The sequence below is a fragment of the Lactobacillus colini genome, assembly GCF_017874575.1.
Taxonomy (GTDB): domain Bacteria; phylum Bacillota; class Bacilli; order Lactobacillales; family Lactobacillaceae; genus Lactobacillus; species Lactobacillus colini.
The window spans coordinates 173,015-274,952 of record NZ_JAGGLU010000002.1 but is presented as its reverse complement, the minus strand read 5'-3'; the positions used below and the strand labels follow the sequence as shown (position 1 = coordinate 274,952).

The following is a 101,938-nucleotide window of genomic DNA, read 5'->3' as shown; positions in this document are numbered from 1 at the left end:
TAATTATGGGTGGTCAGGGGATCGAACCCTGGACCCACGGATTAAGAGTCCGTTGCTCTGCCAGCTGAGCTAACCACCCATTGGATAACCAACGAATATTATTATGCCAGCTATAGGCAAAAAATGCAAGAGGAAATTTGAAATTTTTTGAAAAAAGTTTTAAGCTTCAGAGAAAATAAAAAGCACCGCTAGCGCGATGCTTTATAATTATGGGTGGTCAGGGGATCGAACCCTGGACCCACGGATTAAGAGTCCGTTGCTCTGCCAGCTGAGCTAACCACCCATTGGATAACCAACGAGTATTATTATGCCAGCTATAGGCAAAAAATGCAAGAGTTTTTTACAATTTTTTTGCAATAATTTAAAACCTAGTCCAAAAACAGTATAATAAAGTTATTACGATGAGGAGGAATCCCTATGCCAAAAAAGATTTTAGTGGTAGACGATGAAAAACCTATCTCGGATATCATTAAGTTTAACCTAACTAAGGAAGGTTATGACGTTGAGACAGCTTATGACGGCGAAGAAGCTGTCGAAAAAGTAGATGAATATAATCCTGATCTAATGATTCTAGATTTAATGCTGCCTAAAAAAGACGGCTTAGAAGTTGCACGCGAGGTACGTAAAAGTCATGATATGCCAATTATCATGGTAACGGCTAAAGACACTGAAATTGATAAGGTCTTAGGGCTTGAGATGGGTGCTGATGATTATGTGACTAAGCCATTTTCTAATCGTGAGTTAGTAGCTCGAGTAAAAGCTAATTTACGTCGCCGTGATCTTACTCAAAAGGCTAATGATGATGAAGAAAATAAAAATATTGCCATTGGTAACTTAGTAATTATGCCAGAAGCCTATATTGTTGAAAAAAGTGGTGAAAAGATCGAACTCACACATCGTGAATTTGAATTATTGCATTATTTGGCGCAGCATATGGGTCAGGTAATGACACGGGAACATTTACTGCAAACTGTTTGGGGTTATGACTACTTCGGTGATGTAAGAACGGTCGATGTAACGGTAAGACGTTTACGTGAAAAGATTGAAGATAACCCATCTTCGCCAACTGTTTTAGTTACAAGACGTGGTGTTGGATACTACGTTAAAGATCCATCTGATGAATAAATGATAAAAGGCCACGTAATAGTGGTCTTATTTTGTGTGGGTAAGTAATGTGAAGAAAATAAAGAAAAGTTTTACATCAATTAATTTTAAAATTGCGTTGATTTTTATGTTGTTGTTACTAGCAACAATTGAGATTGTTGGTGCGTATTTTACACGACAATTAGAGCAGAGCTCGATTGAAAGTTTTGAAACTTCAATCCAAATTCCAAATATTATTACTAATCAAATCACTAATCAATTGAATCGTCCCAATACCCAAAATGCTAATAGCCAACTAAGCCAAATTGTATCTAATTATAATAACGATGCAATTAATCAAATTACAGTTGTTGATAATAAAGGGGTAATTAGAGCTGTTTCAAATATAAATGATCAACAGCGTGTTGGTCAGCGTGATACAAGTTCAGATATCAAAAAAGCCATCTCTAGTGGGCGGCAGGTTTCTAGGGTGGTAGATGCTAATGGAACCTACATGATTCAAATCACGCCACTTACTTCAGGTAATGGTACTAACACCACAATTGGTGTAATTGCAATTAGGGCAAGTATGCAGAGCGTATTTAATAATATTCGCAACGTGTCAATCATGTTTTTGACGGCCTCATTAATTGCGGCTTTCTTAGGAGCGATAGTCTCTTTGTTTATTTCTCGGGCAATAACGCGACCAATTGAAGAGATGACAAAGCAAGCACTTAGGGTATCTGATGGTGATTATTCAGGCCACGTTAACGTCTATGCTGATGATGAGTTAGGCAAGCTAGCTAAGGCGTTTAATACTTTATCAGTTAGGATTGAACGTACTCAAGAAATTTCAGAGAGTGAACGGCGCAGGTTAGATAATGTTTTGACCCATATGACAGATGGGGTTATTGCTACTGATCGCCATGGCAATATTACAATTATTAATGAAACAGCCTTAGACTTTTTGAATAAAAAAGAAGCTGATGTTATTGGCTTCTCGATTACTAACCTACTAGGTCTAAAGGATGTTACTATTCAAGATTTAATGAGTACACAACAAGAGCTAATCGTGACAGTAAATTCTGATACTCATGATGAAATGATATTACATGCTAACTTCTCATTAATCCAAAGGGTTACCGGATTTGTATCAGGGTTAGTTTGTGTCTTGCATGATATTACCGAACAACAAAAGAATGAACGTGAGCAGCAACAATTTGTTTCTAATGTATCGCATGAGTTAAGAACTCCGCTTACTAGTATGCGAGCTTATGTTGAGGCTTTAAATGATGGAGCTTGGAAAGATCCTAATATTGCTCCCCAATTTTTGGGTGTGGTGCAAGAAGAAACTGAGCGTATGATACGCATGATTAATGACTTATTAAGCTTATCGCGAATGGATCGTGGCGTAGCTAAGATGGATTTAGAGTGGGTCAATATTAATGATTTTGTCAATCATGTCTTAAACCGCTTTGATATGATGCTAAAAAAAGACGCCGAAAAAAGTGACAATAGTGTCAAAAAATACACTATTAAACGTGAAATTACTAAGCAGGCTCTTTGGGTAGAAATAGATACTGATAAGATGATGCAAGTAATTGATAATATTATGAATAATGCTATTAAGTACTCACCAGATGGTGGGGTTATTACTGTCCGTCTATTGCAGGCTCATAAACACATTATCTTAAGTATTTCTGACCAAGGCTTGGGTATCCCAAGGAAGGATTTAAATAAGATCTTTGATCGTTTCTATCGTGTTGACAAAGCTCGCTCTCGCAAGCAAGGCGGCACTGGCTTGGGGTTAGCAATTTCTAAGGAAATTGTCGAAGCCCATAATGGACGTATTTGGGCTGATAGTGCAGAAGGTGAAGGTTCGACTTTCTATATTTCATTGCCATTTGAGCCGATATCTGAGGAAGGAGCTAGCTGGGATGAGATTTAAACACAAGATAGGTAATATTTGCCTTACTGGTAGTTTGATTTTGATGGTGTTAGTTTCACTTAGCTTATCTGCTTACATTTGGGGATCAGATTCGCGTTTTTCACGGATTGAACAAGCTTCTAATCAATCTCCAGCTAAAAAAGAAGTAGGTCAAAAGTCTATTCGTGAAATATATATTCCAACACAGTTGTTTTATTATCATAATAATCAGCTCTACCAGGTTTATGGGGGTAAGGTAAACTTGCCTTTGCAATTTTCTAAAATAACCCAACCATTAGAAGAGACTGCCCCGGTTAAGATGACAAGTAGTAAATCAGCTTATGATAATTTGATCAAAAATCAAAATTACTTGCAGCTGACTTATCCGGATCAAATTACTATTTCATTATTTCTTACTAAATTAAAAAGAGCCAATAATGGAGAGTTCAATCGACTTTTTGTTCCAATAAATAGTAGTGAGAAGTATCTTTACTTGGGGAATGATCAAGATTATACAGTTTACCGCCTAGCAATTGGTAAGATTAACTTTGAAAAGTTCTATAATCAGATCAAAAATGCTAAAGTACAAATGCCAGTAGCCCTACATCGCTTAAGTGGGGCCTACTTACCATTCTATGAAGAAGAAACAGAATTACCTAACTATAGCTATTTGACTAACCAAGAAACAGATTCTTACTTTGTATATCGTTTGCTAGGAACAGGTTCAATCAACCAGCGTAATAGCTCTACATCAATAACTTATTCTAATGGTGTATATGAGCGTTTAATTGCTGCTAAGAATACTCACAACTATGAGTATGTAAACTTCAATGAAGGAAAAATCCCAGGTTCAGTTACTAAGCGCTTGAGTACAAGTCTATATTATGTCAGAAAGATTGGCTTAGTTGATCCAGATCTGCACTTCTTTGATGGGGATAATAATAACTTAATTTATCAGAGTTTCGTTGAAGAGTATCCGGTATTTTTACCGGGGGATTACAATACTAGAGCTCAGGTTAACTTTACTAAGAACAGACTGCGGATCAACTTTAATAGTTTGAATTTGCAAATACCGATTCCAAGTAATGGCTCTAAATCTACTTTACCCGCAACGAGAGTAGCACTTAATCAATTAATCGCTAATGGTTATTCTAAGAAGAGTATCAATCGCATAATTGTCGGTTATACGGTTAATGCCGATAGTAATAAAGATTCTCGATTGGTTGACTTAGTGCCAACATATTATGTCAAGATTAAAGGTAGATGGCGCTCATTGAAGGAATGGATCAATGATTCACCAATTAGTGATCCTAGTGCTAAGGCTAAATTACAAAATAAGGAGGCGTTAGAGAATGGACTTTAAACGAATCCAGTGGATATTTTTAATTGTTTTTATTGGGATTAATATTTTTCTGGGGATTGAAGTTATTCAGACACCGACCTTACTTTCTAGCAATGCAACCACTAATACTGGTGATAATTTGCAACAAGAAATGATTGCAGATAATATTAAGATCCCACATCTTAGTGATAAACAATCAGATGGGTACTATCTAGCGTCTAAAATTAATAAAAAATGGGTCAATAAAGCTCAAAGCCAAGTCAGTGGCGAAGTTAGTATAAATAGTCCTTCAGATGGTGAAGATAGTATCAGTGTTAGCTTAACTACCCCAGTTGCAGTCAGTTCAAATAAAAAACAAGCCATTGAAGACATAATTAGTTTTAAGGATAATCCTAAGAATGTGTATGAAGGTGATCAATATGTTTATTCACCAGAGTATTCTAGTGATAATGATTATGTTTTCTTGCAAAAAACTAGTTATGGCGTAATTTATTCCCGCAGGTCTAGATTACATATTATGGTAAGAAATAATAAAATTGTGTCTTATTATCAACGTTATACCGATACGGTCACTACTGTTAGGGAAAGACAGACTACAATCAGTGCTAAAGAAGCCATCAATTCACTATATACTTATAGTGAATTACCAAATAACTCTAAGGTAATCTGGATGAAATTAGGCTATGCTAAATTAACGCAAGTACGTGGAAATGTAATATTTTTGCCGGCATGGATAGTTGCCATTGAAAATGACACTTCAAAAACAGTAACTATTAAAAGAGTCAATGCCTTTACTAGCACAATTTTGCAGTCCCAGACTAATTCTAGTGATAAAAGCGACGAAGAAAAAAGTTAGGAGTTTTTTTAGTGAAAGTATCAGTATTGGCAAGCGGTTCGAGCGGAAATATAACCTTAATTCAAACACAGGAACATAAGGTATTAATGGATGCGGGAGTATCCGGTAAAAAAGCTAAAGATCTTTTAGCAAGTGTGGGGGTTGATATTAAAGAAATTGACATGGTCTTTTTGAGTCATGATCATACTGATCATTCAGGTGGATTAGGAGTCTTGATGAGACGCTATCCCCAAATTAATGCTTTTGCTAATTCGGGGACTTGGCAATACCTCATTGATACTAATAAGATTGGTAAGTTACCTGTCGATCAAATCAATACCTTTGAGCCAGGGAAGATTAAGAGTTTTGGTGATTTAGAGGTAACTAGTTTTGCCACTAGTCATGATGCTGCCCAACCTCAGTATTATGTATTCGCTAGTGGTGGCAAGCGCTTTGCTTGTTTAACAGATACAGGCTATGTTTCAAATAATGTCAAAAGTCAGATAGAAGCGGCTGATGGATACCTGATGGAATTTAATTATGATGACCTGATGCTGCGTCATGGACCATATTCATGGTCGTTGAAGCAGCGAATCATGTCTGATGTAGGGCATTTATCTAATGAACAAGCTGGAGAGACTTTATTAGATGTAGTAAAGTCTAATACCAAAAATATCTTCTTGGCTCACCGTTCTGAGCATAATAACACCAAGTACAAGGCTCATGAAGCAGCCAAGGATATCTTAATCAATGGGGATGCGGAATTGCCTGCAGATGTCAAAATTTATGATACAGCTCCAGATAGGCCGACAGATTTGGTAGAAATTTAGCAATTAAAAAATAAATATTCATAAATTCTTCAAACTTGCTTTTTATGATATTTAATGTGAAAAATTAAATAATATTTTTGAACATATCAAGCTAAGAGAGGGAAGAAACATGGCTGAAAAGAAGAATAATACTTTATTAAAAACAGGTATCGTAGGTGTTGTTGCTGGCCTTTTAGGTGGTGGAGTTGCCTATGCTGGTATGAGTCAAATTAGCCAAAATAGTGCTCAAACTGCTGCTCCAACAGTAACAACGGTTAAAAATACTAGTAAAAGTTCAGGTCAAATGACGGCTGCTTTTAATGTTGTTAAAAATTCGGTTGTTTCAGTTGTTAACCTAAAGAAACAAAATAGTACTAGCTCATCAAATGACCCATTTAGTATTTTTGGTGATTATAGTGAGGGGTCCTCAAGCAATTCTAGTTCAAAATCTAAGTTAGAAACTTATAGTGAAGGTTCTGGCGTTATTTACATGAAGGCTAATGGCAAGGGGTATATTGTAACTAATAATCACGTTGTTTCTGGTAGTGATGAGTTGCAAGTTATCTTAAGTAACGGAAAAACTGTCACAGCTAAAAAGGTCGGTACTGATTCTGAAACTGACTTAGCTGTTTTGACTATTGATGGCAAGTATGTAACTCAAACCGCGCAATTCGGCAATTCAAAAAATGTAGAACCAGGCCAACAAGTGATTGCTGTAGGTTCACCATTGGGTAGTCAATATGCGACGAGCGTTACTCAAGGAATTATTTCAGCTAAGAGCAGGACAATAGATATCACTAATTCATCTGGACAAGTGACTAATCAGGCGACAGTTATTCAAACAGATGCAGCTATTAACCCAGGTAATTCTGGTGGTCCATTAGTAAATGAATCCGGTCAGGTAATTGGTATTAATTCAATGAAACTATCTCAGTCTAGTGATGGTACAAGTGTTGAAGGGATGGGATTTGCAATTCCTAGTGATGAAGTTGTCTCAATCATCAATGAATTGGTAAAGAATGGTAAAATTACCCGTCCACAATTAGGTGTTCGTGTAGCATCTGTTAGTGAATTAACAGAGTACGCTAAAAAGCAACTGAATGTGCCGTCAAATGTTAAATCTGGAATTTATGTTGCATCAGTTACTAAGAATGGTAGTGCTGCTAAGGCAGGGATGAAGAGTGGCGATATCATTACAAAAGTTGATGGCAAGACAGTGAAGGATTTAGCTTCATTGCATACTGCACTGTATTCACACAAGATTGGCGACCATATAACCGTACAGGTTGTCCGCAATAGCAAAACTAAGAATCTAAGTGTTACATTGAGTAAATAATAAAAAGGGGTTCATTTTAAAGTGAATCCCTTTTTTATGTATGTTATCTTTGTGAAACTGATAAAAGTTCGTATTTTTTAGTAACCACAAGATATAGATGTGCTGTGGATAACTCTGTGGATTGTGTATAACTAAGAAAGAAAGCGCCTTACAAAAAGATGGAAAAATTTATTTTTTCTAAAAAATCAAGTTATTTAATTATTTAATTTTGGATTTATAGATGCTTTTAAACCAGGTTTATAATAAAATTTATTATAAAAATACAAATTATAATTTGATATTTTTTGAAAACTGAATAGTTTATTGTTAGATTTTGCATTTAACCACAATTTATAGTATGTCAGTGATAAAAATAACTAAATATTGTGTTAAACATTTTTCAAAAACTAGAAGTTTCACAAATAACGGGTTAAAATAAGATAGCAATAAAATTGAGCGAGGATAAAATGAACATCAAGATTGTATGTGTAGGTAAGTTGAAGGAGAAATATTTCAAAGATGGCATCGCAGAATATATGAAACGCATGGATCGCTATGCCAAAATGAAGATAATACAAGTTCCTGATGAAAAAGCCCCAGAAAAGTTAAGTCCAGCCGAAATGGAAAAAGTAAAAGAAATTGAAGGCGAGAGAATATTAAGCAAAATAAAAGACAAAGAGTATGTCTTTGTAACCGCAATTAAAGGAAAAGAGAGAACAAGTGAAGAATTTGCTAAAGAGATTCAAAACTTGGCAACTTATGGTCATTCAGACATTACCTTTGTCATTGGTGGCAGTTTAGGCACTAGCAGTGCTGTTAATAGGCGGGCTGATGATTTAATCAGCTTTGGCAAGTTTACAATGCCACATCAATTAATGAGATTAGTATTAAGTGAACAGATTTACCGAGCTTTTATGATTAATAATGGTAGTCCTTACCACAAGTAGTTAGGTTAAGAATAAGATTGGTTGAAATATTGTCAGTATTGCGACAAAGATTAACCAATCTTTTTTTGTCAGCGGGATTTTTTGGATAATGCTGCGGGGTTGATTTTCACGATAACCGTGCGAAGTCATTCCTTGTGTTAGATCATCAGCCCAATTAATAGCGGCTAGGATTGCCTTAAAATATAGCCTAGGTGACCAAAATGATAGATATAGTCCACGCATTTCACCAGCTACCTGAATTCTAATAACTTCTTCTTTAATTTTGGGAAAGACGTTAAATGCAGCAAGAGTACCATAAACGAACTTACTAGGTAATTTGAAGTTCTTTTCTAAAGAGTATGCTAACTGGGTAATTGTTGTAGTTTGAGTTACACATGCTCCAGCAAAGACAAAAGCATAGATTCTTGTAAACAATACCCAAGCAAAAATAACTTTACTAGGTGAAGCTAAATAAATACTTGTAAACATGGCAATAGCAGCTAGTAAAGGTACTGCTATTAATAATAGTAAATTTTTGGGTGAGATTTTATGAGCTAGAAGATAGATAATGCAACTAATAATTATAATTAAGTTAGCCCATAAGTTAGCCTTAAAAGATATTTCCAAAGAAATAATTAATACCAGAAATAATTTTAGACTAGGATTCATCTAGTAGCCCTCCTGTAATGTATTGAAGATGGCGGTCTTTCAAGGTGAGATGATAATCGCACAATAAATCTAAATCATCGCTCTGGTGACTAATAATGATTAGGGTCTTTTCTTGATCTAGAAAAGACTCTCTTAATAAGTTACTAATGATATGGATACTTTGCTTATCTAAGCCAGTAAATGGTTCATCAAGTAATAAAATATTAGGATTAGCAATCATCATTAAAAGTAGCTGCAGTTTTTTCTTTTGACCGCCTGATAAGGAATAAACAACATGGTCTAATAGCTGATCTAGTTGTAATAATTTTAGAAAATTTGTAATTTCAGCTGTAGAGAAGCGATTAGATAGGCTTTGACTGAGTTTTATCTCTTCTTTAACAGTCACCATTAAGAACTGATCGCTAGCATTTTGAAAGACTTGAGCGACTTGAGTTAAGTACTTGCGCCGTCTGATCTTACTAATATCTTGTTGCTGGTAGGTGATTTTTCCCTGGTAGGAAATTAGCTTAGTTAAGGCTTTGAATAGGGAGGTCTTGCCTGAGCCATTAGCACCACTTAATAAAGTTCCATGTCCAGGAAAAATTTGTAAGTTTTGATTTGCAATCAAAGTTTTATCGCCTTGTTTTAGGCTAAAATTTTCAAAGGTTAGGATAGGCTTACTATCTTTGGGCAATTGAAATGAAAGTTGAGGCGGGGCTGGTTGATGGAAAAATTCTTCCTTGGCTTTATTATTTAGAACATCTATTCGATGTTTATTTTTAAATAAGAAAACCTGATCACACATCTCCTGGTAGCCACTTAAATTGTGGTCAGTAATAATGATCGTTTTGCCCTCTTGCTTTAGCTTAAATAGTTTTTCTAATAAGAACTTGCGATTGTAAGGATCACAGCTAGCAAAGGGCTCATCTAGTAAGACTAAGTCACAATCCATTGCAATAATTATTGCTAGGGCAACGCGTTGCTTTTCACCGCCAGAGAGTGTGATAAAGTCACGCTCAAGCAAGTCTTGTGTATTCGTTTCTCGACTAGCAAGAGAGATTCTCTTTTTGGCTTGCTTTTCATCTAATTGTAAATTTTCTAGACTAAAAATAAACTCCTGGTAAGGTGTTTGCATAGTAAATTGTTTATCAGGATTTTGAAAGACCATGCCCCATTGCTTGAAAGAGTTTTGAATCTTGCCAGTAGTTATTTGCCCACCAAACTTAGGATATAAGCCAGCGATTAACTTTAATAGAGTAGACTTACCGCAACCTGTTGGCCCATATAATAGTGAGAAACTGTTAGGGAAAATTTGAAGAGAAATATTTTCTAAAATGTTGCTATCTTTTTGATAGTTAAAAGAGAGTTGATTAATCTTGAGCATTTTTAATGATGTGGGCTTTCTCTAATAAGTTAGTGATTAGTTTTACCAAAATACAGCAGAAGATAATCATTGAGATCCAGCGAACACCAAAGTAAATAAACATTTTGTAGACTGGATATTGATTGTAACCATTCTTAAAGAAGTCGTATAAGAATGTAATGATCGTGGTAGTTGTAGCTGATAAGAATAAGGTAAATGTATTGTAAACTTTATATCCAGTTAAGGTAAATCCTAATTCACTACCAAATCCTTGGATTAAGCCTGAAAGCAAGTTAGCAGCACCCCATTGAGCCATCATGAAGGTTTCCAAGGCTGCACCAAGAAATTCGCCCAAAAATCCACTTAATGGTAAACGTACCAAAAATCCAGCAACTGGACCAGCCATACACCAAATTCCCATAGTAATATCATTAGCTAAGGAGCCGTATCCAATAGGGCTAAGTAATACAGTCAAGAAGTTGTAAACATTATCGCTAGCTACATAGATTACTGCAAAAATAATTGCAATTAAAGCTATTAAAATAATATCGCGAACGTGAATTTTTTTCATAATATTCTCCTATTCTAAGGGGATGAAAAAAGCTACCCCTATCGGGGTAGCCATTAGTTCGATAATTAAATATTACATTTTCCCTTCGCAGATATTAATCAGATCAGGTTCAATGGGTATATTCTCAGCCAGTGGCACCCCAAAATATATTTATATCGTATATGATATAACATTTTATTAAAATAGCCAAGTTAAGCGCATACTTTTTTGAAGCATACACTATAATATTTTGCTTTAAAAATATTTTTTTATATATTTTAAGCTATTGTGTTATTTTTCTTAGCAGGTTCCAAGCCTTGAATACTTGATAATAATAAACTTTGATCCAGGTTCTGATAGTTGATTCATTCAATTCATAGATTTTAGCTAATCGAGTAATACTTTGTTTTCGATTTAAATATATCATTTTGAATTCTTGGACTTTTTACGTGATTGAGATTACATCTTTTTAAGTCGCGCTATTCTTTCCTCAGTAGGCGGATGAGTATCAAGTAGCCTACTGAAGCTTTTAGTCTTGAAAGGATCTTCAATGTATAGTCCAGCGCTAGAGCGGTCAGCTTGCTTCATGGGTGCACTATTAGAGATCTTTTCTAAGGCTGTGATTAAACCTTGAGGATTACGAGTTAACTTAACAGAACTTGCATCAGCTAAAAATTCCCGATTACGAGAAAGCGCCATTTGCGCTAAAATAGCCGCAATTGGTCCCAATAGTAAAACAAATATCACTGACACAATTTTAAAGATAGTAACTAAGATACTGTTATTATCGTCGTCATCATTATCTATTCCCCACCAGATAAGACGAGAGCCAATATCTGATAGAAAAGAGATAACCCCAACTAAAACAACCCCAACAGTCGATACAATAATATCGTAGTTCTTAATATGTGATATTTCATGACCGATTACGCCTTCAAGTTCGCTACGATCTAGCCTTTCACGTAAGCCACTCGTTACGGCGATTGAACTGTGCTTAGGATCTCGTCCAGTGGCAAAAGCGTTAGGGCTTTTATCATTGATAAGATAGATATTAGGCATAGGGACTTGGGCAACCATAGCCATATCTTCGACAACATGCCACAGCTCTGGGTCATCTTGTTCGTGGATAGGTTGGGCATGATTCAAGCTCATTACCAAGCTAGCTGGATCAAGCAAGACGATAAAAAGGTATATTATACTTCCAATTATTGCCCAACTAATGCCGAATGTTGGCTTTACGCCGACGAGGTAACTAATTCCCGCACCAACCAAAGCTAAGATAATGACAAAAACAACCATCAAGATTGCGGTTTTACGTTTATTTTGTGCAATTTGTTTGTAAAGCATTTTAGTTAAAATTTAACTTTAGGAACGGCTTTTTCTTCAGTTGGTGTTTGAAGGTAGTCGATCTTTTTAAAACCATGGATCTTGGCTACTAAGTTTGATGGGAAGGTTAATAGCTTTTCATCAAACATTGCAGCAGTGGAGTTGAATAACTGACGTGAGTAAGCAATCTTGTTCTCTGTGTTAGTTAATTCTTCTTGTAATGATAAGAAGTTCTGGTTAGCTTTTAAGTTGGGATAGTTTTCTGATAAGGCGAAGATAGTTTTAAGTGAATCAGTTAGTTGGTTTGAAACTTCCATTTTCTTAGCATGATCAGAATCAGGAATATTAACTAAACTATTCCTTAAATCAACAACCTTTTCTAGGGTTTCACTTTCGTGCTTGGCATAACCTTTAACAGTTTCAACTAAGTTAGGAATTAAGTCATTACGGCGCTTTAATTGAACATCAATTTGACTCCATGCTTCATCAGCATGTACTTGCGCCTTTTGTAAGCCGTTATATAGTGCGATATAAATAGCTACAAGTAAAACTAAAATGATAATAATAATCCATACTAAAGGCATCGGGATGCCTCCTTTCATAAGCTATTCTAGCCCAATTATAGCAAATTTCAGTTAACCCATGGTAGCAAAAAAAGACACTTTTACAAGTGTCTTAATTAAAGCACAAAATCTAATACTAACCAGCCTAGTCCCATTAGGATGATTAAACCGATATATTCTAAGACGGTGAATACCCAGAAGAATCTCGACTTAGAGACACTACCATGTTCTACAAAACTCTTGAACACCAGCATATTAGCCATTGATCCCACAATTGACCCAAAACCACCAATGTTAGAACCTAAGAAAAGTGCTTCGGCATACTTGGTAAATCGTCCGATTAAGATAGTTGAAGGGACATTAGATATGAATTGGCTAGAAATAATTGATGTCAAAAATACTGAATGTTCTGAGAACATCGCCTTAGAAATTAAACCAACAATTAGCGGTATTTGTTGAATGTCGCTGATAAAGATAAAAAAGCAGGTAAAGGTTAGTAGTAAGGCATAATCAACGTGCAACATAATTGACGGATTAATAATTAAGGCCAAGATGACTGCAACAATAGCAGGAACATAAGCCGGTACAACATTGAACACACCGAAAAAGAAGAAAAAGAATACAGCAGCTGTTAAGATAGTAGGTCGCATACTAATTCGGATATCTTGTTGTGGTACTGATGGGATATCTACTGGCTTAACAAAGGCTAAAAAGAGTAACAAGATAAAAATACTTACTACCAATAGTGGTAACGACCAACTAAAGAACTTCAATGGTGAAACGTTATATTGGTTAACCACAAAGATATTATGTGGGTTACCCCAAGGGGTGAATGCAGCACCAACATTGGCACCCATACCAATTAAAGTAACGGGTAAAATTTCCGGTAGTTTATGTTTTTTAGCAATGGTTAAATATAATGGTATTAGAGTTAAAACGGTGATATCATTAGTTAAAAACATTCCCGCAATAACGGATAAGAATGTAAAGGTAGCTGCTAGTCTTCGCGTATTTTTAGCATGGGTAGTTAACTTATAAGCAATAACATCTAAGACGTGTAAATAAGCAAAGATCTGAATAATTGTTAACATTGCTAAAACAGAGAATAGCGTATGGAAGTTAATATCTGCTATTCTCGGTCTAGCAAAAAAAAGACTAATAATTGTTATAATAACCGTAATTTGTAAAATGCGGTCTTTAATTATGTGTTTGAAGACGGTCATTAAGGATCCCCTCTTAAAATTAACTCATTATATCTATTTTGAACTCTTTTCGTCGAGTTCGCAATGTTTTTTTGCTTAAAGGCCAAGGCGAGGAACATTTTTAGATATATTTTTGTGAGCAAATAACTCGTGTTTTTAAAATTATCGTGCTATATTAAAGTAAGCAATAAGGGTTCTTAAACTAAGGAGGAAATACTATGTTAGATCCTAAAAACGTTGAATTAAAAATTAAAGATGATGCTAAAGCTATCATGGATAAGAAAATTGAACCGGGTCAAGTAGTTTTGTTAGCTTTGAACGACGGTTCAAATGGCTACTCTAAATTAGGTGGTACTTGTACTATCGGTGCCAACTTCCAATTCGTGGCTTTAGATGGCAAAGATCCAGAATTTGATATTCCAGTTAAAAACAATGCCGGATTTGATATGTATACTTCAGATAAGGAATTAACTTTCCTTGACGAAGGACTGGTATTGAATGCCCGTAATGCTACCTTAGCTCTTTCTGACAATGAAGGTGTTGTCGACGGTGCAGTAACTGTAACTAAGTTTGAAGGTAAAAAGCTCAGCAAGGAAGAAATGGAAAAACTTGGCGGTAAAATTTGCTAAGTTAAAGAAATCCTTGAATTAAGGTGCTTTTTCGTGATATGATAATAAAAGATTTTCGAAAATTTATATTTGAGAGGAAGATAAAGACATGTCACGAAACATTCACACTGGCATCAACCCACACCGTAGACCTAAGAACAAGTCTAATTCTAAGGCACGTGTTGATCGCGCTGCTGCAGTTGTTGCCTTCTTGAACAAAGCTAAACAAGATGAAAACAAATAGTTAATCGAAGTAGAGATGCATTGCATCTCTATTTTTGTTTGCTTAGATATTATTTGCATTGGGAACTTATTTTTGTTAGTATAGTAAAAATTTTAGTATTTTTAGTGATTAAGGAGGAGCTTTTTATGGGTTTAAATGCATATATCCAAGGTTTTAATAGTTTAGAGTCAATTGATCGTGCACCGGGTTATTTTAAATATCAGCACCACTCTGTGGCTGATCATTGCTTCAGGACTGCAGAATTAGCTCAAATGATGGGTGACATTGAAGAAGTAATCGGCAAGCAAAAGGTTAACTGGAAAGCTTTATATGAAAAGAGCCTAAACCATGATTACACTGAGCGCTTTATTGGTGATATTAAAACGCCAGTTAAATATGCAACTCCGCAATTACGCAAAATGATTGGTGACGTCGAAGAAACAATGACCGCTAAGTTCATTAAAGACGAAATCCCTAAAGAGTTTCAAAAGATTTATACTAAACGCTTATCTGAGGCAAAAGATGATACATTAGAAGGGAAGATTTTATCAATTTGTGATAAATTAGACCTACTTTATGAAGCATATGGTGAAATTGAATTGGGTAATCCTAATCCAGTTTATATGCAAATGTTTAAAGAGAGTCTAGAAACCATCAAGAAATTTGATGACCTAGTTTGTGTAAAGTATTTTATTAAGAAGATCTTGCCTGATTTATTCAAGGGTGATTTTGCTGGGAAAGACAAGATGCAGAGAATTGCTTTTAGTATTTTACTTATGGGGGATGATTAGGTGAAGTTGGAGTGTACTTCGTGCGGTCTGCGCTTGAATAGCCTGCATTTTAAACACGAGGGTTTAATGAATCCTAAGCTAACCAGTATTTGCGATATTTGTATCAGTAGGGGCCTTGATCCTCAAGATTATGACAACAAGGTTATCCAAGATGTAGCCCAGGTAATGCTTTACGGCTTTTTGGGTAAGAGAACTAGTAGTAATCAGTGGAAAGATAGAGAGTTCTTAGTAAAAAGTGATGTCCGCAAGAGATATGAAGGCTTTATTCAAGACTATGATGGCAATGAGGTAGCTTTACAGCAAGTAAAGCGATCTGACTTTAATGAAGCAATTATTGCCAGCGAAGATGGTGAAGTGAATTATGTCCCAGGCAATAATGTAGATTTTGCTATTAATATGGAAAAGTTGGGAGTGCCAGTCGATTTTTCACTAAATGAGGTAGACTATATAGATCGTGAGCGTGTCCGGCGAAAGTATAATTACCGCTGCCAGTATTGTGGTCGCAAGGGCAAGAGTGTTGACCATAAAAATCCGGTGTCCCTATCTCACGATAACAGTATGGATAATTTGATATTATCATGTAGTGAATGCAACCGAATCAAGTCAAATATGCCTTATGACCTATTTATCAAACTAAATAATCAGTTAACTAATGTAAATAAAAAACTAGTTAAATACGAGGATACACTCTCAAACTTGAAAGAACAGTTCCAACAAGCTAAACGAAACTTGGCAGCTCAAGTCCATTTAAAAGGAGTGGTTAGCGATCCTGAACTAAACGCTATGCGTAAGCAAAACAAAAAGCTTCAAGATGCGATAGACAGTCTAGAGAGTGACTATGATGCTCTACGTCAGTTAAGAAAGTCCTATTTCGATAATAGTTGGAAACTTTCTCAAGAAGATAATAGTGAAATAATTTAACATCAAAAAGTTATTATCTTTAATACCTAAAACAAGAATATACAAAAATAAGAGTAAGATTTCTAAAAATAGAATTCTTACTCTTATTTTTTTCAGTCTAAGAAGCTAGTTTTATAATTCACTATTTCTAAAATTACGAAGGAACTTTTGAGTTTTTTCTTCTTGGGGATTTTGGAAGATTTGTTGCGGAGTTCCTTGTTCAGTGATTACACCATCACTCATAAATATGACTTGATCTGAAACATCCCTTGCAAAGCCCATCTCATGAGTAACAATCACCATGGTTAAACCGGTCTTAGCCAGCTTGCTCATAGTAGCTAGGACTTCGCCGACCATCTCTGGATCAAGGGCACTAGTTGGTTCATCAAATAATAAGACTTCTGGATCCATTGAAATTGCCCGAGCGATGGCGACACGCTGCTGCTGACCACCAGATAGTTGTTGGGGCTTTGCCTTTATAAAGGGCTCCATGCCAACTTTCTTTAAGTTTTCGATGGCTATTTTTTCTGCTTCTTCTTTGGAGCGCCCCAAAACTAATTCTTGTCCTACCATACAATTTTGAAGGACATTTTTATTATTAAAGAGATTGAATTGTTGGAATACCATCCCTACTTTAGAACGATATTTATTTCGGTCGTATTTACTATCTAAGATATTATTGTTGTGAAATAGTATCTCGCCATCAGTAGGTTCTTCAAGCAAGTTGATACACCTTAATAAAGTAGACTTACCACCACCAGATGGACCAATGATGGTAATAGCTTCACCTTTATTAATATCAAAGGAAATATCGCGTAAAACTTTATGTCCGCCGTAAGTTTTTTGTAAATTTTTTACTTGTAAGATATGTTCATTATTATTGCTCATGTTCAAAACCACTTTCCTTAGGATCTTCTACTTGGATTTGGTTAGCCATTAAGTTGTAGTTCTTAGGACCTTCAAGCTTTCTTTCGATTAAATTAAAGATACGGGTAATTGAGAAGGTCAAGATCAAGTAAATCATCGAAATGATGAAGTAAGTTTGGAAGAATTGGAAGGTTTGGCTGGCAACAGTAGTACCAACAAAGAACAATTCTGAAACTGAAATAATGCTCAATACTGAAGTATCCTTAATATTTACAATGAATTCATTAGTAATAGATGGCAAACAATTCTTAATAGCTTGAGGCAAGATAATATGCCACATTTGTTGAGAGTGTTTCATACCAAGTGCTTGTGCAGCTTCAAATTGTCCTCTAGGAGTAGCATTGATACCACCACGGATAACTTCGGCTAAGTAAGCGCCAGTATTAATAGAAACAATAACTAAAGCAGCTAGGGTACGATTTAAGTTTAAGTGCCATAATTGCGCAATACCATAGTAGATAACTGCAGCCTGTACCATCATTGGTGTACCACGAAATACTTCAATATAAACAGCTAGAATCCAGTCAACAATCTTAAGACCCCATTTTTTACCAGCTGATTTAGGAGTAGGGATAGTACGAATAATACCTACTAATAAGCCAATGAAAAAGCCAACGATAGTACCAATTAAGGCAAGTAGCAAGGTCATGCCCACACCACGGGCAATCATGCCACCATAATTATGCATAATAGAAACAAACCAATTTTCCTTTTTACTGTTACCTGCTTGAGGTTGTTGTTTAACTGCAGTTAACATTAATTGGTCACGCTTTTTAGCGGAGATGCCAGCTAGGACTTGGTTAACTTGATTTAATAACTTAGTGTTGCCCTTCTTGACACCAATACTAGTAATTGAATCGTTCTTATCAACTTTAAATCCTTGCATCTTATTCAAGTTGACTGCAACAATATTATTGTTTACTCGTTTATATGATTGGTATTCAATGTCTTCAGCAATATAGCCATCAATTGTGCCTGATTGCAGACTCTCGCGCATTGCAGAGAAGCTACGCATTGCAGGTTCGCGCTTAGCTCCAGGTAATTGCTTAATTAAGTCATAATGCAAGGTACCTTGCTGGGCAGTTAACTTAGCTCCTTTGAAATCTTTTAAGTTCTTAGCAGTAGCATATTTATTATCGCGGTTGGTAATAACAACGAAAGTACTCTTCCTGTATGGATTAGAGAAGTTAATTGCCTTGCGACGTTCAGTTGTAGGTGACATACCGGCAATAATTAAATCAATCTTACCCGAAGTTAAAGCAGGTAATAAGCCATCCCATTCGGTCTTTTCAACAACGACATCGCGGTGTAATTTTTTGCCGATGATTTTGGCAATTTGAACGTCATAACCATTGGCATATTCCTTAGAGCCATCAATTGGAACGGCACCATTAGCGTTGGTAGTCTGAGTCCAGTTATATGGTGGGTAGTTAGCTTCCATTCCTATCTTTAAGACAGGTTCTTTTTTAGCAGCATAGCTTGTATGTAAACTGAAGCTAAAGCCAATTGTTAAACTAATAATAAATGCTAAAAAGGCAGTTAGCCATTTTACTTTTGACTTCACTTTGAAATTCCTCCAAAAAATTATTTCAAATAAAGCCAATACAATAAAAGCGTAAATTAAAACCCCGCTGTTACCAAAAACAACGAGGTGGAAAATCATTAGTATTTAAACCAAATCATATAGCGCTCCCTGGGGACGACCAGGACAGTCTACAAGATATTGTCTTGCAGCCCAATAAATTTATTCCACGAAAAATAAACTTATTTCGGCGAAAATTCTAAAGAACTTGGTCATTGTTATTCGTGTCCTCACAAGTCCCTCGTAATTTCCGCAACCTCTATTGCATTGGAGAATTATTTAACTGTTGAGAATAATAAAGGATTTTTTAATTTTTGTCAAATCCAAAATCTGGATCAATGTCTTTTTTCTTAATATCAGATACATAAGGGTTGCCACTCACAATAAAGCGGAGGGGCTTTTTAGCCCAAATAGGGTCAGATTGATTAATGCCAACCCTAGCTACAGCTGAGATATGTTTGATTTTTTTCTTTGATGAGAGATCAATATCAAATGGTGATTCACCTATAAAGTGACAATCCCACTTACGGCTAGTAATCCCAAATGCTTGCATTAATTTAGCAGGACCATTAGTAAGCAATACTCCACTCTTACCATGGCGATTCTTAATCATGGTATTAATTCCTGATAAGGGGTGGATGGCTCTAATTAAGACACCCTGACCAATATCTTTTTCTTGAGTAGCTACATCAAAGAAAAAGTACTGACGTTGTGCATAAATATATAACGTTCCACCAGGACCATAAAGACCCTCATTAGCAGGCGAGCGATGACCACCATAAGAATGAGCAGCACGGTCCTTAGATCCAACATATGCTTCAGCTTCTACGATTATACCAGATAGAATTTCTGAACCTGTATTGTATGATAATGTTCTGCCCAACAAGTCACGGGCAATTTCAGGAGTGGTACGATTAATAAAAAAGTTGCTATAATCCATATAGGACCTCGTTTCTGATAGAAAGTGCAATAAAAATGAGTGAAATAAAGTTAGTAAGAATTTATGATCATGAACAACCGGCTGGTTATCGTATCTTAGTTGATCGATTATGGCCACGAGGAATGAGTAAGGTTAGAGCCAAGCTTGATGAATGGGATAAAGAGATCGCTCCTTCAAATGATCTGCGTAAGTGGTTTAATCATGATGAGAAAAAGTTCTCTGAATTTAAGCTGCGCTACCAAAAAGAACTGGAATATAATCCAGCTCTTGGGCAATTTATTGTAACTGTTAAAAACCAATTACTGCACCAGGACGTCCTCTTTCTCTATGGTGCTAAAGACAAGAGTGATAACCAGGCTGTTGTCTTAAAAGAATTCATTGAAAAAATGCTCTAAGGTAGCTTCTTGCCATGCTTTGCCTGGCGGAGATAGTGAAATACAATGGTAATAATTACCGTCGCAAATACAATAATTGCGAAAATTGCGTCTGGTACCTTGAAGTTTAATGGTGGAAGGGCAGCTAGTAATTTTAAGGCGATAATTGTAATTAAGACATAAGCCATAGTCTTAAGTTCAGGTATAATTTCCATTAACTTAATAATTATTTCGGCAACCCCTCTCATGCAGAGGATACCAATCATCCCACCAAGCAAGACAACCACGGGGTTATCAGACATAGCTAAAGCTGCTAAAACTGAATCTATCGAGAAGACAATATCCATTGCTTCAATTGAGATAACTGTGCGCCAAAATAAAGAAAGATGGTGCTTTTTTTGACCGCTCTCAATGAGTTTTGCCTTTTCGCGGGCTTCTTTTTTCTTTTCTGCTTCGGCAACCTTTTGGGGATGTCGCTCATCGTAAAAGTACTTAAAGACTAGGTAGAGTAAGTATATTCCGCCAAGTAATTTAATCTCCCAGAAGTGGATTAGGTAAGTCCCTACCCCAATTACAATAAATCTAAATAAATATGCACCCCAAAGACCGTAAACAAGTGATTTTCTTTGTTCTTCCTTGTCTGGTAAAGTTTGAGTTTGTGCTGCTAGTACTACAGCATTGTCGACCGATAACAGACACTCCATTAAGATTAGAGTTAAGATCATCATCCAGTCTTTAGCACTAGTTAAGACCTGAGCCCAATTATTACCGTCAAAGAATGGCTGGTAAAGTCTAAGTATTTGCATGTAATAGTAATTCCTTTCATTTATTCTATTAAGCTACCTTAATTCATTTTAGGATAGTTAGCAATAAGCATTAGAATTCTAATTGTGAAAATACATCCAGTGCGTCGCCAATGATGGCGTTAATGCCAGCATCTTGAGCTAGAGGGGTTTTATTAATTGCCCAAACTCTGGCACTAGGATTGCGGTAAGTTAGTAGTTGGGCGAATGGATATACAACAAAGCTAGTGCCACAAATAATGATTAGATTGCTATTTTGAATAGCGTTCACGGACTGCATTAACTTAGTTTGGTCAATTGCCTCACCATATAAGACAATGCCAGGTCTAATTATGCCTTGATCTTGTTGATGGATGTAGCTTGACTTATATTCATCATAAGTAAATGATTTCTGGCATTTAGTACAAAAAATGTCATAGAGATTTCCATGGAATTCAATTACATGTTGGTTGCCAGCTTTTTTATCTAAACCATCTACGTTTTGAGTGATAAGTTGTCCGTTTTTGTTGCAGCTTTGAGCAATTTTATTATGGATTAAATTTGGCTTGGCATTTGGAAAATACATATTATTCATGACAAAATCATGAAATTGCTCAGGAGCGTTATAAAGTGTGTCATCACTTAATATTTGCTCAGGTGGCATCGCTACTCCATCGTAAATGCCACCTTTAGAGCGGTAATCAGGAATACCTGAATGAGTAGATACACCAGCTCCAGTTAAGTAGGTGATATGTTTAGCACTAGCGATTTCATTTTGCAGTTGTGTAAGTTTATCTTTTAACATAAATAATTACCTCCACTATAATTATAAAACTGATAGAAGAAATAATTGTTTGTTATAATGTTTATTAATAAAATTTCTGAGAAAGGATGACACTGCATGACATTATTTTATTTAGCTTGTGATATTTTAATAATTTTTTATTGTGTCTACAGCTGGTACTGGCAAGCAGTAATAGGCTATAGGGCACGTTTTAGAATGTCGTCAATTATCTGGGTACTAATTTTCTTTACTTTGGGATATAGTATGGATTATTTCACCGCGCCAACACCGGTTACCAACGTTTTTGTAGCGGGTGTGTTAACAATGAGTATTATTGATGGCGTATCTGGTTTAGCCAAGAAGCGGATTGTATTTAGCGGCTTTTTTAAACGGACTTTAAAATATAGTGACGTTGCACATATTACCTTGATCGCTGGTCCTAATCCAAGTAAGCCAATAGTGATGGCAGTTTTTAAAACTAAAAAACAGCAATCATATTATCTTAGATTCTCAAAGCAATTAGGAGAAGTCATCCAGATTCTGCGCCAATATGTGGGTACAGGTGTTGGTATTGAAATTAGAAAATTAATTTAACTAAAAGGAAGGTTAATAATAAACCTTCCTTTTTTAGAGAATTGGTGAAAGCAAACGCGAGAAGGCCTGCTTAAACCGCAGCCAGCGTGACCAATGTTGAGTAATGTCTGGGGTTAATTCTGTGCATAATTTCATATCTTGATTAAAGCTATTTTTTAATTGTTGGGTAATCTTTTTGTTGTAGAAGAAGGCATCAGCTTCAAAGTTCAAGATGTAGGAACGATAGTCTTGATTCATTGATCCAACAGCGCAGTACTTGTCGTCAATCATTACAGTCTTAGCATGCAGAAACCCATTATTATATATATAAATATGAACACCTTCATGCATTAGATAGTTGGCATACCATTGAGTTGCCCGATAAATAAAAGGATGATCTGGCATACAAGGAATCATGATTCTAACATCGACCCCAGAATGAGCTGCGGTAACCCAAGTAGCAATCATGGGGTCGTCAGGAACTAGGTAGGGAGTTTGGATCCAGAGTGATTTTTTAGCCATTAACATCATCCTAATCATCCCGTTACGCAAGTATGGTAGTGAGCGATCAGGTCCATCGCTGATAATCTGTGTCGCAACTCTACCTTCATTAAGATTATCTTCACGAATTTTAGGAAAGAGCTGCCTATTAAAGGTAATTGCTTCTTGCTCATTTTTGACTGATGCGTTCCAATCCAGTACGAATCTTTCCTGTAGTAGTAATGAAGCTGAGCCAACGATCCGCACATGAGTATCACGCCAAAAGCCAAACTTTTTTGAGTGGTTGATATATTGGTCGCCCACATTAAAGCCACCGGTCCAAGAAATTTTACCATCAATTACAACTACTTTGCGGTGTAGGTGGTAATTCATCCGGTATTTTCTAATCATATTTTGAGCAGTAATAAAGGCAACTACTTCACCGCCTAAATCTTTAAGAGGCTTAAACCAAGTTTCACTAGCCCCAGGAGAGCCCCAAGGATCATAGATTACTCTGACTTTGACACCCTGCTTTGCTTTTTTGATCAATAAATCAAGAAAAATATTTCCCAGGTCATCATTCATAAAAGAATAATATTCAACGTTAATTGTTTCTTTAGCATGTTCAATGTCTTCAAACAAGTGCTTGAATTTATCGTTACCTTCTGTATAAAGGCTAACGCGGTTATTTTTAGAAAGTGGGGCTTCTTTTTTGTAGTTGAAGTAGTCGATTAGGATTTGAGCTTGACTAGAAGTATCGTCTGCACCGGTAGATTTAGGTGTTTTAGAAATAATTTGGTTTAATCTTTGTAAACCGATATGTTTTTGCTTATTGATGGCGAAGATATTCTCTTGCGATAGCCCACGTCCTAAAAAGCCGTAGAGAATAAAACCAATAATTGGAAGAATTAATAAGACAATTAACCAGGCCCAAGATGTTGCTACAGAACGCTTGCGGTGGAATACAACGTAGAAGGCAAGGACTGTATTAATTGCCCATAATAACTGTGTAAAGTCATTTTGTAAAAACAAAACCAAACTCCTTAATTGTCTTTGCTTAGCTTGCTATAAAAGTTATTTAGATTAGCGTTAAAAGATAGGGGTAATATTTTCGCTTTCTTGTTCGATATTATGCTGCTTAATTCCTAGAAAGGTATCTACAATATTAATTACCATTAGATTATCATGCATCATACTGTGTTCAGCCATTGATCCGCGAATTTCTACTTCTTGGAAGGTATGACTAATTGGAGCAAGTATATATCGGATAGATTTAGCAGAAATAACCGAAATAAAACGGTCGGTGTTAGTTTCATCTAATACATTTCCGTAGATGTTGAGAATAGAAATATCAGGATTAAAGCGATAACGGTTAATTAACATACCAATGTATGAAGGCGACATCAGAAGTGGGCGGCCATTTTCATTTAGCTTATTAACATTAGGAATGTCACCCAGATACATTACGCCATTAAATGGACCAGCAATTAGTGCAGCCTTGCGCAAGCGTGGAAAGTGTCTTCGATAAAAGGTTTGCATCTCGGTCTTGATAACTGATGGCGCTCCAAGTGAATGAGCCACGGCATCATATTGTTTGAATTTAAACTTTTTTGATAAAAAATTTAAAGTAAAGCGTAAGTAATAACAGATAGCATAAACCCCAACAACCCTTTGCTTAAAGACTAGTTGAACGATTGGATGACGATCGTTTGTCCAGGTTCCTTCCATTTTAATATTGCCAAATAAGTCCGAGGTAACCTTTAAGTATTTTGAACTTCCCTTATCTATCCCAGCTTGTTGGACCATAATGTTAGTCGTATAGTCCCCACCTCTAAAGCCGTGGATATAGAAGATAGGAATTTGCTCTTTGATTTTGGGATTTCTTTTTTCATAAGTTACTTTGTCAATTATTTTTCGTTTATGGAGACGTAATAACCAGCGTGTGGGAGGGAAGGTAGCAAGCAGACCAATTGTTAACATATAAGTAAAGCTTTGGTCTTTTTGTTTATCATTTTTTTGGCGATTTTTTTCAGCTTCTTCACTGTATTCTTTTTGATTAAAAAACATACCCTACCTCCTTTCGTCATTTTTTGTGAAATAATATAATTATATTCTATCATTTTTGTAGTTTTAGAAAGTGGGTAAAGTACTATGCCATTTTATGCAGTTAGAAAAGGTAGAAAGCCTGGGATCTACACAAGTTGGCCTGAAGCACAGAAGCAAGTTAGTGGCTTTTCAGGACCACAATTTAAGAAATTTATGTCTAAAAGAGATGCAGAGAATTATATCAATGATAATAAATTATTAGAAAAACTAGGCAATGACTATAGTGACATCGAAATAGCTCAATTAGCTAAAAAATTCCCAATTACAGTCTTTACTGATGGTGGGGCAATCGGCAATAATAATGCCGATACTAGTCACCCGGCTGCTTGGTCATATTCTATTCAAGAAACAGCAACTGGAAAATTTATCAGCAATCCTGATGCTCCTGCAGGGCAGCAATTAGGCGCCAGTAATAATGTAATGGAAATTACTGCCTTGATTGAAGCGCTAAAAGAATTAATTAATACAGGTTTTAATAATAAGCCGATTTTATTTGGGATTGATTCTTCATATACGATTAATGGTGTAATCAATCTGGCAAGCTATAAGGCACGCGGATGGAAGAATTCTACCGGGAAAGTAAAAAACTTATCCCAGTGGCAACAAGTTGATGAATTATTGCAACAGATTCCCGAATACCGTTTTGTTAAGATTCATAGTCATGATGGTGATATGAGCAAGAACTTTTTTACACGTGGCAATGACTTAGTTGATCGAAGTTTAGGAAGATTAACTGGTCATATTGGTTAATAAAAAAGAGGCCTGAGCCTCTTTTTTATTAATGATAATTATATGCTAACAACCATGCCACCGAATAAGCTTCTGAACCAAGAAGTAATTGAGTCCATTAATTTTTGGAACCAGTTTCTAGTTTCTGGAGTATTCAATTTAGAGAAGATATTCTTAGCTCCAGCCTGAATTTGGTCAGTTAACTTATCTGCTTGTTGGGCAAAGTTCTTGTTCTTTAAAGCACCGGAATTTTTGATCTGAATTAACATATTGATAATCTGTTGCTTTTGGTTATTATTAATTGTGTTGCCCAGGTGGTTGATATTGATTTGATTATTTACAATATCACGAATTTGACTATTAGAGATATTTTGTCCTTGCTTGGCCATATCAGCTTTAGCCCCAGCGACGGCATTATTTAATTGAGCGTCAGAATAGCCGTTTTTGTCCTTGTTTTCTTTAGTAATAGAGCTTAAGGTACCCATTTCATTTTGAGCGGCATTAATTTGACTTTGATTAAGTTTATTACCGTCCTTGCTGTAAGCTGCATAGACACCGGCTAGGGCACCAGAGCCATCGATTGGAACGGCAGAGGTTACATAAATATCGGCATCTTGGATACCTGCAGTTAGAGCCGCATTTTTGTATTGATTAGAAGTAATGGTAGTGATGTTGTTTTTGCCATTATAAGATAAGATGTGGACATTAATACCACTACCAGAACTAGTTTTTTGAATCATTGCGCTTGACCAGACACCAGAATTTTCAGTGAAGTTATCACCAGAAGGGTTAAGATATTTTACTAAATCGCTACCATCAATATTGATAGTCTGATAATTGCTACCATTGAGTGGGGCTGTTAAGGTGTCCAGTGTACCTTGGCGCTGAGAACTAGTTAATGAAGCACCTAGTGTCACTACGGGAGTGTTGTCTGCAGCTTGTACATTGGTTTTTAAAGGTATAAAAAATGCTAAGAAAGTACTGAAAATAACCGCAGTAATTATGGTTGTTAATCTTTTCATTTTTGAATCCTCATAAGAAATAAATTAATAATATGGGTATATTATAAACCAAATTCAAGTTGAAATTAGTTAAATAAGTTTGAAGATGTTATAATCATGAGATAAAAGGAGGACGATTTTGTGTTACGCCAGCCGCTTTTAACCGTTATTATGCCGGTTTATAATATGGAAAAATATCTTGGTCGTGCTTTAGATGCTTTAGCCAAGCAAAAAGACAAGAACTTTAAACTTTTGATAGTTAATGATGGATCAAAAGATAATACTCAAAAAATTGCAGAATCCTATCGTTCACGCTTTGCTTTTTTTAAGATAATTAATAAAAAGAATGGTGGACTTTCTGATGCTCGTAATGTTGGCATGGATAATGTAGATACTCCATATTTTACTTTCCATGATGGGGATGATTGGGTTGACTCAGGATATACTGCTTTTTTTCTGCGTGCCTTTGAAAGTTACCCTCAAGTTGATATGGTTTCTTGTGGATTTTGGATTGACTCACCTAGACGTTCTGAAAGTCATCCTGTTGGTGAAAAGAAGGGCAATGGCTTACTTTCTAAGCGGGAAGCTTACTTGTTAATAACGAATGTTTTTGGTTCACCAGTTAAGGGTTATACTTGGAATAAGGGCTATAAGACAGACATTGTGAGAAAGCATAGAATGCGCTTTGTAGAGGACTTGGCCTTTATGGAAGATCAGATCTTTAATGTGAAATATGTTTCCTTATCTAATGGCTTTTACTTTAATTCGGATCCTTACTATCATTATTGGCAACGTTCCGATAGCATGGTTCATGATTTAAATCTAAAGAAGATTCCCGATAATTTTAGGGCTAATTATCGCGTGTGGCGACAAATTGTTAAGAGCTTAATATCAGAAAGAAACAAAAATAAATTAAAGAAAAAGGGTGCTCAAAAGGCATCCCTGAGTGATTTAAATGTTAAAGATTAAAAACTATTTTAAAAGTTAGTTTTTAATTTTTAGCTGATAAAGGATTTTTTATGAAGATAACTGTTAACGGTGTAGAACTTTATTATCAAAAAATAGGCCAAGGCCATCCGCTAATCCTACTTCATGGACACCATCAAGATGGTGCTGTTTTTGATAAATTGATTTCGCCTCTATCGCTTTATTACACAGTCTATGTGCCTGATATGCGCGGTCATGGTCTATCAGGAGGAGAGGCTAGTGAGCACTATCAAACGGATGTAGAAGATATGGTGTCTTTTATTAAGCAATTAGGACTAAAGCGGCCATATATTTTAGGTTATGGTGCTGGTGGCGTCGACGGCTTGTGGCTTGCAAGTAAGTATCCCGACTTAGTTAATAAGTTAATTATTGCAGGAACTTATGTTAACGGTAACGGTGTTAGTGCTGGACACATTATGTCCAATAGCTTTAAGCGCTTTTTTAGGGGTGATCGCGATAGCCGCGTTGCCATGAAAGAAACAAAAATTTTACCTCAAAGACTAGCTAAAATTACTACGCCTACCCTCTGCGTTGTAGGTGAAAAGGACTGGGTCAAGATTGAACATGTCAGGTGGTATAGTGCAATTATCCCTAATTGCCGCTTAATTGTCATGCCACGTCAAAGCCATACCAGCTATGTCGTTCATAGCTTAAAATTACTAGATTTGATCAAAGATTTTTGCAAATAATTGTATATTTTTGAAAAATAAAGGCAAGTAAGGCAACTTGCCTTTTTAATTATGCTGTTTTTTAGTTATAATTAGACTAGATGAATAGGTAAATTCAAAGAAGGATAGGAATAATGAACAAAGAAGAATTACATCAAATGTTGCACCCAATGAAATTAATCGGTCTTGGTGGTAACCAAGCCTTAGCTGAGAGAATTGCGAGTGAACTAGATACACCATTGCTTGAAACAGCTGTACAGCACTTTAGTGATGGCGAAATTCAAGTTAATATTACTGAAACAGTTAGAGGCTGTGATGTTTACGTAATTCAATCTATTCAAGACCCTGTAAATGAAAACTTTATGGAATTAATGATTGTCTTGGATGCGTTACATAGAGCGTCGGCACATTCTGTCAATGTAGTAATTCCTTACATGGCTTATTCACGTTCTGACACTAAGAACCGTTCACGTGAACCAATTACTGCTAAGTTACTTGCTAACTTACTGCAATTAACTGATATTGATGACTTGATTGCGGTTGACCTACACGCTTCACAAATTCAAGGCTTCTATAACATTCCAGTAGATCATTTACATGCAATGCCAATCTTGGCTCAATATTTCTTGGATAATGGAATTGCAAGTAAGGATGAAGATGATGTGGTTATTGTTTCTCCTGACCATTCAGGTGCTAAGCTCGCACGTACATTTGGTTCTTACTTTAATGCACCAATTGCCATTGTAGACCAACGTGGAGCCCGTTATGACACTGAAGTTCACGATATGATTGGTGATGTTAAGGATAAGACAGTAATTATCGTTGATGACTTAATTGATACTGGATCACGTGTTTCTTCATCAACTAAGTCAGTTCTAGCAGCTGGTGCAAAGAAAATCTATGTTGCAGCAACCCATGCGCTTCTTTCTCAAAATGCTACAGAAGTATTGAATGAATTACCAATTGAACAAATTGTAGTAACCGATACTATTAAGCATAAGAAATATCCTAACAGAATGGTCCGCTTGTCTGTAGCTCGCTTACTTGCTAAGGGAATTGACTACATTTACAATGACAAGTCAATTCACCAAATTTTTGATGAACAAAATAGAATTAATGGATAATAACTATTTTAGTGATTCAGATTAATAATTAGATCGTAGCTTGCTACGGTCTTTTTTTGTGGGGTGGTTTTGCTTAATTGTTGATGATTACGTATAATGTTAACCGCATTACTTATTGAAGGAAAGTGAAGTGAAGCAATGCCTAATAGAGAAAAAAATAAATTGCAACAATCTTTAAAGACTAGGCATGTAATGATGATTGCCATTGGTGGCGCTATTGGAACAGGACTATTTTTAGGGTCTGGGAGCGCAATTAAGAGTAGTGGACCGTCAATTATTTTGTCCTACTTAATTGTTGGGATTATAACGTTCTTTATGATGAGGGCTTTAGGAGAATTAATATTATCTGCACCAGATAATACCTCCTTCATCACTGCAGTTAAGAAGTATTTAGGTGATCGAGTTGAATTTGTCGTTGGTTGGACTTATTGGATGTGCTGGCTAAGTTTAGCAATGGCAGACTTAACAGCAACTGGAATTTATTTGAAGTATTGGTTGCCATCATTGCCGCAATGGGTAGGACCGCTAGTAATTATCTTAATCTTGTTAATTATTAATCGACTGAATGTTGGACTTTTTGGCGAATTAGAGAGCTGGTTCTCAATGATTAAGGTTGTTGCTATTATTGCCTTAATTATCGCAGGTGCGGTTATGATTGTCTTTCAAATGCATATTGGCTCTTATACTGCTTCTTTGACTAATATTGTGTCGCATGGGGGATTTTTCCCTAGGGGGATGCACGGCTTTTTGATGTCTTTTCAGATGGTAGTTTTTGCCTTTGTTGGAATTGAAATCGTGGGCTTAACTGCTGGGGAAACTGCCGACCCTGAAAAGGACCTCCCTAAGGCTATCAACAGCTTGCCAATTAGAATCGGACTCTTTTATATTGGGTCAATAATTGCGATTATGGCAGTACAACCTTGGAATGAAATAAAAGCGACGTCTAGTCCGTTTGTCCAAGTGTTTGGAGCAATTGGAATACCAGCAGCGGCTGGAGTCTTGAATTTTGTTGTCTTAACTGCGGCTATGTCAGCTACTAATAGTGCTATCTTTAGTACCAGCCGTTCACTTTATGCTTTATCTAAGAGTGGCAATGCCCCTGCTAAGCTGGGGAAGGTGAGCAGCAATGGTGTACCTAAGTATGCATTGACTTTTTCATCATTGATTTTATTTATTATCGTAATTTTAAATTATCTGATGCCAAGCAAGATCTTTGATATTATTTCAACAGTTTCAACCATTAATTTTATTATGGTTTGGTTAATAATTATCTGCTGTCACTTAAAGTACCGTCAAAATAACAAAAATAATCTTAATGTTTTCCAAATGCCGGGTGCACCTTGGACAGATTGGCTAACGATTATCTTTTATTTAGCAATTTTAGTAATTTTGTTTGTAATTCCTGGAACTCGCATACCAGTGCTTATCTCTTTACTTTTTATCTTATGTTTGTGGTTAGGTTATGGATTTTTATCAAAAAATAAGCGTAAAATAAGATAAAATAAATTGTATAGAATTATTATTAAAGTATCACAATTACAAGGCTTGTCTATGCTCAGATAGTATATAAGCTGTTATAATATGTTTGTAAGAAATAATTTTAAAAAGAATAGGGGACCAATTATGGCTAGACAAAAGAACATGCAACGCCGTAGAAATATTTTAAGAAATACCTTCACTTTGTTGCGCAAGAATGGGATAAATAATGTATCTTTACAAATGATTGCTGATAAATCAGAGATTTCTAAGTCATTATTGCAATCATACTATCCCCACAAGAATAAATTGATTATTGAGATTGTGACCAACTTTATGTCAACAATCTTACAAATCTTGAATTCAGACAAATTTCAAAACGTTAATACTTATGCCAAGATGAAGGCCTTTATTTATATCTTGCTAGAGATGGGGCTACGTGATGAGGGTATTTCTAACGTTTTAGAAAGTATTTTGAAAGATCCTGATTCTACTGAGAAGTGGGGACAAATCTTAGATAATTGGTTAATTGATGAAGGCGTAAAGGATGACTTGGGTAATGATATGCAACTTAAGCCAGGTCTTGCCTTTATTGTTAGTGGTGGTGCTAACTTATTTCTTAAGCGGCAACAGTTTGAAGTTAAAGCTGAGAAGATTTCTGATATAATGGTAAAAACCTTCATGACAACTTTCTTGGATTTTCCAGATGAACGTGTAAATGAAACACTAAAAGAAGGACATGAATTAATTGAAAAGTTTGAAATCGATGAAGTATTTCATGCGGTTGATATTATGTTTTCATAACACAAAATTTGAAAGGATTAGCATATGGTAGCAGGTTCGCGTAGTGAATTACGGCGAATTGATCAGGCCCAAAATGCTCATAATAAAAGATCTTTAATTTTTATTATCTTTACGACCATTACATTAGTGTTTAGCTTATTAACGTTTATGAACCCTAGTTTCATGAAAAAGCAACTAAGCAAAGAAAGCAATGCCGTTGTAGCTGAACAATTTATCAATGAAAGGTTTGATAATTTTGCCGAAACTATCGGTGCTGATCGTAATGGTGATACAAGTAATATACTAACTGAAAAGCAAACTAAACCGATCGCTAATGCGATGGTTGATTATACTTTGGGTGTGCATTGGTTTAGAGCAGAGAATGCTAACTTAGCTGAAGATATTCGACAAGTCATCTTGAAAAAAATAGACAGTAATTCTTCTCAGGAAGCTCAATCTGTTAAGAATCATTTAAAGAAATATACTGATCGAGGAATTTACTCAGTTATTACTGGCTTTGACTTGTCGTCAGTAACTTTAAGTGCCAATATTGAAACATTATTTGTCGTCGTAAATATAATTATAATTATTATGTGCTTGCTATCATCGGTATCTGTGATTAGGAGTATGAAGCACTTACTAGGTAAGAAGGAATTCATTCATACGATCATGGCTGCGATAATGTGGGTAGGAAGCTTGTTCATAGTTATTTATGGACTGCTGGCAGCAGTACCGTTAATCTTTAATGTTGAAGGATTAATATTAGGGATTGGGTATTTCTTGGAGATTGCTAGTGGGATCTTCTTAGAGCTAGTCATAATTGGCGTAATTTTATTTGTAATTAGTGCGATTTTATGGCAATTAACAACTGAAAATTAAAAAAATGCATGGCAGGTTAGTGTCATGCATTTTTAAGTACTATTTTAAAAGTAAGCAGTTAGTGATTATCTTTTCGTTCTAGCAAATAAAGTACCAAAACAGCGATTAGTGCTATAGCTGCCGCTATCGTTCCTCTGATAAAAATATTTGTTATATGTGAAGATAACAATATTGAATAAATGTATTCACTTAAAGCAACTATTAATCCTAAAATAATATATTTTAGTTTACTGTGTTTCATAACTTATTGCCACCCAAATCTATTTATAGATCCTAAGAAGTAATTGTAATCTACCCATATACCACTTTTGATGTTATCTCCTACTACTGAGGACAAATATCCACCAATGGCAGCTCCAGCTGCAGCACCTCCTATGTTTGCAAAGAAGCCTCCTAAAGCAGTTGAACCTCCGCTAATAGCGGCAGTAGCTAAAGCCTTAGCTTGCCCAGCATCTAAGTAAATACGAGCATAATTCCAATGAATTTCAATTGCATTTTTGCCATATGATCTATCTTGGTAGGGCGATATAGTTGCTTTTTTTGTTTTTACATCAATTATTGCATTATAATTCTTTACTATTTGATTAGCAGTATTAATATATTCTTGTATTTCTGAAATTTGATTTGAATTTAAGTTTTGGTATGCGGAAGGCAAAATAGTAAACTTATTATTCTCTACGGCTATATACCTGTCGACATTATTTAGATCTTGCTTATTTTGGGTATAATTTCTTTGTGCTGTTGTCACATTTGAAAATGTATTAGCTTTTACAACAGAATTTTGAGTTAATAAAAATGTTGCGAAGCATGAGATTAGCATAGAGCTTACGGTAATAATTTTTTTAAGTGACATAAGAATTCTCCTTTCTGAATAACTCTGAATATATAGCGTGAGAAAGTAATTTTAAAATTAGTAATTAAACCGCTTACTTCTAACTATATAATAGCAAATATCATTATAAACTTCAAATCATTTTTTGTAACTGGTACAATATGAGTTTATCTATAAATAAAAGACAACTATAAAATTGGTATAGTTATTTTAATTAAATGCATTAAGTATATATCTTTTATTAAATAGGCTTATAACAAAATTGGTGTAATTTATTCATAATGAATATGATTTTATGGCAATTAACAACTGAAAATTAAAAAATGCATGGCAGATTAGTGTCATGCATTTTCATTAGATTAAGTTGTCTGTCTGGCTTAAAGGCTGCCTAATCCATTGATGAGGCCCAAGGTAATACCAGACTGTATCGCCGATAGTAATTGTCTGTCCATAAGGATAACTCTTACCGGGAGTTAATTGTGTAATAGGCACCTTCCTTAATTCATCATAGGGACTAGAATATATATTGCGGTCAATAGTTGCCTGCGTAACATTAACTAACCCTGCATTTAATTGTGGATTAGAAGTAATGTAGAAGCCCCTGAACCATTGATTCGAACCTAGATTATAGTAAGTCTTGCCATCTTGGTACGAACGACCGAACAGGCTAGTATTAAGCAACCTACTAGTAGAGAGGCCATCACGTATCTTCTCGCCTTCTAATAATAAGTTAGGACGAATATCAACTACGTCCTCAATCTGATTATTGTTATTAGCGCTAGTATCGTTATTCTCTGTTTGAGTTGCGTTATCGAAGTTAATAGCTGTTTTATTAGAGCTAGTTAAATTCTCGCCACTAGTAGCAGAGTTATCAATATTTAAGCTTGAGGAAGCATTTGACTGCTTACTGTCTTCAACTTTAGGTACTGTAACGTTATAGTCAGTCGAATTAGTTGACTTATTGGATTCAGTATTATCTGTTGTAGCAGCGCTTGTTTCATCAGCAGTATTTAGATTATAGAGCTTAAATGTGTAGTTATATACTCCCTTGATCTTGACAGAATATGAGTGTCCAGCTACTAAATTTAAGTTACCAGGGAAGTAGGTCAAGACTGTAGCGAAGTTACCATAACCGCCACTAGAGTAGTTTTTAACTTTGGTTGCTTTGACCATTTGCCCTGTATCTAAGTCGGTAATTGTAATAGTAGGCTTTCCTAAGACTGTGCGGTCAGACAGGTAGAGCGACCAGGCGATGTTTTTTCCTTTTAGTAATTCAATTGGAAAGATACCTGAAGCTGGATAAGTAACTGTAGGAACAGCAGCAGCCTTGAAGCTATCGCTAGCATAGGCGACTTGTTGGACTGAATAGCGGTAGCCATTAGAGCCGTAAGCTGCGCCAATGCCCGTGGTTGTCAATCTGGAAGATAGTAGCCAAGCACGGTGGCCTGTATCAGAACCATCTAAGTTATAACTATCTGTCAATAAGTCAGTAATTACATCCCCAGCTGACTGATCAGAAACATTAAAGTTCAAGTTAGAGCTGGCAGACACATTCTTAGCAATAGACCAATTTATCTTACTGATGTATTTAGGGCGCTTTTCGTTAGGTAATCCGTGTTGATTCTTAAAAGGATTAGCATTGATTGCGGCCATGACACTAGCAGTAACTTGAGCATTATCATTATCAGTAGGATTAGTGGTAATTGCCGGCAAGTTAAAAAGACTACGATAAAAATTAATATATGCTAGTTGACTAGAAACGTATGAATCAGTTAATATTCCCGCTGAAAATGGTGAGCTTAAATGAGGTGCCTTTGAATAAATATTATTCTTAGCAAATACCATTTTAGGCAAATTTGCATATTGATTTTGAAGATTCTTTATTTTGCTACTTTCACTTTGAGTAAAAGATGTCGCATACGCTAGCCCTGTGTTAGCCGCATATGGACCAATTAGTGTAGTGCTAAGCAATGCGATAATAATTTTTTGCTTAAAACGCATCGTGAGCCTCCTTTCCTTGTAACTATATTATAGCTAATTGTCTTATCATTCTGTAAGAAATTGATGGATTTAATACTTTTTTTCTAAAAAAGCTCACGCACTAGGTCTACATTGTTTATAATAAGGATTCAGGGACTAAAAGGAGAAAAATAATGACTAAAAAATTAAAGGTTGGTCTGATCTTCGGTGGAAATTCTTCTGAATATGAAGTTTCTATCATGTCAGCCCACAATATTTATAATGCAATTGATACTAGTAAGTTTGATGTATATCCAATGTGGATCACTAATGATGGCTACTTAGCTAATGATGAAGATTCACGTAAGGTATTGCAAGATCCTAAGATGACTGTTGCTAACCCGCATAAGGTAGTTAATATTTCTAATATTATTGAATTACAAGATCGTCCGGAGATGGATGTTTTCTTCCCAATAGTTCATGGTAATTTAGGAGAAGATGGAGCACTGCAAGGTTTATTCAGAATTATGGATAAGCCATTTGTAGGCGATGATGTCTTGGCTGCTGCTGTAACGATGGATAAGGAAATGACCAAGATCCTAGCTCAAAGAGCTGGAGTTAAGGTATCTAAGTGGATTTCGATTAAGCGTCCTGAATACGATGACAAGGATAACAAGAAGTTAGATTATGATTATGTTGCCCAAGAATTAGGTCAGGACTTGTTCGTTAAGCCTTCTAACCAGGGGTCATCTGTTGGTGTTAACCATGTATTGAATGCCGAAGAATATAAGGCTGCCTTAGAAGACGCCTTTAAGTATGATGATAAGGTCTTAGTTGAAGAAACTGTCCATGGCAGTGAAGTTGAAACAGCAGTATTAGGTAATGATAAGCCAATTGTTTCTGGCGCAGGACAGATTACTAACGCTAAGGATTCTTTCTACACTTATGAGAACAAGTATAATTCAGATTCTACTTCAACTCTTCAGATTCCTGCCGACTTGCCTGAAGAGATTATTGAGAACGTTCGCCGCGATGCATTGAAGGTCTACCAAGCAACTGAATGTAGCGGTATGTCGAGAATCGACTTTATGCTTCGTCAAGAAGATAATGCAATTATCTTGACGGAAGTTAACGCACTTCCTGGCTTTACCAATATCTCAATGTATCCAAAATTATTCGAAGAAGTAGGAATTCCTTATAGTGAATTAATTACACGTTTGATTAATTTGGGTATAGAGCGTTACAATCATAAGAAGACCCTATTACATAAACACGAGTAAAAGAGTGAGAGATTAAATGGAACGCGACCACAATTTTGAAGAACTTGCTGCGCCTGCTAAAGCTGCCCAAGACTTAGATATTAGTGTAGCAACTTTAAGAAAATATTCTTTATTAGTTGAGAAGGTTACCGGCAATAAAAACTACTATGAGCGAACTAAGCAAAAGGCCCGCTTGTATAGCAAGAAGAATATCGCCGATTTAAGAACCTTACAACACTTAGCTAAGGATGATGATTTAACACTGCAAGAAGCAGCACAACAGATTTTTGCTATTAGTGATGCATCTGATAAGAGTAGCGCTAAAACTAAAGCTGTTGATACTATAGCCAATAATGCTCAAGGCAGTACGATGGTTGATGCTAAGCAGGTAATCAAGTTATTGACAATGCTGCAGAATACTATCACAAGCCAAAATAAAGCGATTCAAGATTTGCAAAAGCAAATTGCACGCGTCGAAGAGCAAAACCGCAAGTTGATTGATAGTTCACACCAATTAGCTCAGCCGTCCGACACAATTCAAGAAGATAATGCAATTAAGATGCAAGACGCTGAGGAAGCAAAAGTTGGTCCTGAGAAAAATTTTGACCAGCCTCAATTAAAGACCGATGCTGAAAAGAAAAAAGAGGCAATGGCTGCTCAAATTGAAGCTGATAAGAAGAAAAGCGCAGATGAAATGCATGAAGAAATCATGGAAAAGGCTCGCGAAAATCAAGAAAAACAAGCCGAAGCCATTCATCGCACTTTAGCACAAATGCAAGTTCAACCACGTAGGACTAAGAGACATTGGTGGCAGAGAATTTTTAAATAATGAAAGAAGATATAGCTTAAGTGGAAGCTGTATCTTTTTTTAGAATTGATTTTTTATGATACTTTTAAAAATTGCAACAATCGTTACTCAATTATGTCTCTAGTAGCATAATTATAATTATCGAAAAGGGGCGATTGTTTGTATCTAAATAAAAAAATACTAGTTAGTCTTGCGATCTTAATAACTGGGATCATACTAGCTAGTATCTGCTATTATTCAACCAGTTGGGCTACTAGACCAGTTGGGGTAATTACTAGTAATCACATTAAAGACGAATTAGTGAATAAAACTGAGGACAGCTATAAGAATAACGATGAAATTCGCCAGCAAACAATGAAGGTTAAGGTCCTCTCAGGTAAGAATAAGGGTAAGACCTATGTTGTTCATAATGTTTATTCGCCATCACAGGCAGTTACTTATAAGTACCGTCCTCATCAAAGGGTAATCGTTGCCTTTGTTAAGCATAAAGCCAAGGTTATGAGTCCTAAGCGTGACTGGGTCCTAGTTTTGGGCTTTTTCATAATGTTGAGTATTTTAGCCTTATTAGCAGGAAGACATACCATAATGTTAATGGCGTCTCTGGTCTTAAATGCGGTGATTTTTTTCTTTATTATTAAGTTTGATATTATTGAAAATGGTACTAAGACCTTTTTAATTTATGGACTAGCAGTGATTTTATTTACTTTTGTTTCACTTCTTTTGGCCCAAGGCCTAAATCGAAAAATGCTCGTAACCTTACTAGCGACACTGCTAGGGGTATTTGTTTCATTTGGCATTTGCTACTTAATTATGCGGCTGACACATGAGTCAGGTATTAAGTATGAAGCTGTGGATTATGCAACTCAAGATCCACGCTCGCTGTTTTTAGCCCAAGCCTTATTAGGAGTATTAGGAGCAGTAATGGATGAAGCAACGGACATTATATCTAGCTTACACGCCTTGGCTAAGCATAAGGCAAGCTTGACTATTAGAGAAATGATTTTGAGCGGCCGCACAATGGGACAGGAGATTATGGGACCGCTGATTAATGTCTTGGTACTAATTTTCATGGCGGAAGCTTTGCCGATGACGATTTTATTTTTGCGTGATAATAATACTTTGAACTATACTTTTCAATTTGCCTTATCGCTAGGCGTAATTCAGAGTTTAATATCGGCTGTGGGAATTGTTTTAACAATTGTTTTTTCAACTTTTTGTAGCATAATATTTTTGAAAAAGAAGGCCCGAAGATGAATACCCTGACTGCTTTATTAATTTTATTATTTGCCTTGATGTTAATTGTTGGTGGCACAACAGGTTTAAAAAGTTACCTGAGCGTAATACTTAATGCTTGCCTAGTAATCCTAGTAGCCTTACTTATCTCTTGGGGTGTAGATATAGTTTGGGTAGGGATAATTTTTATTCCGCTCAAGTTATTGACAATAATTTATTTGGGGACGCATGATTATGCCGTTGCCAAAAATTCATTCATAACGGCGTTATTAGTAAGCGTAACAATTATTTTGACAATAATTATTTTTGAGCACTTTGCCCAAGCAGCTGGCTTTGGTGATCAAGCTAGTGAAGAACTTGTAGGACTGTCTTTAAATGTAGGTATTAGCTTTCCTCAGATTTCAATTATTGTGACTATTTTTTCAACTCTAGGAGCAATTGCAGAAGCTAGTGTTGCAATGAGCGCGGGTCTTTTAGAACTGAAGCGCCATGATCCTAATATCAATCGAACCCAGTTACTTCATAACGGTAACCAAGTAGGGACGGATATTTTAGGAACGGCTTTAAATACCATTTTATTCGGGTTGTTCGGCAGCTTTTTACCACTTTTTATTTGGTATATGAGACTAAATTATTCACTTTTTGATATTTTAAATGATAAGCTTTTTATAAGTGAGAGCATGATTATTATTTATTCGTTTATCGGTGTCTTGTTAACAATACCGCTGACAACTTATTTATTAGCACATACATTAGATAAAGATAATCATTAGAAGAAGGTAGGATATGAAAGTTAGAGAGTTGGAGTTAACTAATTTTAATAATTGTAAATTTAAGGTCAACTATTATCAATTACAAGAAGACACACGCTTGAAGATAAGGAAAAGGCCATTGATGGTTATTTTTCCTGGCGGACATTTTACGCACATAAGTTTAAGAGAAGGAGAGCCTGTGGCCCTAGCTTATGCGATGTATGGTTTTGAATGTGCAATTATATCCTATAACTTGGTAACAGATCCTCAGCCGATATATCCTGATGCGGCTCTGAGCGGCTTGATGGCTATCAAGTATTTTAGGGACAATAGTGAAAAGCTAGGTATTGATCCTGATAAGATTGTTACAATTGGCTTTTCAGCAGGTGGTCATGTCGCAAGTGCAGTCAATGTAATGGCTGAAAGTCAAAAGTGGCAAAATAAATTTGGCTTCAAGCATGATGAAGTTGCACCGAATGCGACAATTCTTGGCTATCCCCTGATTGACATTAATAAGATAGGGATTGAGGTCCCTGCAGCGCAAATGGCCTATCTACCTAAAGAAGCAGAGTTATTAGATACTGCTAAGGGAGTGACTAAGCAGACACCACCAACATTTATCTTTCAAACGGTTGATGATGCAGTTGTATTGATTAATAATGCGATTGAATATTTAACAGCATTGAGAGAGCATAATGTGCCATTTGAAGCCCACTTGTTTGATAAGGGGATGCATGGTTATTCGCTAGGCTTAGCTAATTTAGAATATAAGGATAAGCCTTGGCTGGTAAACCCTCATGCAGCTAGGTGGTTCAAGATGAGTATTGAATGGCTACAACATTTGAAAATTGCGGCATAAAAAAAGAAGGCATTTGCCTTCTTTTTTTATCTAACTGTAATATCACCGTCTGAAGTTGAAATGTGTAAGACATTCTTAGAATGAATGTTCTTCTTATATGTTGCAGTATTAGTTCTATCACTAGCAACACTGATAATTCCATCATCTGCAGTTAATGATAATCCACTGGCGTTAGTCTTGTGGATCATAACATCCCCATCGTCAGTATTAATATTGAAGCCACTGGTTGTTTTCAGGTTTTTAAGATGAATATCACCATCAGAGAGGTTAATCTTACCATCTTTAGCAGTTAAATCGTCGAACTTAACATCACCGTCATCAGAAGATAAGTTAATAGTCTGAGCATGGATATTTTCACCAGAAATGTCACCATCATTAGTTGAAATATCAACTTTATCTAGTAATTTTTCAGGGATAGTAATTGTAAGCGTAGCGTCTGCATCAGAATCAATTGAAAATGATGACTTATCTTTAATAGTTAGACTGTCGCCATTTTGCTGAACGGTAGGTTTAGTTTTTTTATTACCAGTATATTTGACCTGATAATTAGACCCATTTTTAAAGATAATGTCAGCGTCTGAAACATCAATCTTTAGGTTAGAAAACTTCTGTTGAGAAAGATTCTCAGAAACTATCTTTTGACTATGTATTTCAACATTATGATGACTATGGCTATCAGTATGCTTTACGCTATAACAACCCGATAGTAATGTAACCATTGCTGTAGCAAGAACGCTAGTTGAAATTAATTTACGCATATTGTTTTCTCCATTTATTAATCTTTAGCCACGAAGAATAGTATTTCCTTGGCTGATGCAAGTCCGTCGGTTGATAGTAATACTCTTAATTTGATCGATTTAGCTATAACATCACGCATCCCGATGACCTTATTCTTAGCGTCATTTGGCCAGTTGTATTCTTTACTGTAGTCACTGTAATTTTCGCCATCTTTAGAGATTGCGACCTGCGCTCTAAGAATATGACCTTTGTGGTCGCGTGAGCGTGGAATGTATACCATCCTGCTTAATTTATAGGCATGATCGAAGCTAAAGGTTAGTTCTAAATGCTTTTCATCGGTTATCTTTTCTTGAGTTAGCCATTCGCTACCTAATCGTAAGTCAACTAAGTTAGATAGTGGCCATTCTGGATTGGACTTAAGCGTACTTTCAACTGCAATATTTTTAATCGCATAGTTCATTTGATCTGGCTTGGTCTTAGTGCCAAAGTATTCTGACCAATCTGAAACCTTAGTACCAAACTTGTTTCTAATTCTAAAACGGTAGCGAGTATTTGGTTGTAGTTCATGGAAGGTGAAAGTATCGCCATCAATATTAGTATGAACTAAGCCGTTAACTTCAATATCTGCAGTAACATTCTTTTGAGCGAAGGCTGGCGGGTTAGTCCAAGTTAGTGTGATACTACGTGAAGTTAGGCGTTCGGTTAAGATTGCTGCACTACGAGGTGAGCTCATCGCAGAATCAATAATAGCATGGCGTTCTACTTGGCTAGCGTAACTAAAGTTTTCGATTTTAATTTTATATTCGGTTTGCGAGATGTCTTTAGAATCAAGCTTAATTTGAACTGCTGGTTGAAGTTGCCCTGTAAATTGACCGAACTTCTTACATGGCATGAAGTCTTGCTTGAAGAAGTAACCAGATTCAGCTTGTTCAAAGCTCTTTTCATCACGGTATTCTCTTAATTCCATTGGTTCATCGTTAATCTTCAAGATTACTCGGCCAGGGTAGCGGTCAGCCATAATATTTAGTCGGGTAGTTTGGTGGAGGCTGAGGCCTTCATAATTACCTTCAGTTGGGTGAACTGTAACTTCTAAGTTAGCGCCATCAAGTGAACTTTCAACCTTAGTTGTGGCAAAGTGGCCTTTTTCATATTGGTTAGTAGCGCCGTCGTCATCATACAATACCTTGGAACTCTGTCCTTGCGGGAAGATATTTGCACTGCGAAGACCAGTCTGGATAATTGCCCCGCCACGGACAAAGACTGGCAAGTGCCAGAGAGGATAGTAGAACTTATCATAGAAGCGACCACCGAGTAATTTTTCACCAGTGAATAAGTCGATCCAAACAGTCCTATGGTCTGGTAAGTAGAGGTTATCCTTAATAGAGTTACCATCACTATCTTCACGACCATTGGTAATTGGTGCAATTAATAAGCTGTCACCTAACATAAACTCATGCTTGATCTGGTCGGTGTAATTAATCCTTTCATGTGGGAAAGAGATAAATAGGGGGCGAATTACAGGATTACCAGCTTGGGCTGTTCTTGTAAGGGTATAAAGGTATGGTAATAATTGCTTTCTTAAGTTTAGGTAGGCCTTATTAATTCTAGTTATCTTGGAATTAAAGGCAAATGGGGTCTTTTGCACAGAGCCAAAATTATCCATATTGAATAAAAGTGGGGTAAAGATCTTCCATTCTAAGTCACGGACACTAACTTGTGCGTTACCACCACTATATGCACCATCAATTGCCCCGCCGACATTTGGCTGACCTGAAAGCGACATTCCGATGAAGCTGTCAACTTGAGTAGCAATTTCATCCCATTCTCCACCAACGCCATCAATTGCGGTGGTAGCCAAGGTTTGAATTGCACTCCAACCATTTGAAGACATGACCCAAGGGCGATTGTTGGCGTTCTTTTTCACGAGTTCTTTACTAATTGTGGCAATGTTTTTTAGCAATTGACCATTGCTCGAGCTGGCGTGTGCTTTTTTAGTGAGTACTAAGTTGGCAGGTGCATTAGTAGGCAAGGCGTTGTAATACCCAACTTTAATGCCGTTTTTTTCAGCAAATTCAGTGAAGCTATCAACTGATTCAATTCCTAGAGGGGTATTGCTCTTAAAATTAGGAATAATCCATTTGAGATCAATATCGTTTTTTTGGTAACGTTCGACCATTGCTCGAGCTGAAAATTGATACTTATCTTCACCATTGAGGGATGAATGGGCAACAATTTTATCTTTATCAGTTGTTTGCATATAATTATTGCCGTCTTCGAATTTAATGGAACTTAAATCCTGTGCTTTAGCATCACTCCAAGCTGTTTCGATAAAGTTGCCGATATGTCCTAATTCTAAGGCATACTTAGGTAGGAACAGCGGCTTGCCAGTTAACCTATAATATTGGCTAATTAGGGCAGCTGGTGTGTCACCAATTAAATAAAAACTATCAAAAATCGGACTTTGATGGCTGATAGCAACTGCTTGACCATCTTCAAAGTTAAAGTTGTAAAGCCCATCTTGCCAAGTATTGCGTAATTCAGCAAAGCCAGCATTAGACCAAAAGAAGCTCTCAGGAACAGCTACACCATCACGACCAGTTAAATTGGTGTTTTTAATTTCAATGGTGTGTCCCTTGTGACTAAAGCGACCATTTTGCATACCACCGCCATAATAGAATTCATTTTTATTTTGAAAAAGAATCTCGCTAGTTGAGCTAGGTCCAATCTGAAGCGACCGCTCCTGCTTTAAACGATAGCGATGCAAATTATCATCAAAAATACTAAAGAGGGCGGGATTCTTTTGCAAGCGAAGTGAATATTGGGCACTCTTAATAGTAAAAGTTTCATCTGTGACGAGCAGTTGTGATTCTTCAAATGGACGCAGACTAAAGTCGCTAATTGGAATGGTTAATGCTGGATCTAGTGGTGCAAATTCTTGACTTGGATCTAAAACTAGCCTAAAAATTCCTTCAGCTACAATATATAAGCGGGCTCTTTCGCCGCCAGCAAATTGTAATTCATAAAAACGTGTCCCCTTGGCAACTTTGGTCAAAGGACTAATTGGATGTTCTTGTTGATTATTTAATTCAGACATATCAAAACTTCTCTACAATAAAATTTATTTTTAATCGTTATTTATCTTTTATTATAACGAAAAACTTACTATAATGCTTTTTTCAATTGACAATAAGTAAAGAAATCGCTATTATTTAATTATAAAATATGGTCTATACCAAATTAAGGAAGAAGATTAATATGACTTACTATATTCATGCGGGGAAGTTTTTCTTAGAAAATAGAACAGAAATTGGCGGCTATCTTGAAGTTCAAGATGATGGCAAATTTGGCTTTTATTATTCAGAAGCTCAAAGACCAAGTCATGGTAAAATTCTTGAATATGGTGATAAGTGGGTAGCGCCTGGTTATGTTGACACTCACATTCATGGCAGTTTAAAAGAGGATGTGATGAAGAGTGACTGGGAAGGCATTAATAAGATCTCTGAAGGCTTACTTAGGGCAGGTGTTACGAGCTGGCTACCAACTACTATTACAGCTAGTGACGATACCTTGACTAGAATATGTCAGATGTTTGCCGAGCACCAAGGTCAAGAAACTGGTGCTAAAATTCAGGGGATTCACTTTGAAGGGCCATTCTTTACTCCAGAACATGCTGGAGCAGAGAATCCTAAATATATGACAGATCCATCTATTGCTAAGCTTAAGAAGTGGCGTAAGGCTTCAAATAATATGTTAGTCAAGATTTCGATGGCACCAGAAAGAAGCGGTGCTAGAGAATTCGTAAGAGCTGCAGTTAAAGAAGGAGTTGTCGTTTCTTTAGGTCATTCAGCTTCTAACTTTAAAGATGCGATTGCCTGTGTTGAAGCTGGAGCAACGATGTTTTGTCATACTTATAATGGAATGGAGCCCCTATCACAACATTCCCCTAACTTGGTTGGTGCAGCTTATGCTTCTAGATTAACTACTGATGAGTTAATCTGTGATGGTCACCATGTTGAAGAACCGGCAGTGCGGGCCTTAGTCAATGCACGTGGTCCAGAACATATTGCCTTAATTACTGACTGTATGGAAGCGGGAATGATGCCAGATGGCGACTATATGCTAGGGGAATTACCGGTTTATGTAAGAGATGGAATGGCCCGACTGAAGGATGGCGATAATTTAGCTGGTAGTATCTTAGAGTTAAAGGATGCAGTTAAAAATGTCGTTGATTGGAATGTTGCAACTGCTGAAGATGCAGTTATGATGGCAAGCTATGTGCCAGCTAAGAGTAGTCATATTTTAGCTAATTGTGGTTCCATTAAGCCTGATAAGCCGGCTGACTTCATTGTTTTGAACCATGATATGACTGTTGTTGAAACCTACTTAGATGGTGTATCTAGATATAAAGCTTAAATAAAAAGGGACTCATTAAGAGTCCCTTTTGTATTAGTAAACAGCACCATCGTAGAAGTTAAAGCGGGGTTGGTTGAAGTTGAAATCTTTTAATTCGCTCATCTTGATAATGTTATCAGCAACGCCCCAACTCATTAAGTTGATAGCTTGGCCGTAGAATTCATCTGGAATAACTAATAATATATATTTGCCTTGTCCCATTGCATAGCCTAATTCCATACCCAGGCCAACATCTTCTTCTTTAGGAACATAAACACCCAGCATAATGTCACTAGTTCTAATACCGATTAAGTCGCCATTAAAGGTTGCTTGTGCCCACTCCTTATCATGTAAATATTCAGGGTGCTCATCAACACGGATGTTCTTATATTGATTTTGAAGTGGTACGTAGCTATTTTCTAAATCAATAGTTGGATTAGCTTCAAGAGCCTTTATTGCTTCTTTATAAGCTTTGTTTTGGACGTCAGAGAACCATCCGGCGCCAAAGTAAACAGTTTTTTGTTTAGTCATAAAATACTCCTTTAAAATTTGTCTAACTTTCATTACTACCTTACCAGAAAAAAACTTTAACTCTAGACTTGACTATTGTAATTTATCACTTCAATTTGTCTCAAGCTTTGGCTTATAATGGATTAGTAGATAAAAAATATTTAAATTATAAGGAGCAATAAAAAATGGCTTCAGAAGATCTTTTCAGAGAAGATGCTGTTTTTGTAACAGATAAGACTGATCGTAGTGAAATATTTAAAGACGTATATCAAAAATTATTAGAAATGAATTTGGTAAAGGGAGACTTTATTGATAATATCATCGAACGTGAAGAAAAGTATCCAACTGGAATTTTAACGAGACCACTTTCTAGAGAGTTGCCTAATGTGGCAATTCCCCATACTGAAGGAAAGTTTGTTAATACTCGTTTGATAGTGCCAGTTGCTTTGAAAAATTCGGTGATTTTTAATAATATGGTTAATCCAACTGAAGAGTTGCCAGTTAAGTTTTTGTTTATGATTTTGAACGATGATCCAGATAAGCATGCCAATATTTTGGCAAGAATTATGGACTTCTTAGCAGACAGTTCACCAGATGATTTGAATGAACTATTTAATTCAACTTCCCCGGCAATTATTTACCAAATGTTAGAAGAAAATTTTAAATAATGGAAAAAGAAATTCACTTATTGGCTGCTTGTGGAGCAGGTGAAAATGCGGCAACTGCTATTAAGCTAACAGTAGAAAAGAATCTTAGCAGTATTAGTCAATTGGTAGTTGTTGATACTTGCAAGATAAGCGAAGTTAATGAAAAGAAATTATTAAATTATGATGGCTATTTGACTGTCGGTAAAGTTCCCTTTAAAACCACTACCCCAGTAATAGAAGCTTCAGGAATATTATACCGAGTGCCATCTTTAGCTAAGCCGGTTTTAGAGCGGGTAGCTAATTTAATCGAGTCAATCAATTCTAAACATGCTTAAAAAGCTGCCTGTGGGCAGCTTTTTTCGTTAATTATTCGTTTGTTAGATAGATTCTTCTCAAGTCCATAATATCATTAATAGATAGGTGCATAACGTCTTTTAAATAGTTGTTGCTACTGCCATACTCTTTATTAATGACATGGATAGCATGGTCAAGATATTCGGGGTAGACTGATTGAATATCATTAATTGCTTGTAAGACCCTAGCACTTGATCCCTTGGCCTTAGCTTGTTTAAGCATATTTTCGACGAAGTCTTGTGTAGTAATATTAGTTAGTACGTAGTCATGCTTAATCGTTGCTAGTGGTACACCCAGAGCTGATAGGACCAAGAATGCCGCAAATCCAGTTCTGTCTTTACCAGCTGTGCAGTGGAATAATAATACGTCCTGGTCTTGAGTATTAGCTAATAATAATTCAAAAAAGCGGCGATAAGCTTTTTGGGCAGTTTGACCATTAATCATGTCCTCATATGCTTCAAACATATGTTTAAAGCCAAATTCAGGATCTTTTTCAGCAGACGTTTCTAAGGTAAATATTCCCTTAGATGCATTGGTTAAATCATCACCAAATACTGGCACAAATTCATATTGGGCACCTTCTGGAATTATATCAGGATGGTCGTTTTTTTCTTTTTCAGTTCGAAAGTCAACGTCATATTTAACACCGTAATCATGTAACAAGTTCAAGTCATGTTGGTTTAAATCTGCTAGGTTACCAGTTCTAAGTAACTTGTTATACTTGATTTTTTGACCGGTAATTGTTTCATAGCCGCCTAATTCACGGAAATTGCGACCAGAAGTTACCCCAATTAATTTAGTATCGTAGTTTTCGCTCATTAATAGACTTCCTTTCTTTAAAATTTATGTTATGTATTAATTAGTTTAGCGGTATAATTTTAGCATGGAATTAGTTAATTGTAATGAGAAATTTTAGTTGTTAATAATTTAACTCGTTATGGTTTAGCCGACATTATGTTAAAATTAAGTATAAACAATACGCTAATAGTACTTGGAGATGAAACAAATGGTAGAAGATTATAACAATATTTTAGTACCAGTTGATGGTTCTGAAACTGCAGAACGTGCATTCGATAAAGCTGTAAAGATCGCAATTGATAATCATGCTCATCTTGATTTATTAAATGTCATTGATACTCGCCAATTCATGGGTGAAATGCAAGATACATTAATTTCAGGTGACACTATTTACCAAATGACTCAAGATTCAGAGAATTATCTTACTAGCTTACAGAAGTGGGCTAAGGAAGAATTTAACTTCACTGATATTTCATACCACATTCGTTATGGTTCACCTAAAAGAATAATTGCTATTGACTTTATTAAGGACCACCATAATGATCTAACCATTATGGGTGCAACCGGTATGAATGCAGTTGAAAGAATGTTGATGGGTAGTGTAACTGAATATGTTAACCAACACTCATTGTCTGATGTATTAATTATCAAGACCGACATTGATAATAAAAAGGTTCCTAAGAAAAAGAAACGTAAGTTATTCTAAGCAGAAATAAAAGATCTATTTTATTCAAAAGTAGGTCTTTTTGTCTATAATTGGAACAGTCCAATTAAAAAAATACACTTTTTTTGAAAAAAGTGTATTCAAAGACGAATATTTTTGTTATTATACTTACGAATGAACGCAGAACTGGAAAAGAGGGGGATTGACAATGCTACAGCTAAGACAATATGCTAATGCAGGTGTATCAATTTTTGATTCGGTTGTAGCTGTTGTTGGTGCAACTGTCTTTTCTCGTTTCTGTGTTTCCCAATTTAATGATAATGAACAAGGCTTAACCGCTGGTGCTTTTTGCACTTGTGTTAAGCCTTTTTTCTATTGTTAATTCGGGAATTGGTAATTATTTTTTGAACCATTAGGAGGACAAGATGAAAAAGTTCAAAAAAGTACTACTTGGTCTTTTTGCTGTATTGCTAGCAGTAGTTGCAACAGCATGTTCTAGTAAGAAGTCAGATAGTTCTAAGGGATATACTCCCAAGTCTTTAACCATTCAATTTGTACCAAGTCAAGCTGCTAATAAGCTTGAAGCCCGCGCTAAGCCTTTAGAAAAGATGCTTTCTAAGCGTTTGGGTATTCCTGTTCATGTAAGTATGTCAACCGACTACAACACTGTTGTAGAAGCTATGAAATCTAAGAAAGTTGATGTCGGTTTCTTGCCACCTGATGGTTACGTTCTAGCTCATAAAGAAGGAGCAGCTGACATCTTACTTCAAGCTGAACGTTACGGTGTTAAGCAACCCGGTGGTAAGGCAACTAATAAGTTAGTTAAGTCATACCGTGCAGAAATCTTAGTTAAGAAGGGTTCTAAGATTAAGAGCTGGAAGGACTTGAAGGGTAAGAGCATCTCAGTTCAAAACCCTACTTCATCAGCTGGTTATATCTTCCCAATTGCTGAATTAGCTAAAAAAGGCTTAGATGTTCCAAAGGACTGTAAGTTAGTTACTGTTACTGGCCACGACCAAGCTGTTTTGAATGTTTTAAATGGCGATACTGATGCAGCATTTGTCTTTGAAGATGCTAGAAACACCGTTAAGGCTGATCAACCAAACATTATGAATAAGGTTGTTCCAATCTACTTCACTAAGCCAATTCCTAATGACACTATCTCTGTAAGACCAGATATGTCTAAGTCATTCCAAAAGAAGCTTGCTAAGGCATTTATTGCTATCGGCAAATCTAAGGATGGTAAAAAGTTAATCGAATCTATCTACAGTCATGAAGGTTATGACTATGCTAAAGATAGCGACTTCAACATTGTTCGTGAATACGACAAGATTGCCGAAAAAGGCACTAAGAAGTAGAATTTAACTTTTACAGTTTTAAGGGAAAAGATAATTGTCTGTATTGATGATTATCTTTTTTGCAATAATAAATCAATTACATTAAGGAGCCTCGATCTAATGTCAGAGCAGCCAATGATTCAATTAAAAAACGTTACTAAGATTTACGGTAATGGTACTGTCGGATTAAAAAATATTAACTTGAATATCAATAAGGGCGAATTCGTTGTAGTAGTAGGGTTGTCTGGTGCCGGTAAGTCAACTTTATTGCGGTCAATTAATCGCCTGCAGGATATTACCGAAGGCGATACAATTATTGATGGCAAGTCAATTACTAATGCTAAAGGCAAGAATTTACGCATGATCCGTCGTGATATTGGGATGATTTTCCAGAGTTTTAACTTAGTTAAGCGTTCTAGCGTTTTACGTAATGTTTTAACTGGGCGGGTATCATATTATCCAACTTGGAAGACTACCTTCAACTTATTTACAAAAGAAGATAAGCAAAAAGCTTATGAAGCCTTGCAAAGAGTAGGTTTAGCAGATAAGGTATATACTCGTGCCGATCAATTATCAGGTGGTCAGCAGCAACGTGTCGCCATTGCCAGAGTATTAACCCAAAATCCTAAGATCATTCTAGCTGATGAACCGACTGCTTCTCTTGACCCTCAGACTTCTAGACGTGTAATGCGTGACTTAAAGATGCTCAATGAAGAATACGGCATGACCGTGCTTGCTAACTTGCACAGTGTTGATTTAGCTAAGGAATTTGGTGATCGCGTGATTGGGGTTCGAGCAGGTGAAATTGTCTACGATGGCAAGATGAGTGAAACCTCAGATGCCGTCTTTAAAGATATTTATAATGGCGGCAATGGCAAGGAGGCAGATGATGAGTAAGAATACTGACCACAAGCTAACCGAATTGCCCAAAAAGAAGTTCAAATTAATGAACTTAGTCTGGTTAATTGTCTTAGTAGGTGGATTTTTCTTATCGGTTAATGCTACTAATGCTCATATCAGTGTCTTACTAGATCCAGCAAACTTTGGTCAGTTTACGGAAATATTTGTGCAGATGTGTCATCCTGATTGGAGTTATGCTGCAACTGCTATTCCATTGTTGATTGAGACTATTAAGATGGCTGTCTTGGGAACGGTTATTGGTTCAGCTGTTGCCTTTGTATATTCATTATTAATTGCTAGAAACATTATTAAAAATAAAGCTGTAACTGGAATACTCCGGTTCATTATGAACATTATCAGAACAATTCCAGATTTGCTTTTAGGTGCGATCTTTGTTGCTGTAGTTGGTATTGGGCCTGTAGCTGGTGTGATGGCTTTATCAGTCTTTACCTTCGGTGTTGTGGTTAAGTTATTTTATGAAGCAATTGAAACTATTGACCCAGGTCCAATTGAAGCTTTGACTGCAGTAGGTGCCAATAAATTACAAATAATTCATTTTGCAGTCATGCCTCAAATCATCACTTACTTCATCTCTTATGTGTTATATGCATTTGAGATTAATGTTAGAGCATCAACTGTACTTGGTTATATTGGTGCTGGTGGTATCGGTCTTTACTTGCAACAGACTCTACAAGTATTCTCTTATGATAAGACCGGTATGATCATTATTGTAATTATTATCGTAGTTGTGCTTATTGACTATGTATCATCTAAATCAAGGGAGGCATTGATGAAATAATGGATAATACACTGAAAAAACTACCGCCCAAACCGGTAAACTACAAGACTCGTACTATTCACTGGCTTATAGCAATTGCCTCAATTGTGATTATAATTTGGTCATTTACAGGGATGGATTTTTCTGGGATTAAGGCAACTGCTGGTCAAATTGCAGGAGCAATTATTTCTGGGATATTTCATCCTGACTGGTCTTATGTTTGGAATGGATCTGGTGAAGATTTAATCTCTCAATTATGGGAAACCTTATGTATTGCCTTTTTGGGAACATTTATTTCAGCAGTTATTTCCTTGCCATTTGCCTTTTGGGCAGCTAATACTAAACATAAGAAGTGGTATGCTTCACGTAGTGGTAAGTTAGTATTAGCAGTAATCCGTTCCTTCCCTGAAATTGTTCTAGCCTTAATGTTTATCAAGGCTGTAGGACCAGGATCGGCTGCTGGTGTATTTGCCTTAGGATTTCACTCAGTAGGGATGCTAGCTAAGCTGTTTTCTGAAGCGATTGAGAACTTAGAAATCGGTGCTAATGAAGCTGTGATTGCAGCTGGTGGTTCTAAGTGGAATATTGTTATGTTCTCAACTATGCCTAACTTAATGCCGGCTTTAATTTCTAATACTTTATACCGCTTTGATGTATCTGTGCGTTCTGCATCTATTCTAGGTTTAGTAGGTGCAGGTGGTATTGGTTATCCTTTGATTATTGCTTTACAATACCGTCAATGGAATCGTGTAGGTATTATCTTACTTGGTATCGTAATTATGGTTATCTTAATTGACTGGATCTCTGGTTGGATTAGGAAGAAGTTAGTATAGCTGCTAAAAAAGCGACTCATTTGAGTCGCTTTTTGTTTATCATCATTACCAATTTAATTTGTCGTACTTTTCTTGGATAAATTCTTTAAATAGTGGCAAAGTAAAACCAAGCTTTCCCCGAATTATTGGTGCGATTACCCAAGTATCGTGATATTTATCCAGCTCATGTCCTATCTTATTCATAAAAACTGTTTTTCCAGAACCATGTACACCTGTGATGAAAAGAGAATAAGTAGGGTAATTTTTTTGTCGATGTGCACGACGAGCATAGCGTTGAGCATCATTGTCAAAGTCTAAATATAATTCTGGAATGCCACCAAATTCGGCATCAAATGGATTTTCTTGTATCATTATTTTGCCTCATTTTACTTCATTTTACTTCATAATATGCTTACTAATTTTTTTAAAAAATAAGCTAAAAGCATTGCAAAATATTAAACTTCCTGTTAAATAAAGTAGAAAAGAAAGCATGGCGAATTATTTTTGTTATAATAGGCAATGTATTTCAAGGAGGAAAAAATGGATAATTTAACAACCATGAATTTAGCCGATGATTTAGCTTTATCTAAAGATAAGATTATTAGTGGTCAACAAGATCTTGATACTTCAAAAATTTATGCAGAAATTGATAGTTTGGGAGTTTTAGATAAGCCAATTCAAGAATATTTTTCAATGACGCAAGATGAATATTACAGTAGTGAATCTGATGGTAAGCTAACTCTACTTCATCTAGATGAGCCCCTATCTTCATTGACTGATCGAATTTTGACTAATCACGTTGATGGTTATGTAGATAAAGACGAGATAAACTTTACTTATAATCATGAAGATCCATTTGAAGATAATATTTATAATCGTAGTGGTGATTATGATGTATTACTCTATAGTCTAAAAGTTATTGGGGCTGTTAGAGCAATTGCACCATCCCAAATTAAAAAAGTCTTGTCAAAAGATGCGGTATTATCCTTGGGTTTAGCAACTAGGACTTTGGCAAATAATTAATACCTGAGGCCATTGGGGCCTTTTTTTGTATAAATATAGAAGTGCGCGAATTTATGAACATTATCAAAAAAACTAATGGTATAATCGATAAGTTTTCTGGAGCGGTTAAGAGAATTGGAAGGCAAAAAAAAGACAGTTCGTTCGATCCCTTACAAAAATATATGACTGTCGGGCAGTATCAAGTAGGTCCAGAGCAAGACACGCCTTATGGTAAAAAATATGAGTTAGTCGTCTATAAAGATGATGAAAATACGCTTCATCAAGCACTTCGGTTGGCTAACGCAAATGATCTTGCACCAGAATATGTGCGTAAATACGATAAAAAATTAGGCCGATACCGGGCCTTTGTTAATAAAAAGACCGGTCGCCGTTATATTGTAGAGCAATATTTAGATACAGTGATTGCCCGAATAAAGCGTCATACTCGTCCAGATACAATTAATATAGGAATTCTAACAGATACTCATTACAAGGATTCTGATGCAATTGATTTTTATGGACATAATGGTTTGCGTCATGTTAAAGAATTCAATTATCTAGAAGAAAAAAACATCCTCGACATAAAAGCTCATTTAGGTGATTGGATAGATGGATCTGATGCTGGTTTAATTAGTGAGCAAGAGTTATTTTCTTTAAGTCGGTCATTTAAAACAAATAAAATAGATTTTGCGATTATCAAAGGTAATCATGACGATAATGATAAATTTGATGAACATCATGACTTAAAGGCGAGCTTCCCTGAGAATGAATTTGAAGATATTATGTGGCCAGCTATGTATGCTCAAAGGGGAGCTAATTATATTTCCCGCAAGCATGGGGTGGTTTACTTCGATAAGGGGGATCTTAGAGTTATCACGGTCAATACTTCTGATGTGCCATATATCTTGAATGAAAAAGGTCAAAAGAGATATGACTCTAAAATTACACTTGCAATTCGAGAAGATCAAATGCAGGAAATAATTGAAATTTTAGAAAACTCTAGCAACAAGCAGATTATCTTTATGAGTCATGGCAATCCAATCACACATCATGGCAATAATGCCTTGAAGTATAATGGGAGATCTTTACATGAATTGCTAGTTGCCTTTAATCAAAGAGAAAAAGGCTACCTTAATTCGCATGATGTACCTGCGCAGTTTATGCTGGCTAATGATTTTGATTTTACAAAAATTAAAAATGCCAAAATTATTGCTTACTTTTGTGGGCATCGGCATATTGAGGACCAGTTCAGAATTAATGGTATTCAATATGTTTTATTCAATTGTTCCGCGTTAATGGGACCTAATCATGCTTTAACAACTAGATATAATAAGCGCTGGAATAGACGCTTTGACTTGCCAAGTGAATATGCTGGGTATGTTGCCAATATCGACACTAAACGGCACATTATGCAGATATTTGGTTATGGTGCAACTTCTAAGCGTAGAATTTATAGAATATAGCCTTTATTTGTTATTATTAAAAAAAGAATTATAATTAGAGTTTATTGAGTTATTTTTGAGGTGAATAAGAATTTATGTGCGGAATATGTGCTTTTTTTGATCCAGAATTAAAAGATAAAGATCATGCTATTCAAGACATGATGGATACAATTAAACACCGTGGTCCTTCTTCTGATGGTAAATATATTAATGATGAAGTAGCTCTTGGGTTTAGAAGATTATCAATTATTGATTTACGTGGTGGGTCACAACCTATTTTTAATGAGGATAATAGCCGCGCTATTATCTTTAATGGTGAGATTTACAACTTTAGGCCATTAAGAGAAGAGCTTATTAATGCTGGTCATACCTTTACTACTAAGGCTGATACTGAGGTTTTGCTCCATGGTTATGAAGAATGGGGTATGGATGGTATTTTGAAGAGGGTTAGAGGGATGTTTGCCTTCTTTATTTGGGATGACAACAAAAAGACCTTATATGGTGCCCGTGACTTCTTTGGTATTAAGCCATTATACTATTCAGATCATGATGGTAAGTTAATTGTTGGTTCTGAATTAAAGACCTTCTTGAAGTTCCCTGGCTTTGAGAAGAAGTTAAATAAAGAAGCTATTAAGCCTTATTTAATGAACCAATATAATGATTTAAAAGAAACCTTCTTCAAGGGAGTATACCGCTTCCCAGCAGGACATTGGTTCGAATATAAAGCAGGCAAGATGAAAACCCATAAATATTGGGATGCAGAATATGTGCAAAATTCATTGAGCTTTGAAGATACAGTTAAGAAGATTAATGAAGATCTAAAAGAAACTGTTGATCTATATCGTAATGCTGATGTGCCAGTTGGTGCCTTCTTATCTGAAGGTGTAGATTCCAGCTTTTTAACTAGTTTATTAGATCCAGAAGATGTCTTTTCAATTTCTTTTGATGATTCAACATATGATGAAGCTTCTAAGGCTAAGGCACTTTCTGATATTAACGGTTGGAACTTCTTCAGTGACAAGGTAGATGCTGATGAAGCAATGCATGATTTCCCAGAAATGCAATATCACATGGATGAGCCAGATGCTAACCCATCAATTATTCCATTATGGTACTTATGTAAGCTTGCTAGAAAGCATGTAACTGTTGCCCTTTCAGGTGAAGGTGCAGATGAATTGTTTGCCGGTTATGTTAACTACGGGATGCATACCCATAATGATGTTATCAAAGTCTTTACTGCCGGCCTTAAAAAGTTACCTAAGAAGAGTCGCGTTAAGCTTGCTCACAAAATCAAGAAAATGCCTAACTTCCCAGGTAAGGTACATATGTATACCAACTTAGCTGAGCCAAGTGAATTTTACGTGGGTCAATCTGTCATTTATGATATGGATTATCCAACTATCTTTACTTCCAAAGATGCTAATGGTATTTTGCAAAAAGAATATCAAAATGATTTAACTGTTAATGGAATTTACCAGGAAGATTTCAAGAAAGTAAAGAACATTGATGAAGTTAAACAGATGCAGTACATTGATTTACATCACTTTATGTTAAATGATATCGAACAAAAAGCTGATAAAATCTCAATGGCTCATTCACTTGAACTTCGGGTTCCTTATCTTGATAAGAAGATTGCTGAACTTGCTAACTCAATACCTACTAAGTATCTAGTTAACCGCCATGATACAAAGTATGCTTTGAGAAAGGCTTCTGAAAATGTTCTTCCAGAAGAATGGGCTAAGCGTCCTAAGTTAGGTTTCCCAACACCAATCAAGCAATGGCTCAAGGAACCACGCTTTTATAAGCAAGTTAGAGAACTCTTTACTGAAGATTTTGTTAATGAAATTTTTGATCAAGAGAAGATTGTCAAGTTACTTGATGATAACTATAAGGGTGATGGCTCTGCCCGTCGTCAAATCTGGGCTATTTACACATTCTTAGTTTGGTATAAACTTTTCTTTGTAGACTACGAAAATACTGTAAAGAACTACCAACGTGTTCAACCAGAAGTAGCCAAATTAATCGCTAGCGGTAAGCTAGTATAAAGTTAAGAAAAGGAAGTACTAATTTTGCAACCTAAATTTACGCCAATATTACTCGGCAGTGACATTAATGTCTATGGTATGGCTCGTTCATTTAACGAAGCGTACGGAATCAAAGTCCAAGCTTGGGCAGCTAGTCATTTAGCAGCTACACGCTATTCAAATATTGTTGATGTTGAAGTTCATGAGGGTTTTAGTGAAGATCCTGGCTTTATGAATGTCATGAAGCAAAAGATAGAAGAATATAAGGACCATCAAGAGCCTGTCATTTTGATTGCTTGTGGTGATGGCTATGCTGAGTTACTTGCTAAGCATAAGGATGAGTTGAAGGATACTTTTATTGTGCCTTATATTCCGTATGACTTACTTGAGAAGCTGATTTCTAAGGAAGGCTTTTATGAAATTGCTGAAGAGTATGGACTACCATATCCTAAGACTAAGATCATCACAATGGATGATTACAAGGCTGATAATTACTTGAATATTCCATTCGACTTCCCGGTAGAATTAAAGCCAGAAGATCCAGTATCTTGGCTTGATGTACAATTTGAAGGGCGTAAGAAGGCCTTTACCATCCATGATCAAGCTGAGTTGGTTGATATTGTTGGCAAGATTTACACTAATGGTTATAAAGAAGATCTTATCTTACAAGACTTTATACCTGGTGACGATTCTAATATGCGAGTTCTTAACGCTTATGTTGATAAGAACCATAAAGTTAAGATGATGTGTTTAGGTCATCCCTTGCTTGAAGATCCAACACCTCAATCAATTGGTAACTACATGGCTATCTTGCCTGAATATAACCAAAAACTCTATCAAACTGTGCAATCATTCTTAGAGAAGATTGAATACGTGGGAATGGCTAACTTTGATATTAAATACGACCAACGTGATGGTGAATATAAGTTCTTTGAAATTAACTTACGCCAGGGTCGTTCTAGCTTCTACGTTACCTTAAATGGCTACAATTTAGCTAAGTGGTATGTTGAAGACTATGTCAATGATAGCTTAAAGGATCAAGACACTGTTTATGGTAATAAGGATGGCGCTAACTACATGTTGTGGTTAGGGGTTCCAGTGAAGATTTTTAAGGAATATGCTTACGATAATCCATCCAAGCGTCTAGCTGAAAAGCTGATTAAGGAAGGTCATTATGGTACAACTGTCTTTTATAATAAGGACAATGGCTTTAAGCGTTGGTTGCTAATGCATTATATGTTCCACAATTACAAGGCCCGTTATAAGAAATATTATCAAGTTAATAAGGGACAGTACTTCGAACAAGATAAGAAATAGTTTTAAGGCGAAAAAGGCCTACTAGAATTAAATTGATATAGCCCTAGTCAAGTAGACAGTCTAAATATGAAAAGATTACTTTTAGTCAACTCATTAATTTGAGTTGGCTTTTTCTACGCAAAGTCAAGTATATCAAGGTATTTAATTAATAAATATTTGATTACTTGGCTTTCTTTGTATTATAGGTGCGATTTATTTTAAAATTAAGAGTACGCCAAAAGACTTCAAAGAATATCGCTCTTTGAAGTTGATTTGCGCTATAATTAAATTAACCAGTTAATTACGATTTACGTCTTTGATTTTGTTTGGCGACTTCGTAGTCATATAACTGATTATTAATAATCAGTGCATATATAGTTCTAACTAACTTGTGCACTGAGGCTATTGCAATCTTCTTGAATCCCTTGGTTTGAGAAGATTTTTTCTTTGCATAGTATTCTGCTATATGGCATGGAGAAAACTGTGCTGCTTGGGCAATCTGACCAATAGCGCGATAGAGGACTTTACGAGCAATGGCATTACCGTGTTTGGATATCCCTAGATGAGAATCTATTTGACCAGATTGATATCTTCCTGGATCAATTCCAATGAAGGCATCTATTTTATTTGGATTTTTAAATCTACGGATGTTGCCAAGCTCGGCAAGTACTCTTACAGCAGTGGTTTTGGCGAAACCTGGTATACTCACTAAAATTTCTAAATCATCAGTTTTTAAAGTTTGAGCAAGAAAAATCATCTTTTCTAATCGCTCATTTCTGTCTGCAGTCAATTGCAATAAGCGATCAGCGTAATAAACCGCGTCTGATGTTTCAGGGCTGTCTTGAGAAGCCGCTGGATATGCCTTATTAGCCAAATCTATTAATTTGTCAGCCATCTTTTGTGCACGTTTTTGACCAATAGATTTAATTTTTAACAGATCATTTATTATATTGTCTTTATTAAGATTACGTACTATCTGGCAGTGCGGATATAGTTTGACAATTTGCCAGTAATTTTCTCCTCTTGCAATATTAAACAAGGTTTCAATTTCTGGAAAAGTTAATTGAAGAATACGGTGAAGTCGATTCTTAGCAGATACAATATCATGAGTAAGTTCATCATAGGAACGATCCAGAGATTGCATTTTATGATAAGCCTCTGCTTCTTTTTTGAAAAAAGGATGATGGTTTTGAAGCTGAATCATTGCTAAATGACAAGCGTCATTTTTATCAGTTTTGTTGTAGCGCAAGCCTTGATTCATTTCTTTCTTAGCTGTTAAAGGATTCATAATGACATATTGGTAATCATAATCATCTAAAAAGGCTTGTAAACGACGAGAATAAACGCCAGTAGACTCAAAGATGATTTGCGGCTTTTTAGCGAATAATTGCAATTCTTTAAGCAACTGTGTAAAACCAGGAGTATCATTGGTAATTTTAAATTCATTCTTAGCTTGTCCTACAAATTCACAAACACTAGAATCGCGACTACTAACATCAATACCGAATATTACATTGTTCATAACTAGAATCCTCCATTAACTTATTAGTCAGTGGTTAAACAATTAGCTTAAATAATTAAACTTAATTTTCTAAACACGGCATCCAAGTGCCAACAGTCTTCGAAGAAGCTCTTAATTATTAAGTAAAACTGCCAATTTAGTGGGCGGCATCAAGTGCCTAAGTGGACAACGGCATATTGTTTTACCACTACTTTAAGTTTACGACTAAACAAAAAATAGTAGATCAATTATCCCGTCGGATAACTAATCTACTATTAAGCTTAGACTGTTTAGTGGGATTGTATCATTTTATGTCTACTGAGTTTTTTTTTGAACTTAACGTGATATTGTATCTTCAAAAGCTGAAGGACTATTAGCACATTAAACTTCCTAAATAGTATATAGCTCCTATTCCTGCTCCTACTATCCAGCCTGATGGGCCTGTAACACCTAAGCCCCAAGCAGCTGCACCATATAACGTACTATGAGCCAAGCCTGCACCGCCTATAACAGCACTACATAATCCTGGGTGCTTAGATGCTCTGTCCGTATATTTTGGATATAAATTATTAATTAATAAATCTGACAATTGTCCTTTACCATTTTCTTTGATTAATTGATTATTAACTGCGTTGACAGTCTTTTCAACATCTGAAATAGATATGGATGAGTTGGCTTTATTCAATTCTGTAGCTAATACTGTTCTATCTTTTATAGACACCAAATAAATGCCATTCTTGTTTTTTTGTAAAGAAAGATTGTTTCCAATGATTTTTACTTGTTCATTTGTTTCTAAAGCTTGAGATTCAGATGATGGTATTTCTGAAGCAAAAGCAAAATTCGAAATAGTAAAGCTGAAAAATGTAACAATGGCAACTAAGATACTAGCAATAATATGTTTTTTCATTTTAATCACCTCAAAATTTATCTAGCTCTGCTTTCAATTCCTCTATTGAGTATATTTTTATGACTCGTTTAAGCTCCATTTCCACATTAAAAATCATAGCTTTTGAAGCATGAAGATTGAGCAGCGCCTTTTCTAAATATAAACAATACTCATCTAAAGTTTTTTTCTCCATATCCACCTCTAGATAATACCTATAACATCTCTTTACAATTAAATAGTATCTCTTTTGCGTAAGCGCTGTCAAAAATAAAGAGCTGTATTTTTTAAGATACATTTTGTGAAAAAAGAACCATATAGGATTCAGATCGTTGATCCCATAGGCTCTTTTTTTGTCGTTTTTTCAAATTCACAAGTAGATTGGTGCTGAGAAGGCAATTCTACGGCAGTTTCGCTAGTCCAGACCTACAAGCGTAGGCTAGAATGCTGACAGATCAGTGTTTATCGCTGCTTTTCTGCTCGAAATAAGTGTGATTAAAATATCAATTTTAAAAAGACAAAGGAAAAATATTCTTAAGGCTACCCTTGATTTTCTCGTTCTTGAATGTCATGTTCCATTAAATCTCTAACGATGTTCAGATACCGCTCGGGAACCGGATATCCCCTATATGAATGGGGAAGATCGTCTTCTAGTCTAATAGATTCCTGGTTGTGAGGGATAGGATCGTCAGTCTCACCGCTTAAATAGTCAACAGAGGTGTGTAGAACTCTAGCTACCGCTATTAAAGCCATGATTCCAGGCTTTCTATTTTTCCAGTTATAGATGCTTCTTTTCCCTAAGCCCGCTTTATCGTTGACTTCCAGCAGGGACATTTTCCTTTTTTTTGCTAGTTCTTTCGTTCTTTCAAACTCGATCATGATAGAGAAACTCCAATTTTTCAAAAAATATATCGTAAAAGCATATTTTTAGTTGACAAGTTTATTAAATAAGCATATTATAAAATCGTCAACAAGAAATAAACAGGCCGATGACTTAAAGGATCTCACACTTCAATTTAGAGAGTCAAGCAATCAGAGAATTATTGATGTTCAAAAGTCTTTCAAAGCAGGAAAGGTAGTTATCTGGGATAAGTTAGTTAGATAATAGGATTATGAATAGAAGAAATTGTTGTAATTTCTTCTATTTTTTACTAGGGAAGAAAAATGGAAGAAAATAAATTAAAATTAGTCGATCAAATTATGACAGCCTTGCAAGGTGTGGAAGATCCAGAAATTCAAGTTGATGTCGTGAACTTAGGCTTGATCTATGGGATTGATATTGAGGGTAGTCATGCGACTGTGAAGATGACCTTGACAATCTCAGGCTGTCCGCTGTCGAGCTTGCTACAAAATTCAATTCAAAATGCAGTCTTATCAGTTCCCGGAATAGATAAATGTGATGTCAAATTAGTATGGTATCCGGTCTGGAGTCCGGATAAGATGACGACAGCAGCTAAAAGACAGTTAGGGATGCTTGAGGACGAACAAGAAATTGCTCAAAAGCAAGGAATCGAATCAATTGAAAAAGTACAAAAGATTATTGACTTTTCTCTGCCTATTAAAAAGCTTGCTGAAGAATATCCAGACTTTGTTCAGATCATGTATGATGCAGGTTTTACCAGAATTAAGATACCAGGTTTACTTGCCACGGTTGGAAGAGTAATGACTATTCCACTAGGAGCACAAGCAATGAAATTAGACTTAGGCCAAATCAAAAAAGCGTTTGAAGATAAAGGATACAAAGTAATCGAATAAGATATAATTAAGCTGTATTGATGAAGAAGTAGACTAGAAAGTTTAATCATGACAAATATTAAAAAAGAGCGTCAAAATGAAATCCTAAAAATCTTACACTATATTCAAAATGGCGGTGACTTTGCCACAGCTAAGAAGATGTTTAAAGATGAATTCGACCAAGTTGATGTTAGTGAGATTACTGATGCTGAGCGTGAATTAATTTCGCAGGGATTAGACCCAAGAGAGATCCAGTATTTATGTAATGTACATGCCGATGTCTTTAAGGGCAGTATTAAAGATAATGGTGATAATCCGGACTTTTCTATTCCAGGACACCCAGTACATACCATTAAGTTAGAGAACCTGGTCATTTCATCCCTTATTAATGATGCCTTGCTCAGTGACTTAAAGAAGTGGACTGCTGGTGATGACCAAGCTTTAGCCAAGATTCGTCAAGAGTTACATGATCTTGCAACAATTGATAAGCATTACCGGAGAAAAGAAACTTCGATTTTTCCAATTATGACTAAGTATGGTATCACTGCTCCGCCTAAGGTGATGTGGGGCGTTGATGATAAGATTAGGAAGTTGATTAAAGCTGGGATCGACTTAGCTGATGAAGATTATCCTCAACACCAGGAGCTTAGTTCACTTATTGAAGAAGTCAGTCATGAAGTTTTAGAAATGGTATTCAAAGAAGAAAAAATCATGATTCCAATGATTGATGAAGTAGCTAGCGTTGAAGATTGGTATAACGTCAAGCAAGAAGAAGCCGATATTGGCTACACCTTGATCCAAAAGCCAATGAATTGGAAGCCTAAGTTAGCTGATCAAACGCCTCAACCGCCAGCAGCTGCTTCATTGAATCAACTTTCTTCATTAGTTCTTAACTTTAAAGAAGGATCACTTAACTTAGAGCAGCTTAATGCAATTCTTGATTTATTGCCATTTGCAATTACATTTGTCGATAGTGAAGATAAGGTGGCTTACTTCGGTGGAGCCGCGAAGATCTTTCCGCATTCTAAGAATGTTATTGGCAATTCAGTGTATTCATGCCACCTACCTGAGAGTGTGCCAGTAGTTAAGAGAATCCTAGATGACTTTCGCAATAATAAAAAATCTAGCTATGAATTTTGGTTTACCCCTAAAATGCTCGGTCAGACTCTCTATCTCCAATATATGGCGGTTCATAATCAGGCTGGCGAATACTTAGGCTGTCTTGAGGTTGCTCAAAATATAACTAAAATAAAAAATCTAAAAGGCGAAAAAAAGAAACTTGATTAAAAATCTTGCCCAAATTATTCTAACCTAACCGTCCGTGCAAAAGTTCACATTTCTTGCTAGACTTATAATGGAGAGAAAGATTTATTATGAGGTGAAAAAATGAGAACGCAACATGGTGAACAACCAAATGATGAGATCAGGTTACACTGGCTCTTGTTAGGTGAGTTGTTAACCTGGATCGGATCTAGTTTTATCTGGCCTTTGACGTCGGTATATTTAAATAAGCAGTTGCATGTATCACTGGCAATGATTGGAATTGTATTGCTATTTAACTGCTTAGCTAATATGTTGGGGTCATTTGTGGCAGGTTGGAGTTACGATCGTTTTAATCCATATTACTTAATTATTGCCGGTGGGATTTTAGATGCAATAGTTTTATTCGGGATGGCTGCTAACCATACTTGGCCTATCTATTGGTTATGGATGACCCTAACCGGCTTTTTGGGTGGCTGGAATGGAGCTTTAATTAATTCAATCGCTACTAGCTTGAAGTCTAAGCAAGGGCGTTATGTTTTTAACATGATTTATTTTGCCCAGAACCTAGGCGTTGTAATTGGTACCTTAGTTGTGGGTTACTTATATGACTATTCAGTAACAGTCTTATTTGTAGTTGCTGGAATGCTATTTTTAATTGTTTGTATTAATGCTATTTTTAACTATCGACCAATTATTCAATTCCATAAAGAGCGCCAGCAGGAAAAGAATACCGGTGAGGTTACGAACTTTGAGCCAATGCCAGCAGCTAATTTAAAATTATCGATCGGCTTCTTTGTCACACTAGCTGTTATTTGGTTGATGTACATGAACTGGGAGTCTAACCTGTCGGTTTATATGGTATCTTTAGGCATACCATTTCATTTATATAGTCTGCTTTGGACAATTAATGCTGGGATTATTGTAGTTGTACAAGCAATCTTAGGTAGGTTTCCCAATATATTTAAAACTCTCTTCCATCAGGTTATCTTTGGGGTAGTAATGTTTGCCATTTCATTTATTACGTTGATTTTTGCCAAAGATTACCCGCACTTTGTTTTTTCAATGGTAACTTTGACTTTGGGAGAATCAACCGCCATGCCAGCGATGCCGGCTTATGTTAATGACTTGTCGCCAGAGTCGAGCAAGGGTAAGTACCAAGGTCTAACCTTGTCAATGTCATCAATTGGGCGAGCATTTGGACCATTATTTGGTGGTTTGATTATTGACCGCTTAGGTTATATTAACTTCTTTATCGCAGCAGCAGCTGGTATCTTTTTGATGATTGTAGTACTTGTACCACTGCATGCCAGATTAAAGCGAAAAGTAAAACTATTCAAATAATGGAATGAGCAGTTTGAAAAAACTGCTTTTTTAATTCTTAAAATTAGACTAATAAATTTAAGAATGGTATCATTTACAGAAAAGACACTAATGTTCAAAAGGAGGCCTATTTAATGAATAGACTTGATGTACGTGGCGGCGCAGGGGATATTGTTAAGCCTGATGTTAATGCGCGTCCACAAGATAACTTGTATTTAGCAGTAAACTCTGAATGGATTGAAAATACCGAGATTCCATCTGACCGTTCAAGAATTGCTAGCTTTGATAAAATTGCCCTTAATATTGAAAAGGAATTAATGCAAGATTTTGCTGATTTTGCCGATGGTAAGAAGGATCTACCAGATATTCCTAACTTTAAGAAGGCAGTAGATGCTTATAAGGTTGCCAGAGACTTTGATAAGAGAAATGCGGAAGGTGCAGAACCTATTAAGGCAGACTTAGCTAAGATTACTGGTCTAAAGAATTTAGCCGAGCTTTCTGATAAGTTTAGTGAATTCTATCGGGAAGGATTTAGTTTGCCGATTTCTCTTAGTGTTGATGCAGATATGAAGAATACTAAGGTCAATGTAGCACAGTTTTCTGGCCCGGGAGTTTTCTTACCAGATACGACTACTTATAAGACCCCAGCTGCAGCAGACTTACTTGCTGTGCTGGAGAAGCAATCTGTTAACCTCCTGCAAATGGCAGGCTTAAGTGAAGCTGATGCTAAAGCATATGTTGCTGGAGCTTTAAAGTTCGATAAGAAGTTGACTGAGGTAGTTAAGTCTACTGAAGAATGGGCAGACTATCCTGCAACTTATAATCCATATAAGATTGCTGACTTTGAAGCTAGCTTTAAGAGCTTAGATATTGATGCCTTTTTGACTGACTTATTTACTAATAAGCCTGACCGTATCATTGTCCAAGAACCACGCTTCTTAGAGCATGCAGAAGAATTAATTAATGAAGACAACTTTGACGAGATTAAGGGTTGGATGGTAGTTAAGTTCATCAATGGTGTTGCTGCATATCTTTCACAAGACTTCCGTGAAGCAGCATTTCCATTTAGCCAAGCCCTTTATGGTCAACCAGAATTATCTAGTGGTCTTAAGCAAGCTTATCGCTTAGCTGATGGCTTGATGAGTGAAGTGGTTGGTGTTTACTACGGCCGCACTTACTTTGGCGAGAAAGCCAAGGCTGATGTTGAAGATATGATTCACAAGATGATTGATGTCTATGAGCAGCGCATTAATGACAACTCTTGGCTTTCTGAAGCTACTAAGAAGAAGGCAATTGTCAAGTTACGTGCATTAATCCTAAAGATTGGTTATCCAGACAAGATTGAAGAAATCTACGATCGAATTGAAGTTGATCCTGCTGCAAGCTTATACGACATTGAAAGTAAAGCTGCAATTGAAGGTATCAAGTACAACCTTGAAAAGTTAACCCAGCCAGTTGACCGCACTGTATGGCTCATGCCAGGTAACTTAGTCAATGCATGTTATGACCCACAAAGAAATGATATCACCTTCCCAGCTGCTATCTTGCAAAAGCCATTCTATGGCGTTGACCAAGATCGGGCTGAGAATTATGGTGGTATCGGTACTGTTATCGCTCATGAAATATCTCACGCATTTGACAATAATGGTGCACAATTCGATGAATTTGGTAATCTTACTAACTGGTGGACTGAGAAAGATTTTGCGGAATTTAAGAAGCGTACTCAAGATGAAATTGACTTATTCGATGGTATTGAATATGGTCCAGTTACCCTAAATGGTAAGCAAATTGTATCAGAGAATATCGCCGACCAAGGTGGTCTAACAGCGGCTGTTGAAGCTAACAAGGGTGAAGATGGTGATATGAAAAAGTTATTTGAGAACTTTGCCCGTATTTGGGCTAATAAGCAACTTCCAGCATCAATCAAGACCCAAGTAGCTATTGATGTCCACGCTCCTGGTCCAGAAAGAGCTAATGTTCAATCACAATGTCAAGAAGAGTTCTACAAGGCATTTGATGTTAAGCCTGAAGATGGTATGTGGCTTGATCCAGAAAAACGTGTTGTAATTTGGTAATAGAGAAGAGATGGTTTTGTCTAAACCATCTCTTTTTTTGTGCATAATCTAATTTATGACAATAATTATTTAAAAATCCAAAATAATTATTTGCAAAAGTGCCATTTTGTCGATTATTATTAATAAATCTTTGCTTATTATTGACAAAATGGAGGTTTTGTCAATAATGAATAATAAACTCGAAATAATTATGATCAAAATGTGCATTTTGCAAATAAAGGATTTACGATGAAAAACAAATATTTACCACTTTCTAAAGTTAGATTTTTATACCCAGGGCATTATCTTACTCAAGAAGATGAAGAAAAAATTTACCAAGACAGGTTAAATAGCATTTCAACCTTAAATACTAATCTTTATCCACTACTTACAAGCAAAGATGGGGCACAAAGTAATAAATACCCGATTTTTATGGTTACTACTTTTGAAATTATGCAAAAAATGGCAGAATTTGCTAAAAATTCAGAACAAATTAGAAAAATAGCCAAACAATTACCTGCTACTGCTAAAAGTCAATTCTTAGATTCGTTATTACTATCTGAAATTACTTATACTAATAAAATTGAAGGTGTAGAAACTAATGAGTACGAGATTAGCATCTTAATAAAAGAAGGTGAACGTAAAATACATACTAGCTCTTCGCCAATTAGGTTACGTTCAACAGTTATGATGTATCTTGCTAATTTAAAGAAAAGTAATATTAAAATTGAAAGATTAGCAGATTTTAGAAATATTTACGATAAATTATTAGATGGTGAAATTATTGCGGAAAAACTTCCGAACGGAAGATTATTCAGGGATGTACTACCTGATAATGAAATCTTAAGTATTGGTACAGAATTTAAAACAGTTCATGAGCCTCCAAGATCAGAAGCAGAAATTAATACTTGCTTGTTACAGTTAATTGATTTTATGAATGATGGTCAAGTACCTGATTTAATTAGAGCGATTATTACTCACTTCTTCTTTGAAAATACACACCCCTTTTTAGATGGGAATGGTCGAATGGGAAGGTATTTATTATCAACATACTTATCAAGAAAGTTTGATTATTTTACTGGCTTTTCGGTGGCGACAGCAATTCATTCACAAGTGCAAAGTTACTATAAAATTTTTAGAGAAGCTGATCAACTCGAAAATAAAGCAGAGTTAACTTTTTTTGTTCAAAAATTAATTAAAATCTTAATTAGACAACAATATCAGGTAATCGAAGCACTTGAAACTTCTAAGCATAAGCTTGATCTAGCAAGCCAACAAATCAAAGAAAAAATCCATAACTTTTCAGATCCTGAATCTGCTGAAGCTGTGTTAATGTATCTAGCTGAGTCAAAGCTTTTTACTGCTAATTTACAGTTAGGAATAAAAGATGAAGAAATTATCCAAAAAAACTCTAAAAATTCAATTTCTCAAAGAAGAACCAAGAAGATAATTAACGAGCTAGAAGAGAAAAAATTAATTACCAAAATTTCAGGTCGACCTAAACAACACATCATTGATTTTGTAGATTAGTAGTTCAGCTCAAAATAATTTAAAAATATTTGTGATTATTTTTACTTATGTGCAGATAAATATGATATTATTTATGTGTTAAGTGAAAACGCTAACATGATTTTTACGAGGAGGCTCGGTAAATGAGTACACAAGAACGCTATGCAAATGATGAGTTAAGAAAAGCAAATCCTAAATTTAGCAGAGTTCGTTCAACAATTGAATCTGCGTTTTATGGCAACAATGTTCATGAAGTAACAAGCGTTGCCGAAGCTTATAATTTAGCTAAAAAACAATCTGGAGTTATTGAAACTGATCTACCAATTTTACACACTAAGGAACTTGGCTTGCCACAAGGTGCTAAGCAATTAGTATACAATCACGGTAAGATCTTAGGTAGAACTGCCAGTGCTAGACACTTCGTTGATGATCCTAAAGAAGACCCAGAAGCATTAGCTGGCAATTTACGTGAAGATATTTTCAAAGGTCATAATCAACAATTCTTAAAGGCTACAGTCTTAGTAGGGCTTGACCCAAGCTATACTGTTAAAGCACATATCATGATGCCTGAAGATCAAGCTTTCAACTTATTATCTTATATCTTGAACTTCCACTTCTATGATGATGAAGCTGAGAAGATGTATAAGAAGTCTAAGTTTTATGACGAAGGTGACATTTACTTCTATTCTGATCCAAACGTTACCGACGATGATTATCCAAAGGGCTTTGGTGTCTTCGATGCCCCTCACAACTGTGCAGCAGTCTTTGGCTTACGTTACTTCGGTGAACTTAAGAAGGGTACCTTAACCTTAGCTTGGGCAATGGCTCACAGAAATGGTTATGCTGCATGTCACGGTGGTGAAAAGTCATTCCACTTCAAGGATAAGGATGATAAGGTATTTGCCTTCTATGGATTATCAGGTTCAGGTAAGTCAACTTTAACTCACGAAATGTATGATGGTAAATACGACATTACTGTACTTCACGATGATGCCTTTATTATTTCACGTGAAGACGGCTCTTCAGTAGCTCTTGAGCCATCATACTTCGATAAGACTCACGACTACCCAGCTGGTCATCACGAAACCGAATATTACACTACCATCATGAACTGTGCCGTTACTGAAAATGAAGAAGGCAAGAAGGTTATTGTTACTGAAGACTTGCGTAATGGTAATGGTCGTGTGATTAAGACCCGCTACACTAGCCCTCACCGTGTTGACTTTGAAAAGGCACCAATTACTGCTTTATTCTGGATTATGAAAGATGGATCCTTACCACCACTATTGAAGGTTGATGATCCAGTCTTAGCAACTACGATGGGATGTACTCTAGCAACTAAGCGTACTTCTGCTGAGAACTTACCAGAAGGCTTCGACATGAATACGTTAGTTATTGAGCCATTTGCAGATCCATTCCGTGCTTACCCTGTATCAGGCGATTACACAGACTTTAAGGAATTGTTTACTAAGCGTGGGGCAGAATGCTATATCTTGAATACTGATGCCTTCATGGGTAAGGATATCCCTAAGGAAGTTACTAAGAAGATCGTTGAGGACTTAGCTACTGATGCAATTAGTGCTAGTGATTGGAAGCCATTTGGTAACTTTAAGGGTGTAAGTTACTTATCAGTCCCTGGCTATGAAGTACATCTTGATGATCCTGAATACCAAAAGACCTTAGCTAAGCGGATGCAAGACCGTCTTGATTGGCTTAACAACTATGACAAGGATCATCCAACCCAACCAATTCAAGATGAAGCTAAGAAGACTTTAGAAGATATTATTAAGGAATTAAGTTAGTAACATAGATAAATGGTCATTATTGGAGATCCTCCTAAGCTCTAATAGAATCTGAAAAAATCTAAAATCAAAATAAAAGCTGGTAATTCTATGCTTGCAGGACATAGATGCCAGCTTTTTATTCGCCCAAATATTATATATAATGTATACTTCGTAGATACGAAGAGGTGGTAAGAATGATAGTGAAATTAAGAAATGTTGGAAATTCGAAAATTTTGACTGTTCCAAAAAATATAAAAGTAAGTAGCAATGAATATGAGGTAAAGAATGTGGGGCAAAAAATTGTATTTACCCCTGTTAAAAAGCATGTAAATGTTTTTGGTACTTCTGAATGGAAAAATTACGACTACCAACGCGATATTAAAAATGATCTAGAATTACAAGAAGTAAAACCGATTGGTAAGGAAGATTATTGTAGATACTGAGCCACATGCAGGATACGAAATGGGTAGCCATGATCCATCTAAGAATAATATTCGTCGTCACTATGTAGTAATGAGTATCACTGAATATAATCATGCTGCAATTTACGTCTTTGATTTTGTTTGGCAACTTTGTAACCATATAACTGATTGTTTTTAATTAGTGCATATATTGTTCTGATTAGCTTATGCACTGAAACTATTGCAATCTTCTTAAACCCTTTGGTTTGAGGAGATTTTTTATTTTTTGGAAAAAGCGGGACAATATCTTATTTTTGGTGCAAAAATTCTTGGTAGCACAAGCATTCATGAATTGACGCACTATATTAAGTACGGTATAATGTACGTAAATAGGAGGGAGAAGACTATGGAAGTTATTACACCAACAAATTTTAGAAAAGATATTTATAATGTTTTGAAAAATGTTGTAAAAGATAATAAGCCTGTGGAAATTACTATCACATCTGATAAAGGCTTCAATGATGGAGTGATTATGATGGATAAAAAAGAATACAACAGACTTAAAGAACTTGAATATTTAGAAAAAACTGGTACTTTGCAGGCCGTTTTGGAAAGAATGGAAAAAGCGACGGATGATGATTTTGAGGATTTATAATGTCAAAGTGGCGAGTTAGAGCTTATAAAGATGTAATAAAGAAAGATATTCCCCTATTGCTTCAGCAAAATTTAAAAGATGATTTTGATGAGATTGTGGAAAGCTTGAAGGAAAATCCTTATCGTGATTTTAGAAATTTTGAAAAACTAAATCCTCATCATAAAAATATCTATTCTTTGCGGATTAATGGTAAGCATAGACTTGTTTACACAATAGATAAGGATAAAAGAGAAGTGAAAGTTTGGACGGCGTGGTCTCATTATGAAAACCGCATGCCCAGATAATTGATTAGTAAAGTCAAGTATATCAAGGTATTTAATTAATAAATATTTGATTACTTGGCTTTCTTTCGCTTATGAGTATGCTTTATTTTGTATTCAAAAGCATAACAAAAGATTTCAAAGAATACAGCTCTTTGAAGTAAATTTGCTTTAAAATTAAAGTAATCAGTTAGTTACAATTTACGTCTTTGATTTTGTTTGGCGACTTTGTAATCATATAACTGATTGTTTTTAATTAGTGCATATATTGTTCTGATTAGCTTATGCACTGAAGTTATTGCAATCTTCTTGAACCCTTTGGTTTGAGAAGCTTTTTTTATTTGTTTTTTTTAACAAAAAAATACACCTCAGACACGAGGTGTATTCATTAATAATTATTCTAAAGTCTTAGATTCTAACTTACGTTTCAATTGTTCATAGTTCTTAGGTTCAATTCGTTCAATACGTGAAGAATTTTGGTTACCTAAGATCAATGGTACACGTTCAATAACTGTGTCAGCATAATCTAAGCCGAACCATGAAGCTGGGTTAGAAGATAAGTTCTGTAGCCATACACGAGTTTCAACTAACCACTTCTCGTAGCCCTTAAGTTCGGTCTGAGGGCTGATGACGTCATTAACGATAACGAATGAGAAGTCACCAACATCACGCCCTGGAGTAGTGGTATATTCTTGTGGCTGTGCTTCAATTGTTCCATCTGCAATTAAGTCGTGAACAATCTGACGTAAGTAGACGTTAACCTTCTGCTGACGCTTAAATCCTAAGAACAATTGAACGTTAATCACGTTCTTAGTGCCATAAGTATTAACGGCGTATTCAGCGGTAAACGGCTCGTTAGTAACATTTACAGTAACGAACCAGTATGCACGGGCACGTTTAGGACGCTTATCTAAGATGGAGTAGAGAATCTCACGTTTAATAAACTTGTTGTACTTAACCTTAGCCATGTAAACCACATTAGTGGCATAAGTTGGGTAATCTTCATCATGGCTAAGTCTGGTTAGCATGTCAGTATATTCATCTAAACGAACATAGGCGTTGCGTGATTCGTGCTTATCACGAATCTTGTTACCATAGAACCAGATGCACATGATAACCCCTATGAAGCCGGCAATAAGTACAGATACATATCCACCATGTGTGAACTTAGTCAGACTTGATAGCATGAACATTACATCTAAGAAGCCGAAGAAGATCAAGAAGATCCAGTTCCAGATAGGGTTAACCTTCTTCAAGACTAGCCATTCATATAGCAAGATAGTTGTCATCAACATCGAGATCGTGATGGATAGACCATAAGCTGCTTCCATGTGTTCTGAAGTCTGGAATAAGAGCACAATTGCAATAGTAGCTGCAGCAATCATCTTGTTAACCGAAGGAATATAAATCTGCCCCTTCTTAGTTGATGGGTAGATGATATTCATTCTAGGCAAGAACTTCAACCCACTTGCTTCAGCAACTAAGGTAAATGACCCAGTAATTAAGGCCTGAGAAGCAATAACTGCGGCAATAGTTGCTAGGACAATTGCTGCTAGGCGCCATTGTTGGGGCACAATTTCAAAGAATGGATTAAAATCACCGCCATTAGCTTGATAGTTAGGATTATTCAAAATCCAAACCCCTTGTCCCATATAGTTGAAGGTCAAGGCTAAGAATACGAATGGCCAGGATCCAATAATATTACCTTTACCAACGTGACCAACATCAGAATACAATGCTTCGGCACCAGTAGTAGCTAGGAAGATTGATCCTAAGATAGCTAGCCCGGCCTTATTATAAGGACCAAAGAGAACAGCAATTGCATAGTAAGGATTGAGTGCTTGAAGAATTGACCAATCACTTGCCATATTGACTAAGCCGATAATTCCTAAGAATGAGAACCAGACAAACATTATCGGTCCGAATGCCTTACCAATGATACTTGTTCCCATTCGCTGAACTGAGAATAGCAGCAGCAAGATAATTATTGTAATAATGATAACTTCTGTCTGAGTGGAAACAGGAATATTACCCTTGCCGAACTCAATTCCCTTTAATCCTTCAATGGCAGTAGTAACTGTAACTGCTGGGGTTAAGGTACCATCTGCTAGGATTGCTGCCCCACCAACTAAGGCTGGAAGGACTAGCCATTTAGCATACTTACGTACTAAAGTGTATAAGGCGAATATCCCACCTTCACCATGGTTGGTTGCCTTTAGGGCAATAATCACGGTCTGCAAGGTAGTAAGCAGGGTAACAGTCCATAATACTAGAGAAATAGAACCAATAATAAAGTCCCGACTCACACTGCCAATCCCACCGTTACCGGCAACAATTGACTTCATAACATACATTGGACTAGTACCAATATCGCCATATACGATACCGATAGCTATTAGTAAGCCAGCGGCTGACGCTCTGTTGCGTTTCTTTTCATCCATGAATTATTTCTCCTCATAAATAAATAGCTCGTTAGCTCTTCATGAAAAATAAAATTAAAAAGAATGTCTAAGACATTCCTAAATCATAACACATTTTCTCTTTTTTAGAAGGGGATTGCAAGTTTAAGTTAGAGATAATCAAAAAAAGAGATGCCATATAGCATCTCTAATACATTAAGACATAGTCTGTGGAATGATATTACGCTGCTGCGTATACCAATTGCTCCAATCTTCGTATGTCTTCATACTTTCAGGATCAATACCGCTTCTTTCCTTGATGTTATTCAAGATGTTCTTGAAGCGGTTAGCGTGAACATTCAATACATGCTTAACCAAGTTACGGCGTCCAAATGGTTGGTTGTTAACTAGGTAAGTATTGATTTCAATAACGTCATGGTTACCGTCGAAGGTATCCATGATTTCGAGGTCAGTTTCTTCGAATTTAGAAACGTAGAAATTAGCAAAGACCTTCAAGTAGTCAGGTTGTTCAGCGTATTGAACGGCTGGCATTTCAGTACGTTCAGCTTCTGGTAAGACAACCTTGAATTCTTCGTCTTCTTCCTCTACGCTTTCAGTTGATTCGGTGTTCTTTGTGGTATCTTCAGTCAAAGTTAAGAGCTCCTTTACTATCGCAAAATAGTACAAAAATTCAATACTATATTACATTGAACCATTAATAAAAGCAAGCGTTGAAACTACTTGTTGTAGTTATTAACGTCACTTTGAGTGTAAGAGTCAATAGTAGTGTGACCGTTGTTAGATGCTTGTTGCATGAAGTTAACAACATCTTGGTCAGACCAGTTAGAAGTATCAGCACCAATGTCAGCTAACTTAGAGCGAACTTGAGCAATGGTATTAGCAGTCACAGCTTGACCATCGACCATCATGCTGCTTGAAGAATCGCTAGAAGAACTAGATGAGTCGGATGAAGAATCAGAATCTACATCTGAACTTGACTTATCTGAAGCATTATCTGAGCTATTCTTAGTAGCATCACTTGTATCGCCATTCTTGTTCTTAGCCTTGTCTAGTAATCTTTCGGCATTTTGACGAATATCTTCATAGTATTCTTTGTATTGACCATCAAGATATGGCATAGAAAGAACTTGAGTAGCATAATCTTCAGCCTTATCGTAGTTTTCATTTTCATAGGCAGCTTGTGCCTTGCGGTAAAGCGGGGTTAATTCGTTGTCCAAGTTGTTTTGAACTTCATCAATAGTGTTGTAAAGCTTCTTGGCTTGGTTAGTCATTACTGAGTAGCCGTTTCTTTGACCAATAGCCTTAGTTAATTGGGTAAGTGATGAGTTGTAATTATACTTGTCAATGTTGTTAGCAGCCTTGCTTAGTTGTTCAGCTTGTTTAGCATAGGCCTTAGATTCTTCGGTATTCTTTTCCTTGTTAGCAGCAGCGAATTTTTCTTGTGCTTTCTTGTAGTTCTGGGCTTTAGCAGCCTTTTTACCAGCGGCCATCAATGATGCATAAGTGCTTGAATTATTGGATGAACCAGCTTGTGAGCTACAACCCGCAACAGTGAACATTGCAAATAATGCAACAGTTGCAATCCATAATTTAGATTTTTTCATTATTGAAAAAGTTCTCCCTTCCTATAGGTAAAAATTGTCGCTGCCCTAATTATAGCAACATTTAAATAATAAAACATTATTCTACATCAAATCTTAATCTATCAGGAATACAATTGTAATAATGGAGTATAAGTGATTAATTGTAATGTTATAATTTCAGTAGAAATATTTTTAGGAGTGACGTGAAATGAGAAAACTCAACTTTAATATGAGAAAACTCAACTTCGAAATAAATTGGATAATAGAAAATTGAAATAAGAACAGCAAGAAAAACGAACTAACTAAATAAGCTTTATAAATATTTTCCCCGCCTAGCTGCGGGGATTTTTATTTTTTTAAAAAGATTGGCACATTTTATGAAGATGGATCGTTAGTAATAGTGTAAGGCAAATCACCGGTGAGTTCTTACGAGAAATTACTATTATAAGGAGAGGTAAAGATGAACAATCTTATCGAGCAAAACATTCAATTCACATTCTCAGGTGACAACTACAAGGACGGCAAGATGAGTCGTATCTATAAGAACGTAAGAAGGGATGCTGCAGCTAGTGACCTGGTTAAGGTCGGCAAGGCAATCTCCAGCTTGCAAAAGGATAAGGGATTAGTTGAAGCAATCCTAATTCAGAAGTCAGCAGTAGATTTATCCGCTGAATAAAAATTCGTACATATAAAGGAAAGTAAGAGAGGAACATGACAATGGCAACTACTAAGGTGTTACAATTAACATTTATTAATGATCAAAACAAGAAGAAGACAATTACCTTAGCCAATGCGGCTGGTGACTTGAATGGTGAAGAAGTGAAGGCGGCAATGAGCACAATTTCACAAGCTAATGTATTTGAAAAGGACGGCGTAGTACTCTATCGAACCCCTGATTCTGCTAAGTACATTGAAAGAACTGTTACGACATTGTTTGAAAATAACGAGGCTGCTTAAAGCTATACTTTTAGAATTAGTTAACATAGTTCTATTGGTCAAAAAAATCTATAAAATTTTGAAATATTTTTGAAATATTTACATAAGATTTTGGTGAATGATTTTCAAATTATAAAAGCGGTAGCAATTGCTAAAAGGCGCACTATGGTGCGCTTTTTTTACGTTTAAAAATTCAAAAAGAAATTATATTATCAAAATTTTCTAAATTTAAGCGTATTACATACTTATTAAAAAACAAAAAATCCCACTATATGCTTTGCAAATAAAGCCAAACATAGTTATAATGTATAGCGTGGTAAGCAATAGGAAGAATGCTTCAGGCGTGTGCCTGTACAGCATGCGGATTTCTTATTTGGGAATGACTACCTCGGAGAATTTATAAACCTTCGATCTTGAATTAAGGAATTTTGTACAATTATAGGCGATTTCACAAATGAGCCTTTTACCTGTTGCGTATTGATTTATCAAGGAGGAAAAAACCACATGAAGAAGAATATTAAATTTGTCGGTGCTGCAGCTGCTGCTTTATTAGCTGTTGCTCCAGTTGTTGCTTCAACTACTGTTGCTAGCGCTGCAACTACTGTACCAGTAGAAGTTAGTGGTAATGGTTCAACTACTACCGCTACTGCAACTACTAAGGCTGTATTAAGTGTTAGTGTATCAAACGTTAACGCAATCAAGGACGGTGCCGCAGCATCATCATTAAAAGTTAACTTGAACTCTAACGTAGGTACTCCTAAAGTTACCGGTGGTAAAGCATTAGTTTACCCAAAGAGCGAAGTACAAATTAACGACGGTGTTGCAACTGTTAGCGCAAATGCTCATGCTGTTTCTACTCTTAAGAAGGGTACTGAATACGCTGTAGTAGTTAAGGACGTAACTTTATCTGGTTTCACTGCTGACCAAAAGGGTGTTACTGTAAACGGTAAAGATGTAAAGGTTGATACTTACGGTAACATTACTACTCCAACTACTGTTGGTGCATACTTCACTACCCCAGATACTAGCTTAACTGGTGAACCTTACGTTTACACTAAGATTCAACAAGGTGGCATTAAGGCTGACACTGTAGTATCTAACGGTACTGTATCTGTTGCTGCAGATGGTAACAACAAGGTTTCTGTATCTAGCGTTGTAGATGCAATTACTAAGAACTTTGCTGCTCAAGCTGCAGGTACTGCAACTGCTTCATTCACTAACGTTGAAGGCGATGTAAACAGCGCTTTAAACGCAGCAAGCATTCCAGTATCTAACGGTTCATTTACTGCACCTGCTTCAGGTTTATTTACTGTTAATGTTTCAGTTTTAGCAAACAACGGTAAGACTATGACTTTCCCAGTTTTAGTTATTACTAATGGTACTAACTTAACTGATTCTCAAAAGGCTTTATACCCAGTAATTACTTACAACGGTAAAGACTTATCACAACCTTCAGCAACTGTTGATGCTTCTGGCGCTTCATTCGCTAACGTTGCACTTAACGGTTCAGTAGATACTGCTGCAATCAAGAATGCTTTCGGCGCTAAAGTAGTAACTAACGATGGCAAGCAACAAAGCTTATCAGTATCAGTAGATACTTCTAAGGTTAACACTGCTGTTGCAGGTAAGTACCCTGTAACTGTTAGCGCAACTAACGCAAACAACAACACTTCTAAGGCTGCATTTACTGTAACTGTTGGTGTTGCAGGTGCTACTTACAAGACTACTGCACAAGCAGGTGACGTATACAGCCTTAACGGTAACACTGCTACTAAGACTAGTGAAACTGTTAACTCAGGTGCAAGCCTTGCAACTTTCGGTACTGTAACTATTGATGGTACTTCATACACTATCATCAACAGCAAGAACTCTGGTAAGGCAGTATTAACTTCCTTATTCACTTCTCAAAAGACTACTGAAAAGACCATTATGCACATTGCTCAATACTACGACAAAGATGGTAAGAAGACTACTTTGAACGGTAAGAACACTGTTGGTGCATACAACAAGGTAACTGTTTACGAGAACACTGTAACCATTAACGGTAAGAAGTACTACCAAGTTGCTGGTTCTACTGTTTACATCAAGGCTACTAACGTTGACCCAACTTCACGTACTTTAGGCCACAACGCTTACATCTACAACAACAAGGGTAAGAGAGTTCAAAAGACTACTACTCTTAAGAAGGGCTCAAACGTAAACACTTACGGTGGTGCATTCTCAATTAAGCAAAACGGTGTTAAGAAGGCAATGTACAGAATTAACAAGAACCAATACGTTAAGGTTGCTAACTTCAAATAATCTTTGATTTTTGAAGAATCTAACACTGAAAAGAGACGATACTTCGGTATCGTCTTTTTTTGTATCCTTTTTAAATAAAAGCTTTACATGGCTAGCATGTTTCTGTATCTTAGTTATTAAATCAATTTTTTATTTAAATAAGGAGAAGCTAATTAATGAACAAGTGCAACTTACCCCGAGAGCCAGAATATCGAGAATGGGATAAGCAGAAGATAGCCGACTTAGTGTTAACAGATAAGAAGCTACAAACTTACATCAAGATAGCTAAAGAATATGTCTTTAACATTAATACTATTGCAGCTTACAGCTTTGCCAAGAATCCACTTGCAGGTAAGTATGCTAGTGTGATTTTTGACAAGGAAGAAGGAATTGTCTTATGCAAGTTATCGACTTCCTGCATTCTGCAACGGTTCACGATGTTTAGCTTAATAAGTGGCGTTACGAGTCAGAAGATGATCGTTAAGTTATTAGGCTACAAGTACAATAATGTCTTGTCATTCGGTCATTCTGCTTACTTTTCGATGCACGGTTACACGCAAGGAACTTCCGACTGGGCATGCTTGCATAACATGGCTGATTATTCTGCTGTAAAGAGCACAATTGTCTTTAAGACAGTTGTCTGGGGTGAGGTTGAGTATATCTTCTCTTATTATGATTGCGTGAAGAGTATCGGTTCCAGAATTAGAGAGGCTCTGCACCACAACCAACATAATCATGCGATGATCCACAAGTACATGGATGGCATTGGCTATGGCAATTGTGATTTAGACAGGTCTTCAATTCTAGGTAATCCTGAATTTCAGATAAGCAAGATTAATATTAAGGCTTCTTGCCAAGACATTGGTGAGAGGGTTGTTAAGGATTGGCACATAAATTGCTTGCGGATATTTGCTCAAGAATATGAATGTCCTAGCATAGTTAAGGATCAAGAAGATATTTATTCACAATCTAAGCGTAAGAAGTCTATTCATTAAGTTTTAACCGTCTAAATATAGATTTTGACGGTTTTTATTTTGAAAAAATTTTTTCCAAAGCTAGAACTTAAGATTATGTTGATATATTTATAAATTAAAAATTATTAGTTTATAAATATTTATTTAAAGATATATACTTAGGAACCATTGAACTTGGTTATTAATTGCCTGCATATCTTGCTAATCTAATAGTGCACAAGCGCTTGTGACAATGAATTAGGGAGAATTTGTCACAATGATTATTAGTAAAGATGCATTTAGCAAAGCATGGGAAAATAGGAAGTTAGTAGCAGGTGCGCTTAAGGCGGCACATGTTTATACTAGCTATGTCGCATATGAAGATTTATTTCAAGATGGGTTAGTAATCTATGCAGAAATGTTAGATAAGCGTAGCCACCAGGATCGGGCAGAAGTTGATAAGCTGAGCTTTCGCAAGATTATCTGGCACACGCTTGATGAACTGCGCAAGATTCAACGAACTGAGGAGCGCAATAGTGATATCGACTTAGCGTGTGACTTGCATATTGAAGAGCAGGACTGGGACCTGCAGTTATTAGTGCGAGATTGCGTTAGCACGATGAGTGAGATGAAGCAGATGATTCTTGTTAAGCATCTGCTTGGTAGATTACCGTTAGTGGAGTTGAGCAAGGAGTTGGGTTATTCACGTCGCAGCTTGCAGCGGGCTAAGAAGGAATTGCTAGCTGAGCTTGCTTATCAATTAAACAGGTTGTAGTGTGTTTATTAAGTTAATTTTGTTTTACATAAGTTTAAGATTCTAGTATAATAGCATATGAAAAGAGGGCAGTGAATCCTACTCACTACCCTCAATCGTAACTTAAGAATGACTGTGTGCTAAGCTAATCCTTGTGGTTAGCTTTTTTTTGTTATCGAATAAGCAATTGCTAAGCGAATGGCAAAAGTACCTAATGCACCAAGCACAATACTTATTGAGATAGCAATATCCACTATCAACAAGGTGAGCTTCGCCTCTCCAGTCTATTCCAAATTTGCATGACAATCACCTCCGTAACTTAAAATGTTGAGGGGTGTGTAGTCATGTCTAAAGTTACTAAGCTAAGTGGGAGCTACCCAACAAAGCCTAGTATCATTTTAACAGAGTTGAAGTTAAAAATCTTGTTAGTTATAAATAATTTCTTATATACTGTTTCTATTATAAGTACTGCAATTATTTTATTTGAGTGTCATTTAAGTTTACTTAGATTAGTAAATTTAGTATAATAGCATATGAAAAGAGGGAAGTGAATGCGACTCACTACCCTCAATCGTAACTTAAGAATGACTAGATGTTGAAGCTAATCCTTGTGATTAGCTTTTTTTGTTATCGAATAAGCAATTGCTAAGCGAATGGCAAAAGTACCTAATGCACCAAGCACAATACTTATTGAGATAGCAATATCCACTATCAACAAGGTGAGCTTCGCCTCTCCAGTCTATTCCAATTTCGCATGACAATCACCTCCGTAACTTAAAATGTTGAGGGGTGTGTAGTCATGTCTAAAGTTACTAAGCTAAGTGGGAGCTACCCAACAAAGCCTAGTATCATTTTAACAGAGTTGAAGTTAAAAATCTTGTTAGTTATAAATAATTTCTTATATACTGTTTCTATTATAAGTACTGCAATTATTTTATTTAAGTGTCATTTAAGTTTACTTAGATTAGTAAATTTAGTATAATAGCATATGAAAAGAGGGCAGTGACCGTAATTCACTACCCTCAATCGTAACTTAAGAATGACTGTTGGGTAAGCTAATCCTTGTGGTTAGCTTTTTTTGCTATTGAATAAGCAATTGCTAAGCGAATGGCAAAAGTACCCAATGCACCAAGCACAATACTTATTGAGATAGCAATATCCACTATCAACAAGGTGAGCTTCGCCTCTCCAGTCTATTCCAATTTCGCATGACAATCACCTCCGTAACTTAAAATGTTGAGGGGTGTGTAGTCATGTCTAAAGTTACTAAGCTAAGTGGGAGCTACCCAACAAAGCCTAGTATTATTCTAACAGAGTTGAGATTAAAAATCTTGCTCTTGTATCTTGATTACAAAACTTGTGACAATGATGTTAAAGCATACTTATTAATATTTTTAATGCAATAATTTATTAAGCATTATATTTTAATATTAAAAAAATAACTCATTCATCAAAAAGTATATTTTTGGTAAACAGAAAAATCAGCATTTTAAGTGAATAATGATTTAAAAATTATTCTTTTTCATTGTTGCGAGGTTTTCTATATTTTTTCTTTTGATTTTCATGACTAAACATTTTTAGATGAGATCCAATATCTACTGCTACTAAAATTAAATCTTGAAATTCAATTTTATAGATAATAACCACATTATTTGTTTCAGGCGGCCTTTCACCTTTCGGTGTGTCCCTAAGATGAAACTTACTATAACCTGAAAGTTTTCGAACTGAATCATGATCTTGAAACTCGTCGGGTAATGTTTCACCATTTAATAAAATATCTATTGCGTCTTTAACTTCGTCAACAATTGTCGGATCTAGTTTGCTTAAATAGCGTAAATGTTCTGTAAATGACTTTCTAGGTTTCAAACTTAATTTATAACTCATGACTTGAAGCTACTCCAATATTTATTTGGATCTACGACAGGATCGTCGGGTAAAATATTCATTTCAATCAATTTATCCCGAGCAATTGCATAATCTAATGAATCTTCTTTTGCATGAACGGCTTCAAGCAGGGCATTTAATTTATCTTGAGAAATTACTGCCGCGGTTCTTTGCTTTGATCTAGCTATTAGAACAGTTTCATTATCTTCTTCAACTTGATCCAGATAATCTTTAAGATGATCTCTGAAATCGCTTTGTGTAGTTGCTACTGGCATAATCTTCCCTCCTTTGATTATTAGTTACTTAATACTGTACTTTATTAAGTACTCAATTACAATTATCTATACACATAGTTACATAGCTTGTGACAATGATATTTACACATATTATTTGTAGAATTTTGTTTTATTTAAGTTTAGGTTTTAGTATAATAGCATATGAAAAGAGGGCAGTGACCGTAATTCACTACCCTCAATCGTAACTTAAGAATGACTAGGTTGGTAAGCTAATCCTTGTGGTTAGCTTTTTTTGTTGCGGTCTTTTATTTTACAGGGTGCATAGCTTTATTATAGAATTAAATTAAAGCGCTTTTATTTATTAAATTTATTTAGTAAGGAGATTGCTATGAGGATTGCAATGTTCAACCCATCTGAAAGTGAAAGGGCAATTGTTAAAGGTATTGCTGCCAAGCAAGGCATTGAAGTTAAGTTAGTAGATGATATTTTAACACCAGAAAGTGTAGTTGAGGCTAAGGACTGCGATGGTATTTCTATCTTGCAGACGGTGATGCTTGATCAAGAAGAAGTCTATCGAACTTTGCATGATTACGGCATTAAGTCAATCGGTTTAAGAAGTGTGGGTACTAATACGATCGACTTCGATTTAGCTAAGAAGTATGACCTAATCATTACTCATGTGCCAGTATATTCTCCAAGAGCAATTGCAGAAATGGCAGTTACACAAGCGATGTATCTAGTTCGCAAGATTGGCTTGTTCCATGAACATATGGATAAAGACTATGACTTTTCATATCCGACTGCTTTGATTAGTGATGAGATCTATAACAAGACAATTGGGCTAATTGGCGTCGGAAATATCGGTAGTGCAGTTGCGCAGATCTTTAGTGCTTTAGGTGCTAAGGTTATTGCTTATGATGTTATCTATAATCCTGCTAATGAGCCATTCTTGACTTATGCAGACTTTGACACAGTTATTAAAGAGGCCGACGTTATCTCTCTGCACACGCCATTATTGCCAAGCACTAAGAATATGATTAGTACCAAGCAATTTGAAGAAATGAAGAATACAGCCTATCTAATTAATGTTGCCCGTGGGGGCTTGATTGATACTGATGCCTTGATTAAGGCCTTGCAAGAAGAACAGATTGCTGGAGCTGGGCTTGATACCTTGGCTGATGAAGCAACTTACTTTGGTAAGAAGGTAAGGGTCCAAGATATACCTGAAGACTACAAGATACTTAGAGCAATGCCAAATGTAATCATCACTCCTCACTCAGCTTACTTCACTGAAACGGCAGTAAAGAACATGGTTAAGATTAGCTTAGAAGACACTGTTAGAATTGCTGAAGGCAAGAAGCCTTTATTTGCCGCAAATAAATAATTTTGATTAAAGCCAGCCCGTCTAGCTACATTAACTGGTAGCTAGATAAGCTGGCTTTTTAGCAACTAAAGTATTAAAAATGCTACACTTATTCTAAGTATAATTATTATAAAAGAAGCGATCTAGTCCCAATAATCAATAAAAGTTATCTCTACTTCTTCGTTAAGGATGCTAAGCAGGAATTCCTCGATCAAGCATCAAAAAATAACATCAAAGTCATTAAGTATGATGATTTTTTGAACGAAGATAATTGACTGTCTATAAGTCTAAATAAAATAACAGATAAGAATTATGCTAAAAAATCCATTTTTTATTAAACACAAGCGTTATTTAGCGTTAAACTAATAAGTGTAAGGATTTACATACGGACATTAATTATTAAGTTTGAGGAATTATTAATAGAATATTACTTTTTGATGTCAAAACATAAGTTTGGTTGTTTATTGCAACCGACGCTTATATTATATAAGATGTGTATGAATGCAGAGGAATACAAAAATGGATAAACGAACAATCACCGGCATTGCGACTGCTGCAATTATCACAACTGCAGGAATCACAATTACCAATAACGTAAAGCCTTTGAATATTACAGGTTCTGGCGGTGAAGTCAAGGCTGCTACCAGCCAGACCGCTCAACAATTCATTAATAAAGCAGCACCTAGTGCTACAGAAGCTTCATCTAAGTATGGTACTTATACTTCTGTCATGATTGCGCAAGCTGCTGTTGAATCTGGATGGGGGCAGTCAACTTTAGCTCAAGAGCCGAATAATAATTTATTTGGTATTAAGGGTAGTTATAACGGTCAATCAGTTTCGATGAAGACTGGTGAATATGGCGCTAATGGTTACTATACCACGACTGCCGATTTCCGTAAGTATCCGTCATACACAGAATCATTTAACGATAATGGGTCCCTGCTTAGACAGCAGATGGGATCCTATTATTCAGGCGCCTGGGTTGAGAATGCCAAGAATTACCAAGAAGCTGTCCAAAATGGCTTGCAGGGTAAGTATGCTACCGCACCTAACTATGCAAGTACATTAGATTCAGTTATCAAGGCTAATAATCTTGACCAATACGACCCTAAGACCATAACTGTTAATGAAACCAAGACTGTTGTCAATACTACGCCAATCACTAGTGCTCCTGTGGACAGTGATGTCGCTAAGCAAGTCGGAATAGCGAGAGTTGGACAACAAGTTACGGTCACTAAGCGTATTACCTATGCTAATGGTGTATCGCATTCTTTGATTGGATCTGGTTGGGTGAATGATAGCGCATTTGGCAATAATGTAGTTGTTAAGCCAACGACTACAACTAAGCAGACTAGCAACTCCTCTTCCAAGAAGAAAAAGTCAGCCAGCTACACATACGTTAAGACCAATGAAGTCGTCAAGGTATTATCTGCGCCAGAAGGCGGGGCACCAGTCCTTAAGAGTCCTAATGGTAAGGCTACTGGTCAGCACTTAGCTCTTAATACTAGTTGGCGGGTATCAGGCTATGCCATTGTAGATGGTGTTCGTTATAATCGAGTCGGATCTAAGCAATGGCTATCTACTATTTATACTGATCCAGTTACTAGCGATAAGACCGTTTCCCAAGCTCCTAAAGCTTCCAAGTCTTCAACCACTAAAAAAGAAGCCAAAAAATCAACGTCAACCACTTCCTATGAGAAGGTAGTGGGTAAGTTTAGAGTTACCGCTTCTAATATTGACGTTTGGACTTCACCTAACAAGAAGGTTACGGGGCAGTGGCTTCCAGCTAATAGCACTTGGAAGATTACTGGCAAGAAGACGAGCCGAGGCAAGGTTTGGTATCGGATAAGTAAGAATAAGTGGGTTAAGAGTGATGGTCTTAAGGTTCAGAGCCTTAAGGCAGCTCCGATCTCTCAAGCTCCAACTACAAAAAAGACTACCAATAAAGTTGACTATACTGTTCAAAAGAGTAGTGGTGTCATAACAGTTAACAGCAAGCCAGATGAAGGTATTGTTGTTTGGTCACAACCTGGTAAGAACCCAAGCACTAAGTACCTTAAAGTAGGTACAAGTTGGAAGTTTTTCAAGATTGCAATTTGGAATGGCGAGAAATGGTACAACCTAGGTGGAAATCAGTGGGTTCCAGCTAAATATGTTATGGTTAGATAACCAACTTAAGAAGATAATTCGGCAATTAATTGATCGAAAATAATAATTTTTTGGAGGAATTGCATGCGTTCAGCAAACAAAAAATTTTTCAGCGCTTTAGCTTGTGCTGGAGTAATGGCTACTACTGCCTTTATCGGAGTTAAGACTAACATCGTCAGCCCTAAGGCAGTTCAAGTTAAGGCAGCCAAGACTAGCGTTGCAACACGTTCATATGGTGTTGATGTTTCTAGTTTTCAGAGTACAGACCTTTCTAAGAATGCACAAGCAGGTGCACAATTCGCAATTGTGAAGGTAAGTGAAGGTACTAGCTACCGCAACCCTAATGCTAAGGGACAGATTGCTAGTGCGCTTGCTAATAATATGATGCCAATGGCATATCATTTTGCAACTTTTGGCGCTAATAGTTCTGCTGCAGTTGCTGAAGCTAACTATGCAATCAGTTCTGCTCAAGCCTTCGGCCTGCCAAAGGGTTCATACATTGCAATTGACTGGGAAACCGGTGACGGCAACAACGTTAACGGCGGCAAGGATGCTAGTGCTAATGCTATCTTGGCATTTATGAATAAGATTAATGCTGCTGGCTATCAGCCCTTGCTATATTCAGGTGCATACTTACTGAGAAGTAATATCAATACTAATACTATCTTAGCTAAGTACCCTAACTCACTTTGGGTTGCTTCATATGCTACAACTGGTAGAATTGATACACCTGACTTCAATTACTTCCCATCAATGAATGGTGTTGCAATCTGGCAATTTACTGATAATTGGCGTGGCTTATATGTAGATGGGAACATTTCATTATTACCACTTTCATTTAATACAGCTTCAAGTCAAGCCCCAGCTTCTAACTCTAGTTCATCATCAAGTTCAAGTTCGAAGTCTAGTTCATCTACTTCAACTACTAAGACTTCAACTGATAATACTAATCAAGATAAGACTACAATTAGAACTCCTAAGACGATTATGTTTAAGTCTAGAATCTACAATAAGAGTGGTCAATATATTGGTAAGTATTACTCAGCTTACACCCCAATTACTGTTATTGGTGGTTCCGTAGAAATCAACGGCAAGCTTTACTATCAGATTGGTGATAACCAATACGTAAAAGTTAATAATGTTGATGGTACTTCACGCACATTTACTCATAATGCTTATGTTTACAATAACCGTGGTAGCCGTATCTATACTTATGGCACTAAGTTATACAAGGGTGCAAGTAGGAACACTTACGGTAGTGCAATTACTATTAAGGATGGCACTGGCAAGAAGTATTACCGGATTGGTAAGAATGCCTACGTTAAGGCTGCTAATTTTAGATAATAATTGACTAGATTTTTAACTCACCTCTGTTGGGGGTGAGTTTTTTTATAACAAAAAAATTAATAGAAAAATAAATTTGAATCGGTTACACTTAGTAGTATAGATACTAGTTTAGAAGGGAAAATAATTATGGACAAAAAAACAATCACACAGATTGCGACTGCTGCTTTAATTACGACTGCAGGCATTTCTGTTACGAATAATATTAAGCCATTGAATGTCACTGGCAGTGGCAGTGAAGTTAAGGCCGCAACTAACCAATCTGCGCAGCAATTTATTAATAAAGCTGCTTCTGCAGCTACCAACGCTTCTTCCAAGTATGGAACTTACACCTCGGTAATGATTGCACAAGCGGCAGTTGAATCTGGTTGGGGGAATTCAACTTTATCACAAGAACCTAATAATAACTTATTCGGCATCAAGGGAAGCTATAATGGTCAATCAGTAACTATGAATACTGGTGAATATGGTGCCAATGGTTACTACACCACTAATGCTAACTTTAGAAAATATCCATCCTATGAAGAGTCATTTAATGACAATGGGGCTTTATTACGTAGCCAAATGGGTAACTACTATTCAGGTGCCTGGGTTGAGAATGCGAACTCCGGTAAGGAAGCTACTCAAAATGGTCTTCAAGGGAAGTATGCGACTGCACCAAATTATTCTGACACTCTAAATAAAGTGATAGATACGTATAACTTACAACAATATGACCCAACGACTACCTCTGTTAACGAGACTAAGACTGTAACTAAAACTACACCAATTACTTCGGCTCCAGTAGATAGTGATGTCGCTACTCAAATCGGTACTGCTCGTGTTGGTCAAGTGATGAATATTTCTAAGTACATTACTTACAAAAATGGTGTCTCTCATGCCTTAACTGAGTCTGGTTGGGTTAACAGCCTTGCCTTTGCACCAACTGGTCAGACAACGTCAACAACTCAGTCAACTAGCCAAACAACAACTACCCAAGTAAAGGCTGTTCAAAAGCCAACTACTAATACTACTAGTGAAACTAAAACCACTCAGCAGCCAGTTACTTCAACTAAACCAGCAGTAACTACAACTAATAAGGTTGATACTAGTTCAGCTGTTAAGAAATCTAGTGCAGCTAAGCCGCTGCAAGAAGTAATTAAGACTAGTCCTAAGCCAGTAGTAAAACAATCAGTAACTGAAACCTCTGTGTCTAAGTCTGTCAAAGAAGTAAAGTCTGTTACTACTCCAGCTAAGGCTACCAAGTTTGAAGTGGCTAAGGCAACTACTTCAAGTCAATCAGTAGCTAAGCCTGCAGCTGAAGTTAAAGTTGCAAGTCCTAAAGTAGCAGTAACTAAGCCTGCTCAAACTAAGGCATCCAGCTCTTCTGCTAGTGTAGTTAAGTCTAGCATCAAGTCTGTCGAAACTACCCCAGTTAAGTTAGCTAAGACTACTAAGATTACTACTCCTAAGACAACTACCAAGGCTAAGCCGGTTTCACAAGCGCCAAGCGCACCAATTGTCGCTAAGCCAGTTGTTAAAGTAACTAAGCTAGCTACTAAGCCAATCGCTCAAACTGAAACTACAACCAAGGTAGCAGCTCAAGCTAATTATATTAATAATAATATTGTAATCTACAAGGCTAAAGGTGTAGTGACAATTAATGCTAAGCCAGACTATGGTGTTGTTGTCTGGTCACAACCTGGTAAGAATCCTACTAATAGATTCTTGAAGAATGGTACTAGTTGGAAGTTCTTCAAGATTGCAATTATTAACGGGATGAAGTGGTACAACTTAGGTGGTAATCAATGGGTTCCAGCTAAGGCAGTTATGGTAAGGTAAGATTTTTAGATCAAAGTATGGCACAATAAGGTAGTAAACTTTAAGTGGAGGAAAGTCATTTGATTTATACAATTACTTTAGATGGTACCGAAAGTGTAATGGGCAAGGGAGTAGATGTTTCTTTAATTTTAAAAAAGCTGGGTGTTGATTCTATTGCCACAGGAATTATTCATAAGACCCGTGAAAAGAAAATTGACACCGAACTAGACAAGGCTGGGATTTCTCATGCTTTCATCAATCCTAGTCGCAGCAGAAAGATTAGCGCTCAAACCCAGCAAGAGTTGCTTGACTATCTAAAAGAAAATCTGCAAATGGGCGACACTGTTGTTGTAGCTGGCAAGTTTGCGACCGGAATTGATCCAGCTTACTTGATTGATATTGCAACATTAACGACTAAGAAGATGGGTTATGTTGTAGTGGATGTACCATATGCCACAGCAATGGATATTCTGCCACTTCACCCGCTCTTAATTAAGCCTAATAAGCAAGAGTTAAAAGATTGGTTCGAATTAAGTGATAAGTCTTTGAGTAATGAGCACTTAATCAACTTAGCCCATGAAATGGTTGCCGATGGTGCGGATCATGTACTTCTTTCGCTAGGTAAGGAAGGCGCAGCAATCGTCAACTTAATGCATGCCTTTATTGCACCTGCTCCAGAAGTAGATGTAGTTGATGATAATGGCGCTGGCGCTACCTTATTAGCCACATTCTTAGCAGGTATAACTAAGAATTATGCACCAGTCCGTAACTTGGCTGATAGTATTGCAGCTGCAACTGATACCGTTCAAAGCGAATGGCTGACAGATTTTGAAAAAACTGCCGATTTACAAAGACAAGTTATTGCTGAAAAGATTTCATTTGAAAAAGCTCAGTAATAATGAAATATTTAACAAAAAAGTATCACCTTTGAGTTGAGGTGATACTTTTTTGTGTGGGATTAATGTTGTATTTGCGGTTAAAATAATTAGTTAAAAAGTTGCTGAAATACTATAATAAGGGTTAGTTTTTATCTTAATCTTGTGTACAATAGTTTTAACAAAAATAGAAAGGGAATATAGTATCTTGGAACAACTATCAATTTTTATTGTTGCTTTGGCGGCTTTGACAATTCCAATTCTCATGGCAAGGCTTAATATTTCAACGATACCAACAGCCGTAGCTGAGATTATTGCAGGGATTATTTTGGGTAAGTCGTTTCTAAATATTATTGCCAGCAATAGTGAGATTACCATGCTTTCTAACCTGGGAGTAACATTATTGATGTTTCTTTCAGGGATGGAAATTAATTTTAGCTTATTTAAGCGTGATAACAAGAAGAAAAAGTCTAACGCAAAGGAAGTTAATCCTCCTAAGGTTGCAATCTTATCATTTGTACTAGTGGTAATTTTTGCTGCAATTTTAGCAATTATTTTAAAACTATTAGGCTTATTCAGCGATATTATGCTGGCAACAATTATCTTTAGTACAGTTGCTCTAGGTATAGTAATTGCAACATTAAAAGAAAAAGAAATCTTATCCCGTCCGATTGGGCAGACTATTTTGCTAACGGCTGTGTTAGGAGAAGTAGTACCACTATTATTGCTTACAATTTACGCTTCAATAAATGGTGGTAATGCGGGACAATTATGGCTAATTGTGCTTTTGTTTGTTGCGGCGATTTTCCTTTTGAATCGATTTCGTGGACCTTATCACTGGTTTAACAAGATTTCAAAGTCGACAACACAATTAGATATTCGCTTGGCATTTTTCTTGATTTTTACTTTAGTGACAGTTGCTGAGCGAGTAGGTGCTGAGAACATTCTAGGTGCCTTCTTAGCAGGAATGGTAATGAAGCTATTAGAGCCAAGCGAAGCAACGATGGATAAGTTAACTTCAATTGGCTATGGTTTCTTTATACCTGTATTTTTTATTATGACCGGGGTTAACTTGAACTTAAGAAGCTTGTTGACTAATCCTAGTGCCTTAATGTTGATTCCTATCTTAGTAATCTTCTTGTTAGTTGCTAAGTTGCCGGTCTTTGTAGTTTATAGGCGTAACTTTAACTTGCGCAATAGTTGGGCAGGGACATTCTTAGTGATGACGACGATCACGATTGTCTTGCCTACCTTACAAGTAGCACGTAAGCTGCATGCCATCTCAGCTACCCAATCAGATGCCTTTACCCTAGCGGCAGTTATTGTTTGCATCTTGGGGCCGATTTTATTCAATGCTCGCTTCAAGCTAACAATTGAAGATAAGATCAAGGAGCGGGTTAACATTATTGGTACGAATCTAATGACCGTACCTGTTGCTCAGGAATTGCGTGATAATTGGTATAACGTTAAGATGTTTACCCACCTGAAGAATAACTATGATACTTATAAGAGTAGGGTCGCTAAGCTGACCTTGGTAGACGAGATGAATGAATCTAGCCTAGAAAAGAGTGGCGCCTTTAATGCTGACTTATTAGTTGCCGGTTTAAGGGATGATGAAGATAATATCCGCATCGGTCACTTAGCTAAGACCAAGGGAGTTAAGCGAGTGATTGTTAGCTTGATAAATCCAACTCCAGAAAGAGTCAAGCGAGTTGCAGACCAAGGGATTGAAGTGTTTAATCAGTTTAATGTTGAAACGTCAGTCTTGCGTTCCTTGATTGAGTCACCTTCAATCTTGAAGATCTTAAACGATACCCAAAACGGTCTTTACGAAGTTACTGTTCGCAACCATCGTTATACTGGCCAGAAGTTAATGAACCTAGAGTTTATTGATAAGATGACGATCAGTCGAATTCGGCGTGATGACAAGTGGCTTACACCACATGGTAATACGATTATCGAACCTGGTGATCACGTAATCTTTACTGCTAAAGTAAAAGATGTAACTAAAATTCGTGAAGAACTTGGTCGTGAAAACTAATAAAAAAATTGCACTCTTGATTAGGAGGTGCAATTTTTTTGTTTATTTTTGTAAATTTTCTAAGCTGGTTTCTTTAGCTTGAGAGGTGATGTTTTTGGGAATAGTTAGCTTATTAACTTCATTAATATTGCTTAGATGAAAGCTGATTGAACCCATATCTTGCTTATAAATAAGTTTGTACTCTAGATCGCGTAGGTTCTGGTGGCGGTCAGTTTTGATATTTAAAACTACCTTTTCAATTTGATTAGCTAAAGGTGTCGCTTGAGAATTAGTAACTTGTGATGACTCTAAGATTCCCTTGATAATATCGGCATCGCTGCCTTGATAAGAAATATGATAGCCACTAAGACCGTCAAGTTTGACTTTCAGCTTATCTAAGGCTGCTCTATCAAACTTATCAAAGTTATGGCTAGTAAATAACTTCTTAGAACTAGAAAACATTGTCCCGAAGAACATCTTGTAAGCCTGCTTATTGCTAATATCAAGATAGTACCATTTGTCTTTTAACTTGGTATAGACACGGTCTTGACTGGACCAATAATTCTGATCTTGAGAATTAGCGGGATTAGAAGTCAGGGCTATATGATTTATTTGATCGTTGAACTCTAAAGTTTGGGTGACGTTTTCTTTTGAAGATTTGATTTTAATAACGCTACGGGCAGAATTAATTGTAGTTGTAGAACTATTAGACAGTAAGGTACTTGATGAAGGTTTACTTAAGATAATATAACTAGCAGACAAGATTAATACTGCCGCTATTATCCCGATTACTAGACCAATAATTTTAGGAGATAGATGTTGTCTATTTGCCATTTGTATTTACCTTATTTTTTAGCTTGTTTTTGCTTAATTTTTTGAACATCAATGGCATTCTTTTGGATAGAGTTAGGAACTGAGAGCTTGTTATGCTCATTCAATTCATCATAGACTTGCTTCCAAGTAAAGTCATACTTGCCATTAATATTGAAGCTAGCTTGGTAGGTAATATTAGTGATTCTCTTAGTTAACTTATTAATAATGTAATTAATCTTAATATTTTGAACTGAGGCGGCATTAATTGTTCTAGAGATGTTCATATTCTGTGAACCAGGGCTATTCATAGTATCAACAACCAAGACATTCAATACCTTCCAGATATCGCTATTCGTGCCGCTGTAGGACACACTATAGCTGGAAGTGCCTGACTTCTTTACTTGAGCATGTTTAACAAACTCTTGATTAATTGCGTCTAAGGTGCTGCTTTTGAAGCGGCTAGTTAATTGATTAGGATCGAAGTTATTGGCATCAGACTTATTCTCAATCCACTTACCGTGGTTAGCTGGCAATAAAAGATAGATAGTAGAATTAGTCAGCCAGATTTTTTCGCTTTGAGTTTTTGATTTATTAGAAATAGCGTAATCCATGTAAGTTACAGAGCCCTGCTTAAATTTGCCACTTGCCTTAGTAGTCTGGTTCATTTCTTTAGAAGCTAGGTTTAGAGTATAGTGGCCGCTCTTGATATTCTTAGCAAAGCTAGAATTGATTAGACTAGTAGCTGAAGGCAGAGAAGGAGTCTGCTTTTGGTTTTCTTTTTTGCTGCAGGCAGTTATTAGGGTTAATGTCATAAGTCCTAGTATTAATACTAAAAGGGATGATTTTTGCTTAAAAAATTTCATATTAATTCTCCAAATAAAAATTATATCTGTATCTATTTTACACTTTTAGGGTATTCAATATAGGAAGAAAAATTGTTTTTTCGCGGATTTCCTATGATTTTTTAACTTAAGCGTGTAAAATAGTTAATGAAACAATGTTATAAAAGGAGATACAGTTCATGTCAAAATTAGTATTGATTCGTCACGGACAAAGTGAATGGAACCTTTCTAACCAATTTACTGGTTGGGTTGATGTTAACCTTTCAGAAAAAGGTGTTGAAGAAGCTAAGAAGGCAGGCCGTTTAATTAAGGAACACGGCCTTCAATTTGACCAAGCTTACACTTCAGTATTAACTCGTGCTATCAAGACTTTGCACTTTGCACTTGAAGAAAGTGACCAACTTTGGATTCCAGAAACTAAGACTTGGAGATTAAACGAACGTCACTACGGTGCACTTCAAGGCTTAAACAAGAAGAAGACTGCTGAAAAGTACGGTGACGAACAAGTTCACATTTGGCGTCGTTCTTACGATGTTTTACCACCAGCTATCGAAGATGACAATGAATTTAGTCAAGCACATGATCGTCGCTATGCTAAGCTTGATCCACACATCGTTCCTAAGGCAGAAAACCTTAAGGTAACTTTGGAAAGAGTTATGCCTTTCTGGGAAGACCACATTGCACCAGACTTACTTGATGGTAAGAACGTAATTATTGCTGCTCACGGTAACTCACTTCGTGCTTTAACTAAGTACATTGAAAACATCTCTGATGAAGATATCATGAACTTAGAAATGAAGACTGGTGAACCAGTTGTTTACACATTCGATGAAAACTTGGATGTTGTTAACAAGGAAAAGCTTGATGACTAATTAAGCATCCTATAAAAGAAGCTCTCGACTTATTGTCGGGAGCTTTTTTTAACAGTCATATATTTTTTACCAGCTTGCTTTTTTGACGCCAGGTAGTTGGCCTTGATGAGCCAACTGCTTGAAGCGCAAGCGTGACATTCCAAACTTACGCATATAGCCATGAGGACGTCCGTCGAAGCTATCGCGATTATGATAATGCACAGGATGTGCATTGAGTGGCAACTTAGCTAGAGCTTGGATGTTGCCAGCTGCTTTTAATTCATAATATTTTTTAATTAATTCACGTTGCTTAGCGGCTTTGACAATTTTTGATTTTTTAGCCATGTATCTATCCTTTCTGATATTTCTTATTTTTAGTAAGTAAATTGTAGAAGCTTTTAAATTTTTTGTCAATATTTAAGCTTTTAGCTAATAAAGCGATTACATTATAGCGATAAATAGGTACAATAGTAACTGTATATAATGTTAAGAAGAGAGGAATTTTCTACAAATGACTGTACCCTTTAAGGCTGTAGCTGTTGATATGGATGGCACTTTTTTGGACAACAATAAAGAATATGATCATGAATTATTTGCAAATTTGTTGGATAAGATGGATGCATTAGGAATTAAATTTTTTGTTGCAAGTGGTAATCAATATGCCAAACTAGCTAAAGAATTTTCAGATTATAAGGATAAGTTGAACTTTGTAGCTGAGAATGGGTCATATTTAGTTAGTGATGGTAAATTAATTGGAACTGACGCTCCTGATCAAACCGCTATTAAAACATTTATTAAATATGTTAATCAAAATTACCCTAAAATGACTTTTATTGTTAGTGGTGTGAACCAGGCCTACACTTTGTCTAGTTACGCTGCTAAGTTTAAAGATGTTAGTCAAGGACCAGATTATTATTATCCGCGGCTGTGCAAGCTTGATAGTTTTGATGAGATTCCTGAAGATGATTTAATTCTTAAGCTAGCTTTTAACTGTGATGGCAAGATGGCTAATGAGATTTTAGGACCATTTAATAAAAAGTATGGTAATAAGTTTTATGTAACAGATTCGGGTAATTTTGCCTCAGATGTTATGAAAATAGGTGTTTCTAAAGCAAGCGGCTTGAAATCAATATTCGCCAAGATGAATTTAAACCCGAAAGATTCAATCGCCTTTGGTGATGGTGGCAACGATATTACTATGCTTAAGTTAGTTGGTATTAGCTATGCCATGGAAAATGCACCTGCCGAAGTAAAAGCAGTAGCTGATAAAATTGCTCCAAGTAATGATGAGCAAGGCGTATTGAAGGTATTAAGTGAATATTTAGCCTAACAAAAAAAGGAAGGAATCATATTTTCCTTCCTTTTATTATGACTAAGTTTAATCATCTTCAGGTTTAATCATGAAGCCCAGAACTAAGCCAACAATAACTAATACAATCGTGAAGTAAAAGCCGTAATGAGCACCATTAGTAAAGGCAGCTGCCTTATTAGCAGTATTAGCTGCATTTTGACCTAATGAAAGTAAGCCAGTAGCAATCGCTGTAGCAATAGCACCAACTATTTGCTGTAAGGTGTTCATGATAGTACTACCATCAGCAGATGCAGGACCTTGGATTGCATTAAGGGCATAGGTTTGAGATGGTGACATTGCTAGCGGACAACCAATCATTAGGATAATGTGGGCTAAGATAATGTACCAAATTGGTGAACTAGTAGATAAGCTAACTAGCATCACACCACCAATCAAAGCCAAGATAAAACCAATAATTGTAGGCTTTTTGGCGCCGATATTATCGTATAAACGACCGGCAAAGGCGGAAGTTAATGCGTTAATAATACCACCAGGTAACATGATGATACCGGCTAAAGCTACAGCAAGCATGCGGCCACTTTGAATATATTGTGGTAATAAGTACATAGCTGATAAGATAATGCCGAAGTCGACCATTACGATTAGTGCACCAACTCTAAATTGCTTAATTGTAAAAATCTTCAAGTTTAAGATTGGACTTTGAAGATGAACTTGGCGGTATGAGTAAAGAATTAAAACCACAATACCGACAACAATTAATCCTAAGACTAATGGTGAACCGATTCCCATATCAGACGCTAAGCTAACACCACTAACCAAAGTAGCAAAACCAACAATTGACTCAATAATTGAAATGAAGTCAACTTTAGGTCTAGTAAGCTTACTGATGTTAACTAAACTAGTGATAGCGAATAAAAGAGCTATAACCAAGAATGGCACGAATAACCAGAAAATCCAATTCCAAGAAAGCTTAGCCAAAATTAATCCAGTTAGAGTAGGACCGATAGCGGGAGCTAACATGATAACCATCGCACAAGCACCCATTGCGCCGCCTAACTTATTAGGGGCAAAGACATTCATTGCCACAGTAAACATTAATGGCAAGACAATACCAGTTCCGATTCCCTGGATCATCCGTCCCATAAGCAAAATTGGAAAGTTAGTAGCAACAGCTGAAATAATTGCCCCAATAATAAAAGCAATTAGGCCAGTAATTACCAATTGACGGGTAGAGAACCATTTAGTTAGTAAACTTGATAAAGGTAAGATAATACCGATAATTAACATGTAGCCAGTTACAAGCCATTGAATTGTTCCTGCTGGAACCTTGAAGGCTTGCATTAATTGGGGAAGGGCAATATTAAGTGAAGTTTCTGATAACATCCCAACAAAAGCCCCAATCATAAGTGCCACCATGACACGCCATGGGTGGTCAACTTGAACAATAGCACGAAGTTTTGGTGCTGTTTCTTTATTCAAAAAAATTCCTCCTTAACTTTAAAACTCTAAATTTGAGTCGTTGATTACAATACCATAAAAAAATTTAGTTCGTAAGTTATTTTTTCAAAGGTATAATTATAGAAGGTTTTAGGGAGGGGATTTTATCGATGAAAACAATAAAAGATACTAAGTGGCAAAGAATAATACTGACTCTACTCAGCTTAATTGATGCTGGATTAATTTATTATCCGAAATATGCCTTAGTTAGTGACCATACTAAGTTAAATTGTGCTGTTTTCTTGATCTTGGCAGCGGTATTAATTTGGCTTCCTACGGAAACAGCAAGTAGTATTTTTGCTATTAACTTTTTTTATGAGATTGGACTGGTTTTATTGCTGGTCTTTTTTGCAAGTGCTGTTTCCTTGAATGGGTGGTTAATTTATGTTCTATTAATTTTAGTCTTATTAACCTGGCTAGGAATAATTTTATTGAAAAATCGCTTAGTAGAAGGCCAAACTACCCGATTGAAGCTTATTAGGCTAGCAATGATGTTGGTCTTTGCAATATTAGCTTATTTAAGTGGCTTTATTGCGATGTTAATGATTAGTCCTTTAGGTTTTATTGAATATCGCGTCTTAATTTATTTGGGAGCTGGCTTATTTGTTTATTACTTGGTTTTAGCGGGTAGTATCTGGCAGAAGTGGTTTAAGGGCTGGATTTCCTGGGGAATGATTTTAATTGCGGTAATTTTCCATACTATTTTTGCTTTTTCTTTAAGCATTGTAGTTGTCTATATACCGCTAGTTTGTGAGGTTATTTTGCTTATTTTAGTCTTTAGTATGAATTTGAACTTTAAGAAGAGTAAATAAACTTGCACTTACCTAACTAATCTTGATATACTTAGTTGTTACAAAAAGTTAGGGAGTAATAAAATTTATGAAGTACATTATGCTATTTATCCCCGCAATTGCTTGGGGACTTATGCCACTCGTAGTTTCGAGTGTAAAAAAGAGTAATGTGTATAACCAGATTGCAGGTACTGTTGTCGGTGCATTTATCGCTGCAGTAATTGCTTGGCTTGTTACTCGTTCTGAAATTAATGCAAATATCTTTATCTGGGCAGCAGCAGCTGGTATGGCCTGGGTAATAGGTCAGGTAGGACAATATATTTCTTATAGTAGAGTTGGTGTTTCAGAAACTATGCCAATTTCTACTGGATTACAATTAATCGGTGTACCTTTGGTAGGTGTGCTTGCATTTGGCGAATGGAGTAGTCCACAAGCTAAATTATATGGCTTCATCGGTATCGTTATTTTAATTATTGGTGTTGGTTTAACTTCAGTAACTGATCAAGGTACTTCTGAAGGTAGCAAGAGCAACCAAGTAAGTACAATCATCTTATTAGTCTTGACTACTTTAGGTTATATTGCTTCTAGTTCTATCCCTAAGGTGGTTAAGGGTTCAAGTACAAGTATTTTAATTGCTCAGACTATCGGTATGGTTATCGCTGCAGCAATTTATACCCTAGTTACTGGTAATGGCCGCACCTGGCTTGAAAAGCCAACTCTACAGAGTATTCCAGCAGGATTTTTGTTTGGAATTGGTACCTTATCATATACCGCGGCCGTACAAATGAACGGTGTTAACCTTGCTTTTGTCTTTTCACAACTTTGTGTAGTTATTTCTACTATTGGTGGTTTAGTGTTCTTACACGAAGAGAAGACCAAGCGTGGGTTAATATTTACTATTTTTGGCTTGATTTTAATTATTGCCGGGGCAATATTAACGACCTTATTCTAATTAAAATAGCAAAAAGGCATCCTTTCTCTTGGGAGGATGCCTTTTCTTATCAACTTGTTCCAATCTATAAACTATAACAAATCTAATAGGAACAAGTTTATTATATTAAATAATATTTACTAATCAAGCAAAAATAACTTTAAATAAGATTTTTAACAAAAAATATAACTTTATCAGGATTATAATAACTGCTCTTTCAGATTGACGGGCTTAAAAATACGTGATATTTTTTAAAAGAAGAGAAAACAGTATTTGAATTTAGAATCTAATTCAAATAGAAGATAGCAAATATTCCTTAATCGGTAACGGAATTAAGAACTCATTGAAAAGCTAAAAACATAGAAGTGACTTCTTAATTTCCTATATATAAAATATTTGTTAATAATTGGCTACACACTTTTATTCTTAAAAGTAATACATGGACTATGAAAGGAATTAAATATTTCTTTTCGAAAAGTATTAGATTACTTTTTCTATGTTTGATATAACGGGATGATTGATGTTAACAATTGAAAATAGTCAACTTAAGGTTGAAATCAATGAATTGGGTGCCCAAGTCACTCATGTAATTGATAAAAGAAGTAATTACGATTGTATTTGGAATGGGAGTGAATGGGAAGAACATTCACCGATTCTTTTTCCGGCAGTGGGTAAGTCAAATGGCAATCAATGTGTGATTGATGGTAAGAAGTACCCCATGATGCCTAATGGCTTTGCCAATAACTATTCTTGGACTGTCGTTGACAAAGGAGATGATCGAGCGAGTCTAATTTTGACTCATAATGAAGAAACTCTAAAAAGTTATCCCTTCAAGTTCAGCTTAATGGTAACGTATTTGCTGGTAGCTAATCAGTTGCAGGTCGCCTTTCGATTAACTAATGATTCTGATACAGAAATGCCGTATAGTTTAGGCATTATGCCAGCATTTTCGCTGCCACTTGAAGGAGAGAAGCTTGATTTTTATGATTATGAGTTAAGATTTGTACCTGAGATTCCGGATCTTACACAATTTCACCTAGATAAAGAAGGTCTGCGTAGCTTGGAAAGCACTTCAGTAGCTGGTGTGAATAATGGTGTTCTTAACTTGCAGAAGGCAGTATTTGATTATGGGCATATCCTAATCAATAGTCCAGGTTTGACGGCGATTGAATTGATTAGTAATAAGTCAGATAGCGGGCATGCAATTACTGTTACCTTAGAAGGCTTTAATGGTGTAGAGATTTGGAAGTCGCCAGATACTAATAAGTTTTTGGCTATTGCGCCAATTAATGGCTTTCCTGATGTTTTAGATCAGACTAGTGCCTGGGGTGAGAAGCTAGGTAATAAAGTTTTACCAGCAGGCGCTAATATTGACTTCAAGACTAACATTACTTTTCAATAGAAGATGAGCAATATGCATTGCATATTGCTTTTTTTATGTAGTATGATTAATGAAATTATGTTAGTAAAAGTTTAAGAATGCTAGGATAATATCTAATAGGATAAATGATTTGCTATAATAATCTTGTTTTTTTAGAAAGTATAGGAACGAGATCATGGACAATAAACCTTCAAGCAAGAACTCAATCCCATCACGGGTAGAACTGAATAAAAAATCACGTAAAAAAAGTCATCCTTTGCTTTGGATAATAACTATTATTATCTTGGCTATTGCTGGTGCTGCTAGTTATGGTGGCTATGTTTATTTTAAGGCTAAGCAGGCAGTTGATCAGACTTATGATCCTAAGAATGCGGTAAAGCAGGATAACTTTGACGGTAAGAAGAGCTTCGCTATTCTCTTATTGGGAACTGATACCGGTGCCTTGGGCAGAACGGCAGTGCGGGGGAATACTGACACAATGATTATCGCGGTTGTCAATCCCAAGAATAAGAGCTTCAACTTGATGTCTATTCCACGTGATACAATGGCAGAGATGATAGGTACCGATAACTTTAGCGTGCATAAGATCAATGCAGCTTATAATATTGGCGGCGCTAAGATGGCCCTTAATACTACTAGCACCTTATTGAATGTTCCACTTAAATACTATATTGAAGTAAATATGGGTGGTTTAGAGAAGTTAGTTGACGGTGTTGGTGGAGTTGATGTTAATAATACCTTTAAGTTCTCTTATGGCGGCTATACCTTTAATAAAGGAAAGCTACACCTTAACGGTAAGCAGGCCTTAGCATATTCAAGAATGCGTTATGATGATCCACGCGGAGATTATGGACGTCAAGTGCGTCAAAGACAAGTTATTATGTCAATTCTTAAGAATTCTATGTCGCTCAATACATTGAAGAACTTAGACCAAGTCTTAAACTCTGCTTCTAAAAATATCCGTACTAATTTAACTTTTGATTCAATGACTAAGATTGCTCAAAACTATCGAGATTGTACGAATAATATGACTAGTGATTATCTTCATGGTCGTGGGGCAATGATTGGGGATGCATCTTATCAAGTAATGAGCAATTCTGAACTACAAAGATGTTCTAATATTGTTCGTAAGAATTTAGGCCTATCTACTGTGAATTTAAATAATAATGAAACATATCAAAATTCTAAAAATACAGATTTCGACTGGAATAGTGGCGATAGTAATCAAAAGTACTATGTTTACGAGCCAAACAGTAATAATTGGTGGAATGGAGATAATCTAGAGTCATAGAGTTTGGAGTTAAAAATGGAAAATTTTTGGATGGCAATATGGTCTTTATTAGTGGGCTATTTTTTTGGAAACTTTCTTTTTGCGATGATTATTGGCAAGGGATTGCTCCATAAAGATCCAACTAAGTTCGGCTCTGCTAATCCGGGTACAGCTAATATGGGAGCTGTCCTAGGAAAAAAATGGGGCATCTTAACCTGTGTAGGTGATTTAGCTAAGACATTGACTGCCCTGTTCATTGTTTATTTTGTATATCATCAAGCCCCCCTA

At 36.2% G+C, this 101,938-nt stretch carries 101 protein-coding genes, 2 tRNA genes, 2 pseudogenes and 2 riboswitches (1 of these 107 only partly in view); of the genes and pseudogenes, 67 read left to right on the top strand and 38 right to left on the bottom strand.

The window, feature by feature from the left end; translation table 11 throughout:
- Positions 1 to 6: 6 nt before the first annotated feature.
- Together J2Z60_RS03275 and J2Z60_RS03270 are read right to left on the bottom strand one after the other, a co-directional pair.
- Positions 7 to 79, bottom strand: a tRNA-Lys gene (locus J2Z60_RS03275).
- A gap of 131 nt (positions 80 to 210) precedes the next feature.
- Positions 211 to 283: transfer RNA gene (locus J2Z60_RS03270), tRNA-Lys, on the bottom strand.
- 134 nt (positions 284 to 417) lie between these two features.
- On the opposite strand from J2Z60_RS03270, the gene yycF reads away from it, so the two are divergent.
- From yycF to rlmH, 7 genes are all read left to right on the top strand, one after another.
- On the top strand, positions 418 to 1,125 hold the full coding sequence (yycF, locus tag J2Z60_RS03265) for a response regulator YycF (RefSeq protein ID WP_209686236.1): 708 nt from the start codon (positions 418 to 420) through the stop codon (positions 1,123 to 1,125).
- A gap of 49 nt (positions 1,126 to 1,174) precedes the next feature.
- On the top strand, positions 1,175 to 3,031 hold the full coding sequence (gene walK / locus J2Z60_RS03260) for a cell wall metabolism sensor histidine kinase WalK (protein WP_209686235.1): 1,857 nt from the start codon (positions 1,175 to 1,177) through the stop codon (positions 3,029 to 3,031).
- The gene (gene yycH, locus J2Z60_RS03255; RefSeq protein ID WP_209686234.1) at positions 3,021 to 4,373 is read left to right on the top strand and encodes a two-component system activity regulator YycH; all 1,353 of its coding nucleotides are present in this window, start codon (positions 3,021 to 3,023) and stop codon (positions 4,371 to 4,373) included. The genes walK and yycH overlap by 11 nt, the downstream gene beginning before the upstream one ends.
- Complete coding sequence (locus tag J2Z60_RS03250; protein ID WP_209686233.1) at positions 4,363 to 5,208, top strand: two-component system regulatory protein YycI; 846 nt, start codon at positions 4,363 to 4,365, stop codon at positions 5,206 to 5,208. The genes yycH and J2Z60_RS03250 overlap by 11 nt, the downstream gene beginning before the upstream one ends.
- An 11-nt stretch (positions 5,209 to 5,219) precedes the next feature.
- Positions 5,220 to 6,017 carry an MBL fold metallo-hydrolase gene (locus J2Z60_RS03245; RefSeq protein WP_209686232.1) on the top strand — a complete coding sequence of 266 codons (798 nt, stop codon included), beginning with the start codon at positions 5,220 to 5,222 and terminating at the stop codon, positions 6,015 to 6,017.
- 109 nt (positions 6,018 to 6,126) lie between these two features.
- Positions 6,127 to 7,332 (top strand): S1C family serine protease, encoded by a 1,206-nt coding sequence (locus J2Z60_RS03240; protein WP_209686231.1) that lies wholly within the window; start codon positions 6,127 to 6,129, stop codon positions 7,330 to 7,332.
- A gap of 446 nt (positions 7,333 to 7,778) precedes the next feature.
- On the top strand, positions 7,779 to 8,258 hold the full coding sequence (rlmH, locus tag J2Z60_RS03235) for a 23S rRNA (pseudouridine(1915)-N(3))-methyltransferase RlmH (RefSeq protein ID WP_209686230.1): 480 nt from the start codon (positions 7,779 to 7,781) through the stop codon (positions 8,256 to 8,258).
- Here the strand turns inward: rlmH and J2Z60_RS03230 are convergent, their stop codons facing one another.
- The 6 genes from J2Z60_RS03230 to J2Z60_RS03205 form a co-directional block, all read right to left on the bottom strand.
- On the bottom strand, positions 8,259 to 8,906 hold the full coding sequence (locus J2Z60_RS03230; protein ID WP_209686229.1) for an energy-coupling factor transporter transmembrane component T family protein: 648 nt from the start codon (positions 8,904 to 8,906) through the stop codon (positions 8,259 to 8,261).
- Complete coding sequence (locus J2Z60_RS03225) at positions 8,896 to 10,269, bottom strand: ATP-binding cassette domain-containing protein (RefSeq protein WP_209686228.1); 1,374 nt, start codon at positions 10,267 to 10,269, stop codon at positions 8,896 to 8,898. The genes J2Z60_RS03230 and J2Z60_RS03225 overlap by 11 nt, the downstream gene beginning before the upstream one ends.
- Positions 10,256 to 10,819, bottom strand: coding sequence for an ECF transporter S component (locus J2Z60_RS03220; protein WP_209686227.1), 564 nt, complete (start codon positions 10,817 to 10,819; stop codon positions 10,256 to 10,258). The genes J2Z60_RS03225 and J2Z60_RS03220 overlap by 14 nt, the downstream gene beginning before the upstream one ends.
- Positions 10,820 to 10,882: 63 nt before the next feature.
- A riboswitch (TPP riboswitch) is annotated at positions 10,883 to 10,971 on the bottom strand.
- Positions 10,972 to 11,257: 286 nt separating this feature from the next.
- Entirely contained in the window at positions 11,258 to 12,145 is an 888-nt protein-coding gene (gene htpX / locus J2Z60_RS03215) for a zinc metalloprotease HtpX (RefSeq protein ID WP_209686226.1), read from the bottom strand.
- 5 nt (positions 12,146 to 12,150) lie between these two features.
- Positions 12,151 to 12,708, bottom strand: a complete 558-nt coding sequence (locus J2Z60_RS03210; protein ID WP_209686225.1) for a LemA family protein — start codon at positions 12,706 to 12,708, stop codon at positions 12,151 to 12,153.
- Positions 12,709 to 12,803: 95 nt separating this feature from the next.
- On the bottom strand, positions 12,804 to 13,910 hold the full coding sequence (locus J2Z60_RS03205) for an SLC13 family permease (RefSeq protein WP_209686224.1): 1,107 nt from the start codon (positions 13,908 to 13,910) through the stop codon (positions 12,804 to 12,806).
- A 197-nt stretch (positions 13,911 to 14,107) separates the two neighbouring features.
- Between J2Z60_RS03205 and J2Z60_RS03200 the strand changes: the two genes are divergently transcribed.
- The 4 genes from J2Z60_RS03200 (at position 14,108) to J2Z60_RS03190 (ending at position 16,432) form a co-directional block, all read left to right on the top strand.
- Positions 14,108 to 14,518, top strand: a complete 411-nt coding sequence (locus J2Z60_RS03200; RefSeq protein ID WP_209686223.1) for an iron-sulfur cluster biosynthesis family protein — start codon at positions 14,108 to 14,110, stop codon at positions 14,516 to 14,518.
- 88 nt (positions 14,519 to 14,606) lie between these two features.
- Positions 14,607 to 14,741 carry a hypothetical protein gene (locus J2Z60_RS11000; RefSeq protein ID WP_281063414.1) on the top strand — a complete coding sequence of 45 codons (135 nt, stop codon included), beginning with the start codon at positions 14,607 to 14,609 and terminating at the stop codon, positions 14,739 to 14,741.
- 125 nt (positions 14,742 to 14,866) lie between these two features.
- Positions 14,867 to 15,511, top strand: a complete 645-nt coding sequence (locus J2Z60_RS03195; RefSeq protein WP_209686222.1) for a YfbR-like 5'-deoxynucleotidase — start codon at positions 14,867 to 14,869, stop codon at positions 15,509 to 15,511.
- Positions 15,512 to 16,432 (top strand): HNH endonuclease, encoded by a 921-nt coding sequence (locus tag J2Z60_RS03190; RefSeq protein WP_342590240.1) that lies wholly within the window; start codon positions 15,512 to 15,514, stop codon positions 16,430 to 16,432.
- 111 nt (positions 16,433 to 16,543) lie between these two features.
- Here the strand turns inward: J2Z60_RS03190 and J2Z60_RS03185 are convergent, their stop codons facing one another.
- The 3 genes from J2Z60_RS03185 to J2Z60_RS03175 form a co-directional block, all read right to left on the bottom strand.
- Positions 16,544 to 17,299, bottom strand: a complete 756-nt coding sequence (locus tag J2Z60_RS03185; RefSeq protein ID WP_209686220.1) for an amino acid ABC transporter ATP-binding protein — start codon at positions 17,297 to 17,299, stop codon at positions 16,544 to 16,546.
- A complete protein-coding gene (locus tag J2Z60_RS03180) occupies positions 17,289 to 18,902 on the bottom strand; it encodes an ABC transporter permease subunit (protein WP_209686219.1) in 1,614 nt (537 codons plus the stop codon). The genes J2Z60_RS03185 and J2Z60_RS03180 overlap by 11 nt, the downstream gene beginning before the upstream one ends.
- 112 nt (positions 18,903 to 19,014) lie before the next feature.
- Positions 19,015 to 19,190, bottom strand: a riboswitch (Lysine riboswitch).
- A 37-nt stretch (positions 19,191 to 19,227) separates the two neighbouring features.
- Positions 19,228 to 19,860, bottom strand: coding sequence for a DNA-3-methyladenine glycosylase (locus J2Z60_RS03175; RefSeq protein WP_209686218.1), 633 nt, complete (start codon positions 19,858 to 19,860; stop codon positions 19,228 to 19,230).
- A gap of 35 nt (positions 19,861 to 19,895) precedes the next feature.
- On the opposite strand from J2Z60_RS03175, the gene J2Z60_RS03170 reads away from it, so the two are divergent.
- On the top strand, positions 19,896 to 20,255 hold the full coding sequence (locus J2Z60_RS03170) for a DUF488 domain-containing protein (protein ID WP_209686217.1): 360 nt from the start codon (positions 19,896 to 19,898) through the stop codon (positions 20,253 to 20,255).
- On the opposite strand, the gene J2Z60_RS03165 is transcribed toward J2Z60_RS03170, so the two are convergent.
- On the bottom strand, positions 20,252 to 21,040 hold the full coding sequence (locus J2Z60_RS03165) for a TerC family protein (protein ID WP_209686216.1): 789 nt from the start codon (positions 21,038 to 21,040) through the stop codon (positions 20,252 to 20,254). The two genes, J2Z60_RS03170 and J2Z60_RS03165, sit on opposite strands and share 4 nt — an antisense overlap.
- Before the next feature lie 70 nt (positions 21,041 to 21,110).
- Complete coding sequence (locus tag J2Z60_RS03160) at positions 21,111 to 21,821, bottom strand: NAD-dependent protein deacylase (RefSeq protein ID WP_209686215.1); 711 nt, start codon at positions 21,819 to 21,821, stop codon at positions 21,111 to 21,113.
- A 96-nt stretch (positions 21,822 to 21,917) separates the two neighbouring features.
- Here J2Z60_RS03160 and J2Z60_RS03155 point away from each other — a divergent pair, with 96 nt between their 5' ends.
- Positions 21,918 to 22,394 carry a hypothetical protein gene (locus tag J2Z60_RS03155; RefSeq protein WP_209686214.1) on the top strand — a complete coding sequence of 159 codons (477 nt, stop codon included), beginning with the start codon at positions 21,918 to 21,920 and terminating at the stop codon, positions 22,392 to 22,394.
- A gap of 33 nt (positions 22,395 to 22,427) precedes the next feature.
- On the opposite strand, the gene cls is transcribed toward J2Z60_RS03155, so the two are convergent.
- Together cls and J2Z60_RS03145 are read right to left on the bottom strand one after the other, a co-directional pair.
- Positions 22,428 to 23,885, bottom strand: a complete 1,458-nt coding sequence (gene cls, locus J2Z60_RS03150) for a cardiolipin synthase (RefSeq protein ID WP_209686213.1) — start codon at positions 23,883 to 23,885, stop codon at positions 22,428 to 22,430.
- Between the two features lie 57 nt (positions 23,886 to 23,942).
- Positions 23,943 to 24,920: an alpha/beta hydrolase gene (locus tag J2Z60_RS03145; RefSeq protein ID WP_209686212.1), complete on the bottom strand. Its 978-nt coding sequence runs from the start codon at positions 24,918 to 24,920 to the stop codon at positions 23,943 to 23,945.
- An 84-nt stretch (positions 24,921 to 25,004) separates the two neighbouring features.
- Between J2Z60_RS03145 and J2Z60_RS03140 the strand changes: the two genes are divergently transcribed.
- Positions 25,005 to 25,709, top strand: coding sequence for a ribonuclease H family protein (locus J2Z60_RS03140; protein WP_209686211.1), 705 nt, complete (start codon positions 25,005 to 25,007; stop codon positions 25,707 to 25,709).
- 38 nt (positions 25,710 to 25,747) lie between these two features.
- Here J2Z60_RS03140 and J2Z60_RS03135 read toward each other — a convergent pair whose 3' ends face one another.
- A complete protein-coding gene (locus tag J2Z60_RS03135; RefSeq protein WP_209686210.1) occupies positions 25,748 to 26,710 on the bottom strand; it encodes a DUF1002 domain-containing protein in 963 nt (320 codons plus the stop codon).
- Positions 26,711 to 26,830: 120 nt separating this feature from the next.
- Here J2Z60_RS03135 and J2Z60_RS03130 point away from each other — a divergent pair, with 120 nt between their 5' ends.
- The 6 genes from J2Z60_RS03130 (at position 26,831) to J2Z60_RS03105 (ending at position 32,606) form a co-directional block, all read left to right on the top strand.
- The gene (locus J2Z60_RS03130) at positions 26,831 to 27,658 is read left to right on the top strand and encodes a glycosyltransferase family 2 protein (RefSeq protein WP_209686209.1); all 828 of its coding nucleotides are present in this window, start codon (positions 26,831 to 26,833) and stop codon (positions 27,656 to 27,658) included.
- 50 nt (positions 27,659 to 27,708) lie between these two features.
- On the top strand, positions 27,709 to 28,365 hold the full coding sequence (locus J2Z60_RS03125) for an alpha/beta fold hydrolase (RefSeq protein ID WP_209686208.1): 657 nt from the start codon (positions 27,709 to 27,711) through the stop codon (positions 28,363 to 28,365).
- A 113-nt stretch (positions 28,366 to 28,478) separates the two neighbouring features.
- Positions 28,479 to 29,468 carry a ribose-phosphate diphosphokinase gene (locus tag J2Z60_RS03120; protein WP_209686207.1) on the top strand — a complete coding sequence of 330 codons (990 nt, stop codon included), beginning with the start codon at positions 28,479 to 28,481 and terminating at the stop codon, positions 29,466 to 29,468.
- Positions 29,469 to 29,606: 138 nt separating this feature from the next.
- Positions 29,607 to 30,968: an amino acid permease gene (locus J2Z60_RS03115; protein WP_209686206.1), complete on the top strand. Its 1,362-nt coding sequence runs from the start codon at positions 29,607 to 29,609 to the stop codon at positions 30,966 to 30,968.
- A gap of 123 nt (positions 30,969 to 31,091) precedes the next feature.
- Positions 31,092 to 31,748: a TetR/AcrR family transcriptional regulator gene (locus J2Z60_RS03110; RefSeq protein WP_209686205.1), complete on the top strand. Its 657-nt coding sequence runs from the start codon at positions 31,092 to 31,094 to the stop codon at positions 31,746 to 31,748.
- A gap of 24 nt (positions 31,749 to 31,772) precedes the next feature.
- Positions 31,773 to 32,606 carry a hypothetical protein gene (locus tag J2Z60_RS03105; RefSeq protein WP_209686204.1) on the top strand — a complete coding sequence of 278 codons (834 nt, stop codon included), beginning with the start codon at positions 31,773 to 31,775 and terminating at the stop codon, positions 32,604 to 32,606.
- Between the two features lie 58 nt (positions 32,607 to 32,664).
- Here the strand turns inward: J2Z60_RS03105 and J2Z60_RS03100 are convergent, their stop codons facing one another.
- The 3 genes from J2Z60_RS03100 to J2Z60_RS03090 form a co-directional block, all read right to left on the bottom strand.
- On the bottom strand, positions 32,665 to 32,847 hold the full coding sequence (locus J2Z60_RS03100) for a hypothetical protein (RefSeq protein WP_209686203.1): 183 nt from the start codon (positions 32,845 to 32,847) through the stop codon (positions 32,665 to 32,667).
- 3 nt (positions 32,848 to 32,850) lie between these two features.
- Positions 32,851 to 33,459, bottom strand: a complete 609-nt coding sequence (locus J2Z60_RS03095; protein WP_209686202.1) for a hypothetical protein — start codon at positions 33,457 to 33,459, stop codon at positions 32,851 to 32,853.
- 333 nt (positions 33,460 to 33,792) lie between these two features.
- A complete protein-coding gene (locus J2Z60_RS03090) occupies positions 33,793 to 35,439 on the bottom strand; it encodes a CAP domain-containing protein (protein WP_209686201.1) in 1,647 nt (548 codons plus the stop codon).
- A 152-nt stretch (positions 35,440 to 35,591) separates the two neighbouring features.
- Between J2Z60_RS03090 and J2Z60_RS03085 the strand changes: the two genes are divergently transcribed.
- The 5 genes from J2Z60_RS03085 (at position 35,592) to J2Z60_RS03065 (ending at position 40,308) form a co-directional block, all read left to right on the top strand.
- The gene (locus J2Z60_RS03085) at positions 35,592 to 36,677 is read left to right on the top strand and encodes a D-alanine--D-alanine ligase family protein (RefSeq protein ID WP_209686200.1); all 1,086 of its coding nucleotides are present in this window, start codon (positions 35,592 to 35,594) and stop codon (positions 36,675 to 36,677) included.
- Positions 36,678 to 36,693: 16 nt separating this feature from the next.
- Positions 36,694 to 37,485, top strand: a complete 792-nt coding sequence (locus tag J2Z60_RS03080) for a transcriptional regulator (RefSeq protein ID WP_209686199.1) — start codon at positions 36,694 to 36,696, stop codon at positions 37,483 to 37,485.
- Positions 37,486 to 37,623: 138 nt separating this feature from the next.
- Entirely contained in the window at positions 37,624 to 38,718 is a 1,095-nt protein-coding gene (locus tag J2Z60_RS03075; protein ID WP_209686198.1) for a YibE/F family protein, read from the top strand.
- The gene (locus tag J2Z60_RS03070; RefSeq protein ID WP_209686197.1) at positions 38,715 to 39,470 is read left to right on the top strand and encodes a YibE/F family protein; all 756 of its coding nucleotides are present in this window, start codon (positions 38,715 to 38,717) and stop codon (positions 39,468 to 39,470) included. Before J2Z60_RS03075 ends, J2Z60_RS03070 begins: the two co-directional genes overlap by 4 nt.
- Before the next feature lie 13 nt (positions 39,471 to 39,483).
- Positions 39,484 to 40,308, top strand: a complete 825-nt coding sequence (locus J2Z60_RS03065; protein ID WP_209686196.1) for an alpha/beta hydrolase — start codon at positions 39,484 to 39,486, stop codon at positions 40,306 to 40,308.
- 26 nt (positions 40,309 to 40,334) lie between these two features.
- Here the strand turns inward: J2Z60_RS03065 and J2Z60_RS03060 are convergent, their stop codons facing one another.
- Together J2Z60_RS03060 and J2Z60_RS03055 are read right to left on the bottom strand one after the other, a co-directional pair.
- Positions 40,335 to 41,066 carry a DUF4097 family beta strand repeat-containing protein gene (locus J2Z60_RS03060; RefSeq protein WP_209686195.1) on the bottom strand — a complete coding sequence of 244 codons (732 nt, stop codon included), beginning with the start codon at positions 41,064 to 41,066 and terminating at the stop codon, positions 40,335 to 40,337.
- Between the two features lie 17 nt (positions 41,067 to 41,083).
- Positions 41,084 to 44,140 (bottom strand): TIM-barrel domain-containing protein, encoded by a 3,057-nt coding sequence (locus tag J2Z60_RS03055; protein WP_209686194.1) that lies wholly within the window; start codon positions 44,138 to 44,140, stop codon positions 41,084 to 41,086.
- A 161-nt stretch (positions 44,141 to 44,301) separates the two neighbouring features.
- Here J2Z60_RS03055 and nagA point away from each other — a divergent pair, with 161 nt between their 5' ends.
- On the top strand, positions 44,302 to 45,459 hold the full coding sequence (gene nagA / locus J2Z60_RS03050) for an N-acetylglucosamine-6-phosphate deacetylase (protein ID WP_209686193.1): 1,158 nt from the start codon (positions 44,302 to 44,304) through the stop codon (positions 45,457 to 45,459).
- Between the two features lie 33 nt (positions 45,460 to 45,492).
- On the opposite strand, the gene J2Z60_RS03045 is transcribed toward nagA, so the two are convergent.
- Entirely contained in the window at positions 45,493 to 45,969 is a 477-nt protein-coding gene (locus tag J2Z60_RS03045; RefSeq protein ID WP_209686192.1) for a nucleoside 2-deoxyribosyltransferase, read from the bottom strand.
- Between the two features lie 164 nt (positions 45,970 to 46,133).
- On the opposite strand from J2Z60_RS03045, the gene J2Z60_RS03040 reads away from it, so the two are divergent.
- Both J2Z60_RS03040 and J2Z60_RS03035 read left to right on the top strand, forming a co-directional pair.
- On the top strand, positions 46,134 to 46,616 hold the full coding sequence (locus tag J2Z60_RS03040; RefSeq protein WP_209686191.1) for a PTS sugar transporter subunit IIA: 483 nt from the start codon (positions 46,134 to 46,136) through the stop codon (positions 46,614 to 46,616).
- Positions 46,616 to 46,930, top strand: a complete 315-nt coding sequence (locus J2Z60_RS03035; RefSeq protein WP_209686190.1) for a PTS sugar transporter subunit IIB — start codon at positions 46,616 to 46,618, stop codon at positions 46,928 to 46,930. The genes J2Z60_RS03040 and J2Z60_RS03035 overlap by 1 nt, the downstream gene beginning before the upstream one ends.
- Before the next feature lie 31 nt (positions 46,931 to 46,961).
- Here the strand turns inward: J2Z60_RS03035 and J2Z60_RS03030 are convergent, their stop codons facing one another.
- Positions 46,962 to 47,768 carry a tyrosine-protein phosphatase gene (locus J2Z60_RS03030; protein ID WP_209686189.1) on the bottom strand — a complete coding sequence of 269 codons (807 nt, stop codon included), beginning with the start codon at positions 47,766 to 47,768 and terminating at the stop codon, positions 46,962 to 46,964.
- A 187-nt stretch (positions 47,769 to 47,955) separates the two neighbouring features.
- On the opposite strand from J2Z60_RS03030, the gene J2Z60_RS03025 reads away from it, so the two are divergent.
- From J2Z60_RS03025 to phnE (J2Z60_RS03000), 6 genes are all read left to right on the top strand, one after another.
- Positions 47,956 to 48,453 (top strand): universal stress protein, encoded by a 498-nt coding sequence (locus tag J2Z60_RS03025; protein WP_209686188.1) that lies wholly within the window; start codon positions 47,956 to 47,958, stop codon positions 48,451 to 48,453.
- A 166-nt stretch (positions 48,454 to 48,619) separates the two neighbouring features.
- Positions 48,620 to 48,793, top strand: coding sequence for a hypothetical protein (locus J2Z60_RS03020; protein WP_209686187.1), 174 nt, complete (start codon positions 48,620 to 48,622; stop codon positions 48,791 to 48,793).
- A 43-nt stretch (positions 48,794 to 48,836) separates the two neighbouring features.
- Positions 48,837 to 49,769, top strand: a complete 933-nt coding sequence (locus tag J2Z60_RS03015) for a phosphate/phosphite/phosphonate ABC transporter substrate-binding protein (RefSeq protein ID WP_209686186.1) — start codon at positions 48,837 to 48,839, stop codon at positions 49,767 to 49,769.
- A 99-nt stretch (positions 49,770 to 49,868) separates the two neighbouring features.
- Positions 49,869 to 50,645 carry a phosphonate ABC transporter ATP-binding protein gene (gene phnC, locus J2Z60_RS03010; RefSeq protein ID WP_209686185.1) on the top strand — a complete coding sequence of 259 codons (777 nt, stop codon included), beginning with the start codon at positions 49,869 to 49,871 and terminating at the stop codon, positions 50,643 to 50,645.
- A complete protein-coding gene (gene phnE, locus J2Z60_RS03005) occupies positions 50,638 to 51,447 on the top strand; it encodes a phosphonate ABC transporter, permease protein PhnE (RefSeq protein ID WP_209686184.1) in 810 nt (269 codons plus the stop codon). The genes phnC and phnE (J2Z60_RS03005) overlap by 8 nt, the downstream gene beginning before the upstream one ends.
- Positions 51,447 to 52,259 carry a phosphonate ABC transporter, permease protein PhnE gene (gene phnE / locus J2Z60_RS03000; protein WP_209686183.1) on the top strand — a complete coding sequence of 271 codons (813 nt, stop codon included), beginning with the start codon at positions 51,447 to 51,449 and terminating at the stop codon, positions 52,257 to 52,259. The genes phnE (J2Z60_RS03005) and phnE (J2Z60_RS03000) overlap by 1 nt, the downstream gene beginning before the upstream one ends.
- Positions 52,260 to 52,304: 45 nt before the next feature.
- On the opposite strand, the gene J2Z60_RS02995 is transcribed toward phnE (J2Z60_RS03000), so the two are convergent.
- A complete protein-coding gene (locus J2Z60_RS02995) occupies positions 52,305 to 52,610 on the bottom strand; it encodes a hypothetical protein (RefSeq protein ID WP_245328694.1) in 306 nt (101 codons plus the stop codon).
- Between the two features lie 168 nt (positions 52,611 to 52,778).
- Between J2Z60_RS02995 and J2Z60_RS02990 the strand changes: the two genes are divergently transcribed.
- The 4 genes from J2Z60_RS02990 (at position 52,779) to J2Z60_RS02975 (ending at position 58,023) form a co-directional block, all read left to right on the top strand.
- Positions 52,779 to 53,261, top strand: coding sequence for a hypothetical protein (locus tag J2Z60_RS02990; RefSeq protein WP_209686182.1), 483 nt, complete (start codon positions 52,779 to 52,781; stop codon positions 53,259 to 53,261).
- Between the two features lie 53 nt (positions 53,262 to 53,314).
- Entirely contained in the window at positions 53,315 to 54,703 is a 1,389-nt protein-coding gene (locus J2Z60_RS02985; RefSeq protein WP_209686181.1) for a metallophosphoesterase family protein, read from the top strand.
- 74 nt (positions 54,704 to 54,777) lie between these two features.
- Positions 54,778 to 56,727: an asparagine synthase (glutamine-hydrolyzing) gene (gene asnB / locus J2Z60_RS02980; RefSeq protein ID WP_209686180.1), complete on the top strand. Its 1,950-nt coding sequence runs from the start codon at positions 54,778 to 54,780 to the stop codon at positions 56,725 to 56,727.
- A gap of 21 nt (positions 56,728 to 56,748) precedes the next feature.
- Positions 56,749 to 58,023 carry a carboxylate--amine ligase gene (locus J2Z60_RS02975; RefSeq protein ID WP_209686247.1) on the top strand — a complete coding sequence of 425 codons (1,275 nt, stop codon included), beginning with the start codon at positions 56,749 to 56,751 and terminating at the stop codon, positions 58,021 to 58,023.
- Positions 58,024 to 58,303: 280 nt separating this feature from the next.
- On the opposite strand, the gene J2Z60_RS02970 is transcribed toward J2Z60_RS02975, so the two are convergent.
- From J2Z60_RS02970 to J2Z60_RS02955, 4 genes are all read right to left on the bottom strand, one after another.
- Positions 58,304 to 59,524, bottom strand: coding sequence for an IS110 family RNA-guided transposase (locus tag J2Z60_RS02970; RefSeq protein WP_209686179.1), 1,221 nt, complete (start codon positions 59,522 to 59,524; stop codon positions 58,304 to 58,306).
- Positions 59,525 to 59,876: 352 nt separating this feature from the next.
- Positions 59,877 to 60,410: a hypothetical protein gene (locus tag J2Z60_RS02965; protein ID WP_209686178.1), complete on the bottom strand. Its 534-nt coding sequence runs from the start codon at positions 60,408 to 60,410 to the stop codon at positions 59,877 to 59,879.
- A 10-nt stretch (positions 60,411 to 60,420) separates the two neighbouring features.
- Entirely contained in the window at positions 60,421 to 60,582 is a 162-nt protein-coding gene (locus J2Z60_RS02960; RefSeq protein ID WP_209686177.1) for a hypothetical protein, read from the bottom strand.
- A gap of 344 nt (positions 60,583 to 60,926) precedes the next feature.
- Positions 60,927 to 61,265, bottom strand: coding sequence for a helix-turn-helix domain-containing protein (locus J2Z60_RS02955; protein WP_209686176.1), 339 nt, complete (start codon positions 61,263 to 61,265; stop codon positions 60,927 to 60,929).
- Positions 61,266 to 61,374: 109 nt separating this feature from the next.
- On the opposite strand from J2Z60_RS02955, the pseudogene J2Z60_RS02950 reads away from it, so the two are divergent.
- From J2Z60_RS02950 to J2Z60_RS02900, 11 genes and pseudogenes are all read left to right on the top strand, one after another.
- Positions 61,375 to 61,491 (top strand): annotated as a pseudogene (locus J2Z60_RS02950) (anaerobic ribonucleoside-triphosphate reductase activating protein); the annotation flags it as partial.
- A gap of 59 nt (positions 61,492 to 61,550) precedes the next feature.
- Positions 61,551 to 62,141, top strand: coding sequence for an iron-sulfur cluster assembly protein (locus J2Z60_RS02945; RefSeq protein ID WP_209686175.1), 591 nt, complete (start codon positions 61,551 to 61,553; stop codon positions 62,139 to 62,141).
- 48 nt (positions 62,142 to 62,189) lie between these two features.
- Positions 62,190 to 63,407 carry a DUF438 domain-containing protein gene (locus tag J2Z60_RS02940; protein WP_209686174.1) on the top strand — a complete coding sequence of 406 codons (1,218 nt, stop codon included), beginning with the start codon at positions 62,190 to 62,192 and terminating at the stop codon, positions 63,405 to 63,407.
- A 99-nt stretch (positions 63,408 to 63,506) separates the two neighbouring features.
- The gene (locus J2Z60_RS02935; RefSeq protein ID WP_209686173.1) at positions 63,507 to 64,724 is read left to right on the top strand and encodes an MDR family MFS transporter; all 1,218 of its coding nucleotides are present in this window, start codon (positions 63,507 to 63,509) and stop codon (positions 64,722 to 64,724) included.
- 113 nt (positions 64,725 to 64,837) lie between these two features.
- Entirely contained in the window at positions 64,838 to 66,778 is a 1,941-nt protein-coding gene (locus tag J2Z60_RS02930) for a M13 family metallopeptidase (protein ID WP_209686172.1), read from the top strand.
- A 228-nt stretch (positions 66,779 to 67,006) separates the two neighbouring features.
- Positions 67,007 to 68,287 carry a Fic family protein gene (locus J2Z60_RS02925; protein WP_209686171.1) on the top strand — a complete coding sequence of 427 codons (1,281 nt, stop codon included), beginning with the start codon at positions 67,007 to 67,009 and terminating at the stop codon, positions 68,285 to 68,287.
- A 122-nt stretch (positions 68,288 to 68,409) separates the two neighbouring features.
- Positions 68,410 to 70,068, top strand: a complete 1,659-nt coding sequence (locus tag J2Z60_RS02920) for a phosphoenolpyruvate carboxykinase (ATP) (RefSeq protein WP_209686170.1) — start codon at positions 68,410 to 68,412, stop codon at positions 70,066 to 70,068.
- A gap of 176 nt (positions 70,069 to 70,244) precedes the next feature.
- Entirely contained in the window at positions 70,245 to 70,493 is a 249-nt protein-coding gene (locus tag J2Z60_RS02915) for an AbrB/MazE/SpoVT family DNA-binding domain-containing protein (protein ID WP_209686169.1), read from the top strand.
- Positions 70,465 to 70,650 carry a hypothetical protein gene (locus J2Z60_RS02910; RefSeq protein WP_245328693.1) on the top strand — a complete coding sequence of 62 codons (186 nt, stop codon included), beginning with the start codon at positions 70,465 to 70,467 and terminating at the stop codon, positions 70,648 to 70,650. Before J2Z60_RS02915 ends, J2Z60_RS02910 begins: the two co-directional genes overlap by 29 nt.
- A 207-nt stretch (positions 70,651 to 70,857) precedes the next feature.
- On the top strand, positions 70,858 to 71,106 hold the full coding sequence (locus J2Z60_RS02905; protein ID WP_245328692.1) for a type II toxin-antitoxin system Phd/YefM family antitoxin: 249 nt from the start codon (positions 70,858 to 70,860) through the stop codon (positions 71,104 to 71,106).
- On the top strand, positions 71,106 to 71,390 hold the full coding sequence (locus J2Z60_RS02900; protein ID WP_209686168.1) for a Txe/YoeB family addiction module toxin: 285 nt from the start codon (positions 71,106 to 71,108) through the stop codon (positions 71,388 to 71,390). Before J2Z60_RS02905 ends, J2Z60_RS02900 begins: the two co-directional genes overlap by 1 nt.
- A gap of 170 nt (positions 71,391 to 71,560) precedes the next feature.
- Here the strand turns inward: J2Z60_RS02900 and J2Z60_RS10890 are convergent.
- The 4 genes and pseudogenes from J2Z60_RS10890 to J2Z60_RS02885 form a co-directional block, all read right to left on the bottom strand.
- A pseudogene (locus J2Z60_RS10890) lies at positions 71,561 to 71,686 on the bottom strand (IS110 family RNA-guided transposase); the annotation flags it as partial.
- A 75-nt stretch (positions 71,687 to 71,761) separates the two neighbouring features.
- Complete coding sequence (locus J2Z60_RS02895; protein ID WP_209686167.1) at positions 71,762 to 73,807, bottom strand: KUP/HAK/KT family potassium transporter; 2,046 nt, start codon at positions 73,805 to 73,807, stop codon at positions 71,762 to 71,764.
- Between the two features lie 174 nt (positions 73,808 to 73,981).
- Positions 73,982 to 74,416, bottom strand: coding sequence for a hypothetical protein (locus tag J2Z60_RS02890; protein ID WP_209686166.1), 435 nt, complete (start codon positions 74,414 to 74,416; stop codon positions 73,982 to 73,984).
- An 86-nt stretch (positions 74,417 to 74,502) separates the two neighbouring features.
- On the bottom strand, positions 74,503 to 75,390 hold the full coding sequence (locus tag J2Z60_RS02885; protein ID WP_209686165.1) for a hypothetical protein: 888 nt from the start codon (positions 75,388 to 75,390) through the stop codon (positions 74,503 to 74,505).
- A 439-nt stretch (positions 75,391 to 75,829) separates the two neighbouring features.
- Between J2Z60_RS02885 and J2Z60_RS02880 the strand changes: the two genes are divergently transcribed.
- The 5 genes from J2Z60_RS02880 to J2Z60_RS02860 all read left to right on the top strand — a co-directional run bounded on the left by J2Z60_RS02880 (position 75,830) and on the right by J2Z60_RS02860 (position 80,313).
- Positions 75,830 to 76,045 (top strand): DUF1659 domain-containing protein, encoded by a 216-nt coding sequence (locus tag J2Z60_RS02880; protein WP_209686164.1) that lies wholly within the window; start codon positions 75,830 to 75,832, stop codon positions 76,043 to 76,045.
- 41 nt (positions 76,046 to 76,086) lie between these two features.
- Entirely contained in the window at positions 76,087 to 76,326 is a 240-nt protein-coding gene (locus J2Z60_RS02875; protein ID WP_425352210.1) for a DUF2922 domain-containing protein, read from the top strand.
- A gap of 483 nt (positions 76,327 to 76,809) precedes the next feature.
- Positions 76,810 to 78,606, top strand: coding sequence for an SLAP domain-containing protein (locus tag J2Z60_RS02870; protein WP_209686162.1), 1,797 nt, complete (start codon positions 76,810 to 76,812; stop codon positions 78,604 to 78,606).
- Positions 78,607 to 78,761: 155 nt separating this feature from the next.
- Positions 78,762 to 79,580 carry a hypothetical protein gene (locus J2Z60_RS02865; RefSeq protein WP_209686161.1) on the top strand — a complete coding sequence of 273 codons (819 nt, stop codon included), beginning with the start codon at positions 78,762 to 78,764 and terminating at the stop codon, positions 79,578 to 79,580.
- Between the two features lie 235 nt (positions 79,581 to 79,815).
- Entirely contained in the window at positions 79,816 to 80,313 is a 498-nt protein-coding gene (locus J2Z60_RS02860; RefSeq protein ID WP_209686160.1) for a sigma-70 family RNA polymerase sigma factor, read from the top strand.
- 1,491 nt (positions 80,314 to 81,804) lie between these two features.
- Here the strand turns inward: J2Z60_RS02860 and J2Z60_RS02855 are convergent.
- Positions 81,805 to 82,158: a type II toxin-antitoxin system YafQ family toxin gene (locus tag J2Z60_RS02855; protein ID WP_245328691.1), complete on the bottom strand. Its 354-nt coding sequence runs from the start codon at positions 82,156 to 82,158 to the stop codon at positions 81,805 to 81,807.
- 14 nt (positions 82,159 to 82,172) lie between these two features.
- Positions 82,173 to 82,451, bottom strand: a complete 279-nt coding sequence (locus tag J2Z60_RS02850; protein WP_209686158.1) for a type II toxin-antitoxin system Phd/YefM family antitoxin — start codon at positions 82,449 to 82,451, stop codon at positions 82,173 to 82,175.
- Positions 82,452 to 82,800: 349 nt separating this feature from the next.
- Between J2Z60_RS02850 and J2Z60_RS02845 the strand changes: the two genes are divergently transcribed.
- The 6 genes from J2Z60_RS02845 to J2Z60_RS02820 all read left to right on the top strand — a co-directional run bounded on the left by J2Z60_RS02845 (position 82,801) and on the right by J2Z60_RS02820 (position 91,983).
- Positions 82,801 to 83,796 (top strand): D-2-hydroxyacid dehydrogenase, encoded by a 996-nt coding sequence (locus J2Z60_RS02845; RefSeq protein ID WP_209686157.1) that lies wholly within the window; start codon positions 82,801 to 82,803, stop codon positions 83,794 to 83,796.
- Positions 83,797 to 84,294: 498 nt separating this feature from the next.
- A complete protein-coding gene (locus J2Z60_RS02840) occupies positions 84,295 to 85,944 on the top strand; it encodes a glycoside hydrolase family 73 protein (protein WP_209686156.1) in 1,650 nt (549 codons plus the stop codon).
- Positions 85,945 to 86,007: 63 nt separating this feature from the next.
- Positions 86,008 to 87,267: a GH25 family lysozyme gene (locus J2Z60_RS02835; protein WP_209686155.1), complete on the top strand. Its 1,260-nt coding sequence runs from the start codon at positions 86,008 to 86,010 to the stop codon at positions 87,265 to 87,267.
- Positions 87,268 to 87,396: 129 nt separating this feature from the next.
- Complete coding sequence (locus J2Z60_RS02830) at positions 87,397 to 89,088, top strand: glycoside hydrolase family 73 protein (RefSeq protein ID WP_209686154.1); 1,692 nt, start codon at positions 87,397 to 87,399, stop codon at positions 89,086 to 89,088.
- 59 nt (positions 89,089 to 89,147) lie between these two features.
- A complete protein-coding gene (locus tag J2Z60_RS02825; protein ID WP_245328690.1) occupies positions 89,148 to 89,963 on the top strand; it encodes a PfkB family carbohydrate kinase in 816 nt (271 codons plus the stop codon).
- Positions 89,964 to 90,207: 244 nt separating this feature from the next.
- Entirely contained in the window at positions 90,208 to 91,983 is a 1,776-nt protein-coding gene (locus tag J2Z60_RS02820) for a monovalent cation:proton antiporter family protein (RefSeq protein WP_245328702.1), read from the top strand.
- A gap of 42 nt (positions 91,984 to 92,025) precedes the next feature.
- Here J2Z60_RS02820 and J2Z60_RS02815 read toward each other — a convergent pair whose 3' ends face one another.
- Together J2Z60_RS02815 and J2Z60_RS02810 are read right to left on the bottom strand one after the other, a co-directional pair.
- A complete protein-coding gene (locus J2Z60_RS02815; protein ID WP_209686151.1) occupies positions 92,026 to 92,796 on the bottom strand; it encodes a hypothetical protein in 771 nt (256 codons plus the stop codon).
- Between the two features lie 11 nt (positions 92,797 to 92,807).
- Positions 92,808 to 93,638, bottom strand: a complete 831-nt coding sequence (locus J2Z60_RS02810) for a hypothetical protein (RefSeq protein WP_209686150.1) — start codon at positions 93,636 to 93,638, stop codon at positions 92,808 to 92,810.
- Between the two features lie 158 nt (positions 93,639 to 93,796).
- Here J2Z60_RS02810 and J2Z60_RS02805 point away from each other — a divergent pair, with 158 nt between their 5' ends.
- Positions 93,797 to 94,489, top strand: a complete 693-nt coding sequence (locus J2Z60_RS02805; protein ID WP_209686149.1) for a 2,3-diphosphoglycerate-dependent phosphoglycerate mutase — start codon at positions 93,797 to 93,799, stop codon at positions 94,487 to 94,489.
- A 66-nt stretch (positions 94,490 to 94,555) separates the two neighbouring features.
- On the opposite strand, the gene rpsN is transcribed toward J2Z60_RS02805, so the two are convergent.
- The gene (gene rpsN, locus J2Z60_RS02800; RefSeq protein WP_209686148.1) at positions 94,556 to 94,813 is read right to left on the bottom strand and encodes a 30S ribosomal protein S14; all 258 of its coding nucleotides are present in this window, start codon (positions 94,811 to 94,813) and stop codon (positions 94,556 to 94,558) included.
- A 166-nt stretch (positions 94,814 to 94,979) separates the two neighbouring features.
- Here rpsN and J2Z60_RS02795 point away from each other — a divergent pair, with 166 nt between their 5' ends.
- Positions 94,980 to 95,798 (top strand): Cof-type HAD-IIB family hydrolase, encoded by an 819-nt coding sequence (locus J2Z60_RS02795; RefSeq protein WP_209686147.1) that lies wholly within the window; start codon positions 94,980 to 94,982, stop codon positions 95,796 to 95,798.
- 48 nt (positions 95,799 to 95,846) lie between these two features.
- Here J2Z60_RS02795 and J2Z60_RS02790 read toward each other — a convergent pair whose 3' ends face one another.
- Positions 95,847 to 97,196, bottom strand: a complete 1,350-nt coding sequence (locus J2Z60_RS02790; RefSeq protein ID WP_209686245.1) for a DHA2 family efflux MFS transporter permease subunit — start codon at positions 97,194 to 97,196, stop codon at positions 95,847 to 95,849.
- A gap of 191 nt (positions 97,197 to 97,387) precedes the next feature.
- Between J2Z60_RS02790 and J2Z60_RS02785 the strand changes: the two genes are divergently transcribed.
- The 5 genes from J2Z60_RS02785 to J2Z60_RS02765 form a co-directional block, all read left to right on the top strand.
- On the top strand, positions 97,388 to 98,089 hold the full coding sequence (locus J2Z60_RS02785; RefSeq protein ID WP_209686146.1) for a hypothetical protein: 702 nt from the start codon (positions 97,388 to 97,390) through the stop codon (positions 98,087 to 98,089).
- A 67-nt stretch (positions 98,090 to 98,156) separates the two neighbouring features.
- Complete coding sequence (locus J2Z60_RS02780; protein WP_209686145.1) at positions 98,157 to 99,020, top strand: GRP family sugar transporter; 864 nt, start codon at positions 98,157 to 98,159, stop codon at positions 99,018 to 99,020.
- 499 nt (positions 99,021 to 99,519) lie between these two features.
- On the top strand, positions 99,520 to 100,401 hold the full coding sequence (locus tag J2Z60_RS02775; protein ID WP_209686144.1) for an aldose epimerase family protein: 882 nt from the start codon (positions 99,520 to 99,522) through the stop codon (positions 100,399 to 100,401).
- Positions 100,402 to 100,555: 154 nt separating this feature from the next.
- Positions 100,556 to 101,671: an LCP family glycopolymer transferase gene (locus tag J2Z60_RS02770; protein WP_209686143.1), complete on the top strand. Its 1,116-nt coding sequence runs from the start codon at positions 100,556 to 100,558 to the stop codon at positions 101,669 to 101,671.
- A gap of 15 nt (positions 101,672 to 101,686) precedes the next feature.
- On the top strand, positions 101,687 to 101,938 hold the 5' end (the start) of the coding sequence (locus J2Z60_RS02765) for a glycerol-3-phosphate acyltransferase (RefSeq protein WP_425352208.1). Its footprint extends 375 nt past the window's final position; only the first 252 of its 627 coding nucleotides appear in the window; the start codon lies at positions 101,687 to 101,689; its stop codon lies beyond the right edge, outside the window.

What these genes read in the sequence shown, in the direction of transcription:
- yycF (WP_209686236.1), top strand. Translation starts at nt 418, where the DNA reads ATGCCAAAAAAGATTTTAGTGGTAGACGATGAAAAACCTATCTCGGAT.
- yycH (WP_209686234.1), top strand. Translation starts at nt 3,021, where the DNA reads ATGAGATTTAAACACAAGATAGGTAATATTTGCCTTACTGGTAGTTTG.
- J2Z60_RS03250 (WP_209686233.1), top strand. Translation starts at nt 4,363, where the DNA reads ATGGACTTTAAACGAATCCAGTGGATATTTTTAATTGTTTTTATTGGG.
- J2Z60_RS03240 (WP_209686231.1), top strand. Translation starts at nt 6,127, where the DNA reads ATGGCTGAAAAGAAGAATAATACTTTATTAAAAACAGGTATCGTAGGT.
- rlmH (WP_209686230.1), top strand. Translation starts at nt 7,779, where the DNA reads ATGAACATCAAGATTGTATGTGTAGGTAAGTTGAAGGAGAAATATTTC.
- J2Z60_RS03230 (WP_209686229.1), bottom strand. Translation starts at nt 8,906, where the DNA reads ATGAATCCTAGTCTAAAATTATTTCTGGTATTAATTATTTCTTTGGAA.
- J2Z60_RS03225 (WP_209686228.1), bottom strand. Translation starts at nt 10,269, where the DNA reads ATGCTCAAGATTAATCAACTCTCTTTTAACTATCAAAAAGATAGCAAC.
- J2Z60_RS03220 (WP_209686227.1), bottom strand. Translation starts at nt 10,819, where the DNA reads ATGAAAAAAATTCACGTTCGCGATATTATTTTAATAGCTTTAATTGCA.
- htpX (WP_209686226.1), bottom strand. Translation starts at nt 12,145, where the DNA reads ATGCTTTACAAACAAATTGCACAAAATAAACGTAAAACCGCAATCTTG.
- J2Z60_RS03210 (WP_209686225.1), bottom strand. Translation starts at nt 12,708, where the DNA reads ATGCCTTTAGTATGGATTATTATTATCATTTTAGTTTTACTTGTAGCT.
- J2Z60_RS03205 (WP_209686224.1), bottom strand. Translation starts at nt 13,910, where the DNA reads ATGACCGTCTTCAAACACATAATTAAAGACCGCATTTTACAAATTACG.
- J2Z60_RS03200 (WP_209686223.1), top strand. Translation starts at nt 14,108, where the DNA reads ATGTTAGATCCTAAAAACGTTGAATTAAAAATTAAAGATGATGCTAAA.
- J2Z60_RS11000 (WP_281063414.1), top strand. Translation starts at nt 14,607, where the DNA reads ATGTCACGAAACATTCACACTGGCATCAACCCACACCGTAGACCTAAG.
- J2Z60_RS03195 (WP_209686222.1), top strand. Translation starts at nt 14,867, where the DNA reads ATGGGTTTAAATGCATATATCCAAGGTTTTAATAGTTTAGAGTCAATT.
- J2Z60_RS03185 (WP_209686220.1), bottom strand. Translation starts at nt 17,299, where the DNA reads ATGAGCAATAATAATGAACATATCTTACAAGTAAAAAATTTACAAAAA.
- J2Z60_RS03175 (WP_209686218.1), bottom strand. Translation starts at nt 19,860, where the DNA reads ATGGATTATAGCAACTTTTTTATTAATCGTACCACTCCTGAAATTGCC.
- J2Z60_RS03170 (WP_209686217.1), top strand. Translation starts at nt 19,896, where the DNA reads ATGAGTGAAATAAAGTTAGTAAGAATTTATGATCATGAACAACCGGCT.
- J2Z60_RS03165 (WP_209686216.1), bottom strand. Translation starts at nt 21,040, where the DNA reads ATGCAAATACTTAGACTTTACCAGCCATTCTTTGACGGTAATAATTGG.
- J2Z60_RS03160 (WP_209686215.1), bottom strand. Translation starts at nt 21,821, where the DNA reads ATGTTAAAAGATAAACTTACACAACTGCAAAATGAAATCGCTAGTGCT.
- J2Z60_RS03155 (WP_209686214.1), top strand. Translation starts at nt 21,918, where the DNA reads ATGACATTATTTTATTTAGCTTGTGATATTTTAATAATTTTTTATTGT.
- J2Z60_RS03145 (WP_209686212.1), bottom strand. Translation starts at nt 24,920, where the DNA reads ATGTTTTTTAATCAAAAAGAATACAGTGAAGAAGCTGAAAAAAATCGC.
- J2Z60_RS03140 (WP_209686211.1), top strand. Translation starts at nt 25,005, where the DNA reads ATGCCATTTTATGCAGTTAGAAAAGGTAGAAAGCCTGGGATCTACACA.
- J2Z60_RS03135 (WP_209686210.1), bottom strand. Translation starts at nt 26,710, where the DNA reads ATGAAAAGATTAACAACCATAATTACTGCGGTTATTTTCAGTACTTTC.
- J2Z60_RS03125 (WP_209686208.1), top strand. Translation starts at nt 27,709, where the DNA reads ATGAAGATAACTGTTAACGGTGTAGAACTTTATTATCAAAAAATAGGC.
- J2Z60_RS03120 (WP_209686207.1), top strand. Translation starts at nt 28,479, where the DNA reads ATGAACAAAGAAGAATTACATCAAATGTTGCACCCAATGAAATTAATC.
- J2Z60_RS03115 (WP_209686206.1), top strand. Translation starts at nt 29,607, where the DNA reads ATGCCTAATAGAGAAAAAAATAAATTGCAACAATCTTTAAAGACTAGG.
- J2Z60_RS03110 (WP_209686205.1), top strand. Translation starts at nt 31,092, where the DNA reads ATGGCTAGACAAAAGAACATGCAACGCCGTAGAAATATTTTAAGAAAT.
- J2Z60_RS03105 (WP_209686204.1), top strand. Translation starts at nt 31,773, where the DNA reads ATGGTAGCAGGTTCGCGTAGTGAATTACGGCGAATTGATCAGGCCCAA.
- J2Z60_RS03100 (WP_209686203.1), bottom strand. Translation starts at nt 32,847, where the DNA reads ATGAAACACAGTAAACTAAAATATATTATTTTAGGATTAATAGTTGCT.
- J2Z60_RS03095 (WP_209686202.1), bottom strand. Translation starts at nt 33,459, where the DNA reads ATGTCACTTAAAAAAATTATTACCGTAAGCTCTATGCTAATCTCATGC.
- J2Z60_RS03090 (WP_209686201.1), bottom strand. Translation starts at nt 35,439, where the DNA reads ATGCGTTTTAAGCAAAAAATTATTATCGCATTGCTTAGCACTACACTA.
- J2Z60_RS03085 (WP_209686200.1), top strand. Translation starts at nt 35,592, where the DNA reads ATGACTAAAAAATTAAAGGTTGGTCTGATCTTCGGTGGAAATTCTTCT.
- J2Z60_RS03080 (WP_209686199.1), top strand. Translation starts at nt 36,694, where the DNA reads ATGGAACGCGACCACAATTTTGAAGAACTTGCTGCGCCTGCTAAAGCT.
- J2Z60_RS03070 (WP_209686197.1), top strand. Translation starts at nt 38,715, where the DNA reads ATGAATACCCTGACTGCTTTATTAATTTTATTATTTGCCTTGATGTTA.
- J2Z60_RS03065 (WP_209686196.1), top strand. Translation starts at nt 39,484, where the DNA reads ATGAAAGTTAGAGAGTTGGAGTTAACTAATTTTAATAATTGTAAATTT.
- J2Z60_RS03060 (WP_209686195.1), bottom strand. Translation starts at nt 41,066, where the DNA reads ATGCGTAAATTAATTTCAACTAGCGTTCTTGCTACAGCAATGGTTACA.
- J2Z60_RS03055 (WP_209686194.1), bottom strand. Translation starts at nt 44,140, where the DNA reads ATGTCTGAATTAAATAATCAACAAGAACATCCAATTAGTCCTTTGACC.
- nagA (WP_209686193.1), top strand. Translation starts at nt 44,302, where the DNA reads ATGACTTACTATATTCATGCGGGGAAGTTTTTCTTAGAAAATAGAACA.
- J2Z60_RS03045 (WP_209686192.1), bottom strand. Translation starts at nt 45,969, where the DNA reads ATGACTAAACAAAAAACTGTTTACTTTGGCGCCGGATGGTTCTCTGAC.
- J2Z60_RS03040 (WP_209686191.1), top strand. Translation starts at nt 46,134, where the DNA reads ATGGCTTCAGAAGATCTTTTCAGAGAAGATGCTGTTTTTGTAACAGAT.
- J2Z60_RS03035 (WP_209686190.1), top strand. Translation starts at nt 46,616, where the DNA reads ATGGAAAAAGAAATTCACTTATTGGCTGCTTGTGGAGCAGGTGAAAAT.
- J2Z60_RS03030 (WP_209686189.1), bottom strand. Translation starts at nt 47,768, where the DNA reads ATGAGCGAAAACTACGATACTAAATTAATTGGGGTAACTTCTGGTCGC.
- J2Z60_RS03025 (WP_209686188.1), top strand. Translation starts at nt 47,956, where the DNA reads ATGGTAGAAGATTATAACAATATTTTAGTACCAGTTGATGGTTCTGAA.
- J2Z60_RS03020 (WP_209686187.1), top strand. Translation starts at nt 48,620, where the DNA reads ATGCTACAGCTAAGACAATATGCTAATGCAGGTGTATCAATTTTTGAT.
- J2Z60_RS03015 (WP_209686186.1), top strand. Translation starts at nt 48,837, where the DNA reads ATGAAAAAGTTCAAAAAAGTACTACTTGGTCTTTTTGCTGTATTGCTA.
- phnC (WP_209686185.1), top strand. Translation starts at nt 49,869, where the DNA reads ATGTCAGAGCAGCCAATGATTCAATTAAAAAACGTTACTAAGATTTAC.
- phnE (WP_209686184.1), top strand. Translation starts at nt 50,638, where the DNA reads ATGAGTAAGAATACTGACCACAAGCTAACCGAATTGCCCAAAAAGAAG.
- phnE (WP_209686183.1), top strand. Translation starts at nt 51,447, where the DNA reads ATGGATAATACACTGAAAAAACTACCGCCCAAACCGGTAAACTACAAG.
- J2Z60_RS02995 (WP_245328694.1), bottom strand. Translation starts at nt 52,610, where the DNA reads ATGATACAAGAAAATCCATTTGATGCCGAATTTGGTGGCATTCCAGAA.
- J2Z60_RS02990 (WP_209686182.1), top strand. Translation starts at nt 52,779, where the DNA reads ATGGATAATTTAACAACCATGAATTTAGCCGATGATTTAGCTTTATCT.
- J2Z60_RS02985 (WP_209686181.1), top strand. Translation starts at nt 53,315, where the DNA reads ATGAACATTATCAAAAAAACTAATGGTATAATCGATAAGTTTTCTGGA.
- asnB (WP_209686180.1), top strand. Translation starts at nt 54,778, where the DNA reads ATGTGCGGAATATGTGCTTTTTTTGATCCAGAATTAAAAGATAAAGAT.
- J2Z60_RS02970 (WP_209686179.1), bottom strand. Translation starts at nt 59,524, where the DNA reads ATGAACAATGTAATATTCGGTATTGATGTTAGTAGTCGCGATTCTAGT.
- J2Z60_RS02965 (WP_209686178.1), bottom strand. Translation starts at nt 60,410, where the DNA reads ATGAAAAAACATATTATTGCTAGTATCTTAGTTGCCATTGTTACATTT.
- J2Z60_RS02960 (WP_209686177.1), bottom strand. Translation starts at nt 60,582, where the DNA reads ATGGAGAAAAAAACTTTAGATGAGTATTGTTTATATTTAGAAAAGGCG.
- J2Z60_RS02955 (WP_209686176.1), bottom strand. Translation starts at nt 61,265, where the DNA reads ATGATCGAGTTTGAAAGAACGAAAGAACTAGCAAAAAAAAGGAAAATG.
- J2Z60_RS02945 (WP_209686175.1), top strand. Translation starts at nt 61,551, where the DNA reads ATGGAAGAAAATAAATTAAAATTAGTCGATCAAATTATGACAGCCTTG.
- J2Z60_RS02940 (WP_209686174.1), top strand. Translation starts at nt 62,190, where the DNA reads ATGACAAATATTAAAAAAGAGCGTCAAAATGAAATCCTAAAAATCTTA.
- J2Z60_RS02935 (WP_209686173.1), top strand. Translation starts at nt 63,507, where the DNA reads ATGAGAACGCAACATGGTGAACAACCAAATGATGAGATCAGGTTACAC.
- J2Z60_RS02930 (WP_209686172.1), top strand. Translation starts at nt 64,838, where the DNA reads ATGAATAGACTTGATGTACGTGGCGGCGCAGGGGATATTGTTAAGCCT.
- J2Z60_RS02925 (WP_209686171.1), top strand. Translation starts at nt 67,007, where the DNA reads ATGAAAAACAAATATTTACCACTTTCTAAAGTTAGATTTTTATACCCA.
- J2Z60_RS02920 (WP_209686170.1), top strand. Translation starts at nt 68,410, where the DNA reads ATGAGTACACAAGAACGCTATGCAAATGATGAGTTAAGAAAAGCAAAT.
- J2Z60_RS02915 (WP_209686169.1), top strand. Translation starts at nt 70,245, where the DNA reads ATGATAGTGAAATTAAGAAATGTTGGAAATTCGAAAATTTTGACTGTT.
- J2Z60_RS02905 (WP_245328692.1), top strand. Translation starts at nt 70,858, where the DNA reads ATGGAAGTTATTACACCAACAAATTTTAGAAAAGATATTTATAATGTT.
- J2Z60_RS02900 (WP_209686168.1), top strand. Translation starts at nt 71,106, where the DNA reads ATGTCAAAGTGGCGAGTTAGAGCTTATAAAGATGTAATAAAGAAAGAT.
- J2Z60_RS02895 (WP_209686167.1), bottom strand. Translation starts at nt 73,807, where the DNA reads ATGGATGAAAAGAAACGCAACAGAGCGTCAGCCGCTGGCTTACTAATA.
- J2Z60_RS02885 (WP_209686165.1), bottom strand. Translation starts at nt 75,390, where the DNA reads ATGAAAAAATCTAAATTATGGATTGCAACTGTTGCATTATTTGCAATG.
- J2Z60_RS02880 (WP_209686164.1), top strand. Translation starts at nt 75,830, where the DNA reads ATGAACAATCTTATCGAGCAAAACATTCAATTCACATTCTCAGGTGAC.
- J2Z60_RS02875 (WP_425352210.1), top strand. Translation starts at nt 76,087, where the DNA reads ATGGCAACTACTAAGGTGTTACAATTAACATTTATTAATGATCAAAAC.
- J2Z60_RS02870 (WP_209686162.1), top strand. Translation starts at nt 76,810, where the DNA reads ATGAAGAAGAATATTAAATTTGTCGGTGCTGCAGCTGCTGCTTTATTA.
- J2Z60_RS02865 (WP_209686161.1), top strand. Translation starts at nt 78,762, where the DNA reads ATGAACAAGTGCAACTTACCCCGAGAGCCAGAATATCGAGAATGGGAT.
- J2Z60_RS02860 (WP_209686160.1), top strand. Translation starts at nt 79,816, where the DNA reads ATGATTATTAGTAAAGATGCATTTAGCAAAGCATGGGAAAATAGGAAG.
- J2Z60_RS02850 (WP_209686158.1), bottom strand. Translation starts at nt 82,451, where the DNA reads ATGCCAGTAGCAACTACACAAAGCGATTTCAGAGATCATCTTAAAGAT.
- J2Z60_RS02845 (WP_209686157.1), top strand. Translation starts at nt 82,801, where the DNA reads ATGAGGATTGCAATGTTCAACCCATCTGAAAGTGAAAGGGCAATTGTT.
- J2Z60_RS02840 (WP_209686156.1), top strand. Translation starts at nt 84,295, where the DNA reads ATGGATAAACGAACAATCACCGGCATTGCGACTGCTGCAATTATCACA.
- J2Z60_RS02835 (WP_209686155.1), top strand. Translation starts at nt 86,008, where the DNA reads ATGCGTTCAGCAAACAAAAAATTTTTCAGCGCTTTAGCTTGTGCTGGA.
- J2Z60_RS02830 (WP_209686154.1), top strand. Translation starts at nt 87,397, where the DNA reads ATGGACAAAAAAACAATCACACAGATTGCGACTGCTGCTTTAATTACG.
- J2Z60_RS02820 (WP_245328702.1), top strand. Translation starts at nt 90,208, where the DNA reads ATGGCAAGGCTTAATATTTCAACGATACCAACAGCCGTAGCTGAGATT.
- J2Z60_RS02815 (WP_209686151.1), bottom strand. Translation starts at nt 92,796, where the DNA reads ATGGCAAATAGACAACATCTATCTCCTAAAATTATTGGTCTAGTAATC.
- J2Z60_RS02810 (WP_209686150.1), bottom strand. Translation starts at nt 93,638, where the DNA reads ATGAAATTTTTTAAGCAAAAATCATCCCTTTTAGTATTAATACTAGGA.
- J2Z60_RS02805 (WP_209686149.1), top strand. Translation starts at nt 93,797, where the DNA reads ATGTCAAAATTAGTATTGATTCGTCACGGACAAAGTGAATGGAACCTT.
- rpsN (WP_209686148.1), bottom strand. Translation starts at nt 94,813, where the DNA reads ATGGCTAAAAAATCAAAAATTGTCAAAGCCGCTAAGCAACGTGAATTA.
- J2Z60_RS02795 (WP_209686147.1), top strand. Translation starts at nt 94,980, where the DNA reads ATGACTGTACCCTTTAAGGCTGTAGCTGTTGATATGGATGGCACTTTT.
- J2Z60_RS02790 (WP_209686245.1), bottom strand. Translation starts at nt 97,196, where the DNA reads ATGGTGGCACTTATGATTGGGGCTTTTGTTGGGATGTTATCAGAAACT.
- J2Z60_RS02785 (WP_209686146.1), top strand. Translation starts at nt 97,388, where the DNA reads ATGAAAACAATAAAAGATACTAAGTGGCAAAGAATAATACTGACTCTA.
- J2Z60_RS02780 (WP_209686145.1), top strand. Translation starts at nt 98,157, where the DNA reads ATGAAGTACATTATGCTATTTATCCCCGCAATTGCTTGGGGACTTATG.
- J2Z60_RS02775 (WP_209686144.1), top strand. Translation starts at nt 99,520, where the DNA reads ATGTTAACAATTGAAAATAGTCAACTTAAGGTTGAAATCAATGAATTG.
- J2Z60_RS02770 (WP_209686143.1), top strand. Translation starts at nt 100,556, where the DNA reads ATGGACAATAAACCTTCAAGCAAGAACTCAATCCCATCACGGGTAGAA.